Below are 115,343 nucleotides of genomic sequence, written 5' to 3'. Positions count from 1 at the left end.
TATGAAGTCCATTGCGATCATTGGCAAAATTCTGTTTTAACGTTTGAATAATAGCCTCTTTATTGACCGTACTTTTCATATTGATAAAATCAATTAAAATAATCCCGCTTATATTCCGAAGCTGAATTTGCCGGGCAATTTCCTTTGCTGCCCTTATATTCGTATCAAAAATCGTTTTTTCTTTGTCCGTCTTTCCGATAAATTTACCTGTATTCACATCAATCGTTGTCAGCGCTTCATTTTCTTCAATAATAAAGTAAGCTCCTTCATCAAGCCATACGACATTCTTTAAAAGTTTACTTAGTTCATTTTCTATATGCAGTGCAGAAAAAATATCTTCTTTTTCCCCATAAAAAGAAATACTTAGGTTGTACAGTCCTTCTTCCTCCTGCCATTTTTTCAGAGCACGAAACATACCGCTTTCATCTACTAATACTTCCGTGTCATGAGAGGATTTTAATTCAGCCTTTATGCTCTCTAAATATGTATCTTTATAAAATAGCAAGTCTCCAGAATTTGCTGTTCGAAATTTACCGAGTATTTCTTGATAGGTTTTCCTTAGCTGTTCAAGCTCGGATACAAATTCCTCTATACTTTTATTTTGCATGCTTGTTCTTATAAGGACTCCCTCATTTTCTAGCAAATACTGCTGAGCAGTCTTTCTCCAAAATTTCTGAGCCTCTTGTGGAATCTTTTTCGAAACCCCGATGTGGGAATGTCCCGCCATATAGATGAGATGCTCTCCTGACAGTTCCACAATGCCCGTTAGCTTAGCTCCTTTAAGCTCCGTTTCATCTGCTACAACTTGAACTAAAACCTTTTCTCCTTGCTTTACTAACGATTGAATAGGGGTGGCTTTTTGATCCGTCTTTAGCACACGGTAAGCGTACAATTGATCCCGATGCAAAAATCCATTTCTTCCTTGACCAAAATCGACAAAGACAGCGTCCATACCCTTTATTACCTTTTCGACTCTGCCGGCATAAATATTTCCAACAAGACTCTCCTGTAACAGATTGCTGCTAGCAACCTTTATAAGCTTTCCATCCTCAAGAACGGCGTATCTCTTTTCTCTTCCTCGATGATTGATAATAATCTTTTTCACTTCGCCTGCTCCTTAACCTCTATATACATTGTCATGATCGTTCACTCTCTCATACCCTTAAAAAAAATATCCTTTCCTGTATCACAGAAAATTTGTGTTATTCGAGGAAAGGATACCATATTTAATAGGAATATAACAGTTCGCCTATTTTAATCGTAGTCATTTTTTCAGAAAAGTAAGCATGAAGGAGCTCCGTTTCATCAAGAGTCCCTCGCTCTCGACCATTTTTTGTTACAATAATCGGATGCTTACTGTCCCGATTGAATTTTTCAAGCACCTTATATATTTTTTCATTTTCATCTACGACGATAGGATTGAGTCCATTAACGTTGCTCCCTCTCCCATAATGCCGTTCAAGCAAAAAACGGATAAACCTATAAGGTTTTTGTTTCCATGCAGTCCACAGCGAAAATACGAGAAAAGCAATCATGATCCAGAGCGATAGATTATTAGGCATCATAACAAGTGTACCCACAAACAGCAACACACAGAAAATCATTGATAATTGTAAGGTTTGCGTGTAACCTAACAAAAATGGACGAATACGTGAAAGGTATAAAAACAGCAATTTACCACCATCAAGTGGCCAAATTGGAAAAAGGTTAAATAGGAGCACACCAAGATTTAGAAAGAAAAAAACAGAAAAAGTTTCCTCAGTTATAAATTCTATTTTTGCCAGAATTAAGGCTGCACCTACCATCCAAAAGTGCTGTAAAGGTCCAGAAATCGTAACGATGAATTCTTCTCGCAAAGGGCGATTTCCGTTCTCATCCGTCTCAAGCATGCCTCCAAACGGCAACAAAGTTACTGACTTTATCCGCCAATTATAATAAGAAGCAGCAATTGCATGACCTAATTCATGAATCAAAACAATCCCTATTAGCAATATTGCTTGCAAAAAGTGAGCTGTTAAAACGGACAGACCTAAAATAAGCCAAAGCGTTGGGTGAATACGGAATTTTTGAAGCAAGTGAATAGATTTAATCAAATGAAATCACCTGGTTCGGATCTATAAACGTTTCATTTGATTTTATGGCAAAGTAAAATTCACCCTTCGTACCGTCTTTACTAATTGAAACGACTCCAAGCTCTTGCTTTTTTTCCACAAAATCATAAAGCTTCACATTGATTTGTTGCAGGTTTGCATACCATGATTCCGTTTTGTCGCTATGCTGGATAATGATTGTTTTGCCTATGTGATCCTTCACACCAGCGAAAATCACAATCCCTTCGTTTATAGCTTCTACATTGGAATCTTTACCTGTTTCGATCATAATTCCTTCACCGTTTGTCTCAAAATTTTGAAGAATTTTACCAGAAGCTGGTACATCATACTGTGAGTCATCATTGGAAGCCTCCGTTGTCTCTTTTTCAGCAGTGTTCGGTAAAAAAGCGATCGGTTTTCCAAACTTTTTTTCATACCAATCCGTGATGGCTGCAAATTGTAATTCCTGCTCCATCGTATTTTGCAGGAATTCTCGTATAGGTTCTAGCTTTTCAGAAGGGTGCTTAAACATAACTGCCGTGCTTACAAACAAAAGCATTGCTGCTAAAATTTTAAGTAAAAACATTTCTTTTTTAAATAAAGGATGGGAAGCTTCAGATGCAGAGCCACCTCCTGAAAATAAATGATGATCGTACCGTTCTTCATCATGCAGGTAATTCCAATCCCGAGGCTTTTTGTCTTTTATTTTTTTTCGATTCGCAATGCGATTTCTGATTTCCTTCCTTCTGTCCTTCATTACCCATCCTAACCCCTTTACATAACAAAGTTTTGTACAAGTATATGATTGACTTGTCCATTCTATTACCTCGTATAAACAATAAAGCAAAACACAAAAAAGCCTATTTTTCCTTTGTGGAAAAATAGGCTCTTTTATTACGATTTTACTCCGAATAGCTTTTTAATTTTTGCAAAAACACCCTTTTGGTCATCTTCTAGCGCTTTTAACGGTACCGATTCACCTAAGATTCTTCTTGCAATATTACGATAAGCAATGGCTGCTCGATTGTTCGGGTCTAAAGCGATTGGTTCACCTTGGTTCGAAGCTTTAATAACCTGATCATCATCCGCAACAATCCCTATCAAATCAATGGATAAATGAGTGGTAATCTCATCGATATCAAGCATTTCTCCGCTTTTTAACATATGGCTGCGAATGCGATTTATGATCAGCTTTGGTGCTTCAATATGCTCTTCCTTTTCCAAAAGCCCGATCACTCGGTCAGCGTCACGCACAGCAGAAACCTCCGGCGTTGTCACAACGATCGCCTTGTCGGCCCCTGCAACAGCATTCTTGTAGCCCTGCTCGATCCCTGCCGGACAATCAATAATGATATAATCATAATCCTGCTTTAGTTCTTCTATTAGCTCCTTCATTTGCTCAGGAGTGACCGCCGTCTTGTCGCTTGTTTGGGCTGCAGGAAGCAGGTAAAGCAAACCATCAAAACGCTTGTCCTTTACTAATGCCTGGTGGATTTTACATCTCTTTTCCACTACATCTACAAGATCATAGATGATGCGGTTTTCAAGACCCATAACGACATCCAAATTGCGGAGACCGATATCCGTATCAACTAGACACACCTTTTTACCGAGAATGGCCAAAGAAGTACCTAAATTGGCGGAAGTAGTCGTTTTTCCCACTCCACCTTTTCCTGATGTTACAACTATTGCCTCACCCACGATTAGACTCCCCCTTCTAATCTATTGAAATTAGGTCTTATATTCCTTAAAACTTGAAGCTTATCAACTACCATTTCCCGCTCGTTGTTTATGTAGGCACATTCCATATCACGAAATTCCTTTTCACTCTGGTCTTGAATAAGCGTTACAAAATCTGCAATCCGAAGTTGTGAAGCACACATTCTGGAAGAAACAATTACTGCCTGCTCATTACCATCTGAACCTGCGTGAGCCGCCCCTTTTAGCATGCCTACAATAAATATGTTACCGGTAGCCTTTACAGTGCCGCCTGGATTAACGTCACCAATAAGGACCAAGTCACCCTTTACTTCAACGATTTGCCCTGAACGTACTATGGTAGCCAACGTATGGGTTTCATTTTCTTCCTTCCATTTAGTTGCTTCTTCTATCGCCACAACATTTGATTGAAAAGAATCAATGACCAATTTCTCTTTTTTCTCTACAAGCTGCTTAATTTCTTGTTTTTGCTCTTCCGAAAATAGCCTTTTTCCAGTATGAACTTTAACAGAAATGATTGGATCATTTTGTTGGAATTTATATTTTGCAGATAGCTTTTCTTCAAGTTCTCTTTTTATTTCATAAAAGGAACAGGAATCATCGAGATGGAGCGTAAGACCTTCTTTCGTGCCTTTAATCGTTACATTTTGCGAATTTAATTTATTCATGACGCCTCATTCACCTCAATGATTAGATATTCTACACAACCAAAGCCTTATCCTCTCACATTGCTTAGCGTATTGCAAAATATTCAATCATCCCGTCCATCCAAATTCATACTCAACAACCTCTTTTTTAATGGATAAGACAGTATAATGACTGCTGCCGCATTTAATACAAGTGTAGGAAGTAAGCGAATTAATACAAATTCTTTATAGGTCATATCTGCAAAACCGATAATAAGGTTAATCTGGTATACAGCGACCTCCAGCAAAGAAATGGCTAGCAAAGATAAAATGGATACAATAAATAAATGATTCTGTAGTATTTTTGCTAATTTAGCTATCAAATAGATCAACACTGGAAAAACAAACAAATAAATCCCCAATATCTCCGTATATACCACGTCAAATACGAGTCCAATCATGAGGGCATAAAGGATTGCTAGCTTGTATGTTCCGTAAACTGCCAAAAAAACGAGAAAAATCATTAAAAACCGAGGAACAAAAATTCTCTCGCTATTGAATAATTCACCCGAGAATAGGTTTACAAACAAACTTTCAGAAATAAAAATTAGAATGGCGATAATGGGAAGGAGAAGCTTTTTCACGAGCCTTCCCCCTCTGTTTGTTTTTTATCTTCACTTACAGCAGCTTCCATTTTCGGGTTAGCTACCATTACATTTGAAATATCGTAAAAGTCTGCAAATGGTTTAACATACGCTGTTTGTGTTAGTCCATATTGATCTGTTACCGTTTTTTCCACTTTACCGATCAGAAGACCAGCTGGGAAGATTCCCCCAAGCCCAGAAGTAATAACATTTGATCCTTTTTTGATTTTTTCATTATAAGGAATACGTTTTAATAGCAGCATTTGTTTTTCTTTATCATAGCCTTCAATTAATCCAAAAACATCCTTCTCCCCTTGTATTTTAGCAGAGATTCTGTTTTTTGGATCCATTGCACTTAACAGCTGTACAGAAGAAGTAAACTGGTTAGAGTATTTCACCTTGCCAATTAAACCTTTTGATGTAATCACAGCCATATTTTTTTTGACACCGTGAATGCTACCTTTATTAATGGTTATCATTTCATGCCATCGATCAGGGTTCCGTCCAATTACTGTTGCTTGAATCGGAGAAAATTCCCTCAAGCTATCTTTCTTATCAAGAATTTCTCTTAATTCAGCATTTTCTTTTTCCAAGTTTTGCACTTCTGTTTTTAGCTTAACATATTCATCTAATCGAGCTTTCAATTTTTGATTTTCTTCATATGTATTTTGCAAATCACGAAGATTTTCTAATACGCCCGCTACAAATTGAGCGGGCGTATGAAATACTTGCTGAATCAGCCCAGTAGAATCCTTTAAAAATTGCTCCGGCCAGCTTAGCTGTTCTCTCTCTCTTAATGAAAACCCAATCAATGCCACGAGAATGATAATGCTGACAAGCAATACTATTAGTTTTTTATTAAGAAAAAACTGTGGCATGATTTACACCTCAATTTTGTTTAATTAACGGGAGTCTCTCGCACGATTTTTAAATAAATGAATATGATCAAGAGCTTTTCCAGTTCCAATCGCAACACAATCCAAAGGATTTTCTGCAATGAGAACAGGCATTTTTGTTTCTTCTGAAATAACCTTGTCTAAGTTACGTAATAACGCCCCACCACCAGTTAATACAATTCCACGATCCATAATATCTGCGGCAAGCTCCGGTGGAGTTTTCTCAAGGGTATTCTTCACAGAATCAACAATTGCGAATACGGTATCGTGCAACGCTTTTGAAATTTCTTCAGCCGTAATTTCAATTGTTTTTGGAAGACCAGTTAATAGGTCACGACCACGTATTTCCATATTTTCAACGCCTTCTGGATCCCCAGCCGAACCGATCTCCATCTTAATTGTTTCTGCAGTGCGATCACCGATCATTAAGTTATACGTTTTTCTAATATAGTTTACAATCGCTTCATCCATCTCGTCTCCCGCAATACGAATGGATTGGCTCGTTACGATTCCACCAAGTGATATGATGGCAACTTCAGTCGTTCCACCACCGATATCAACAACCATGCTTCCTGTTGGCTCCCATACAGGAAGATTTGCACCGATCGCAGCTGCAAACGGTTCTTCAATTGTATAGGCATCACGAGCACCTGCCTGTCTAGTCGCATCAATCACCGCCCGCTCTTCAACAGCTGTAATACCAGATGGCACACATACCATTACATAAGGCTTTCTCGCAAAAAAGCTTTTATTTTGGGCTTGTCGAATGAAATATTTCATCATAGTAGCTGTCGTTTCATAATCTGCAATGACTCCATCCTTCATCGGACGTAACGCAACTACATTACCAGGGGTTCTACCGATCATGTTTTTTGCGTCATTTCCAACTGCCACAATTTGTTTTGTATCTGTTTGATACGCCACAACAGATGGTTCGCGAACTACAATACCCTTTCCTTTCACATATACAAGCGTATTCGCTGTTCCTAAATCAATTCCAAGATCTTTTGTTCCTATTCCAAACATTCATGTATCTCCCTTTCTGAACATAATGCAATGTATAAATAAGTTTCAACAGTTTTTTTCGCTTAACCTATAGTATGGACATAAATCATCAAAAAAGGTTTGTATTTATCATCCATCGACAATTTCCCCTAAAAAATCATAAGTTATATTATATATCATCGTCAAAAATTTTAATAGTGTCACAAATATCCTTTTTCTTTTAGACTTACATATTTCTTCTCGCCGATTATGATATGGTCTAAAATATCAATTCCAATGATTTTCCCACATTCCGCTAGTCTTTTAGTCACCTCAATATCCTCTCTTGATGGTGTCGGGTCCCCTGACGGATGATTATGGACGCATATGATGGAAGCTGCAGAGCGTCTAAATGCTTCTTTATACACCTCTCTTGGATGTACAATCGAGGAATTCAAGCTGCCAATAAAAATCGTTTGACGATGAAGCACTTGGTTTTTCGTGTTAAGATATAAACAAACAAAATGCTCCTGTGTCAGAAATCTCATATCATTCATGCAATAATTGGCACAATCCTCCGGTGACCTAATCACATAGCGGTCGGTTTGATTTAAATTATTGATGCGCCTTCCAAGTTCAACTGCAGCCAGAATTTGAATGGCTTTTGCTTTACCGATCCCTTTAATGGCTGAAATTTCCTCTACTGTCGCATCTTTCAATAACCTTAAGCCCTCGAATTGAGTAATAAGCTTATTGGATAGCTGCAACACTGATTCCTGCTTCGTGCCTGTTCGTAACAAAAGTGCTAGCAATTCTTGGTTGCTCAAACTATGTGGACCATCCTGCAAAAAACGTTCTCGAGGTCGTTCCTCCTGTGGATAATCCCTAATCATACATTGTGTGGTCAATGTCTTTCATCCTTTCTGATTTTTTCAGAAGGGAACTGACACAAGCAACCTCTTATAAAAAAGATTTCAATTCTCGAGCCAACCTTGAGACAGGTAGTCCGACTACAGTAAAGTAATCGCCTTTAATCTCCTTAACTAAAAGCGATCCGAAACCCTGAATTCCATAAGCTCCTGCCTTATCAAATGGCTCTCCGGTGTTTAAATAAGTATAGATGTCATCTTCCGACAGTTCCCAAAAAGTGACTTCCGTTTCTTCGAAAAAAATGTTGGATTTCTTGTTGGAAAGAAGCGAAACACCTGTGAAGACCTTATGTGTTTTCCCAGATAATGATTTCAGCATGTCAAAAGCATGATTCCGGCCTTCCGGCTTACCAAGAATCTTGCCATCTAGCACAACTACAGTGTCACTGCCAATTACTAGGTGGTCTGGGTATTTTTCCAACACTGCATCTGCTTTTCGAAATGCGAGTTGCATGACTGCTTCTTCAGCTTTCATTTTTGTAGGAAGAGTCTCATCGATCTCACTGGAGTGAATAATGAAGGGAATTTGAAGAAGTTTCAGTAGCTCTTGTCTGCGGGGAGAAGAGGATGCTAGTACAATTTGTTGCATGTCATTCACCTTTCTATAAGCAATATTCAAAAATGGGAGATACATGTCTATCGTACCAAATACTTCCTCCATTCACAATGAAAGAGAAGAGAATATACGAATAAATTTTATGAAGATTTGATAGTCTTTTGTTACCAATTATGTTAATGAACGATAATCAAACTCGATTAAGAGGATCCATCGGTACTAATTTGTTTGAGTGCACAAAAAATAGACAGCCTCCTATGCAAATAATCAGAAAAAAACTCGATTCGAGTTATTTCACTTACGATCATAGAACTGTCTACCCATTTTGTTCCTATTCTTTATATTTCCCGGAAAATAAACAAATTATGACATATTTCCTAATTTGCATAATTTTGATAAAAGGATACATAATCTAATAAATACTGTTGAGCTGACTTTGCATTTTCTGCTGTAACCTGCTTTGTGTTTAAAAGCTCTGTGCATTTAAATAATGTACTTACCATCTTTTGCAATTTTTCATTGCCTGTAACACTGATCGAACTAGCTAGCTCTCCACTTTGCTTTAACAGTTCGTCCGATTCTCCTCCTGAACCTGAAAGGACATTAGCAAAATAAAGAGCAAATGACTCGTACAGCTTTTGAGAAGCTATCAAAATGTCCTTTTCCTTTTTGGAAATATTCTTAGTCTCTCCACTTGTAAAGACTAGCTCCTTCCAATATGCATCTGTACCATTTTCCTTATAGACGCCAGCAAGCTGCTTTGCTTTCTCAAGGCTATCTGCTACACCAAGCAGGACATAAAATTTTCCATTCAAAGAGTAAACACTGGATGAAATATGCTTCGTTTTTAAAAGCTCTTGATGCAAAACGGCTGCCTCTTTGGTGGAGAAAACACCACCTTGTATTGCAAATATTTTCAAATCAGGTACATTGCTTAATTCTGTTGACTGAGCCAATTTTGTGTCTACAGGTTGATCTACTGAAGCAGCAGGTACTTCCTTGGCGGGTATTGTTTTTAATACGATCAAACCAAAGCTTGTGCCAAGCAAAACAGCAAATACTGCAGATATAAATAATGGCTTAAATAAACTTTCCTTACTGCTTGTCCATCGATTCGTATACCATTTTCTTCTTGGTGGACTATTTTTTACGACAAATATGCTTTCTGTCTTCTTCTCGTTTATATTTGAATCTGGTAGAATCCAATCAAAACTCTCTTCTTGAACTTCAGTGGAGACAGCAACTTCGCTGTTTGATTGATAGATTTCATCGATGATTGGCTGCTGTTTCTCTTCAACAAAAGCTTTTTCTTGGCCATTTATTTTAATCGTTATCGTTTGATTCGATTGATTTCTCTCCAATACAGCCTCCTCCTTTCGACTTTATTTGTTTAATCCTATCATATGCGCAAAAAAAAATAACAAGACTTTTGTCGTCTTGTTATGAATAGGTTTCGTCAATTTTTTTACTTCTATTTGTTTGACTATCATATTGCTGAATAGAAGTACTATTGACAAAAGGGTTTATTTTATTAGCAGGCTCTGGCTTTTTTATCGTAGGCAAATCGTCTTGAAGCTCTAATAAATTAGGAGAATAATAGGCAGCAATGATCACATTGTATTCTAATGATTCTATTGATTTATCAATGGATAATAGTTCTTTATTTCCCTTAAAGCTTAAATTTTCAATCGTTAAGATTCTTTTCATCGACTCTAAACTTTGAAGAAACTTTTCCATTTCAAAGTAAGTCGGAGACTGGACAGATAGGGTCATCGTAATCTTTTTTAAACCTGCGGGAAGCTCCTGTTTAAACTGATTACTTTCTTCATTACCAACTGTTTCTTCACTCTTATCTGCACTAGATTCTGATTCAGCTTCTTTTTGACTACCTCTATTTTCATCATTTGGAATTTGTTGCGTTTCATCTACAGGATTTGCATGACTAGATGCATCTGCATTTTCAACTTGAATTGTTTTTATAAAGCTATTTGATATAATTTCAGCTTTTTCTAAATCTAGCAAAAGCTGATCCATCAATGGTTTAACAGGTAATTTTTTTTGAAGCTCCACTGTTGTTTCAAAAGAGCTGGTCACTTCTGAACTTCTTTTTGCTTCTAGTACTGCTAGTATTTTTTCTTCATTTTTCAATTCATTCTCACGCAATGTTACACCACTTTTTAAAGGATCAATAAACCAAAAATATCCCCCTGTTAAGATCCCGCCAAGAAGAAAAATAGTTAATATAATAATAATGAATTGCTTTCTTGATAATGAAAATTTCAATTCCCTTCCCCTCCTTTATTCGGAGAAGGGCTAGGTAAAGTAGCCCGCTTTCGCTCAATTTCTTCTTCGAGTTTTTTGATTTCCTTATGATTCAGCTTTAATTCATATGTAGCTAAATAACGCGGAAGGTATGGATTGCTATCTAACTGGGGAGCAGTCGTTTTCTCATTTTGTGAACCCACTTGGTCTTCCGTTTGTTCCTTATTATCTTCTTCATCCGAAAATGAAGTAATTAAGCTAAGTAGCTTTGCTTCACTAATATATTTAGACTGTATAAGCTCACTAAGGTAAAATGCGGATTCTCTGGAATAATCAAATTGTACACTTAATGTAACGATCCCCTCTTTAGAATAAGCAAAATTCATAAAAAAGCCGCGCTCCGGAAGCAATGAGATAAAATGCTTAATTAAAGGAACTGTTTTAATTGGATAATCCTCTGTCCATTTTATTAATTCATTCAATGTTTGAATAGAGCTGTTATTCTCAGCATCTGCTTGTTTTGCTGTTTCTAACATAATAAGTTCTCTTGTTGTTTGGAGCTGGTCATTTATCTGATTAAGCTTAGATTGAGTGGTGGTGTATTGAAAATAAAAAAAAGTTATGAGACCTATGAATAACAATATTACAGCAGAAAAAATGAGTACAAATGATATATTTCTAGGTTCCTTTTTCGGAAGCAGGTTTATTTCAACAAGCATTACCTCACCCCCTTCAGCCCTAAGCCGATCAATACATAATAGGAGGAATCGTTTTCTGTTTGATAAGCAAAATGAATCGCTTGTTCATCAAAACGTTTTAAAGGGAGTTCGAAACGTTTTTCAATATGCTTAGTAATTTCATCAATAAAAGGATGATCTCCCGTTATGATCAAAGCTTCAACTCCTGTTTGACCATTGTTTAAAGAATATTTATAGAAACTCATCACTTTTTCAATTTCCTTAAAGACGTCCTCTAAAAATTGAAAATACACATTTTTATCTCCATTGTATATCCATTTTCCGCTATGCGGTCCTGTTATTTTCTTTTCCCACTTCTTTGCTTCAATATCAAGGATGTTATGCCTCATAAAAACAGGTTTCTTTTGATGAAATATGCAATGATTTACGCTCGTCATGTCAAATTGAATGACCATCACATGATTAGGGTGATGGTCTTTCTCGAGATAATCGTACAAACGATAGATAGACAGAGGGGATATATCTGCTGCGATGGGCTTAAGTTTACACTCTTCTAAGACATGACGATAATCCTCTACAATGGATTCAGGTGCAGCAAATAACAAAATCTCCTTTTTTCCGTTTTTCTCACCTAAAAGCACTGTATCAAATACAGGTTCATCAAACGGTAAATGGATGCTTGTCCCAAGCTCTAGATAAAGATAACTATTCATTTCGTCGTCTGCAATGTCATTCGGAATCTCTAATTTACGAATAACAATATAAGAATCAGGAACTAAAAAACGAACCTGTCTATGCTGAAGCTTCCAATCACGTATACATTCTTCAAGTATAAGTTTGAATGTATTAGAGTCCATAATCCTACCATCTTTGATAATGCCAGGGTCCAACAATCTTTCTCCACACTTGCTGACTACCGGAGTGAACCCTTGTTTTAGTTCCACGAATCGAATAACATGCTCTTTGATTTCTAGATTAATGATTTTGTTTTTGCCTGAAAATAGAGAAAGAGCCACGAGATTTTCTCCTATCTTAAAATCTTAGTAGAATAAAGTAAAATACCATGATAAAATACCATCGCCGAAAAAGAATGCGGTAAGTGTTCCTAATGCTATAAAAGGACCAAATGGAACAGGCTTGCCTTTTTCAAAAACTCCTATAAATATGAACAAGATTCCTACTATTGCACCATAGAGGGTTGCAAAAAACAAGGAAAGGAGCACCGATTTTACACCGATGGCAAGCCCGATCACAGCGAACAGCTTAATATCTCCTCCACCCATGCCACCTCTACTAATGATTGCAATAAACAAAAGAGAGCTAAAACCAACAGCAGCTCCAGAAATGGCATCCCACCAGGTGATTGTTGGAAAAAAAAGATGCAGAATTAAAAAAACCACTGCAAAGAAAAGCAGGATCCTATCAGGAATAACCATGTATGACAAATCAGTAACCGTAATAATGACAAGCAAGGAGTTTAACGCAAAAGCAATGATTAGCTCTTCTGACCATCCGACCAGTAGGGGAGATCCTGCAAACAGAACGCCTGTTAATAGCTCCATAGTGGGATATAAAGGTGAGACCGGAGCAGAACAGCCCCGGCATTTCCCCTTTTGAAATAAGTAAGACAAAAAAGGTATCAGTTCAAACGGTGTCAATACTCTTCCACAACGAGGACAAGATGAACGCGGCCACACAATCGACTTCTTCACCGGAACCCTCAGGCCGACTACGTTGTAGAAGGAGCCGAGGACGAGGCCGAGGAAAAATAGAATGAAAGAAAAACTTTGTACCATAATATCTACTCTAAATCTACATTGTCTCTATCTAGGTCTGTTGCTTTAACTGTTCCATCTATATAAGTAACAGCATTATTCCCGCCGTTACTTTTTAAGGTAACATAATAATTGATTTTTCCACTTTCTTCCTTAACCGTTACTTTAGAATTAGTTTCATCATAGGTATTCGTTTTGTCACTTGGATCTTTAATTGAATCTATAAAGCCATTAGTAATAAGATCACTTAATTTAATATCAACACCAGTACTATTTACAGTTGTACGTTTTTCTGTAATATATAATCTTGCAGAGTTAGCCATTTGCTGTGCATTAGCAATATGTGCATCTTTTTTAGAGTTCTCCATCAACTTCCCGATACTTGGAATTGCAATCGCTGCAATGATCCCTAAAATAACAACTACCGCAAGTAATTCAATGAGCGTCAATCCTCTTTCATTCTTAATATATTTCTTAACGAAACTCATAAAATTTTCCTCCCTCATTATTGTGATTTTTATTATAGTTCTATTATACTATGAAATCATTACTACACTAAATGATATTTTGACAATTTTTAGTAATTACTGTTTCCCCACTTGATTAAAGATTTCAAACATCGGGACCATGATCGAAATGACAATTGTTCCGACTAAGCCGGCTAATACAACAATCATGAGTGGTTCGATTAAAGACTTTATACGATCCGTGCTGTTATCCACTTCTTTTTCATAAAAGTCGGCTACTTTTGCAAGCATAGAATCCAAGGAGCCGGTTTGTTCACCAATTACAATCATTTGCGTAACAAGCGGCGGAAACGCCCAATGTGCTTTCATTGGCAAAGTGATGGATTGTCCCTTCTCTAATGAATCTCTTGCCTGTAAGATGACTCTTCCAATGACCTCATTTTCTACTACCTCTTCCACTATAGTCATGGCCTGCAGGATCGGTACAGAGCTCGAAAATAGTGAACTAAGCGTTCTTGTCATTCTGGCTAATACCGCTTTTCTCATCATACTTCCGAAAATCGGAACTCTAAGGACAAAGTAGTCAAAATAATATTTGGTTTTTTTATTCCTTTTTATAATCGAAATAGAAAGAAACAGTAGAACAAAGAAAAGAACAATCATATACCAGGATTTCTGCATAAATTCACTGGCACCTAAAACAAATTTCGTAATTGCTGGCAGCTCGCCGCCAAAATCAGCGAACATATCAACAAATGTCGGAACAACGGATACAAGCAAAAATATGACAACAGCAATGGCTATGAATACAACCACAATGGGATAGGCCATAGCTGAGGCGATTTTTTGTTTGGTCGCATGCTGTTTCTCGTAATGCTCTGCTAGACGGTCTAACGTCTCATCCATATTTCCTCCAGCTTCACCGGCTTTGATCATGTTTATGTACATAGGAGAAAATATTTTTTTATGAGTAGCCGATACAGCAGATAAAGGATTTCCTTCTCTCAGCTCTGTTTCGATTTGCTCAAGAGCCTTGCGAAGATATTTACTTTCTGTTTGTTGAGATAAAATGTTAGTAGCATCAACTACCGATACCCCAGCTTTTAAAAGTGTCGAAAATTGCCTTAAATAGATTACAAAATGCTGCAGCTTTACAGGATTACCAATCACTATGTCCTTATGTAATATACTTTCTGGTAATTCCTTCATTTCTAATACTCTAATTCCCTTATCTCTCAATATAAGGAGTGCTTCTCTTTTAGAAGCAGCTTGTATTTTTCCAGTAACTTTCCCCTGCCTACTTCTACCAGAATATTCAAACCGTTTCATCTACTCCACCTTTTCCTGCAAGTAAGGTGCTGCAGCTTCCTTTGTAATGATACCTTGAGACAGAAGATCTTTAATACTGCTTTCTAACGTATGCATTCCTTGTGCACGAGATGTTTGGATAATATTTACGATTTGATGAATTTTCTCGTTACGAATTAGATTAGCGACTGCAGCATTATTAATTAAAATTTCAGTTGCTGCCCTTCTTCCTTTTCGATCTGAAGTAGGAAAAAGACGTTGAGATATGATAGCTACTAAAACAGATGCTAGTTGAATTCTTATTTGAGGCTGCTGTTCAGGTGGAAATACGTCTATTATTCGGTCAATGGTAGATGGTGCACTTGATGTATGAAGTGTGCCAAATACTAAATGTCCCGTTTCAGCTGCTGTTAATGCCGTATGAATGGTTTCTAAATCTCGCATTTCCCCAACTAAAATGACATCAGGATCTTGACGGAGTGCAGCTCGTAAACCGTTTGCAAAATTATTTGTATCGAATCCTACTTCACGCTGGTCAATTATGCACAAATTGTGTTTATGTAGATATTCAATAGGATCTTCTAATGTGATAATATGCTTCCTCATATTTGCATTCATATATTGAATAATAGAAGCGAGAGTGGTAGATTTTCCACTTCCTGTTGGTCCGGTAACAAGAACAAGTCCTTGTGGCTTTTCAGCAATTTTCTTAAGGACTTCGGGTAATTCTAATTCTTCGATTGTTGGGATTCTAGTTGGGACGACACGAATAGCCATGGCAATACAGGATCTTTGAAAATAGGCATTTACCCGAAATCTTGAAACCCCAGGAATACCATAGGAAAAATCTAATTCTCCTTTTTCCTTTAATTGTTCCCATTTTGCCTCTGGAATAATGGCCTTAGCCATTCCTTCGGTGTCCGAAGGCAAGAGAGGGTCTTTCCCGTACTTTTTCAGTTCTCCATTTAATCTCATAATCGGTGGAACTCCAACTGTTAAATGAATATCTGATGCCTTTAATTCAAAGGCTGCCCTCAATAAATGTTCAATTTTTGATTTCACATTTTCACCTCTATTCCAGTACAGCTACTCTTAACACTTCTTCAGTCGTTGTTAATCCTTGTTTAACCTTAAGTAAACCATCATCAATTAGAAAGATCGTTTTATGCTTGATCGCTAATTCTCTTAATCTAGTTAGAGACTCATTATCCATTATGACTCTTCTCATTTCATCATTAATGACTAGAATCTCATGAATAGCAATACGTCCTTTATAACCCGTCATATTACAAGAAGAACAACCTTTTCCACGATGGATCCTTTCTATTTTCATCCCTCGTCTTGCAAAGATTTCAATTTCTCTCTTCGTTGGAGCCTCCTGTACTGCACAATCCCTACAAACTCTCCTTACTAATCTTTGTGCCACCACTCCACTTAATGCAGAAGCTACCAAGAATGGCTCCACACCCATATCAATAAGTCGAGTAACCGTACCTAAAGAATCATTCGTATGGATCGTACTTAAGACGAGATGTCCTGTTAATGCTGCTCTTATTGCCACTTCCACAGTTTCTTTGTCACGAATTTCCCCAACCATAATAATGTTTGGATCCTGTCTTAAAATAGATCTCAAACCAGCGGCGAACGTCATTCCTACGTTTGGGTTGACTTGAATCTGGTTAATTCCTTCAAGCTGATACTCTACCGGATCTTCAACCGTTATAATATTCACTTCTTCACTGTTTAATTTATTGAGAGCAGCATACAAGGTAGATGACTTTCCTGAACCGGTAGGTCCAGAAATCAGTACAATTCCTGTAGGTTGTTCAATCATATTCGTAAAGCGCTGTAAGTTTATTTTGTTAAATCCGAGCTTGTTAATATCGTTCAAGGAGCTTCCGAGGTCGAGAATACGCATGACGATTTTTTCTCCAAAAACGGTAGGCAAGGTTGAAACACGCAAATCGACAGGATGAAAATCTAAATTGATTTTGATTCTTCCATCCTGAGGAATACGGTGTTCAGTAATATCAAGATTAGCCATAATTTTTATTCTAGCTGTTAATACGCTTTGCATGTTCTTTGGAAGTGTTTTTTCATTACGGAGCACTCCATCAACACGATATCTTATTACCACTTTTGTTTCATGGGGATCGATATGAATATCGCTAGCTTTTTGGGTAACAGCATTAGCTATTAATTGATTGACTAATCTTACAATTGGCGAGTCTTGATCTGTTATTTTGTCTTCTTGTTCGTTCTCCGCTACAGGTAGATCTCCTATTAATTCCTCAAACCCGTCTTCCGTATCATAATACTTAGAAATGGCTCTTAATATGTCATCTTTGGTTGCAATGGCCGTCTCAATCTGAAAACCTGTCGACAATCTTAAATCGTCAATTGCAAAGAAGTCCATTGGATCTGCCATTGCAACAAAAAGCTTGTTCCCATCTTTTTTTAATGGAATTAATAAATTTCTTTTGGCTGTTTCTTTAGGCACGAGGTTGAATAACTTCCTGTCAAAAGGATATCGATATAAACTAACATGTGGAATACCTAACTGAAATTCCAATACTTCAATTAGTTGCTGTTCCGTTATATAGCCTCGTTGTAAAAGGACATCCCCAAGCTTTTGAGATGAACTCTTTTCTTTCAATGCAATTTGAAGCTGATCTTTAGAAATTAAGCCAGCTTCAACGAGCAAATCTCCTAACCTTTTTCGGTTTTGTGGCATCGCGATTCCTCGCTTTTCATAAAATTTTCATTCACACATTATTCCACATTATGATCGATCGGAGTATCTGAAGGGAACGATTCATTATTCTCTTCCTCTATTTCAGTTTGATCATCCGATGATGGGTCCTGTAGATCACCTTCGGGAAGTTCCTTATCACCCGTAGGATTCTTGTTCGGATCATCCGGAGATTCGGTTTCTTCAGGTGGAAGTTTCAAACTGTGTACTTCCATTTTATGTTTTGGTGGATAGAAATCCTCTGAAATATTTTCTCTTTTTAAGAAGTTCCCATATTCATCGAATACATCTCTCATGATTTTTATCATTTTTCCATCTTCTCCAGCGAAAGCGACTTTGAACTCCCCATAATTAAGTTTAGGATCAAAGTGAACAATCGTTTTAGGAGGGAAAGTACTTTCTTCCTTCTTCAGATTATATCGATACAAAAAAGGGCTGCCCTTTAACAAAATGACTAAAGAAGATTTTTCAACAGAAAATTCAAATGCAAATGGCCTTTCATTTATATTGGCAAATACGAAATCTCGGTTCAGATCCTTGCTTATATTTGCTTCAAAACCTAGCTTTGCATAGTCAGGAAGTTCAGGGCTAATATGTCGCTCAATCATTAAAAAATTGGTCGGTAAAATGACTTCATATATGCCTGAAGCAATCCTGCTTTGAGCCTCATCGGTTAATTTATTCACTTTGTTTTTTTCTAAAAACGATAAAAAAGAGAAATGACTCTTTGGTTTGATTTCAATCCGAGAAAATTTTGATGCAAAACGATGAATTTCTTGTTCATACCCCTTTATATCGATCGTTGCTTTTGAAAGTACACTTTCACCACTAGCATGATTAGGAAGATAATTTTCAACAAAAAACGAATAAGTTCCTGCTTCAGCTAATAGAGAGACAGCTTTTAAATCCTCTACTAGTTTATCAATATCTAGATTCTCATCTAATAGTTTCCCAGACAGATTTCCCAGCTCATTTCTTAGATCCTCTTCATCAATAGACACGATAAACTTATTTTTCTCGCCTGGCTTGATCGCTGCAATAGTAGCTTCTTCATCGAACCGAATTAAGCTCTTTTTTGCTTCATACTTTTTTTCTTTAAAATGAAATTCAATCACTGTCGAATGAGTCCAATTACTTATTGACTCTTTAACAATTTCTTTTATTTGTTGAGGTGTTTTTTGAGCAATCGAATTCATTCCTATAGTTGTTCCCTTAGGGAATGTATTAGGTTCTTTAAAAAAATGCTCATACGCGTGCGCTCCAAGTTGTGAAAAGCTATACATATATATGGTTAACACAAGCATGGTTAAAAATATGATGAATAATTTGGAGTTCCTCAACTGTTACGCTCCTTTACCACTTAAGCATCAACATTCATAGATAATTCCACCATTACACTCGGACCTTCTTGCTGGGCTTTTAAGATGTCTTCCTTAGTAAGAATCGTACCTTTCGCAAATAGCATGTTTCCATTTCGATCGAAAATATCTTTCGAAACGGTTTTTCCATATAAAATCTCTACCTGCTTTTCTTTAAGTGCTTCTTCCACTTCTAATTCAGAAATCATACCTGTTATTTCAACATCAGCAGATGCGGCCACTTCCACATCTGTTGTATGTAATAAATCTGATGCATCATTCACAAAATGAAAAGGTGCATCCTCTTTTACAACAATAATATCTCTACCAAATGTCAATACCTGTTCAGCAGGCAAAACGACTTCATTAGATGGAGTTTTTATCGTCATGCCATTAATATGTCCATTCTCTTCATCCAAGTAATATTCCGTTACTTCTCCTAGAAGTTCTCCCTTACGAGTCATTACTTTCGCATGAATAATTTTGATTTTTTTGTTTACTAATTGGTTCGCAATTGGTATTTCATTTAGATCAATCACTGCATTCCCATGTTCAACTGTAACAGCATATTCTCCGATCCCAATAACCTTTTTGAAAGGTATAGCTTTTACACTGACTTGCCAATCTTCATGCTCAATTGTTAGAAAATCAACAGACCCTTTTTCTGGGTTGACAACTAATGATTTTACAATTCCGATTTCTTCTCCTTCTGCAATACTAATAATTGGTAATCCTATAACTTGACTACTGTTTTTCATTTTTTTCACCACATCCAACTTATTATTTTTCATATTTAACTAGTTTGTTTTAAAACATAATGATTATAGAGATATTCAAGCTGTATAAAAAGAATAGGATATTTTTTATATTTCTCCATTAATGTTAAGAGCAACGCCTCTAGTTTGAATAAATCTCGCTGTCTAATAAAATGATCAATCAGCTCTCTTGCAAAAAGGAAATAGGTTTGATCAGGCAGATCTTCTGTTAAATGATCCTTGATAAGCTGTTCATATTCTTTAGGTGTCATAGATTTTTGTTTTTGCTTTACTTGGCTAAGCATAATCTCCAATAGATATTCTTTAAAGGAATCTTCTGGTTCATTTAAAGATTGAAGATCATTTACAGCTGTTTGACTATTAAATGGGTTTGAAATAAAATCTTCTTCCTGGTGTTCTACTGCTCCCTCTATCATTTCTAGTGTTCGTTCATCTTTTTCCTCAAATGTAATAGGGGCTGAACTTGATATTTCCTCTAAATCTGAAGAAACAAACTCATCGTCGTTTAATATGGATTCAATTTCAGACATATAATTCAAATGATCCTTTTCAGATGAAGAATTAGTTTCCTCATTCATCTCATCTAGTAAAATGGATCTCTCAGATAGAAAGTCTAATTCTTCGAGTTCAGCTTGTATGTAATCATGGTCTTGATTTTTACTTGTTTCAGATGTTTCGGTTGCATGATTGATCTCACTAATTTCTTCTAGTGGTTGCAATTCTAAATGTTCTTTATTTGGTTCGATTGTTTCAATAAACGAATGGACTAAACTCATTTCTTCTGACTGATTTAATTCAGAAGCTTCGCTCGATTTTCCCATTGCTTGCTCAAAGTTTATCAAAGGTTCAAAAGGTTCAATATAATCATTATCAGGTTGAGGTGTTTGATCCACTAAAAGATGATCTTTTTCATTTTCTAGTAAAAGATGATCTTCTTTATTACCCTCACTACTAGCAAATTCTTTCTTATCTGTATCAATGTTTACAACTGAATCTTCTTTAGACTGGTTCCTATTAATTAAACGATCATTTTCGGAAGAGCCGGAATCATTTTTATATGAATCATTGAGTGAATCCGTCTGAATATTTTTTTCAAAAATTAAAAACTTTTTGTTCAAAAAAATAGAAAAAAGCAATAATAAAGCTACTGCCAGCAGGATTAATTGCCACATTTGAATAATAGCTTTTGAAAAAATCAAGACAACAGAAACAAAAAAGCTACAGGTCATTAAAACAATCTTCCCTTTAAAGGACAGCCCTAAAGGAACGATATACATCACAGGAATCAATATGAGTACTGAAATGAATACCATTAAAAGTTCTTCCAAATTTTCACCTCGCCTTACGACATAAAATTGAAGCAACTTAGTAACATTTACCCGTGATAATTGTCATAAATCAACTATTAAGTATTGTATAATAAAGTTATGTATTTTGAAAGAAGGCGTCGAAATGAAAACAAACAATATTATGAATAATGATAAAGGTCTTAGTCTTATAGAAGTACTTTTATCTGTGACAATATTAGGGTTTATTTTTATTTCCATTATGGGATTCTTTTCCCAAGCATATGATTATACAGAAAGAAATGAAAGCAAAACAGTAGGAATCAATGTTGCTAGAAATGTACTCTACTATATGGAACGACAAGATTTTGAAAAACTACAAAAGAAATATCTGGACTCTTCAACAACGAAAGAACTGACTAAAGCTAATTGTAATGATCAACTCGGGGATGAAGATGTATTTGTCGGAAATTGTTCACAAATTTTGGAAACTGTTGTGAATAATGTAACATATTCTGCCACTGTCACCATTGAAAGCCATCAAGATCCAAACTTAAAATCCTATCTGATCCCTTTAAAGGTTAAAGTTCATTGGTCTGATCAAGAAACGACTGTTGAAGGGGTGATAAGAAATGAATAAAATCCTTTCCTCTAATCGCGGTTTTACCCTCGTAGAAGTTTTACTTACTCTAGTCATTGCTACAATCTTTTCAGGAATTATATATTCTGTATTTATTACAGGATTGAAATTGTATCAAAAGATTCAGGTTGAAGGACAATTAAGAGATGATGCAGATTATATTGCAACAATGATTTTAAATGAAATGTATAGCAATGCACCAAAGTATGTAGAAAGTTACTCAGAAGGGGACAAGAAAGGGATTAAATTAGTTCGTGCAAACGAAAAAACAGTGGATGGATATGTTGTAGAAGACGATCCGAATTCGATAGAAACAGAAATCAAGTTTTACTTTGAAAACAACAACTTTTTTATTCAAAAAAATACAGATCCACCTCTTCAGCTAAATACAGAAAAAACTAAATTGACAACGTTGAACCTCGAGAGCGAAATAGAGGAGAAATCAGAAATTACCCTCGATCAAATTGGAGATTGTAACACAGATTTTTCAATATGCTCACATGGAACAATCAAACTTCGTTTAATTCTAACAGATCAGCATTCACAAGAAGGCTCCTTAATGAAATTAGAGCCGCTCAAGCTTGAAAGTTCATTTGGTTTTTAGTGGAGGATAACTATGATTAACAATGAAAGAGGCTCGAGTTTATTAACCGTTATGCTTGTTTTTGTTATCTTTACAACATTAGGACTTGTGCTAATCACAGCAAGTATTGGAGGAGCTAAAAGAACTGAAATTAGAATGGATGAGGTTACGGACAACCTTAGTTCCCTGGCATACCTAAAAGAAGCCGTTGCCCAAATACAAAGCTTTGTCGATCGTGAATCGTTAAGCACATTACCCATTAACGAATATGATGATAAGTTACATTCTTTTCTTTCTAGTATCAACTCTAGTAATCTTGGATATACCATTGAAAATCTGACCTTATCACCTGAATATATCGGTAAAATTAGAAGTGAAGATTATACAAGAGTACTTCTCATCAACACACCGCTTTATAAACAAAAGATCTATATTACAGCAATGCCTAGCTTTCTGAAATATGCTTTGGGATCAAGAGCAAATCTTACAATGAATGGTTCCCCATTATTGAAAGGCAATATTTATGCCTCCGAATCGTTACATATAAGCAATTGGGCTAACTATAAGTACAATGTGAAAAAAAGTAGGGAAACAACTCTCCCAGCCATAGAAGACACTGTTGAGGTAACCGTTGAAAGCGACCAAATTTACCTTTGTGAATCAACTGGTACACCTTGCTATGATCATGAATGGAAAAAAAATGATTTCTTATGGAAACAATGGAACCCAAAGGATATTCAATCAGCTTTTAGTAAGGATTCAGAAGGTACAGCAGTATATAAAACAGAAAAAGAAAAGTTTGTTGACGTAGATATTCATGAGACATTTCGTGAAAAAATGATGGAGAGTGGTTTCTCCCCTTTTTCCTTTGGATCATCCAATACTAGTGAAGATAAAACAAACATCATTGTAAGCGAATTAAATAAAAAAACCGTTTCAGACCCTAGTGAAGGAGTCAAGATCATTAACGATTTTAATAACTTAGACAGTTACTCCAATCAGAAGAGCTTTCTATACCAAGGAGATGCTAATATCGATACCGAGGATATTCAATTAAAATCTGATCAATGGCTTATTATTAACGGTGATGCCCGATTTGAAAGCAAAGGTCTAAATAGAATGGACGTAAAAGGCAATATCCTTATTACTGGAAATCTAGAAATTACAGGCAAGCTAAGTTTTGAATCTGTAATCTATGTATTAGGATCTACTAAGTTAAAAAATGTAAATATCACTTGCTATCAGAATAAATGTAAGGATGAGAATACAACGAATGACGAAGATGCTGTCTTAATCCTTATGACTGAAGGAGATCTTGAAATATCTCGGGTAAATAAATTTATCGACGTCATGAACAAAAATGAAAATAAGATAAAGGGCTATTTATATACTTCCTCCAAAGCTGATATATATGCAGTCGGTTCTCTGTTAACGATAGATGGCGGAATTTTCTCAAAAAACAACTTGACCGTAAACAGTTTTAGAGGAAATACAGAAGACAACGGAAGTGATTTAGATTTTAAACCGAATGATGCTAAAGATGCTTCAAGATTAACTATAAGCAACAATAAAAAACTATTTCTTAATCAAGCACAAGGTCTTCCAAAAGTAGACTCACTAACTGTTATTGTCGATCGGATTGAGAAAAAATAAAATCCCCTCAGCAGGGGATTTTATTTTTGTAACAATTCTATTATGTCTTCATGGTTCCATTTTTTCGCATAATCTAAAGCTGTTTTTCCTTCTTTACTCTTTATGTTTTTATCGGCATTATGCTGCAAGAGAATTTTAACGGACTCCGCATCTCCGTATTCTGATGCTATAGATAAAGCGGTTCTATTATCATTGTTGAACGAATTTATTAATTCAGGCTTCCTTTGAATGAAAAGATTTATGATTTCATGTCGACCATTTTTTACTGCGATTAGTAGCGAATTGTCTCCTAACTGATCGGTCATTTCTATTAGCTTTGGGTTTCTTGCCAATAATTGTTTAACAACCTCTATTTTTCCTAATTCTACTGCGAGATGAAAGGCCGTTTTGCCCTCTCGATTTTTCGCTTCAGTATTTATTCCTTTTTGCAATAACAATTCTGTATAGTAGGGATCCCCTTTTATTGCAGCAATATGCAAAGCTGTATTTTTCTGTTGATCCGTTCGATTTATTTCTTTTCCATACTTGTCTAAAGCCGTTTCAAGCATTTTTCTTTTAGATTCAACGCTTCCCTTTGTTTCATGGGCACTATCTAAAAGATGCTGTGCAATTCTAACGAGAATAGGCTCTTCTTTTATATTCGAAGTTTTAGCACCTTTTTCTATTAGATAGGTTGAAATATCAAACTGCTGATAGCTTAAAGAATAATCAAGCAGCGTTAAGTCATCTTTTTCTTCATTAATGATGTTACTGTTACGTTCTAACAATCTTTTTACTTCATTTTTATTACCTTCTTGTATATTTAACAATAATTGTGCAAATAAATCATTTTCTTTTTTCGATCCTTCTTTTTGAGATTGAAAATTCATCATGATCAACAAGAACAATACAACACCTACTACACCAATCCCAAGGAACCAATACTTTTTATTCTTCATTCTTCATTCCTTCTTTCAAAAACTCCCTACATAAGTATGCTTAATCAAACCATAGGACAGAAAAAGAGGAGCTGACAGCAATTCGTATAAAAGTGCAGCCTACTTAAACGATCAATCAATCGTTTATTTGAAGCACCTTCTTACTAGTCAGCTCCTTATTAATTAATACAAATATGAACCGTCTTCGCCTTGACTGCCTTTGCCTTCTTCAACAACTTTTACAGTTAATACTGTTGAAAATACTTCCCCTTCCTCTGTGGTTGCAACGATGTAAATGTCTTGAGAACCTATTCGATTTGCATAAATTTTGCCGGTAGAGTCGACTTCTACATAATAGTTACTATCAGTATGAAAGTCTATTGATTTTACATTTGTAGCATCAGAAGGATTAAGTTTTAAATAATTGTTCACATGACTGATTTGACCTTTTTCTAACGTAATCATTGAAGGATTAACTCCGATAGAAGTCAAAGGCTGCCCTACATACACGTCAACTTTGGTTTTTACTTTACCATCAGGAGTAGAAACTTCAACCTCAGCTCTTCCAGTACCCACTGCTTCAATTTGTCCTTCCCCAATGATTCTGACAACATTTTGATTCAATGATGTCCATACAACTTCCTTGTTTGTTGCATTAGATGGGAGGATCTCTACATGGAAGGAATTAAACGTGTCAAACTTTTTCAGCTTTACAATACTTGGGGTTACGTTAATTTGTTCAACTGGTATTTCAATTACGGTAATTTTGGCTGTTTTTTCGATTTTGTTCCCTTCAGCATTCGTTCCACTTACTGTCAAATAGGCTTCTCCTGCCTTTAAACCTGTGACAGTGAAATTCTGTGTGTTCAAATTCACAACATCCATTCGATCAATCTTCAACTCAAGACTATGTCTTGCTTCTTCAGGGTCAACCTGAAGAGGAATCGTTTTAGTTTCACCGATAAATAATGTTAAATCCTGTAGAGTAAAATCATTAACAGGTATACGAACTGTAACAAGAGCTCTTTTTGTAAATTCATTTCCGAATACGTCCGTTACTTTTACATGAACAAACGTACTACCTTCACCTACTACTTCAGCTGCTCCAGTATTGCCTGTGAGCTTAATGATTTCTCCGCCGCTGTCCTCTGTCCAAATGATTTCCTTTATACCTGCATCCTGTGGATCAAAGCTCAGGTCTAATGAAAAGTTTTTAGCAACCCCTTTGTTGAGGACAAAAGCTTCAGGGAAATTGACACCTTTTAATGGTATATCTGCCACAAATGTTAGTGCATTAAATGTTGTATTCACTTGTATACCGTTAAAATCACGATAGGAAATTTTCGAATCATTTAATAAATAATTTTTCTTTTCTTGAGGAATTACTACAACTTCAAAATGAACGGGTTCTGCAACGAATTTATTTCCAACTTTATGATAGGTTATATCTGAAAGTTGTTTTTCTATAACATAACCCGATTCAACACTGCCAGTAGCAGCTGGGTCATGAACCTTCATTCCTTTTGGAAATACCTCTTTATAGGTTATACCCGACACAGTCAGTTCATCACTGTTGATGGCTTCAGCCACTTTACCAGTGATTTCTTTTGGAATGACTTCATACGTAATCACAATATTTTGCCCAACCTTTGTAGGGTTAGCAGCATTTGAGCTTCTACTAATCTCGATGCTAGTATCTAGCTTTTGAACAGCAACAGTAAATTCTTTCGTACCGATTGCTCCGTTGCTGTCTTCAGCTTCAATTTTAACAGTAACGTTCCCGCTTTCTGTTAGCTTATGGTCTAATGATGTTGTCACTACTTGACCATTTGGAATTTCATTCTGTGAATATACTTGTTTACCATTCAAGTACACTCTCGTTTTAAGAAGTTTATCCTTTAAATCAAAATCTTGAATCGAATAAGACAATTCGATTTTTTGATTAGAAGGAATGACTGCATTTTCTTTTGGAGAAATCAATTCGATCGTTGGAGCATGATTTGAACCTAAGAAAGCACGATACATCGTATTAACAAATAATTTTTGTTCTTCTTCAGGAAAGCCCGATGAAGTATGACCTGTACCTGAATACGTAATATTGCCTTTTGAATACGTATAATAATGGTTCCAGCTATCATTAATATCTCGATTGCTACCAATGATGTTATACCAAGGTATAACATCAGGGTCCTCTAAGTCTAACGTATAGTACTGATTGTGCGTAGTTGCAATAGTAACATGATCATCTAACAAATATGGATATTCTGTCATTAAGCCTGTATTGACTCTAAACGTTTCATTTGATTTATTTGGAGCACCATAGCCAAGATCTGTTTTAGGAGGTCGTTGACCAGTTGCATCCATAAAATTATTTACCCAATTATTGTTCGATTCAAAAATTGTATCATGGGTAAACATGATGCTTTGTTTAGAAGCAATAAACTGTTTTAATGATTTAACAGCATTGTCATTTATGTTTGCATTATTGTAAACATCGGCAAACCCAAAGATCACCATGTCGTACTTCCCATTAATTTCTGAGTGCTTCGAAGAATTAAATGTACCAATATCGGTTACATCGATTTGAATGTTGTATTCACCTGGTTTTGACAAAAAGTTTTGATTCATATTCGTACTTCGAGTCAATCTACTGTTATCGTTCACATTTCGTGTTACCTGCAAAACTTTAACATGTACTTCTTGATCCTTAAATGTAAAAGATCCCTTCGCGTAATCCTTTAACCCTTGGGCTGTGTCTACTAATTCTAATTTCCAATAACGCAAACCAGAATAACCCTTTGGTAATTTGTAGGTTACCTTATTTTGCTTTGTTGTCACGTTAGCTTCTAAGACAATTTCACTTGGTTCATAACGATCATTAAAGTCGCTATCTATATATAATCTCGCTTTTAAATCCCGTTTTGAGACATCTGCTGGTTGTAGCACCTCAAAATCAAAGCTGATCGTATCACCAGGTACATATGGATTATTTGCAACTGGCTGTTGAAGCACTTTCATACGTGGTCTTGGAATATAGTATTTGTTGAAGAAATTTTTGATATTAGAAATAAGCTCTTGCTGTTTGTTATTGCCACTTGAGTTATAAACCATTACATTTTTGTCATTTAAATATTTACTGAAATTGCTTTTAAGCTTAGTTCCAGTATCGATGGATTTCTTATCTAAAATGACTGGCTGGCCTTTGTTAATAAAATCCCTGATTATTTCTTGTGCACGTAAATTGGTAATGTCATTCATGACATTCGTGGTGTTATGATTTTTACCATTTACACCTGCTGATGTATAATTGCCTTCCATAATTGCAATTAAATCGTACTTACCGTCTAATTCATCTCGTAGTGCAACGAAACGCTTCATTGTCATTGTCGTAAAATGAAAGCCTTCATCACCAATAATCGGCTTCAATTTTGAAGTGCTACCTTGGTCAATGATTTCTAATACTTCAAGCTCAGGACTAAAATTTGGTATTTTATCAGATGAACCATTTGAGGCAAAAGTTATACAAGGTTGTATCAACAAAACAATAGCAGTCATAACAGAAAATAGTACCTTAGCTATTTTTCCTCCCATGATTACTCCCCCAAAAATAATACTAATTTACTATATTATATCAGTTTTGCCAAACATTTCTTATATATATTGTTAACAAACATTTACATTTTTTATGAAAAATTGTAAAGGTATAGAGATAGAGCATCAATAAAGGGATAAAGCCCACTATTTCTGTATGCTGCCACTTTATTTCTTCGAGCTTTTTTAGCATCTGTATACATGGCATGATCGATCAGCATGCCAAGTAATGATACATTTGTCACATGTAATAATCCTATGAACCTTTTTATTTCAAAATAAACCATAATCTTTATCATTCTATTTTATGATAACTACATACCCGAATAATGCTCCTTTAAATAAGGGCGTGCATAATATAGAAAGTACAAAGAACCGGTAACGATTAACGTTTTACCGTCGTTAGCAAGCTCAATACCTTTTTGCACAGCTTCTTCCCAATTTTCAAAAATGAACCTTTCTTTCGCCTTACTTGCTTTAGCAAGATCTTGTGCACTTAAGGCCCGATCCATGTCAATTTGAGTAAAAATCATGCAATCTGCTATATCATCAAGCATGGACAGCATTTTTTTATAGTTTTTATCTTTTAGGGCTGCGATAACAAAAACGAATTTTTCATTTTTAAAATGTGTCCTTAAAGTCGAAACTAATGAATGAATACTTGCTTCATTATGGGCTCCGTCTAATATGATACAAGGCTCATGGGAGATCATCTCAAAACGGCCTTTCAAGTTGGCCTTTTTTAACCCTTTTCTAATCGTATTTTCTGTTATATTCTTCTCGAATCTTTCCCTTAAAAGTAGTGAAGCAGTAATTGCAATGGATGCATTTTCTACTTGATGCGTGCCCATCATTTTTAATGATAGATTGTTAATGGTATGTCCATTATAAGTATAAGAAAATAATTCTTCTATACGTTTACTCCCCTGTGATTGAAAGGTGAAGTTCTCACCTAGTACAAATAATTCTGCAAGCTCTAGAGCTGCTTTTTTCCGAATGATTTTTATGGCCTCTTTGTCCTTACAACCTGTTATGATTAGTCCATTTTCTTTTATTATTCCAGCTTTTTCAACCGCGATTTGTTCCGTGGTGCTGCCTAAAATATTCGTATGATCCAAACTAACATTCGTAATAATGGCTATTAGCGGTTGCACGACATTTGTTGAATCATTCTCTCCTCCAAGCCCTACCTCTAATAAAACAAAATCAACCTTTCTCATATATGCAAAAAAATAAAACATCATTACCGTAAGAATTTCAAATTCCGTTGGGGATGACCACCCCGTTTCTGCTTCAAACTCTTCAGTAACCTGCTTTACTACATTAGCAAGATGTATAAATTCTGTTTCCGAAATGGGTTCTCCATTTACATGAATATGCTCTTTCATCCCTTCAATACTAGGAGAGGTAAAAGATCCTGTGCTGTATCCAGATTCCAAAAGTATACTTTGCAGCATAGCTAATGTCGAACCTTTGCCATTCGTTCCGCCTATATGAATAAAATGTACCTTTTTTTCGGGGTTTTCTAAACGGTGTAGCATCCACTCTACCCTTTTCAAACCCAAATCAATACCTCTAATAGATTTTCCTTTAATCCAACTTACCGCTTCATCATAAGATTTGAACACTATTTTCTAACACCTCTAATTTGAGATTTTATTCCTTTCAACTGTAAAACTGACATACAGAGCTGTTAATAAACCAATAGCAGTTATAGCCATGCGCAATAAAGGGTCTTTGAAGGTTTGAAATACAGTAAAAAAGATCCCTATTGTAGGCACCACTTGCAAATGAGCATGCTTTTTAAATATATAATTCATATCTCTTCGAACTGAACAAACACAATGAATGTGCTCCATGTCTAGTTGAGATCTTATATGAGTTGGTATTCCAATAGAATATTCCATTTCTGTTTGTGAAGCCATGGTATTGTTATTTTGAATTTTTTCAAAAGAATCCGCATCTACTTCCAGAGCTCGTGCAACAACTTGACGGGAACGATAGGTTATTACAACATTATCCGTGTTTTCCAAACCTAACATTTTTAACATCGTTGTTGTCATTCGAACAACATTTGTGCTTTCATCTGTTACATAAGGACGAACAACCCTCAAAGAAGCAGAATTGTAATCGATTAATCTTTTTAAAATAAAATGCCAAATTCTTTTTCTTTTGGATACCTGTTTTTTCAGCTCTAAACGTGAGCTTTTGTAAGGATACATGGTTACTCGAAAATAATCCACTTTTTTAAGAATCTTCCTGATGTTCTGTTTATTTTCGAAACTGACATCTTGTAGTACTCTTCTATTTCCATATGTTTTTTCTATAAATGCTCGATCACTTTCCGTTAAATTTTCATGACTGATGATCTTTTGTACATGATACGGTTCAATCATAACAGGAACTTCAAGATCGACAAACTGACGATATAAATAATTTAATTTAACAGTGTTACTATCCTCACCTTGGGACATTTCAATTTGATTCCTGGAAATATCAAAGAAAGAACCGGTTGTTTCATTTACAAAAGTGACAAATTCACAATCACCTAATTTCTCATATAAATCTCTCGAAAGTGTGATAATATTATTTGAAACCTTATTAACAGTTTGAGCTTGTATTTTATTCGTATTGCCTATTTGCCTGCATTGTTGTATCCATATATAATTCCTTTCATTTTTTGAATTCTGCAATTCTTCCAATATTCCAGAGATAATCCTAATCCCTTGGAAGTCTTCTTGAACGCATTTAACTTTTCCTTTGCGAATCCGTCCATTGTGACTGTTGCAGATCCAAATATAGCTATTATCTTTAAGTCCATACTTTTTCATGGTATCTTCTGACATTTCAATACGATTTTTTGGAAAAATCGATGTTACTTTAGAAAGGCTCAAAACTTCTTTGTAAATAGGATTTGGATTCGAAAGATCATATATGTAGAAAAAATCACAAATTTCTTGAACCGCTTCCCATAGCTTGTTTCTTGTCAGTTCATCTACTTGCACAGGAGCATGTAATTTTATATAACAAGCAAGTTCGTTTGGCAAATTAGAATGAGTGACGTGCTTACTAATGCCAAACCCTTTTGTTGTTACCATCTCATAAATCATTTCTTTTAGAGAATGATGATTAGAAGTTTGTTCGTTTATTTCGATTTGAAATTCAACAAATTCTTTGGCGGGAGTTGACTCAAGCTTAAATAAAACGGAAGTATTATGTTTTTTTAGAAGGGATATAAGATCATCGTTTATGTCCACATGATTAATCCAAGTTAAGTAATTAGGGAAAGTTTTATGTTCCTTACGAACAAAAAAATGATAGGCTTTTTTTCTTTTCTTACCTAAGAAACGATAAAACTTCTTTTTATTTCTCGATTGAACATAATGAGAGTATTTCTTTAGCACGTTATCACCTTCAATTATAAATGACTATTCATAAACAAACGAACTATTTGAAAGCGTATGTAAAATATAATGTAAAACTATTTCATAAATATTAATATCAGTATTTAAAAACAAACTGCGGCTTCCCACCACGTCTTCAATTTCATTTAAAAGAAGGTTTCCATTTTCGTCAAAGATAAAATCAATTCCTGCATAATCTATTTCCAAGCAAGCAATAATTTTATGAACAAGCTCTTTTTCTTTCTCTGATAAATGATATACTTTGGAACTTCCGCCTAACGAAATATTGGCTCGAAAATCATGGTTGGATTCTCTTAAAATTGCACAAATAATCTGTTTTCCTACTACAAACACTCTTAGATCTTTTCCTTCTGTTGCAAGACGTTGGATAATGACTTCGCCATTCATTTCTTTCATGACTTGTTCCATTTGAACTTGATCGTGTACTTTGTAAACTTGCTTCCCAGATCTTCCATGGGCATCTTTAACAATACATGGAAATTCAAATGGTATACAGTTTGGGTTGAATTCATAAGAATGAGTAAATATCGTATCAATCATAGGAATATTTTGAGCTGCTAAAATCTGATGCGTTCTTGCTTTATTATTGGCAATTCTACAAATAGTGGAAGAATTAAAAACTCTAAGTCCAAGCTGCTCCAATTGAATGCGAAACGTTTCATCAATATTTCGAACGATCGCAAAATGGGGAAAATGAGGTTCTTTCCCTTTATACAGAATGTTAAGTTTTCCTTTCCATACACCTATTGTAAAATTTTCTTTTAGTAAAAACTGAAGATCGATTCCCATTTGAGAAGCTTGTTCAATAAAACCATGAATAAAAGATTGATTATGATCTGCATCAACCTTATTATAAATAATCCATCCTTTAATCATGTAGGGGTTCCTCCAGCTTTTCCTTAATATAGCTCATCATAAACTTCGAAACGTCTACTCCTGTACAATCATAAATGTTTTTAAAATGAGCATTTGAATTGATTTCACAAACAATAGGTTCTTCTTCAGGTCCAAACAATAAATCTACTCCACAAAAATCGGTTCCTATAATTTGAGAGCATTTTACAGCCAAATCAATCTGTTCTTTTGTTGGGTTATATGGCATCATCTTCCCCCCATTTGTGACGTTTGCACGGAAGTCTTGTTCCGATTTTCGAAGCATGGCTGCCACTACTTGATCTCCTACAACATGAAGACGAATATCTTTTCCATGGCTGCTTTTTATGTACTGCTGATAAATAAAAGGAATTCCTAAACGGATTAATTCTGTTGATTTAGCAATCATTTCCTCTTTATTTTGAATCATATAAACCTGAGCTCCAAAAGATCCGTAGTTTTCCTTAATGATCATAGGGAAGCCAAGCTCTTCCATAATGGTTTCTAGATGATTGTGATCAGAAATAGATGAGTTTTTAAAGATTAAAGGAGCATGAATGGTTTTTGGCATGGATATTCCATGATCTGCTAATACATAAAAGGTATGAGATTTATCATCACATCGTTCAATTGACAATGCGTTATTAAACAGCTTAAAACCCATTTTTTCAAGATGGCGTGCTAAGCGAATATCCTTGTCCCAAAAAATAATAAAATCTGGTTTTTCTTTTTCATATTTACCTTTAATAACAGCTTTTCCATTTTCAATTGTGGCTAATAATTCATTATTCTTTACTTTAACCATATGAAACCCTGCTTCTTTGCCACTTTCTGAAAGCCAATCTACCAGCTCAGTGAATTTACTGTGCGTAACATTTCCGTTAAATACGATCCAGCCTGTTTTCATTGATTAAATTCCTCCATCGATTTGTATTAAATATTCGATGTATTCCATAAGACTTTTCAGTACAAAGTGAAACGAACGAGTTCCCTTATCAAAATCCAACAATACCCAGTTGATTTCCAACTGAATCGCCGGGATATGACAATTTTTCCAAATGGTTGAGGAAACGGTGTGAGGATATGCTCCAGTAAAGATTCGATCTATTTCCACTTGATAGATGTTGTTACTGTGAAAAATTTGGATTAATTTCTCTATATTCTTGTAATCGTTATTGATATTTCTCCCTCTGGCTGTACCAATATCAACATGAAATTCACGGTTCTGAGACATAATATGTAAATCTATGAGAAATTTAATTCCATGATTATTTATAAGCTTTATAGCATCATTTTTATATGAACTTACCGGATCATAATTTGCATCATCATTATTGTTTTTGGTTTTGTATATCGTGTAACAATCTAGTTGATTATGAAGAATTTGAGCTAAGACACCCGTTCTGTATTCTGGCTGCTTATATTTGCCTTCCCTTAGCTGAGGAACACTGTGAGGAGCAGAGACAAGAACGGGGATACTTCCTTCTAAGATTTCATGACCGATCGTATTATTAAAATTCTCCTCCACAAAGGGCTTTTCCAACTGTTCAAGATCATTTTTTGAATATAGCTTCAAGCCTCTCTCCCCTTTTTTCATTATCTTTATTATTCTAAAAATACATGGTTAGCCTATTGTTCATCATATCTGAATTTTGTTAAACTTTCCATGCAAATCGAATAGATTGTTATATATTGTAAATTTAATAAGACATGAGGTCGTTATTAAAAAAGGTAAACCCATGAGCGAAACAACGCTGCAATGGGCTTACCTTTCACTTTTACATAGACTTCAATTCATGGATTCTGCGTAGAACCGCTTCACGTTTTTCCAAATAATCCTTTTCTTTTGCACGTTCTTCTTCAATAACCTTTTCAGGAGCTTTCTTAATAAAGCCTTCATTGCTTAATTTCTTTTGAACGCGCTCAACTTCTTTATTGAATTTGTCTAGCTCTTTTTCAAGACGTTTTAATTCTTCTTCTATATTAATGAGCCCTTGAAGTGGAAGAATTAGCTCAACACCTGTCACGACTGCCGTCATCGCTTGCTCCGGCTCTTCAACATTCGTTCCGATTGTGAGCACCTCTGGATTACAGAAACGTTCAATGTAAGCACTGTTTTTATCAAGCTGTGCTGCAATTTTATCATCTTTGGCTTTTAAGATCAGCTTGATTTTTTTGCTTAATGGCGTATTTACTTCAGCACGAATGTTGCGAACAGCACGAATGATTTCCATTAGCAAATTCATTTCTTCAGCAGCTTCATGGTCGGAAAGCTCTTTGTTCACGGTTGGCCATGCAGCTATAGTAATGGATTCCCCTTCGTGAGGAAGGTTCTGCCAAATTTCTTCTGTAATAAATGGCATGAACGGATGAAGCAGTCTCATTGTGTTGTCTAAAACATATGCGAGGATCGAACGAGTCGTTTTCTTCGCAGCTTCATCCTCACCGTATAATGGAAGCTTAGCCATCTCAATATACCAATCACAGAAGTCATCCCAAATGAAGTTGTAAAGAACGCGTCCTACTTCCCCAAATTCATATTTGTCTGCAAGGCGGGTGACTGTTTCAATTGTTTCATTCAAACGGGTTAAAATCCACTTGTCCGCTACAGATTTCTCACCTGATAAGTCGATTTCATCATATTTGAGACCATCCATGTTCATTAAGGCAAAGCGAGATGCGTTCCAAATTTTATTTGCAAAGTTCCAAACCGCTTCAACCTTTTCAATACTGAATCGAAGGTCCTGGCCAGGAGAGCTTCCAGTTGCAAGGAAATATCGAAGTGAATCGGCACCGTACTTATCAATCACTTCCATCGGATCTACGCCGTTTCCTAAAGACTTACTCATTTTGCGTCCTTGAGCATCTCGAACAAGACCATGAATGAGAACGTCTTTGAACGGACGTTTTCCAGTGAACTCAAGACCTTGGAAAATCATGCGTGATACCCAGAAGAAGATGATGTCATATCCCGTTACTAAGCAATCCGTTGGATAATAACGCTTGAAATCTGCTGCATCAGCGTCCGGCCACCCCATTGTAGAGAAAGGCCATAATGCTGAGCTGAACCAAGTATCCAAAACATCTTCGTCCTGCTTCCAGTTTTCTTCATCGGCCGGAGCCTCGAGGCCAACATACACTTCTCCGGTTTCCTTATGATACCAAGCCGGAATACGGTGCCCCCACCAAAGCTGACGGGAAATACACCAATCGCGGATGTTTTCCATCCAATGGAGATAGGTTTTCTCAAAACGCTCCGGAACGAAGTTTACTTTTTCTTGTTGCTTTTGTAGCTCAATTGCTGCTTCTGCAAGCGGCTGCATTTTTACAAACCATTGTGTTGACAGATAAGGCTCAACGACCGCTCCACTTCGCTCTGAATGGCCTACGGAATGAATATGCTCTTCGATTTTGAACAATACACCTTGTTCTTGAAGATCCTTAACGATTTGCTTGCGGCACTCAAAGCGATCCATTCCTTGATACTTGCCGGCTTTTTCATTCATCGTGCCGTCTTCATTCATAACAAGAATACGTTCTAAATTGTGGCGGTTTCCAATTTCAAAGTCATTCGGGTCATGAGCTGGTGTTATTTTTACCGCACCTGAACCGAATTCCATGTCAACATAATCATCACCAATAATTGGAATTTCACGACCAACAATTGGAAGAATAACTGTTTTACCAATTAAGTGCTTATAGCGTTCGTCTTCCGGATGAACCGCAACCGCAGTATCACCAAGCATTGTTTCTGGACGAGTCGTCGCTACTTCAATGTAACCAGAACCATCGGCTAAAGGATACTTCATGTGATAAAAGGCGCCCTGTACATCCTTGTAAATAACCTCAATATCAGATAATGCCGTTTTAGTGGAAGGATCCCAATTTATGATGTACTCTCCTCTATAGATTAAGCCCTTCTTGTAAAGAGATACGAAAACCTCACGAACGGCTTTTGAAAGTCCTTCATCCAGTGTGAATCGCTCACGAGAATAATCTAAACCAAGCCCGAGCTTTGCCCACTGCTGACGAATAAAGCCTGCGTATTCTTCTTTCCACTTCCATGTTTCCTTAACGAATTCTTCACGTCCCAAATCGTAGCGGCTTTTTCCCTCATTGCGAAGCTTTTCCTCTACTTTAGCTTGCGTTGCGATTCCGGCATGATCCATTCCAGGTAGCCACAGAACATCATAGCCTTGCATTCTTTTCATGCGTGTAAGGATATCTTGTAACGTTGTATCCCAAGCGTGACCAAGATGAAGCTTTCCTGTTACGTTTGGTGGTGGAATAACAATCGTATAAGGTTGTTTATTCTCATCATTTTTTGCTTCAAAGTATTTTCCTTGTAGCCACCATTCGTAGCGGCCTTTTTCGATGGATGCTGGATCGTATTTCGTTGGCATGCTTGTTGTTTGATTCGTTTCCATCCAAATAACCTCCTGTTTCTTGTATAACTACTAAGCCGTTTAAAAAAATAAAAAACTCCCTTGTCCCAACAAAAAGGACGAAGAGAGTTATTCGCGGTACCACCTTTTTTCCGAATGACAATATCACTCGGCACTTCATTTAATAACGGCTCTTCACCGGCTTTCATTACTGCCAAATAAGGGTTCACGAAAGCAGCTCGTGGGCGACTTCGACAGCTCTTGCTTAAGAAGCCTCACAGCTAATGGCTCCTCTCTCTGAAAGCAGAAATCTTGTCTACTCCTCCCAGTCTTCGCATTATCTATCATTAAGATAAGTTTATAGTACAGAATCAAAATAGAACTCGTCAACAATTTTCCCTAATTTTTATTATACTATACATTTTCTTGATCTTTGACATTAGTTTTTCACGTTTTGTTAAAGATTTCAATAAAATATAACAAACAGAAATGGGGGGAAATCACTTGAGGAGAAAATACAATCCTTATACCTTGCCTCCTTGGCTTCGTACAATACGCAGCATATGCAACCAATTTATTGTACCATTTTGTATTTTTCAAGGAATTCGTACCTTTTTTATCCCAACGACCTTTGATGTTTTTTTACTTGGACTATTCATTTTAATCGCGATTTGTCTGCACTTTGAGTGGATATGAAAAATCATGTCGAGTTAAAAAGATCCCTTCTATGCAGAGACGGTATAAACTTATACTGACTCTACTAGAGGGACCTTTCTTTTCCTTGGGTCGTTTTCGTATTGATTGTTGCTATATAGAACCTAAAATACTAATTAAAGTAAATTTAATCCAATTAGAAGTATAGCATTTCACAACAATCATTACGAGAAGAGCCTTTCCTTCATTTGGTTTAGGATCCATCATCTATCTTTTATTAAGAGCTCTGTGGCTGCTGTTGAGCAGCCTTTTTTTGCTGTTCAATTTCCTCGATGCGCATGACAATATATTCGATATTTTTCAGCAGCCAGTAATTGCGTTGAAGTTGTTGGACAAATTTTAGCTCGGATTGCTTAGAAGGATTCCGATGATAATCTTCTACTATTCTGATCATATATCCAGGATGAGCAAGATAACTTACAAACAATAGCATTTCCTCTTCTTTAAAAGAGAAAAATTTGAAATACGTATACAGCCAATCGATACAATCATTGCTTTGAACTGGATAAGTTTTACTCGATCTAAGCAGAAAAGGCAATAAATCATAATGAGGTGGAGCCACTTTAGCATTTTCAAAGTTAATAAAATAGCCGTATCCACGGTCGTCAAAAAGAAAATGCTGAGTGGATAATTTCCCATGAGTTACGACTGTTCTCAGCTTCGTGTCATCTTTTGATTTTTCATACCATTCATTTAGCTTTTTAACCGAATAGCTTAATGCTTGGGAAATATCAACAAAATAAGAGCAATACATTAGCTGAAATGGAGACATATACCAGTTCCTCTCACATTTTTCAACGAATTCTTCTAAGAATTCTTTCTGTTTTGTCCATTGCTCTGTTGTTTTTTCATAATGGGATTCCCGTTCCTCTTTTTTCACTGAAACATCCTTTACAGAAAGTGTATGCATTCTGGCTAATTCGCGAAACATCTGCTTATGCTTTTCATTGCGCTCACCACTTTCAGCATTCGCTAGCCACGGCATCAAATAATATAATCTACCGTTATACAATACACCGTATCGCCCATCCATCGTTATATAGATCGGAACAATCCGGTTATAGCCTCTTTGATACAACATTTGCACATTTCTAATAAAATCCATCCCTGAATGGGGCTGAATGTTCTTAAGAGCAAAAACCCCCTTATCCGTATAAATTTTATCGATTGTTCCAAATTTCTCGCAATATTGAACCTTTAGCGAATAATTGTCTAAAATACTTTCTATATCTTGCCACTGATTCTCGCTTTTTTCCACGAGACTCACTCACTTTCAAGCGGAACATATTTCCGCAAGGATTTTATCTTGCCTTAAACTAAAAAAACGAAGCAGTCCCATAAGTGCCTTCCTCCCGTCTACAGTTACTTTATCGAAGAAACAGTTCTCCTGTTTTCAATATATAGAGTAACTTAGGGTGTTTGGCTCTTGTTTTGTGACAGCCTCGCCAGCTTTTCATTAAGTGATGTAAAATTTGTATGGGTACGAGCAATACGTTTTACTGTTATTTATTTTCTATGAGCTACTGCTTGTGGAATGTAAAGAACCTGCCCTTCATAGATGTCTTGTTCATCGTCTAAATTGTTCTTCTTTATGATTTCCTGTATAGCAACTTCGTACCGGTCGGCAAGATCTCTTAAGGAATCACCATGCTGAACAATACACACTTTCAACTTCGCCTTTTCTTGAGTGTCTTTTTTTGCAAAGAAATCAGTTAGGGATACAGATGATTTACGTTCCGCTGTTTGCAAGACCTCTTCTTTGTTTCCTTCCCCACCATTACTCGTTTCTATTTGCTCACTTTCTCTTTTAAAGTCTGAATGACTTTCTTCACGACCATAATGAACAAGATCTAGTTCTTCTTCTGCTACTTCTTCCATCTCATAGACGCTATCCTCGGCTGCATCAATCCGTTGGGTGTATTCTTCTTCGTATACAGTCGCTTCTTGCCTCGTTTCAATTTCTTCGAACTCCCTTGTTGCCTCAAACTCCTGTGTTTCTTCCTCTTCGTACGCAATCTCTTCCTGCTCCGTTTGAAATTCCTCGAACTCCCTTGTTGCTTCAAGCTCCTCTGTTTCTTCCTCTTCATACGTAATCTTTTCTAGCTCCGCTTGAAATTCCTCGAACTCTCTTGTTGCCTCAAATTCCTCTGTTTCTTCCTCTTCGTTTGCAATCTCTTCTTGCTCCGTTTGAAATTCCTCGAACTCCCAAGTTACTTCAAGCTCCTCTGTTTCTTCCTCTTCATATGCATTCGTTTCTTGGAGTGTTTGGTATTCCTCGATCTCTCTGGTTTCTTGAAGCTCCCTATTGCCTTCCTCTTCGTATTGAAAAACTGGAATTTCGAAAGAGGCAGTATTTACTTCCTCGAAGGGAAAAGAAGAATTCTCAGACTGTTCCTCATCCTCTCTTGGTAATTTGTGGACTTCAGCTGAAAAAGGCTCAAAAAGATCTTCTTCTCGTGAGAGCTCCTCCTGTTCTTCACTTTGTTCTACCTCAAAGCTTTCTATTTCTACCACAACTTCTTCTTCATCGATGGGGCGATAAACATACTCCAGCTCTTGAATTTCTTCTGATTCTGCATTAGGAGAAGTTTGTTGCTCCCCATATATTCCTGTGATGAAAAGTTCGGCAGACAACTTTAAACAATTATCCTCTGGCATTTGATAATCAAATGTACTAATCCTGATATTCACATCATCGACAGATTGAATACGATTTACTGGAATACTAATATCTACAGGAAAAGAATGAGAAAAATAAAGTAATCCATTTTCATTTTTTTCTACTGATTGTATATGTCTTTGTGTTTGTTGGCTAAACAATGTACCTGTTTCCCATACAGTACTGGCTCCAATGCCCTTATATTCTCCTGTTAATTCTAAGGTACCCCTAATAATCGCATAGTTTTCTGTTTCCTCAATTGAGACATTCGGATTGAGAGCAAGAGAATATAGCTCTTCTACTTCCTGTCCTCTTTGAAACCATACCGATTCCTCTAATGAAAATCGTAAACACGATTGATCGCTCGCCAAATGTTATCCTCCTCTCCATGCTAAAAAACAAACTTATACCATTACTACCCTATGAGAGACATGTATTTTTTATTACTTTCTGAACATAAAAAAAATCCGTCATGCATGAAATATGCAGACGGATCTTTAGATTGTAGACCTATTTTATTAATATTCAAAGGATATTTTTCCATTAGCCCTTTAATTTCGCGAAAGCTCTCTCTGCTGCTACAATTGTTTTTTCGATATCTTCATCACTGTGAGCAGTTGATAGGAACATCCCTTCAAATTGGGAAGGTGGAAGGAATATACCTTGTTCAGCCATTTCACGGTAATAGTCAGCAAAGAAATCTAAATTGGAAGTTTTCGCCTTCTCATAGTTTATGACCTCTTCGTTTGTGAAGAAGAATCCGATCATTGAGCCTGCTCGGTTAAAAGTATGAGGAATATCATATTTTTTTGCTGCTTGGCCAATGCCCTCTTCTAGTCGGTCAGCTTTTTTAATAAATTCCTCGTAATGCTCTGGCTGCAACTGGCTAAGTGTTGCGTATCCTGCAGCCATGGCAAGAGGGTTTCCGGAAAGTGTTCCGGCTTGATAAATCGGTCCACTCGGTGCAATGTGCTTCATGATTTCCTCTTTTCCACCATAAGCGCCCACCGGCAGACCACCGCCAATCACTTTTCCGAGGCAAGTTAAATCAGGCGTAATGCCGTAATAACCTTGCGCGCAGTTATAGTCTACACGGAAACCAGTCATTACTTCATCAAAAATAAGCAAGGATCCGTATTCTGTCGTAATGTTACGAAGACCTTCAAGAAATCCAGGTTGAGGAGGAACCACTCCCATGTTACCTGCAACTGGCTCGACGATTACACCTGCAATATCCTCACCAAACTGTTCAAATGCATAACGCACGCTTTCTAAATCGTTATACGGCACAGTGATGGTATTTTTAGCAACACCCTCTGGCACCCCTGGGCTATCCGGCAAACCAAGTGTCGCCACACCGGAACCGGCTTTAATTAATAAAGAATCACCATGTCCATGATAGCAGCCTTCAAATTTCAAAATTTTGTTCCGGCCTGTATATCCACGAGCTAATCGTAATGCACTCATTGTGGCTTCGGTACCTGATGAAACCATCCGAACAATTTCAATGGAAGGTACTCGTTCCATAACCAGCTTAGCTAACTTGTTTTCTAATAATGTTGGTGCACCGAAGCTTGTTCCTGTTTCGGCAACCTTTTTGATCGCTTCCACTACTTTGTCTTGGCTGTGTCCTAAAATGAGAGGACCCCAGGAAAGTACATAGTCGATGTATTCGTTCCCGTCAATATCATAAATCTTAGAGCCTTTTCCTCTCTCCATAAAAATGGGATCCATCTTTACTGACTTAAAGGCACGGACTGGACTATTCACTCCGCCCGGCATTAATTTTTGTGCTTCTTGAAAGGCTTGTTTCGACTTTTCAAATGATCTCATGCGAACGTCTCCTTTACAATCATCCTAAATGGGGAGAAAATGATTTTTGAACGGATTATTGCTCTTTCAACCAGCGTGCAATATCCTTTGCAAAGTATGTGATAATTAAATCAGCGCCGGCTCTCTTCAATCCTGTCAATGTTTCCATAACAATACGCTTCTCATCGATCCAGCCGTTTTGGGCAGCTGCTTTGATCATAGAGTACTCGCCGCTAACATTATAAGCGACTACAGGCAAATTAAAATGATTCTTTACATCCCGGATAATGTCCATATACGCAAGAGCAGGTTTTACCATTAAAAAGTCTGCTCCTTCCAATACATCCGATTCAGCTTCTCTCAATGCCTCTAAACGATTAGCAGGATCCATTTGATACGTTTTTCGGTCACCGAATTGTGGTGCACTGTTTGCAGCATCACGGAACGGTCCATAATAGGCAGAAGCGTATTTTACTGCATAAGACATAATAGGCACATCATGATAACCAGCTTCATCCAATCCTGCACGAATTGCAGCGACAAAGCCATCCATCATATTAGAAGGGGCAATAATATCTGCACCAGCCTCTACCTGACTAACAGCAGTTTTTGCTAATAGATCCAGCGTTGGATCATTTAACACCTTTCCATTCTCGACAATGCCGCAGTGTCCGTGGCTTGTGTATTCACAAAGACATGTATCTGCTACAACCAATAGGTCTGGATATTTCTCTTTTACAAGTCGCGTCCCTTGTTGAACAAGCCCGTTATGGCTATAGGCCCCTGTTCCTGTTTCATCCTTTTCATGTTCGTATGGGACACCAAATAAAATAACAGAACGAATCCCTAGCTGTACTGCTTCGTCTACTTCAGCCAATAAATTGTCGAGTGACAGTTGGTAAACGCCAGGCATAGAAGCAACTTCATTTTTTACATTTTCTCCAGCTGCGATAAAAATCGGATAAATTAAATCCTCAGTACGTAAAAAAGTTTCTCGTACAAGCGTTCTTATATTTTCACTTGTTCTTAATCTTCTATGACGTCTAAATTGCAGATCTCTCATTTTTTTATTACCGCCTCTCAAATTGATTTAAGCTCTTAATCATAGCTTTTGCCGTATATTCATCTGGACAAACATCCACTGTCAATCCAAGCTTCTCTGCTGTGTTTTTGGCAATAGGACCGATACAAGCCACAGTGAGATCATTCACATAGCCCGCCAATCCATGTTTTTTTACGACCTTCATAAAATTTTCAACAGTTGAAGAGCTTGTAAACGTCGCCACATCAACCTTACGCTCTATTAATGTATCAACCAATAATTTTTCGCTCTGCTCTGGCATCTTATTTTCATAAATAATGATTTCATCGCAATGAGCTCCAGAAGTGATAATTCGATTACAAATGATATTCCTAGCCAAGTTGCCCTTTGGAAGAAGTACCCTGCTCGTTTCATTTAACAGAGGGATTAATTCATCTACAAATACCTCAGCCACATAGGAAGAGGGAATAAACTCTGCTTGAAGTCCCTTATTTAGTAGTGCTTGTTTCGTTTTTTCCCCAATCACAGCAATCTTCGGCATCCGAGGTTCCAAGCCAAAAACCTGTAACCAATAAAAAAAGAAATCTACCCCGTTTTTACTTGTAAAAATAATCCAATCGTATTGTTCTAGTTTGTCCAAATATGGTTGTATGTAGTTTTTATTGTTTGAAGGTAGAAAGGATAACAAAGGAATCTCTATTGGAGACCCTCCATATTGTTTGATCAATTGAGATAATTCCGCTGCTTGCTGCCTTCCTCTTGTAACAAGAACATTTTTCCCTTGAAGAAAGCCGGAATCCTTCATTATTGGTTTAGCTCCTCTTTCACTTCGTCAATTAGCTTCTTGGCTCCCTTTTCTGATAAAATCCTTGCAGCTTCATGACCAACCTTGATTGGATCTTCACCTCTTAGTGTTTCTTGATAGATGGTCTTTCCATCTGGAGCAGCCACCAAAGCTGTTAATTCGATTTCAAAAGCATCATTTACTGTTGCATATCCCGCAATCGGAACCTGACAGCCGCCTTCCATTTTATCTAAAAAGGCGCGCTCCGCTTGCACGGCTTTTTCGGTTTTATGACAAGTGAATTTTTTGAGCGCCTCTAAAAGCTCTAGATCATCCTCGCGACACTCAATAGCTAGCGCACCTTGACCTACTGCAGGGAGACAAAGCTTAGGGTCTAAAAATTCCGTCACGACTTCTGATTTCCAGCCCATACGTGAAAGACCTGCAGCAGCTAGGATAATGGCATCATAATCTTCATCTTTCAATTTTTGAAGTCTCGTATCAATATTTCCACGAATCCATTTAATTTGTAAGTCAGGCCTTTTTGCCAAAAGCTGTGCACTTCTTCTTAGACTGCTTGTCCCAATGACAGCTCCTTCTTTTAGCTCTTCTAAAGTTTCTCCGTTTTTGGAAATAAGAACATCTCGATGGTCTTCCCTTTCCGGAACAGAACCAATAGTTAAGCCTTTAGGCAAGGTCGCTGGCATATCTTTCATGCTGTGGACAGCCATATCGATCTCCTTATTAAGCAGCGCCTGTTCGATTTCTTTTACGAAAAGGCCTTTTCCTCCAACCTTTGATAAAGTAACATCTAGGATTTGGTCTCCCTTTGTCACGATTTCCTTCACTTCAAATTCATAAGGCAACCCTAATGATTTCAGCTGATTGATGACCCAGTTTGTTTGTGTCAGCGCCAGTTTACTGCGTCTTGAACCGACTATGATTTTTCTCATGAGATCCTCCTACGTATACCAGAAATGAAAAGTCGATAAGCTTCCAAATAGGAAAAAATTAATCAAAACAATAAAAAAAGAGGCGATATTCCAATAAGCTAATGTTTTTCCGTAAATTTGTTTTCTTACTCTAAGATACAGGTATATGCTGTACGAGAGAAGAATGGTCAATGAACCTAAAATTTTGGGATCGAACCAGATAAGATCCGGAACTTTAATATACGCCCATTGAATGCCTAGGATAATACCGACGATTAGCATTGGTACTCCAATTACGGCGAGCACATAAGACATATGCTCGAGCTTTTGTAAGTCTCCTATCCTTAACAAACGCTTGCCCCATTTTTTTCTCTTTAATAAATCATACTGCAGTAAATAAAGCAGTGAAAAAACAAATGACAGTGAAAAGGCTCCATATGATAGAATGGCGGCGGTAATATGGATGAGCAAAAGCTCCGACACAAGCTTTTGGGCAAGCACTTGTGATTCCACTTGAACAGGTGCGAAAGTGTGTACGACCATAACGATAAATCCAAGCACATTGGTAAAAAATACAGTAAAATCCACTCGGAGAAGCTTGTTGATCCCGAGTGAAAGTGTAATTAATACCCAAGCATAGAAATATAAACCCTCGAAAATCGTTAATACTGGGAATCTACCCGTCTTGATCATATAGAGAAACAAAAAGATTGTTTGCAAAACCCAAACAATCGCAAGTAGCCAGAAGGCAAAACGGTTTGCCTTCCGGTTGTTATGAAGAAAATCGATAAAGTATAGCAGTACACTTAATGCATAAAGAACGACAGTGATTTCATGCAACCTTGTCATAGACACTTCAAGCATAGAAAATGCCTACCTTAGACATGAGCCTGAACAGCCTTTGGCTCTTTTTGAAAATATATTTTTTCATTTTTTTGCAGAGCGGATTGCTTCTCAACCAATTCCTCAATTTTAAAGGTCTTCATGAAGTTTTGCAGGGCCTCTTCACTGTTTGGCTCACCCGCTAGCTCTTTCGCATATAAAATTGGATCCTTCAGCATTTGATTAATAATGCTTTTCGTATGTTTACTTAGTACTTTTTTATCCCGTTCTGAAAGGTGAGGAAGCTTTCTTTCAATACTTTCCATCGTTTCAGCCTGGATTGCTAAAGCTTTTTCACGTAGAGCGGAAATGACTGGCACAACCCCGAGCATATTGAGCCAATTATTGAACTCTACAATTTCAGCTTCAATCATAATCTGGATTGCTTCAGCAGCCTTTTTCCGTTCCTGAAGATTCGCTTCAACAATACCTTCTAAATCGTCAATGTCATAGAGGAATACACTGTCAAGCTCAGATAGCTTAGGATCCAAGTCACGTGGTACTGCAATATCAACCATGAAAATCGGTCTTCCTTTGCGCATTCTATTCACAAAGGTCATCATTTCTTTTGTAATGACAAAATCTTTTGCACCTGTTGAAGAAATCAAGATATCCGCCTCAACTAGTGCACATTGCAGCTCTTGCAGCTGCTTTGCCTTGCCGGAAAATTTATCAGCAAGAGCGACTGCCTTTTCATATGTGCGGTTGATTACCGTAATATCCTTAGCTCCACTGCCATGAAGGTTTTGAATGGCCAGTTCGCCCATTTTACCAGCACCGAGCACGAGTACATGTTTTTTATTTAAATCACCAAAAATTTTCTTGGCAAGCTCAACCGCAGCATAGCTTACAGAAACGGCGTTGGTGTTGATTTCTGTTTCGGCATGAGCTCTTTTGGCAAGAGTAATGGCTTGCTTGAATAAATGATTAAACACTGTGCCAATAGTATTTTCTTTTTGACCTAATAAATAACTAGAGCGTACTTGACCAAGGATCTGTGTTTCACCCAGTACCATCGAATTCAATCCGCAACTTACCTGAAACAGATGCTCTACCGCTCCGTCGCCTTCATAGATAAATAGGAATGGAGAGAACTCTTTCGTTTCAATATTAAACCATTGCGATAGGAACTCTTTAATATAATAACGTCCTGTATGAACCTGATCGACCACTGCATAAATTTCCGTACGATTACATGTAGAGATAATGATATTCTCTAATATACTTTTTTTATTTTTCAAAGCCTTCATTGCTTCTGCAAGTTCAGCTTCGTTAAAAGATAAACGCTCACGAATTTCTACAGGGGCAGTTTTATAATTCAGACCAACTGCTAAAATATGCATCCCTTTGTTCACACCCCCAAAAAAAAATACAAAAATACCTAATCATAATTATAGCATGTACAATTTTCTGTGAATCTAAAAAATATGAACAGAAAATGAAATCATGTGCTAACATGGAAACAGTTAGAATAGCGGAAAGCATTTTTCGTTTTTCCGTCCCCATATGCAACAAGTTTCGACATAACCCTACTATTGTACCGTATCAAAAATACCCTTTCTATGCAAGCGGTTAAAATTATGGAGGAGGCAAATGATGAAAACGCAACGAATTTTTCCAGGAGCCGTTTTAATTAGCTTCGGCCTATACTTCTTTCTTGAACAAAATAAAATCGAGCTTTTTGAAGGCTTTTTTTCTTGGCCCACTTTGCTTGGTATAGTCGGATTTGCCTTTTTACTACAGGCATATTGGGGCAAAGATTATGAAGCGATCCTGCCAGGTGTTATCCTTTTTGGCTACGGATTGCACTTTCATATCGTCAATCGTTTAAATCTATGGCCCAATGATATTGGAATTTTTATATTAATCATTTCTCTTGGATTCATTTTAAAAGCAAGAAGAACAAAAGGTGGACTGTTTCATGGTATCCTTCTTTTAGTTGTTTCAATCCTTTTGTTATTTTACGATTCTATTTTCAAGTGGTTTGGTGTTTTGGAATCCGGTCTAGATAAAGCTCTTACGTTTTGGCCATTTATATTAATGGCTGTTGGGGTGTATGTAATAGTGTTAAAGAAAAAATGAGGACGGTTTGTGGAGTATCTGCAAGTGCGTGAAATATACATTTGTTAACAGCATGAATATGCGTAAAATATATTTTGTCTACATACTAAGGGCTTTCTCCTAGACGAGAAAGCCCCTTTTACTATTAGTGAAATGCAATGCTCGAAAAGATTATTCTCCTTGTTTAATCATATATTTTCTAAGAGCATCCCATGCCTGCTCTTTACCCAGTCCAGTTTCAGATGAAAAGAGAATTAAATCATCTTCTTTTTCCAGCTGCAACGTTTCCTTCGTTACCTTTAAATGCTTTTGCCACTTGCCTTTCGGGATTTTATCGGCTTTGGTGGCAATTACAATAACAGGCACATCGTAATGCTTTAAAAAATCATACATCATGACGTCATCTTTTGTAGGTGGATGACGAAGATCAACAATAAGTACAGCTGCTTTTAGTTGATCACGAGTTGTAAAATACGTCTCAATCATTTTACCCCAGGCTTCGCGTTCTTTTTTTGATACCTTAGCAAATCCATATCCTGGAACGTCAACAAAATAAAGGGATTCATTCACTAAATAGAAATTCAAAGTTTGTGTTTTTCCCGGCTTAGAAGAAGTTCTGGCAAGATTCTTTCGGTTAATCATTTTATTAATGAAAGACGATTTTCCTACATTTGATCTTCCAGCCAAAGCAAACTCAGGCAAATTCCCTTCAGGATATTGATCCGGTTTTACTGCGCTGATGACGATTTCCGCTGATGTTACTTTCATTGAATATCACCTGCTAACGCTTGCTTCAATACTTCATCGACGTGAGAAACTAGATAAAACTCCAAATCTCCGCGAACACTTTCTGGTATATCATCAATGTCTTTTTCATTATCTTTTGGCAATATGATTTTCTTCAATCCGGCACGGTGAGCACTGAGTGTTTTTTCTTTTACCCCTCCTATTGGAAGAACACGCCCTCTTAACGTAATCTCACCAGTCATACCCACTTCCTTTTTAACAGGCTTGCCAGTTAAGGCTGACACTAACGCTGTAGTAATCGTAATCCCAGCTGATGGTCCATCTTTTGGAACAGCCCCTTCAGGAACATGGATATGAATATCGTATTTTTCATGAAAATCCCTTTCGATCCCGAGCTCATCCGCTTTTGAACGGATATAGCTAAATGCTGCTTGAGCCGATTCTTTCATGACATCACCAAGCTTACCCGTCAAAACAAGCTTGCCTTTTCCAGGTGCTAAAGATACTTCTATTTGCAGAGTATCTCCGCCAACTGTAGTATAGGCTAGTCCTGTTGCCACGCCGACTTGATCGTCAAGCTCAGCTTGACCGTATCGAAACTTCGGCTTGCCAAGGAAGCTTTCCACCGTTTTGTCTGTCACTACTACTTTTTTCTTTTCACCTGAAACAATAATTTTTGCTGTTTTTCTACAGATTGCTGCTAATTGTCGCTCAAGACTACGGACTCCCGCTTCTCTCGTGTAATACCTAATAATTTTTAGAATTGCCTCTTCTTTAACTTGTAGCTGAGATTTTTTCAAGCCGTGATCTTTAATTTGTTTTGGCAATAAATGTTCTTTGGCGATGTGGAGTTTTTCAAGCTCCGTATAGCCGGAAATATGAATAATTTCCATTCGATCCCGTAATGGTCCAGGAATGGTCGCAAGATTATTGGCCGTGGCAATAAACATAACCTTCGATAAATCATAAGGTTCTTCGATATAGTGATCGCTAAAATTATGGTTTTGTTCTGGGTCCAACACTTCCAGCAATGCAGCGGAAGGGTCCCCTCTAAAATCCGAGGACATTTTATCCATTTCGTCCAAGAGAAATACTGGATTAATTGTACCGGCTTTTTTCATTCCTTGAATGATTCTCCCAGGCATTGCTCCAACATATGTTCTTCGATGTCCGCGAATTTCAGATTCATCTCGAACACCGCCCAATGATATACGAACGAAATGACGATTTAATGAAGCTGCAATCGAGCGTGCCAAGCTGGTTTTTCCAACGCCAGGAGGTCCCGCTAAACAAAGAATTGGACCTTTTAGTGAGTTTGTCAGTTTTTGGACTGCTAAATATTCCAATACACGCTCCTTTACCTTTTCAAGACCGTAATGATCTCGATTCAGGATTTTCTCAGCCCTATCAATATCCAGATCGTCTTCGGTTGCTTTTGACCAAGGCAATGAAACGAGCCACTCTAAATAATTACGAATGACTGAGCTCTCAGCCGAACTTGATGGTACTCTTTCATAGCGATCCAACTCTTTAAATGCCGTTTCCAAAACATGCTTAGGCATGCCGGCATTTTCTATCTTTTCCTTCAGAGCAGCAATTTCTCCCGTTTTACCTTCCCTATCACCAAGCTCTTTTTGGATCGCTTTCATTTGTTCACGAAGATAGTATTCTTTTTGAGTTCTCTCCATGGAGCGTTTTACTCGCTGACCGATTTTTTTCTCAAGATTCAGTACTTCTTTTTCATTATTTATTATTTCGATCACCCGGGTTAATCGCTGCTTAATATCTATGGTTTCTAGAATCTCCTGCTTCTCCTTTAGCTTAAGAGGTAAATGAGATGCAATAATATCAGCAAGTCTTCCTGGTTCTTCAATATCAGCTGTAGACGTAAAAGTCTCACTTGAGATTTTTTTAGACATTTTTATGTACTGCTCAAAATAATCAAGGAGCGTCCTCATTAATGCTTGATGCTCGATATCCTTCTCATCACTGTCTTGATGAACAATCAGTTTAGCTGACATATATGTGTCATGATCCTGAATGGATAATGCTTCAGCACGACTTAGTCCTTCAACAAGAACCCGAATGGTTCCATTAGGCAGCTTTAGCATTTGTTTTACTTTTGTTAATGTACCCATAGAAAAAACATCATCTTCTCCAGGGTCATCAATCGATACATCCTTTTGAGATGTAAGAAAAATTAGATGATCTTCCACCATTGATTTTTCCAAGGCCTGCACAGATTTGTCTCTACCAACATCTAAATGCAGGACCATCGTAGGGTAAACTAGCAATCCTCTCAACGGAAGGAGGGGGACGATGATTTCTTTCTTTTCAGCCATAGCCTGACACCTCCAATATGTATGAACGCGAATTTTTCCATCGTACTCAGTCTTTTTACAATTCTATCTTATTTACTATAACGTGTCTATCAAGAGCTACAAATAGCGGAAAACTCCTTCATTTATTATTACGCAAAGAAAACTCGCCGACTGGCGAGCCCTTATTTGTGAAAAACGATTGATTTATGACCGGGTATCTTATAAGATATCTCCCATATATCAGTTGTACTAAACACTTTCACGCTTTGAAAAGTTCAATTGTGGTAGTAGACCATCTGGTGTTTCTTCTTTTTTTAGCGCAACCTCTAACACTTCCCGTAAATGATTTACAGGAATAATCTCAATTCCCTCAAATTCAGCTAAAATGGATTGCATATTTTCAGCTGGTATGATGACTTTTTTTGCTCCAGCTTTTACAGCTGCTTTTACTTTTGGTAAAACGCCACCAATTGGCTTTACGAACCCATGAATACTGATTTCTCCGGTCATAGCCATTTGATGGTCTATCGGAATTTTATAGATCGCTGAATAAATACCTGTGGCCATAGCAATTCCTGCCGAAGGTCCATCGATCGGGACACCTCCTGGAAAATTCACATGGATATCAAAACCGTCAGCAGGCACGCCCATCGAACGAAGAACGGTCACTACGTTTTCAATGGAGCCTCTAGCCATACTTTTTCTTTTTATGGATTTCCCACTTCCACCAATACTTTCCTCTTCTACTATTCCTGTTATATTAATTGAGCCCTTATCTTTTGAAGCAATGACAGTCACTTCAATTTCAAGCAATGCCCCGCTATTCGGACCGTAAACGGCAAGTCCATTCACAAAGCCAATTTTCGATACGTCGGATATTTTTCGTTCTATCCTAGGTGTAAGCTGACTTGATTGAACGATCCATTCAATATCTTCATCCTTTATGTAATTTCTTTCCCCTGTAATGGCTAGTCCAGCAGCGATTTGCATTGTATTCACTGCTTCCCTGCCGTTCCTAGCATAGTTGGACAAGATGCCTAAAGCCTTTTCACTGACCTTCATATTTACTTTATCAGCAGCATTTTTTGCAACTTTCATTATTTCTTCCTGTTCTAGTTCACGGAAAAACACTTCCATACAGCGTGAGCGGATTGCAGGCGGTATTTCGTTCGGTGTTCTCGTTGTCGCCCCGATTAAACGAAAATCTGCAGGCAAGCCATTTTTGAAAATATCATGAATATGGGCAGGTATACCGGTATTCTCTTCCTGATAATAAGCACTCTCAAAAAAAACCTTCCGATCCTCTAGCACCTTTAACAGTTTATTCATTTGAATTGGATGGAGCTCTCCAATTTCATCAATGAATAACACACCTCCGTGTGCATTAGACACAGCTCCCTGCTTTGGCTGAGGAATTCCCGCTTGTCCCATAGCTCCTGCTCCTTGATAAATCGGATCGTGAACCGAGCCAATCAAGGGGTCTGCAATTCCCCTTTCATCAAACCGTGCTGTAGTTGCATCAAGCTCAATAAATACGGAGCTCTTTTTAAAAGGGGATTTGCCATTCTTTTTAGCTTCTTCTAATACCAGTCGTGCTGCAGCCGTTTTTCCTACACCTGGAGGACCGTAAATAATGACATGCTGGGGATTAGGTCCACATAATGCAGCCTTAAGTGCTTTGATCCCATCCTCTTGACCAACTATATCATCAAATGAAGTCGGTCTTACCTTTTCTGCCAAAGGCTCAGTCAAAGAAATCGAACGCATCTTTCTAAGCTCTTCCATTTCCTTCCTTGATTCTCTGTCAATTGTTATTCTTTGAGCTCTTTGTCCTTTTAAGAGATTGAGAAAATATAATCCAATCACAATGCCGAAAAACAATTGAATGAACATGGCGATTCCAGTCCAACTCATAAATGTCCCTCCTAAAAAATACTCTCGTTTTCTGTACTTGCTAGTATCTCCTAAGAGGGATATAAATAACCTTAAAAATAAGAAAAGCGGAAAGTGTCTGTATATGAAAAAAGAATTGCCAAAACGCAGCAATTCTTTTTTCTGTTCGTTTATGCAGATGTTTTCTTTTCTTCTACAATCGTTGTACCGTCTTTTAAAACGAGTTTTGGAGGCTTATTTTCCATAACCGTTTCTGCAGTAATAATACATTTTTGAATATCGTCACGGGATGGCAGTTCAAACATCACATCTAGCATGATGCCTTCGATGATTGAACGTAGACCGCGAGCACCCGTTTTTCTTTCGATTGCCTTTTTGGCAATCTCATGTAATGCGGCTTCCTCAAATTCAAGCTCTACATCATCGAGCTCAAGCATTTTTTGATATTGCTTTACAAGAGCATTTTTCGGCTTGGTCAAAATTTCAATTAATGCTGCTTCATCCAGTGGCTCTAGTGTTGCAATTACAGGAAGACGACCAATGAATTCAGGGATTAATCCGAATTTCAACAAGTCTTCAGGCAGGACTTTTGAAAGAAGATCTTTGTCTGGCACTTCATTCTTCTTGTTATCCGTACCAAAACCAATTACTTTTTGGCCTAAACGGCGTTTGATAATTGGTTCGATTCCATCAAATGCACCACCGCAAATAAATAAAATGTTGGTAGTATCAATTTGAATAAATTCTTGATGCGGATGCTTACGACCGCCTTGTGGAGGTACACTCGCAACCGTTCCTTCAAGAATTTTCAATAAGGCTTGCTGAACTCCTTCACCGGACACATCACGTGTAATAGAAGGATTTTCTGATTTTCTTGCCACTTTGTCAATTTCATCAATATAAATGATACCCTTTTCAGCCTTTTCCACATCATAGTCAGCAGCTTGTATCAATTTAAGAAGGATGTTTTCAACGTCTTCGCCAACGTATCCAGCTTCAGTCAAGGAAGTAGCATCTGCTATAGCAAAAGGTACATTTAATAATCTTGCCAATGTTTGTGCAAGTAACGTTTTACCGCTTCCTGTCGGACCAATTAAACAAATATTACTCTTTGAGAGCTCAACATCATCAATCTTGCTATTAGAGTTAATCCGCTTGTAGTGGTTGTAAACAGCAACTGCCAAAGATTTTTTTGCCTGCTCCTGACCAATTACATACTCATCCAGTATCTCCCTGATTTCCTTCGGCTTAGGAACATCTTTAAATTCTACCTCTTCTTCTGTACCAAGCTCTTCTTCCACGATTTCTGTGCAAAGCTCAATACATTCGTCACAAATATATACGCCGGGACCTGCCACAAGTTTTCTTACTTGCTCTTGTGTTTTCCCGCAAAAGGAACATTTAAGCTGACCTTTTTCGTCATTAAATTTAAACATAATCTCTCACCCCTTTAAAAACTTATACGTCATATAAAAATAACGAGGCAAACTATCCGTCCTCAAGTTTCATAGCTCTATGGCCTTATAATCAGAATGCAGCAAGAAAAAAATAACCCCAATCCAGTATGCGGTTGTTCTTTCCACCTATGAAAGCCAGAGTACATAGTTTAAGTTGCATTGTATCATGTTCTTTCTAAAAGAAAAACAAAATTGCTCTGTTCCCTACAAGCTCCATCCTTTTTTAAAACCCATAATATGTATATTGCCCTAACAACATCTTCTCAAACTATTATTCGGGATAAATATAATATGTATATGCTTTATTAAAAATAATCTACACCTTATTACATAAAAAATCAATTAAGAACCCTAAAACCAGAAAAGAGTGTAAAACAAGGCACGGGAGTGTTATCGTGCCTTGTTTTACGTATGTTATTTATTTGGACGATTAAACCGTTTTGCTGTTTTCAACTAAGAAGTCTACAGCTTTACGGATTCTTAGATCTGCTTTAACACCTTCTAAGCTTCCTAGAGCTGCTTTAATTTTGTCAACTTCCATGTTGTAAAGCTTAGCCATTTTTTCAATTTCGCTGTTTACATCTTCTTCAGTAGCTTCAATGTTTTCAGCGTCAGCGATTGCTTCAAGCACAAGGTTCACACGAACGCGCTTTTCAGCTTCCTCTTTCATTTGGCCTTTAAGAGCTTCTTCATCTTGACCAGAGAATTGATAGTAAAGGTCAAGGTTCATACCTTGCATTTGAAGACGCTGTTCAAATTCATTGATCATGCGTTCAACTTCGTTGTCAATCATTACTTGAGGAATTGTAACCTCTGCATTTTCAGCAGCTTTTTCCACAACTGTGTCACGAACATGATGCTCAGCTTCGTGCTTCTTTGAATCTTCTAGTCTTTTCTTTGTTTTTTCTTTGAGTTCAGCAAGAGTTTCTACTTCATCATCAACGTCTTTAGCAAACTCATCATCTAGCTCAGGAAGCTGCTTTGTTTTAATTTCATGAACCTTGATTTTGAATACGGCAGGCTTACCAGCAAGTTCTGCTGCATGGTATTCTTCTGGGAATGTAACCTCGATATCTTTTTCTTCACCAGCTGCCATACCGACTACTTGCTCTTCGAAACCAGGAATGAAAGAACCAGATCCTAATTCTAGAGAATAGTTTTCCGCTTTTCCGCCTTCAAATGGCTCATCATTTACAAAGCCTTCGAAGTCAATCACGACTGTATCGCCATTTTCAGCTTTTCCTTCTTCTTTCACTACAAGCTCTGCTTGACGCTCTTGAAGAGCTTTCAATTCATTTTCAACTTCTTCATCTGTTACTTCTGTATTAAACTTCTCAACTTCAAGGCCTTTGTATTCGCCTAATTTTACTTCAGGCTTAACAGTTACAGTTGCCTTAAAGATAAGAGATTTACCTTTTTCCATTTGCTCTACATCAATTTCAGGACGGTCAACTGGCTCAATTCCAGCTTCTTCAACCGCATTTGCGTATGCTTCAGGAAGAATGAAATCAAGAGCATCTTGATAAAGGGCTTCAACACCGAAGCGCTTCTCAAAAAGTTGACGAGGCATTTTACCTTTACGGAAGCCAGGTACATTAATTTGCTTAACAACCTTTTTGAAAGCAGCGTCTAAACCTTCGTTTACCTTTTCTGCTTCAACTTCTACTGTGAGAACCCCGCGATTCTCTTCTAGTTTTTCCCATTTTACGGACATTTGTTTCCCTCCAAAAATCTATATACTACTTTTTTTTCAAGATGGATGAATATATCTTGTTCCTTGCTCACAAGTCATCCTAGAGATTTACCTAAATAATAAGCTATTAGGTAAAATCGTTTTAATGATGCTTATATTACAACCCCTACATTATAACACAGGTTGTCTTTCTTTCAACAGCAATACCTAAATAATAGGAGAAGAAATTTCTTCAAGCTCTTTTGCCAACTTGATCTTTTGTTCTAACTCGTTGAGAGAAATACTATACATTTCTGCTATAGAAAGAATGGTAGGTTCTAAACCCTGATACTCGCTTGCCAAAAAATGATAAGCTGCCGCCCATTCATCAAAATGTTCCTCAGGCAAAAAAGGATAAAGAAGAAATTGATGTCTTTCCAATATGCTTATTGCCAACTCCATTAAGGTCGGATTGATTTGTTCCAACTTTTCTTCTAATCTTGCTTTCAACCGTAAAAGAAACCTTGTTGATGATAATTCAGGAAGATGAGCAGGAATCAATTTTTGTTGTCTTGAAAATTTTTCAATAACAACTTCTTTTTCGTATCCTTGTTCCCTCAAAATATTAATTGCCATCGTTTTCAAAAATGGATGAGCCTTTTTATCTTTTAGAAAAGAATGTATTTCTTCTACAAATTGTCTAATGTTACGATCCGCCAGTCGTGACAAAACAAACAATTGGTCTCGGTCATTTTTCCCAGATAACGTAAGGTCTTCGATCCTTCCTGTGCTCTCTTCATCATCTCGTTTGTCTGTTTTGGCTAATTTTTCGTTCATGACCCTTTTGCTGAATTGTAACATTCTTTCAAACTGCTCTTCTTTATCAGGAGGGATTTCTTTTTCATCAAACAACGCTTCAATTGTAGTCACCATTTCTTCATGTTCATTTAAGTGTAGAAGAATCATTAAGTAAATATTTACGACTTGAAAATAATCACCTAAACCCTTTTGGAGTAGTTCCTTGCAAAGTACCTTCGCATCCTCATAATGACCGATTTCCACTAACGAAACAACCAGACCGACATTTAGATCTGGATGGTCGGGCTCAAATTCTTTTGCCTGCATAAAAAATTGAGCAGCTTCCCGAAATTTTTTCTTTTCTAAAGCATGTACACCTTTTTCAATTAATTTTTTTGTAAGACCTGGAAAGGGAATCACATTGTCGTTCACTTGATCTGTTATCTTTTTCTTACTCATCCAAATCAGCTCTCCGCTTTATAGTTCTTGTCTTCATAAGAAGCCAAACCCAAACTCTTTTTGTCTCATAAGTGTAACATGTATTATTGCGGGTTACAAAATCCAAAAGACGATTAATGGTTTCATGCTCCAAATCTAAGAAAGAAATAAATAGGAAAGGGACAGTCTAATACTTAACAAAAAACGGGATTGTGGCATTAGCCCACAACGTACTGAAAGTAGCAGGCATTCGCCAGCTACTTTCAGAGAAAAATCGAAAAAATACACAAATAAGTGGAGAAAAATGCACGTTTTTCTCCACTTGTTCATTTTAGGGACTAATTAGACAGCCCCCATTATTATACGCTAATTCCCTCAACTTTTTGTTCGTAGCTTTTGATTTTGTCTTCATATTGTAAGGTTATGGAGATTTCATCCCATCCGTTTACAAGCATTTGTTTCCAATAAGGATGGATTTCAAATTTCGCAGCAAAACCGTTTTCATCGGTTACGGTTTGATTTGGCAAATCAATTTGCAAGTGATAATCACGCTCTCTAACTGCCCTAGCCATTAGGTCTTTTACTTCTTCTGATTTCAATTTAATAGGAAGCATCCCGTTTTTTAAGCAATTTTGATAAAAAATATCTGCAAACGAAGGTGCAATGACTACTTTGAAACCATAATCATGCAATGACCATGGCGCATGTTCTCTTGAAGATCCGCAGCCAAAATTCTCTCCTGCAATTAAAATGCTTGCCCCTTTTGACTCAGGCTGATTAAGCTCAAAATCGCTCCTTTCATTTCCATTCTCATCAAATCTCCAATTATAAAATAAAAATTGACCAAAGCCTGTTCTTTCGATTCTCTTCAAAAATTGTTTCGGTATGATTTGGTCCGTATCAACATTTGAACGGTCCAACACGACTGTCTTTCCTTTATATAATTTGATTGCTTCCACCTGATACACCTCCAAAATTACGATTACACAGCAGATTCTTCAGTCAAAAATTCTTGTATGTTTCGCACATCAACAAATTTCCCATACAAAGCTGCTGCTGCTGCCATGGCAGGACTAACAAGATGCGTACGTGCACCGGCTCCTTGACGTCCCTCAAAATTCCGGTTAGAAGTAGACGCACAATGTTCTCCTGGTGGAACAACATCCGGGTTCATACTTAAGCACATACTGCAACCAGAGTCCCTCCACTCAAAACCAGCTTCGGTAAAAATGGCAGCAAGCCCTTCATCTTCTGCCTGCTTTTTAATCGATTGAGATCCTGGTACGACCATTGCTCTTACACCCTCATGCACCTTTTTGCCTTTTACAACTTCAGCTGCTTGGCGAAGATCTTCCATTCGTGAGTTTGTGCATGAACCGATGAATACATGCTGAACTGGAATGTCTGAAATTCTCATATCTTCCTGTAATCCCATATATGCTAAAGCACGCGCGAGTTCTTTTTTGCTTGCCTCTGTTTTCATATCTGCAAGCTTAGGTACTCTTCCATCTACAGGACTGCACATACCTGGATTAGTTCCCCAGCTTACCATAGGGGAAATCTCACTTCCCTCAATCGAAATGACACGGTCATATTCTGCATCATCATCACTCGCTAAAGATTTCCACACTTCTATTTGTTTTTCAAAATCTTCTCCCTTAGAGGAATATTTTCTACCTTTCAGATATGAAAAAGTTGTTTCATCAGGACTCACAAGCCCTGCACGTGCACCTCCTTCGATGGACATATTGCATATCGTCATTCGTTCTTCCATGGACATGTTTCGAATGACTTCTCCGCAATATTCAATGACATACCCTGTTCCAAAATTCACACCGAATCTCGAGATGATATATAAAATGACATCTTTTGCGGTTACACCCTGTTGGAGCTTTCCGTTAATTTCAAGCTTTAATGTCTTCGGTCTTGTTTGCCATAGCGTTTGTGTTGCCAACACGTGTTCAACTTCACTCGTACCAATTCCGAATGCCAAAGCTCCAAATGCACCATGTGTCGATGTATGGCTATCTCCGCATACAATGGTCATCCCTGGCTTTGTCAAACCTAGCTCAGGACCGATCACGTGAACGATTCCTTGGTCAGGACTATGTAAATCAGCTAATGTAATAGAAAACTCTTTGCAGTTTTTCTCCAGTGCTTCTAGTTGATTTCTTGCAACTTCATCATGAATCAAATAACGATTAACGGTTGGCACATTATGATCCATCGTCGCAAATGTTCTATCAGGTCTTCTTACTTTTCTTCCTTTTATTCGAAGTCCCTCAAATGCTTGCGGGGACGTAACTTCATGGATATAATGCAAATCAATATATAATAAATCCGGTTTATTTTCCTCTTGGCTTACAACATGATTTTCCCATATTTTTTCAATGATGGATTTCCCCATTGTTCCCCCTCCTGTATATCCAATAGAATGTTAAAACAGATTTTGAAAAAGACACGATCAAGAATTAGACCGTGCCTTAAAAAATGCCTTATGCGTAAGCCCCCATTATGTTAGAGATGGCCTCTTGGTCAAGAATAGCAGCTTTTACTTCTGCAACCATTTCACTTGTTGAAATGACTTTAGATCCTTGTGATGAAATATCCCTTGTACGGAATCCTAAATCTAATACCTCTTTTACTGCCTTTTCAATAGCTTCCGCTTCTTCTTCTAGACCAAAGGATAGCCTTAGCATAGCAGCAGCTGAAAGTATTGTAGCTAATGGGTTCGCGTAATTCATACCTGCAATATCTGGAGCGGAGCCATGAATCGGTTCGTACAGATTCAAACCGGTTTCTGATAAACTAGCAGAAGGCAGCATCCCTAACGATCCAGTCAGCACAGATGCTTCATCGCTTAAAATATCACCAAACATATTCTCTGTAACTACTACATCAAATTGTTTCGGATTACGTATTAATTGCATCGCCGCATTATCCACAAGCATATGCTCCAGCTCAACATCAGGATAATCCTTTGCTACTTCGTTCGCTACCTCTCTCCAGAGCCTGCTTGACTCCAGTACATTGGCTTTATCAACAGATGTTACCTTTTGTCTTCGACTTCTAGCAAGCTGGAATGCTAGCTCAACAATTCTTTTAATTTCATCTCGCTGATAAAACAGTGTATCGACAACCGCTTCTTTTCCATGGTGCACAGTTCTTTGGCTCGGTTTTCCGAAGTATAGTCCCCCCGTTAGCTCTCTTACAATGATGAAGTCCACTTCTTCAATAATTTCCTTCCGAAGCGGAGAAGCCTCCGATAAGCTTGAGTAATAGGTGATAGGTCTTAAATTAGCATATAAATTTAGTTCCTTGCGAATTTTAAGAAGACCCGTTTCTGGTCTAAGTTGAGGAGGATTTTGATCCCATTTTGGACCTCCGACTGCACCTAGAAGGACAGCATCACTCTTTTTACAAATTTCTAGCGTCTCATCAGGTAGAGGACTGCCAGTTTCATCAATAGCAATACCTCCGATTTTTCCATATTCAAACTGGAATGAATGTCCGTATCTTTCAGCAACAGCCTCAAGAATCTCAACAGCACCCTTTGTTACTTCCTTCCCGATTCCGTCGCCAGGAAGCACCGCAATTTTTTTCAACATACGATTTCATCCCCCTTTCGTTTGAACTTACATAAGTACAGATGCTGGATCTTTTAAAAATATGACTCTGTTAATTGCATTTAAATATGCCTTAGCCGAAGCCTCGAGGACATCCTGTGCCAAGCCCCTGCCGCTTGTTTCAATATCCTTATATCTCATCTTCACAAAAACCTGTGCCAACGCATCTCTTCCAGCGCCTACGGATTGAATGCGGTAGTCTAAGAGGTTAACTGAATCATTCATACATTTCTCGAGTGTGTTATAAAGAGCTTCAATACTTCCTGCTCCTGTGCCTGCTTCCATAATTGTTTCATTTTCACAGCCGGATAGTGTGACCGTTGCAGTTGGAACTTGATTGGTTCCGTATTGTATTTGAATAGACACAAGTTCAAAAAATCTTTGATCTTTTGATAGTTTTTCCTCAAGCACCAAAGCTACCAAGTCATCATCTGTCATTTCTTTTTTCTTATCTGCCAATTCTTTAAATGTAGCGAAAAGCTTATTCATTTCCTCTTCTGTTACTACTAAGCCCAGCTCTTCTAATCTCGTCTTAAATGCATGGCGACCTGAATGTTTTCCAAGTACCATCGCATTCGAGGAAACTCCGACAAGCTCAGGTGAAATAATTTCATAGGTTGTTTTTTCTTTCAAAACACCATCTTGGTGAATGCCAGATTCATGTGCAAAAGCATTTCTTCCAACAATTGCTTTATTTGGCGGTATTATCATACCTGTTAGCTTACTGACAAGGTTGCTTGTTCTTTTAATCTCATTCAGTTTTAAATTTGTATAGGCTTTATAATGATCTGCTCTTGTATAAAGGGCTACTGCTAATTCTTCCAAAGCTGCATTGCCTGCCCTTTCTCCGATTCCGTTAATGGTTCCTTCAATTTGAGAAGCTCCTGCTTCAATTGCAGCCAAAGAGTTTGCAATGGCCATTCCCAAATCGTCATGACAATGTGCTGACAACTGTACTTTATTAATAGAAGGAACATGTTCTATTAAATATTTAAAAATATTTCCATATTCCATCGGGGTAATATATCCCACGGTATCAGGAATGTTAATGACCCTTGCTCCTGCTTGGATGACTGCCTCAACAATTTCTGCTAAGTAATCAAGCTCAGTACGGCATGCATCCTCAGCTGACCATTGAACGATTGGGAACTTAGCTGAAGCATACTTCACAGAAGAAACAGCTGCCTCAATAACCTGTTCTTTAGACATTTTTAATTTATATTCGCGGTGGATTGGAGATGTTGCTATAAATACATGCAATCTTGGCTCAGCTCCATCCTTTAATGCTTCCCAAGCTGCATCCATATCTTTTTGAATCGATCGAGAGAGTCCAGTTACGGATGAATTCTTCACTGTTTTGGCAATTTCTTGAACCGATGCAAAATCTCCAGGAGAAGCAGCCGGGAATCCTGCTTCAATAATATCCATTCCCAGCCTCTCCAACTGTTTTGCAATTTCTAATTTTTCCGAAAAATTAAGATTGACGCCAGCCGATTGTTCACCATCTCTTAGGGTCGTGTCAAATATATTAATCTTTCGCAACGGCTACCACTTCTTTCTTCTTTTGCTGTTGAACAAACGGCATCATTTTACGAAGCTCTCTTCCTACTTTTTCAATTGGATGCTCGTTTTCTTTTGCATTAATTGCATTAAATACTGGACGGTTAGCCTGATTTTCAAGAATCCATCCTTTAGCAAATTTTCCTTCTTGAATATCTGTTAAAATATTTTTCATTTCAGCTTTCACATCTGCTGTTATGACACGTGGTCCTGAAACGAAATCTCCCCATTGAGCAGTATCCGAAATTGAATATCTCATGCCTGCTAATCCGCCTTCATACATTAAATCGACGATCAGCTTTAATTCATGCAACGTTTCGAAATAAGCCAGTTCAGGCTGGTAACCAGCTTCTGTTAAAGTTTCAAATCCTGCTTTCACAAGAGAAGTTAAACCGCCGCAAAGTACAGCTTGCTCTCCGAAAAGATCTGTTTCTGTTTCTTCCTTAAATGTTGTTTCAAGTGCACCCGCTCTTAAAGATCCAATCGCTTTTGCGTAGGAGAGTGCCAACTCTCTTGCCTCACCAGTAACATCTTGATAGATTGCAAATAAAGCCGGTACACCTGCTCCTTGCTCGTATGTTCTACGGACCAAATGACCAGGACCTTTAGGAGCGACGAGTAGGACGTCTACATCCTTAGGAGGTATAATTTGTGAAAAATGAACATTAAAACCATGGGCAAACATTAATGCTTTACCTGCTGTTAAACCTGAAACAATTTCCTCATTATATACTTTCGGCTGCATTTCATCCGGTAGTAGCACCATGACAACATCTGCTACTTCTACAGCTTCTTTGACACTATACACTTGGAAGCCATCTTCTACCGCTTTGTCCCAAGAACGTCCTTTCCTTAATCCGATTACTACATCTACACCGCTATCACGAAGATTTTGTGCATGTGCATGTCCTTGAGAGCCATATCCAACAATAGCAACCCTCTTATTTAATAGATAAGCTTCGTTTGCATCCGCATTGTAATACATTTTTGTCATAGTAAAATCCCCCTAAAAAATTTCATTGAATAGTATAGTTAGCTGAAGCGGATCATGAAATTTTCCTCTCAGCTTTTTAAACAATTGAAAATTTGTTGCTTGTCTGGCTTTTTTGTGTGCCTCTCAAAAAGGCTGTTGTTCCTGTTCTTGCCATCTCCTTGATACCATATGGTTTCAACAATTCAATAAAGGCTTCAATTTTATCAGATTCACCCGTAATTTGAATGACTAGACTGTCCTTGCTGACATCGATAACTGAGGCTCTAAATGGTTCAATAAGAGAATAGATCTCACTTCTCGTTTGCGGAGAAACCATTACTTTAATAAGAGCCAGTTCTCTAGCTACTATAGATTGATTACTAATATCATTAACCTTCAAAACATCTATTTGTTTATTTAATTGTTTTGTAATTTGCTCAAGCAGCAACTCATTCTCCACTTGAACCACTACTGTCATTCTAGATATTCCTTCTTGCTCGGAATGACCGACCGTAATGCTTTCGATATTATAGTTTCGTTTCGAGAACAGATTAGTAATCCTATTTAATACTCCCGGCCTGTTCATAACGGTAATCGTAATAATACCTTTCATTGTTTGACACCCTCCATTTCATGAAGTCCCTTGCCTGGTGCTACCATAGGGTATACATTTTCATAGTTTTCAACCCTCATGTCGATCAATACAGGTTCTTTTATTGCAAAAGCTTTCCTCAACGTTTCAGCCGCCTCATTTTCATTTGCTGCTTGGTATGCTTGAATGCCGTATGCTTCTGCCAATTTCGTAAAGGATGGCTGCATTGGTAGCAAACTGTGAGAGTATCGACCATTATGGAAAATTTCCTGCCATTGACGAACCATTCCTAAAGCATGATTATTAACAATGACTATTTTGATCGGAAGCTGCATTTCTGCAATAACACCAAGTTCCTGTGAAGTCATCTGGAAGCCTCCATCCCCTACAACAGCAATTACTGTTTTTTCAGGCTCGGCGAGCTGTGCTCCAATTGCAGCAGGAACACAGAATCCCATTGTTCCCAATCCTCCTGATGTAACCCAAGCATGAGGCTTATTAAAAGTGTAATATTGAGCTGCCCACATTTGGTGCTGGCCTACATCGGTTACAACAATTGCTTCTCCGTTTGTCATTTCGTGAAGCAGTTCTATTACCTTCTGCGGCTTTAATGTTTGCTCGTTTGTTTGGTCGTAATATAATGGATAATTCTTTTTCCACTCGTTAATTGTATGAAGCCATTCTGTATGATTAGGTTTTTTTCCATTTTGCTCAATCAATTGCAATAACGCTTCTTTTGCATCTCCAACGACAGGAATCTTAGTTGGAACATTTTTTCCGATTTCAGCCGGATCAATATCGATATGGGCAACCGTTGCATTTGGAGCAAAAGTTTTTAAATTCATTGTAAGACGGTCATCAAATCGTGCGCCTACACTTATCAATAAGTCACATTTATATAGGGCCATATTGGCAGAATACACACCATGCATGCCTCCCATCCCAACAAAGAGCTCATGGTCAGCAGGAAAACCACCGAGTCCTAACAAGGTATGTACGACTGGAAGCTGCTGTTGTTCCGCGTACTCTTTTAACTGTTCAGAAGCCTTAGCATGAAGCACACCTGCTCCAGCTAATATTAATGGCTTCTTTGCAGCACTTACTGCTTCGACAAGCTTTCTGATCTGTAAGTAGTTTGGCTGCAGTGTCGGCTGATAGCCCGGCAAATGGATTTCTGGATCTTCATCTGCCATCCCCTCTAGGATTGCAACATCTTTAGGAATATCTATGACCACTGGCCCAGGTCTTCCTGATGAAGCAATATAAAAAGCTTCTTTTATAATCCGAGGTAAATCCTCTGGTTTTCTTACTTGATAATTGTGTTTTGTAATTGGAGTGGTAATACCAAGAATATCTGCTTCCTGAAATGCATCCGTACCGATGACGCTTGTAGGAACCTGACCTGTGAAAACAACTAATGGAATAGAGTCAATCATAGCATCAGCCAATCCAGTTACGATGTTTGTGGCTCCCGGACCCGATGTGGCGATTACTACACCCGGTTTACCGGTAATTCTCGCATATCCTTCAGCTGCATGGATTGCTCCTTGTTCATGTCTTGTTAGCACATGAAAAATACCTGCATCATATAATTTGTCATAAATCGGTAAAACCGCCCCTCCTGGGTAGCCGAAAATGACTTCAACTTCCTGCTTCTTTAAAGCATCCAACATAAATTCGGCTCCCGACTTTTTAGTGATTTCACCCTTTCTTGGAACAACTGCTGCCCTTTGCATCATGAATTTACCTCCTCCATGTTCTACACTCTCAAAAATTTAGCTGTTCTGATCGATGTTTTTACAGAAATATAAAAAGCCCCTCCACCCACACACGCTGCCTGTTTCTCAAGCTAGCTAAAGGGGTGAAAAGGCTTTAGAAACCAATCCACGGTACCACCCTTATTCGCACATTACTGTGCGCACTTACGAATGACAATGATCATTCAATTTTTGGTAACGGGTGTCGGTAACACCCGTTCAGCCCTACTATAGGTTCAAGCTGACACTCGGAGGTGAGTTCATTCTACGATGACTATACCGTTTCTCAGCAAACCCGGTTCTCTGTAAAAGTCGCTTCGTAAAACTACTTATCCTCTTCAACGCTGTTTGGTATTTAATTTTTACTGAAATGAGGAGTGACTTCTGGATCAAATCCCCTTTTGCCTTCCTCAAAAAATGAAAAGAATCAGACTACAAATGATACACTCAAAATGAAAAAGTGCTCAAACTATTTAGCCGAATATTTAAAATGTTTTGATTTATTCATTTATTTGTGGATTATATTACGCTCATTTTTAGTGCCAGTCAATAGGTTTTTTAATAATTATTTGATAATTTAGATTAATAAAAAAACATGTATCCGCTTACATGGTTGTCATATAAGGGATTATATACTTTCATAAAAATTTAATTTTTTTTGTAAATGATCAATAGAAGATGGTTTTTTAATAAGCATTTTTTGAGGTTGAATAGTGGATCCAATGAGGTTTGTAATATGAGGAATTCTACTTGGATTAAACCAGTTTCAGGCCAAAACTTTGATCAGAAATTAATCAAAAAGGAAATCCCATCCACTGATGAGTAAAGTCGGAGAAATAATTTATGTTCAATAATCGTAAAGTTGTTACAATTATGTTTTGTAAAAAGAAAAAAGCATCAATCTTCTATTCAAAAATTGATGCAGAATATGTAGTAGTAATGGCGTCCCGGGAGGGATTCGAACCCCCGACCGACGGCTTAGAAGGCCGTTGCTCTATCCAGCTGAGCTACCGGGACAAATAATAAATCAACATATTAACTTGTAAAGCTTTCACAATCGTCGTCCCAATCTTTCATTCTATTTCCTAAGGACAATTTTTATTATAGTAACATAGCGAATAAAAGTCAACACATTTTTTTATTTTTTTTATTAAGCAGGGAGTGATGTCTCCTTGCTTTAGAGGTGAGTGTAGACAAAGTATATTTAACGCACATTCAGACTGATTGAAAACGCTTGTCAGTCAAGGAACGAACCCGTGCGAGGAGCGGAGTTACCCTAGACGGTAATGAGCACCGGAGGTAGGGTTCGTGACGAAGAATGCGAGCGTTTGTCAACAGTATGAAGCAGGGAGTGATGTCTCCCTGCTTATTATACAGGATTAATTGGAATTTGATAAGAATTGCTTAATGATATAATTCGACTTCCTTCGGCATCGTAAAAGTGAACTTGTACCTGCTCGCCTTCTACCTCGAGAATAACGTACGTTTTTTCTTTTCTTCCTCTTGGCATATGAATGCTTCCTGGATTAACGAACAGGGTTCCATCAATTAATTCACTACCGGCTGTATGTGAATGACCGAAGCAAACGATATTGGCCCCTGTTTCTTCAGCTTTATAAAGAAGATTCATCAAAGTCATTTTGACGTTATAAAGATGCCCATGCGTCACAAAAAAAGTATAGGGTCCAATTTTTTTTACAAAATCGTTTGGAAATGTTCCGTTTATGTCGCAATTGCCTTTTACCGTGTAAAAGCCATTTAAAGCTGAATCTGTAGGACTAAGTTCTGAATCTCCACAGTGGATCATCGCTTCCACTTCATGAGCATGGCGTTCCCGCAATAAATGAAGGATCTCTGATTGACCATGGCTGTCGCTTACAATCAGGATTTTCATTTTATTCCCTCTTCCCTTTATAAAATTTTATTTATGTCACTTGCAAGGTATCGAATAGCTTGAGCACGATGACTGATCTCATTTTTTTCATCAGCAGAAAGCTCTGCCATCGTCTTCTCTTTAGACGGAACATAAAAGATCGGGTCATATCCAAAACCATTTGACCCTTTTGGTTCTTTCGTAATTCTACCTTCTATCGTACCTTTATATAACCTAGTTTCTTCTCCCGGTATGGCAAAGGCAAGAGCACAATAAAACCGTGCCGTTCTTTTGTGATCTGGTACGTTTTTTAACTCTGCTAATACTTTTTGCATATTTGCTTCATCATTTTTTTCTTGTCCTGCATAACGCGCCGAATAAACTCCTGGTCTACCCTCTAGGGCGTCTACAATCAATCCAGAATCATCTGCTAAAACTGGTAAATGAAAGTGAGAAGAAATCGTTTCTGCTTTTAGCTTTGCGTTTTCTTCAAACGTTTCCCCTGTCTCTTCAACGTCTAAATTTTCGTCCATATCCAGCAAAGTGAGTACTTTATATCCTTTCGGGTAAAAAAGGGCTTCAAACTCTTTTGCTTTTCCTTTGTTCTTTGTTGCAATCAATATCGTTTTCAAAATCATTACTCCCTACTCGGCCTTAATATGATCAGCAATGCTTCCCAAAGCTTCCTTCTGAAGTTCGAATAATTGTTCGAGCCCGCTTTTTGCAAGGCTGAGCATTTCTTGAAGCTGATTAAAACTGAAGGTCGCTTCTTCTCCAGTACCTTGAAGCTCTACAAACTCCCCACTTCCTGTCATGACTACATTCATATCTACCATAGCTGCAGAGTCTTCTAAATAATTCAGGTCAAGTACAGGACCTTCTTCACTCAAGATCCCTACGCTGGTTGCAGCTAGAAAATCCTTGATCGGGAACGTTTGAATTTTTTTTTCATCCAGTAGCTTTTGGAATGCTAAAGCCATGGCAACAAAAGCCCCAGTAATAGAAGCAGTTCTTGTACCTCCATCAGCTTGTATGACATCACAATCAACCCAAACGGTTCTTTCCCCCATCGCTTCGAGTTCCACTACAGCACGAAGAGCTCTTCCTATTAAACGTTGTATTTCCATTGTTCGGCCTGAAATCTTTCCTTTGGCCGCTTCTCGAATATTTCTTTGTTCAGTAGCACCAGGAAGCATGGAATACTCAGCTGTCACCCAGCCTTTTCCTTCTCCCCGCATGAAAGGCGGAACACGCTCGTCCACCATCGCCGTGCAAATCACTTTTGTGTCTCCTACAGTAATCAACACTGAACCTGCCGGATGTTTTAAGTAATTTATCTCTATATGTACGGGTCTAAGTTCCGTTTTAGTTCGCCCATCGTTGCGCATTCTTTTCCTCCTTTATCATACCAATAAAGAAGAGGCAGATATGACCCTGCCTCTTTTTTATATATTATATCAAAATTCTGCTATTAAAAACTACCGGTGTTGATTTTTTCAGGTCGAATTACTGGTTCGGATATTGGTTTACCATCTTGGTTTTTCAACTCAGCCTTCCCATTAACAAGAACTTCAACGCTTTCAATGCCTTGTTGTTCTGTAAGGGATAATACAAGAGCGTTAAGCAATCTTGTAGAAACTGTTTTTTCCTCGAAACTGCCGTAAATGGATTCGTTAAAGTTCAACGTTACTTTTCCGTCAGCAACTTTCGGCGCTTCTACAAGCTCCACATCAGGCATGAACTCAGTAAGCAAGCCGGATGCATACCCAGGGCCTTCCGCCAGTTCTTTCACCACAGCCGTGATATTGTCATCCTTTGTTTCACTAATTCTTTTTGTCACTGGAACGTAATAATAGTTTCCTTCTTCTCCACCTAAATAATAAACTGTAACAGGCTTTGTGCTCGTAATATCAACGGCATTAGTTGTATCGAGGTTGATACCATTTGCTCTTGATAAATTTTTAGAAATCGGTGTTCCGTTGACAGGCATTTCGGATATTTCATGACCATTTATTTTTATTTGGACGTCTTTTACACCGTCGAATTGAGTCAGTGTCCATGTGATGGATTGCAAAATTTTCAACTCATCTTCTGGATTGTAATTTGCAAATTCAGGCGAAAAATCAACTACAGCAAGTCCATCTTTATTAATATTTACATCGACTTGTGTATCTGTTGGAAGTACAGCTCTGAACCCGTTTGGTAATAGATTTGAAACGGGACCATTTGTTACTAGGTATTCTAATGCTTGCTTTGCTACTCCTTTTGTGTTAGGCAGAGGAATGCTTTGAGGAACTACGTAACCATTTTTATCAATTAAATACAGCTCAGTCAAAACCGTTTGCTGCTTTGCTTCCTCCCCTTTTGCTGTTGTTTCAGTACTTTCCTTCCCTTTGTTTTCTAAGGCTGCTGCATCGTCTACATACGAAACATCTTGCGGAGGATCAATATCTTTCTTTTTCTCGCCAAATAATCCGCAGCCTCCAAGCAGTACAGATGATGCTAAAAGTGTTGTCGCAATTGTCACATTCGTCTTTTTTGACACGCGTATCCCTCCCACTACAGTTTGTACTACTATTTATACGAGCCTCCGAAAAAAATAGACCGATATACAAAAATAATTTGGACAAACAAAAAAACTCCCCTATTAGGAGAGTTTGATAGAATGCACATCATCCAGTTCTCTTTCAAGCCATGTTGATGCAATTCGTCCGAAAATTTCTTTTGATCCTGTAGTGTAAAATGTGTAGGTAGGTTTTTCTTTGCTTTTATTGTTCATTCCAGTGTGTTGTAATATGACACTTGCCTCCCGGGCTGTTTCGTCGCCGGATGATATAACTTTCACATTTTTGCCCATGTAGTTACTGATGAGAGGCCCTAAAAGCGGATAATGAGTGCATCCCAGAATTAATGTATCTAGATTCCTCCCCTTTAGCGGACGCAATGTTTCAGCAACAACCTTTTTCGCAATTGAGCTATTAAACTCTTCGCTTTCAACCAACGGCACGAATTTAGGACAGGCTAGAGAAACGACTTCGACCCGTTCATTGATCGAATGAAGGGCCATTTCATATGCCTTACTTTTCACTGTTCCTTCTGTTCCAATCACACCTATTTGAAGGTTTTTTGAATTTTTTAAAGCTGCTCTTGCACCTGGATGAATAACTCCAAGAACTGGGATTTTAAGTTTAGCCTTCAATTCTTCCATCGCTGCTGCAGTCGCAGTGTTGCAGGCTATAATCAGCATCTTAATATCTTTTTTTAAAAGAAATTCGGTCATTTCCCAGGTAAATTGCTTCACTTCTTCAACAGGACGCGGGCCGTATGGACAACGGGCCGTGTCACCGATATATATAATATTCTCATTGGGGAGCTGTCTCATTACCTCCTTGGCAACGGTCAGACCACCAACTCCAGAATCCATAATTCCAATCGGTTGATTCAACAAACTCGCCTCATTCTTCTTTCATTTCTTGATGTAATTTCTTTAAGCTGCTTTGAAGAGATAATACTTCATCTTCGCTGAAATCACTCAGCACTTCTTTCAAATAATTTTGTCTTTTTTTGATTACGTCATCAATTATATTCTTTCCTTCATCTAACAAATGAATCCGGACTACCCTACGGTCATTTTCATCCTTCACACGCATTACTAGATTGTTTTTTTCCATGCGGTCCACTAGATCTGTTGTCGTACTGCATGCAAGGTACATTTTATTTGAAAGCTCCCCAATTGTCATGTCTCCATCTTCCAAAAGCCATTGCAACGCAACAAACTGAGGAGGAGTAATTGTGTAGTTATTTAATATCTCACGCCCTTTTTGTTTGACGATCGATGAAATATACCTTAGTTCCTTTTCTATATCTGCGACCAGCAGGTCATTTTTCCCTTTTTCAAGCGTCATTTTCACAACTCCCTGTAACTGGTTATTATACAATAAGATTCTATGATCTTGTTAAGTCGAAATAATAATTCTAAAATTCCCATTTAGTCACTAGAAATTCTTTGGATATGTATTATTGTCACTTAAAGAAGAGTACATTTCAAGTTGAATTGCGTTACACTTCCTTTAAAAAACTTACAGATTCACAAAAAAATAGGCAGGAAGTCGAAACAAGCAATCCTTTACAAATTGCATGTATTCGACTTCACTGCTCTTAAACCATGTATTGCATTATGCATAACGGACAAAGCTTCTTGTTCTGACATTCTTCACTTAGAATTTTTTATAAATGAAGTTCTCCCATTCGAAGGAGCTCTACTACTGCCTGTGAACGTCCTTTAACTCCAAGCTTTTGCATGGCATTCGAAATATGATTCCGAACAGTCTTTTCACTTATAAATAATTCACCTGCTATTTCCTTCGTTGTTTTGTCCTGCACTAGTAGTTCAAAAACTTCTTTTTCTCTTTTGGTGAGTAATGGCTTATGAGTGAAATCGTTCTCCTTCAAGTATTGTAACCCTCCTTGCCTTCACCAGCTGTAACCTAGGGATGGGTATAAATTTAGTCAAAATATAGTATGTGAAAGTATCAAGGGGAGTTACTAAATTCCTTCACTCCTTAGAATATTTATTGAAAACTTTTTACTCCATTTTGTTCTAACAACTTTTTCATCTCACTCGTCCAAGGAATTGGTCTACCTGTCTTTTTAGAAATTTGCACCATTGTTCCTCTTCCAGTGAGACAAATGTCTCCACTTTCTTTCTTTCCCATGTAATGAATTTCTACAGAAGAATTTCCAACTTTGTTCGCTTTGACATAAATATGAATCGTTTCATCAAAAAAAACTTGCTGTAAAAAGTCACATTGTAAATCTGCTACAACAGGGATCGTTTCATGATCAGGTTTTACCCAATCTTGCATAAATCCAAGCGACTTAAAAAATTCGATTCTAGCCATTTCAAAATATGTAAATGGCACCGTATTGTTCAAATGTCCAAAAAGATCCGTTTCCGAAAAACGGACTTTTACTGGAAATGAAAAAGTAAAAGACTCTTTCCAATCGTTCAAATTATGTATATATGAAATCTTACTCATTTTGTTCTCTCCCTTTAATAAATGATCTAAATCAATGAATGGTTATTCATTCATCTATTACACAATCTACAAATAAATGGTTAGATGACAAAATAATCGCTGGTATTATTTTTACTTACTCATTCGCTTTTTCATAAAAAACCTCCCGGACTTCCGAGAGGTTTCTAAAAATGTATTATACTTGATCACTTCCGAAGAAATTTCTAAATGACTGGATCGTAGTGTCACGATTTAGTGCAGCAATCGATGTCGTTAAAGGAATACCTTTTGGACAAGATTGGACACAGTTTTGTGAATTACCACAGTTTGCAAGCCCGCCATCACCCATAATAGCATTCAATCTTTCTGCTTTATTCATTGCACCTGTAGGATGGGCATTAAATAAACGAACTTGAGAAAGCGGGGCAGGACCTATAAAATTTGATCGGCTGTTTACGTTTGGACATGCTTCTAAACAGACGCCGCACGTCATGCATTTAGAAAGCTCGTATGCCCATTGACGTTTTCTTTCCGGCATGCGCGGACCAGGACCAAGGTCATAAGTTCCGTCAATCGGAATCCAAGCTTTTACCTTTTTTAATGAATCGAACATACGGCTGCGATCTACCTGAAGATCACGTACAACTGGGAAAGTCCGCATTGGCTCCAAACGAATCGGCTGCTCTAGCTGATCGATTAGTGCTGTACAGGATTGGCGCGGTTTACCATTAATAACCATGGAGCAAGCACCACAAACCTCTTCTAAGCAGTTCATATCCCATGTAACAGGTGTTGTTTTTTTCCCTTTAGCGTTAACGGGGTTACGACGAATTTCCATTAAAGCTGAAATAACGTTCATATTCGGACGATAAGGTATTTCAAATTCCTCGGAATAAGGGGTGGAATCAGGTGTATCTTGACGAGTAATAATAAAACGAATGGTTTTTTGCTCAGCCATGTCTTATTTCTCCCCCTTTTTCTTTTTCGTATAATCACGCTTACGTGGTGGAATCAACGACACATCAACCTCTTCATAATGGAAAGCTGGTGCAGATTTTAATCCTGTAAACTTCGCCATCGTTGTTTTCAAGAATTCCTCGTCGTTACGTTCCGGGAACTCAGGTTTGTAGTGAGCACCACGGCTTTCATTACGATGATAAGCACCAAGTGTAATAACGCGAGCTAGCTGAAGCATATTTTGAAGCTGGCGAGTGAAAGAAGCTCCTTGGTTGCTCCATTTTGCTGTATCGTTAATATTAATATTTTCATAACGTTCAATAAGCTCTTGAATTTTCTCATCCGTCTTTAGCAGCTTATCGTTATAGCGAACAACAGTTACATTATCTGTCATCCATTCTCCAAGCTCTTTATGAAGAACGTAGGCATTTTCATTTCCATCTAGAGATATAATTTTGTTCCACTTTTCTTCCTCTTGTTTCACATAGCTGTCAAACAATGTAGAAGACATGTCATCTGCGCTCTTTTCAAGACCTTTAATATATTTTACTGCGTTAGGACCAGCTACCATTCCGCCAAAAATAGCAGAAAGAAGTGAGTTTGCGCCTAAGCGGTTCGCACCGTGCTGTGAATAGTCACATTCACCAGCTGCAAATAGACCAGGGATGTTTGTCATTTGATCGTAATCTACCCATAATCCGCCCATTGAATAATGAACAGCAGGGAAAATTTTCATTGGTACTTTGCGAGGGTCATCACCCATAAACTTCTCATAAATTTCAATAATACCACCAAGCTTGATATCAAGCTCTTTAGGATCTTTATGAGATAAATCAAGGTAAACCATGTTTTCGCCGTTAATACCTAATTTCAAGTCCACACACACATGGAAAATTTCACGTGTTGCAATATCCCTTGGTACTAGGTTGCCATAAGCAGGATACTTCTCTTCTAAGAAGTACCATGGTTTTCCGTCCTTATACGTCCATACACGTCCGCCTTCTCCACGTGCTGATTCACTCATTAGACGAAGCTTGTCATCCCCTGGAATGGCAGTAGGATGGATTTGAATAAATTCTCCGTTCGCATAGTATGCTCCTTGTTGGAAAACAATAGAAGCTGCAGAACCTGTATTAATGACAGAGTTTGTAGACTTACCAAAGATTATGCCAGGGCCTCCAGTTGCTAAAATCACAGCATCAGCAGGAAACGCTTTTATTTCCATTGAGGAAAGGTTTTGAGCGGTGATCCCACGGCAAACACCTGCATCATCCAAAATAGCTCCCAAGAATTCCCATCCTTCGTACTTCGTTACTAGACCGCTCACTTCAAATCTACGCACCTGCTCGTCCAATGCATAAAGAAGCTGCTGACCTGTAGTTGCACCTGCGAATGCTGTACGATGATGCTGCGTACCTCCAAAGCGACGAAAATCTAATAATCCTTCAGGTGTACGGTTAAACATAACACCCATACGATCAAGCATATGTATAATCGCAGGAGCTGCTTCGCACATGGCCTTAACTGGTGGCTGATTTGCCAAAAAGTCTCCACCATATACTGTATCATCAAAATGTTCCCAAGGAGAATCGCCTTCCCCTTTTGTATTAACTGCACCGTTAATCCCGCCTTGCGCACAAACAGAGTGGGAGCGCTTTACGGGTACTAGTGAGAATAAATCAACCTGTTGTCCAGCTTCCGCAGCCTTGATGGTCGCCATCAAACCGGCAAGTCCGCCTCCGACTACGATAATTTTTCCATTACTCAACCTAACTCACTCCCTTTTCACAGCCGTTTATTATACCTATCGATATAGTAAACTTACTGACAACTAATCATGTATTAAACGAAAGCAAATAGCGCTCGAATTCCCACAACGGAAAGTGCAACAAAAACGCCTAGTGTTACGTATGTAGAAATTAATTGAGAACGCGGTGTAATCGTCAGTCCCCAGCTTACAGCGAACGACCATAATCCATTCGCAAAATGGAAAATGGCAGATACAACACTGATTACATAGAACCATAACATAAATGGATTAGAAAGGATGTTCTCCATCATTTGAAAATTGACATCTGCCCCTAATGCAGCCTGCACTCTCGTTTCCCAAACATGCCAGGTAACAAAAATTAAAGTAATAATTCCTGTTAAGCGTTGTAGCATAAACATCCAGTTTCTGAAATATCCGTATCTTCCGACATTATTCTTTGCTGTAAATGCAATATAGATCCCATAAATTGCATGATAAAGCAAAGGTAAGTAGATGATAAAAATCTCCAAGAAAACACGGAACGGCAGAGACTCCATGAAATGGGCCGCATTGTTGAATGCTTCTGCTCCTTTTGTTGCAAAATGATTGACTACTAAGTGCTGCGTTAAAAACAGACCGATCGGAATAACTCCCAGCAATGAATGTAGTCTGCGATTAGCAAACTCACGATTTCCTGCCATTTTGTACCCCCCTTAATTTTTTTAATACTGGCCTGTAAAGCTAAATCCCCTAATTACCCTACTGGCCAAATTCTTTAATGCTACTCCTATATAATAAATAGTTATAGCTAAAGCAATAATAGAATAGTTGAAAGATACACATACCCCTATGCATTCAAAGCACTACAAATATTTAATAATAAGCACTAAAAAAACGCATATTTCAACATATTCTAACAATTATGTGACATGTTCATTTTACTCCCTCAAAAATAAAGCGTCAAGAAAACGGATACATAATTTACATTCCTATATTTATCCAGTGTTAAGGGGATAATTACTATCTTATTTTACCGCTTTACTCCGATGAAATCACTAAATTTTAAAAATATTTTTTTTACTGTTTATAAGGGTTATACCTATTTTTCATATGTTAAAATATAAAAATAGACTCAAATAAAATAGAATCATCATGTAAATGGTAGATTTGAATGTAATAGCTTTATCTAAAATACATAGGAAATAAATGAATTTGTATATAATACTGCTTTTAGAAAGTGGGGAAACCAATGTCTAAAGAAAATCATCCAGAAAATCAACAAGTCGAAAGTTCTACTCCTATAATGGTTCCTGTATTTGGTCAAGAACTCCTTAGAGATCTTGTGCTTCCGGATTTGCTTGGAAAGGAAGAACCCCAAATTCTTTACTGGGCAGGAAAACAGCTAGCCAGAAAATTCCCTCTTACAAGTATTATTGAAATCGTTAATTTCTTTGAAGATGCAGGATGGGGTCATCTTGCACTAATTAGAGAAAATAAACACGATCTTGAGTTCGAATTATCAGGGGAATTGATCAAACGACGTTATGAGCTCAATAGCAATTGTCATTTTCAGCTTGAAGCGGGCTTCTTGGCACAGCAAGTTGAATTACAAAAAAAACTAACTTCAGAAACACTTGAAGAACAGAAAAGAAAATCCAACACAGTTTTTTTCAAAGTCCAATGGGATTTAAAAGATTCTACCATTTAGCTTACCAAATCATTAAGCCGGGGATGCCCCCGGCTAACATTTTTACATTTAATGGTTAAATTGTACTTGGTTCGCCTACATCTAATTGGAAGGCTTCATGTAATGATTCTACTGCTGTAATCATATGCTTTTCATCTACGACCGTCGAAACCTTGATTTCAGATGTACTTACCATTTTTATTTGAATACCGTTTTGAGAAAGGACACTAAACATTTCAGCGGCTACCCCAGGATTAGAAACCATTCCTGATCCTACAATAGATACCTTGGCCAGTCCTGTTTCTGTCTCAATATCCTCAAACTGTAGCGTACTCTTATTGGATTCTAACACTTCCAATGTCTCTTTTAAGTCTTGGCTTTTGATAGAAAACGACAAATTGGTATTTCCGTCAGCCGTTATACTCTGAATAATAATATCAACATTAATGTGATGCTTCGCCAAAAGAGTAAAAATATTTGAAAGGCTTCCTATAGCATTCGGCATTCCTAAAATGGAAATACGCGTAATATTATCTTCAAAAGCAATTCCTCTTACAATTAAATTCTGCTCCATTGATGCTTCCTCCTCAATTCTTGTACCTGTTGTTCTTTCCATGCTTGAACGGACTTCAAGTGGAATGTTGTAATTTTTTGCAAATTCTACAGCTCTTGGATGCAGAACTCCTGCTCCTAAATTTGCCAGTTCAAGCATTTCATCATACGATACACTCAAAAGCTTTCTGGCTCCTTTAACATAACGTGGATCTGTTGTAAAAACACCCGTTACATCTGTATAAATATCGCAACGAGCAGCTTTTAGAGCTGCTGCAAGGGCTACCGCAGTTGTGTCAGATCCACCTCTTCCAAGCGTCGTAATTTCACCATCTGCAGTTATGCCTTGAAAACCGGCAACAATAACAATTTTCCCTCTTTGTAATGGATTCTCTATTCTTGATGTTTCGATGTTTAATATTCTGGCATTACTATGTAATGCCTCTGTTTGAATACCAGCCTGCCAGCCTGTATATGAAACAGCTTCATACCCTTCTTCCATTAATGCCATTGCTAAAAGGGAAATCGTGACTTGCTCACCTGTTGTGAGGAGCATATCCATCTCTCTTTTATTAGGATAAGGGGAAATTTCTTTCGCCATATCCACTAATACATCCGTTGTTTTTCCCATTGCAGAAACAACAACTACCACGTCGTTTCCGTTTTCTTTTTCTTCTATTACGCGCTTTGCCACATTTTTAATTCTTTCTACACTACCAACAGAGGTCCCACCAAATTTTTGCACGATTAAAGCCAATGTACCTTCCACCTTTTTGTATTTTTTTCAGGTAAATAAAAACAGCAATGAGAAATATCTCATTGCTGTGAAAAACGTAACTCATTACGCTGTACACAGTGAGATAGCTCTCCAAGATTACACATCTTGACAGTCCTGCATTTATTCAATACAGAACCAGCAAAGCAGCTATGAGCACTGCTCCACTTCGGCGATCTCCCCTTTCAAAACTTTTCAACGAAGCTCATTCTTCTCCAAGTTTTTACTGATGAATCTCGCACCTCTATCATCACTTTAACACTGTAAAGTAATTTAAATATTAAATTAGAACAATTTTAGCATAGTCAATCGTATATGACAACTCTATTCCTGCAATTTTCTTAGGATTTCTTCAGCCACATTTTTTGGTATACCAATAGAAGTAAACTCCTCCACTTTTGCTTCCTTCATTTTTTTAATCGAGCCGAAATGTTTTAATAAACGTTTTTTTCGTTTTTCTCCAACACCAGGGATTTCGTCAAGTATAGATTGAAAAGCATTTTTACCTCGAATTTGACGATGAAAGGAAATAGCAAAACGATGCACTTCATCCTGTATCCTCTGAAGCAAATAAAACTCCTGGCTCCGTTTATCTAAAGCCACAATTTCGAGCGGATTGCCGATTAAAAGCTCAGATGTCCTGTGCTTTTCATCCTTGACTAAGCCGGAGAGAGGGATATCGAGACCAAGCTCGTTTTCCAACACATCTCTGACTGCTTCTACATGACCTTTACCACCATCAATGATAATTAAATCAGGAAGAGGAAGGCCTTCTTTCAATACTCTGGTATATCTTCTTCTGACCACTTCTCTCATGGATTCATAATCATCAGGACCTTGTACGGATTTAATTTTATATTTCCGATATTCCTTTTTTTGAGGCTTACCATCGATGAACACGACCATAGCGGACACAGGATCGGCCCCTTGAATATTGGAGTTATCGAACGCTTCGATTCGATGAGGTGTATCAATCCCGAGCTGCTTACCCAGATTTTCAACCGCTTTAATGGTTCTTTCTTCATCTTTTTCAATCAGTGAGAATTTTTCCTGAAGTGCGATTTTCGCGTTTTTATTCGCTAATTTTATTAAATCCTTTTTCGGTCCTTTTTTTGGCTGGTGGGTACGTACCTCAAGAAATGCTTCTACCATTTCTGCATCAACAGACTCAGGGAGCAAAATTTCTTTAGGCTTAAAATGGTTGGCTTTCGAATAAAACTGCCCAAGAAAAGTCAAGAATTCCTGATCGGGCTCGTCATAAATTGGAAACATGGAAACATCTCTTTCAATGAGCTTTCCTTGTCTCACAAAAAAGACCTGAACACACATCCAACCTTTATCATAGGCATAGCCGAACACATCTCTGTCTGTAAAATCGGTCATTGTCATTTTTTGCTTTTCCATTGTGGCTTCAATGTGAGCAATTTTGTCTCGGTACTCTTTTGCTCTTTCAAAATCAAGCTCCTCTGCAGCAGCTAGCATCTTTTCTTGAAGCTCATTTTTGATTTCTTTATAGCCTCCACTCAAAAAACGGGTGATTTCCTCTACAATTTTCTTATATTCTGTCTCACTCACTTCATTTACACACGGCGCGAGGCACTGTCCGAGATGATAATAGAGACAAACTCGATCAGGAAGGGTGCTGCATTTTCTTAAAGGATAAATACGGTCAAGCAGCTTTTTCGTCTCGTTGGCAGCCCCTACGTTTGGATAAGGGCCAAAGTATTTCCCTTTCCCTTTTTTCACCTTACGAGTGGTGATTAATCGAGGATGACGTTCATTTGTTAAGTGAATAAAAGGATACGTTTTATCATCCTTTAGCATCACATTATATTTCGGATCGTATTTTTTTATTAGATTTAGTTCAAGAATAAGAGCTTCCATATTGCTTGAAGTAACAATATATTCAAAATCCTCAATTTCATTGACCAATCGAAGCGTTTTTCCATCGTGTGACCCAGTAAAATAAGACCGAACCCTATTTTTTAATACTTTTGCTTTTCCTACGTAGATGACCGTCCCTTGTCTGTCCTTCATCAAATAGCAGCCTGGCTGATCCGGAAGCAAAGCAAGCTTTCTTTTGATCCATTCGTTCATCTTATCTTTCACTCCCCTCCCATTTGTATAATGTGATCTGTGAGTATATGGGATCGAATAATTTTGTAGATTTATACGATGTTATTTTCTTGAAATGGTTTGGATTTGCCCCTTGTTGGATGAAACCATCTCTTACTTTATCTGTGAGGAGAACCGTTTTATCTTTCTTATAAGAAAGATCCTCCAAAAATTTATCATACGTCATAATTCTTTTATGTTCAAAAGGAACATTCAAATACCCAAGCACTCTCGTTTCTTCCCATGTATAAACAATACTATTCTCATACTTGTTTGTTAAATCCTTTGCCAGTTGATAGACAGCCGGTTCCTCATCGTGTTGTTTTTTCATGAACATAGCACCCATTACACTTTGAGCAAGAATAAACACGATAATCAATAAATAAGAAGATTTTGTATTCCTCCTTAAGAGTCTAGCTCCTATATAAAACAGTCCTAAGACAACAATAGGAAGTATATGCCTAGGTTTGTCTATATTTTGTGCAAACAAAGCCCAAAAAAAATACGAAACAATGAAGACAAGCATGAATTTAAGTAAGCGAGGCTGTTCACGGCATTTTAATCGGATCATGAAAGCAATTGTAAATAGGACAACAAGGATCCCATCCTGGGAAAAAAAGCCTGTCCACAAAATATTATTAAACACCAGAAGAAAGATTCTTTTCCAAAGTGATGCTTCGTTAGAAAGAGAAGTACCTCCCCATTCTATAAAATGTCCTTTTGAAAAACCAAAGCCTATTTCAAACAGCGTTCCCCAGCCGCCGACATTTGCAGCCAATCCGATCAGCCAAATCAACTGAAAGCAAACAGCAATGACCAATTCGCCAATTATGACCAAGGCACCACTTTTTCCTAGTTTTTTAAAGGTCATCCACCACATATAAAGAAGACCAGTTCCAAATAGTACGTATGATACTCTTATGCCAAGCAATACACTAAAAAGGAACATGGCTGTAACTCGGAAAAACGTCTTGTCTCGTTGGATAGCCTCATAAAGCACCCATACATACCAGGTGAGAATGCCGATTGCCGCTCCTTCCGACATAGGCTGTATCCCCATAACATTTACATAACTCGACGTTTGCACAAGAGCTGTAAGCAAAAGGGCCATATCTCGACTTAGAAGCTTTCTTGCTAACATATAGGTTGGAATGACAGACGAGAGCAGTAAGGTGGAATTAAAATAACTAAGTGCTAATGGCGCTTGGTCTGTAATTAAGGAAAAAAACATACCTCCCAAAATAAAATATGGATATCCAGGGAAATGGGGCTGCATGCTTAATAGATCGTATTCCATAACACCAAGCGAAAAATCAACTTGATCCCAGGAAGCGGCTTTTTCAGATCCATATTTAAATCTAAGTATGGCAGTTAGTAATATAGCTAAAATAGATATTGATGTTATGATAAAAGATTGTTTCTTGGTATGGAACATATGAAAGGTTCCTTTCTTTTTTGATAAAATCTATGTCACGAGAAAAGCCCGCTTATTAAAAAGCGAGCCTTAGGGAATGCCTATCATTTTTAATCAGACAACCTTATTTTCTGGAAAATGATCGCTGCCCGATTTATTTTTTCTAAAGGAAAAAGATAATTTGTCATGCTTGATGAGCCACATCCAGAAGAAAACAAAACCGAAGTAGCCCCAGTATCCTATAACCTGTTCGATTGTAGGGTTATGGCTATAACCAAACATCGCTGCCATAAATAGCCCTACTTGTCCGCTAATCAAGACATCCTTTCCTGTATCCCTTTTGTAATGGATTTCATCAGCATAATGCTCAGGCATGATGTGGACAATGTTGTACACTTCGGCAGGTTTTCCTTCTGCAGTTGTATATAACGATCCCATTTTGCCTAAGTCTTGCAGAATTCCAATTCCTTGAACCAGCAAGCCAGCTGCAATAAACATAATAAGAAGCCCCGTTACATTGAAAAACGCTTTGAGTGAAATTTTCATCGTACCTGAGAAGAACAAGTATCCAATCATGAGAGCTAGCATCAATCCGCTTAGTGCACCATAGCTCGTAAAGACTTTAGTGACATCTCCTCCACTAATCGCAGCAAAGAAAAATACCGTTTCTACACCCTCTCGAAGCACAATGAGATAGGAGTGGATAATCATAGCAGAAACACTTCCTGCTGTCAGAGCGGCTTGAATTTTCTTCTGCATGTCACTATTAACGTCTTTCGATTGCTTTTTCATCCAATGAACCATGTGAGTCAAAAGGAACACAGACGCGAACATGATGGAAACTTTTAAATAGATTTCCGATCCGAAGCTAGCAAAACCTGTAAAGACAACTTGGAAAACTAATGCTACCAAAAAGCTGCTGATTAAAGCAAGGAACACCCCAATATAAACCCACTTTTTGTATGGATCCGCACTCACTCTAGTCAAGTAGGATAAAATTAGGCCAACAATCAAGATTGCTTCCAATGATTCACGCAGCGTAATTAAAAATGCTTGAAAATCCAATCCCCGCTCCCCCAATCTAACGTTCGTTCTTTTTCTTTATTTTTCCTGTTACCACAATCATGATGAAAGCAACGATTAAGACCATGGCAAACCAAAACCAAAATGAAGAGCCTCCGTTTTCTGAAAACTTATCTAGGAAATTTAAATTCTCTTCGGTTAAATGACTTTTGTCTTTTTCCTCTTCAGATACTATTGGGAATAGGGGTGCTAATTCCCCAATAATATATGTAACGTTTTGATCAAAACTTTCTTTATCGCTATTCTTGCTTCCGATTCCAAACAGCCCAGGATTTCCAAGAGCTGCTAAAGCATCATCAAATGCTTTGTAAATTTTATTAGCAGCTTCCTGCCCTTCTTTTTCAACCATGATCGGCTCGAGTACAGTAAACGTTCCGCGTGCTTTCGCTAGCAAAAGCTTTGCCTGACCATAATCATCAAACTGCTCTTGGGCAAAATGAAGACGTCTTTCCACATTTAATCTCATGGCAGCTTGATAGCTTCTTAACACAAGCTGTTTGTCTTTTTCTTTAAAACCCTTTTCTATATCTGGTTTCACTTTATTAAAATATAAATTAAACTCTTTTTGATATGTTTCATACACTTTTTTAGCACTTGCCCAATCGTTGGCATCTATATATTTATCTAACTCTTTGTATGCCTCTGCTAACGCTTCCTTACCAGGATCGCCGTATGAATAGGCAAAGCCCACATTCGGAGCTGAATTGATAATCACTATCAATGCTAAACAAAAAAATAAGATCTTTTTCATGTTTCATCCCCCTACGTTGATAATGATAATAATTATCAATAAAAAAGTCAACGTCATCTTTCAATTGGGATCAATCAGTTATTACAAGAATTCTTTTTAAAAAGGAGAGTATTTGTCCTCTTAGAAAAGGATCATTATCTGAAGAATGAGAGGCTCATTTATTTTTATATAAAGTGGTTCTATGTATGAGCCTCTGAACTGATCAGTAGAGAGGAAATAAAAAGGAAGGACAGTACTTATTTTCCTGCTTGGATAAAGAAGTCAGGTTTATGAAAGAAAATATGTTTGTTTTCGAAAGATACAATCCTTTCTCTCTTTAGTTGATTCAGTACATGGCTCACTGTTTCTCTTGAGGTGCCGGAAAGCCGTGCTATTTCCGTTGTGGTAATCGGACATTCAACAAAGATTTCTTTATTCTTAGAGATTCCAAGATCTTGCATAATAAAGGCAAGAACTTGAATGACTCTGTCCGATGCATTCGAATTAGTGATCGCTTGAAGACGCGATTCATGTAATCGCAATATAGAAGATAAGTGTTCTACAACGTGTATTAGCTGTCTCGTATTATTTTTCAAAATCTCTTCAAATCTCTTTGTAGGAATATAATATAATTCTACATCTGTTAAGGAATAAGCTGTATAATGATATTCTAAATCCTTAAAAAGCCCTCCGTATGGAAATAAAGTATAGGGCTTGATAAAATCACCATAAAGCATCGTACCACTTTCATTCGTTTTTTCTAATTTAATATAACCATTAAGAAGCAAATAGATCCTTTCACGAGGATCCCCTGCGGTAAAAAGGATTTGCCCTTTTCGGTACGTTCTTTTGTATAAGCCGATTTCAATTTCAGTAAGTTCTTTACTTGTGGCTAAGGAGAAAATTTCAAAGTTTTTGAGGTTTTTCCGGATCGTAGCATCATTAAAAACTTTCATGGCAATCGCTCCTAATCAACAATTCCCCTACTTCAATATAACACGATAAACTTAATAAATAGTGTTATAATTGTGACAATCAAATAAAATTACTATATCACGATAACAATAAACTGCTGTTTTCACAAAAAAAGGAGGGCTTAGCCTCCTCAAACAAATGCCAACTCTTTTTCTTTCACAATATGAGTACCTGTTAATCCTTGCAAAGCTTCATAGGCGCGATCTAACGATGTAATAATGGTCTTTCGATCATCTCTTGATTCCGCAAATTGGATTGCTGCCTGGATTTTCGGAAGCATACTTCCAGGTGGAAAATGCCCTTCTTGTACATATTTTTCTAATATTTCAGTTGAGACATTGGCAATGACCTGTTCATTTGGTTTACCAAAATTAATAGAGACGTGTTCAACTGCTGTTAGAATTAACAAGATGTCTGCGTCAACAAGCTCTGCCAGCTTTTGTGCAGCAAAGTCTTTGTCAATCACCGCTTCAATGCCTTCAATCTTATGACCTTTACGAATAACAGGGATTCCGCCGCCTCCCACTGCTATTACAATGTTTCCGCTTTCAACAAGCGCGTTAATCATTTCATATTCAAGAATATGAATAGGTTTAGGAGAAGGAACTACTCGTCGCCATCCTCTTCCTGCGTCCTCTTTAAATATAAGATTCTGCTCGCTCATTAAACGTTTTGCTTCTTCTTCGCTATAAAATGGACCAATTGGTTTGGTTGGGTTCAAGAATGCAGGATCGTCTTCAGATACTTCCACCCTAGTTACCACCGTTGCCACTTTTTTATCATAATGATTTTCTTCAAGTACTTCCTGAATCGCATTTTGCATCCAGTAACCGATCATCCCCTGACTCATTGCTCCGCATGTATCAAGAGGCATGGCAGGAGTTTTTTCAGATTCAGCAGCCTTTTGCTGTAATACGATATTGCCGACTTGAGGTCCATTTCCGTGCGTGATAATAATGTCAAAGCCGTCATTCATAATTTTTAACAGCTGGTTAGCTGTATGTTTAAGTGCTTTTTGTTGTGCTCTTGCTGTGGCATCACCGCTTTGTATAGCATTTCCTCCAAGTGCAATCACTATTTTTTTTCTACTCATTCTAGGTTGCCTCCTTATAAAGTAATAGTTCCGGTTGCTAATTCAATAATTGCCCAAAATGCCAGAAGTCCAATGGAAAAGGCTGTAATTAGCTCTGCTTTTCCAAACATTTTTTTCTTATGAGCTTCTTTTTGAACACTCATAAACATGAGGATTCCTGGAGCGTAGAGAATCATCGTCAATAAGAGATAGTCGATTCCTGCTGCATAGACAAGCCAGATTGAATAAATGCTTGCAATGATTCCAAGAGCAATATCTTTCGTACGTTTCTCTTCTTCAGCGTATGCTTCACCTGACCAGGATAGCTTTAACTGGTATAAGGCTGAAAAGAGGTACGGAAGCAGAATGGCTGAAGAAGCGAGTGAAAAGGCAAAATGATACGCCTGTTCCGACACAAGGAATGTTAATAAGAAAATCTGAATGAGCCCATTTGTAATCCATAGAGAGTTAACAGGAGCATGATTTTTATTTTCCTTTGCAAACCACTTTGGGAAAACACCGTCTTTTGCAGCAATGTAAGGAATTTCCGAAGCCAGTAAAGTCCAGCCCAACCATGCACCAAGCACTGATATGATTAAACCGATATTGATAAAAGTAGCTCCCCATTTACCGACAATTGACTCAAGTACATATGCCATGGACGGACTTGGTAATTCGGATAATTCTCCACGCGACATTACGCCAAGGGAGAGAAGGGAAATCATAATGTAAATTAGAAGAGTGCCGATTAAACCAATAACGGTTGCCCGCCCGATGTCTTTCCGGTTTTTGGCTCTACCCGAAAGAACGACAGCACCTTCTACTCCGATAAACACCCATAACGTTACAAGCATCGTGCTGGCGACTTGGTCCTTAACGGAGCTCCATGAGAATTCAGCTCCTTCAGGCCCCCAAAAATCCAAGGAAAACTGATCAAAATGAAAGGAAAAGATGGCAATTATGATGAATAAAAATACTGGAACAAGTTTTGCGATCGTTGTGATTAAATTTACAAGTGCAGCTGAATGTACACCTCTTAAAATTAATGCGTGAACAAGCCAGAGCATAATGGATGCACCAATAATTGATGCGATGTTCTGACCGCCTTCGAATACAGGGAAGAAATAACCGATTGAACTAAAGAGAAGGGTAGCGTATGCGACGTTCCCTAGCCATGCAGATAACCAGTATCCGAATGCACTATTAAAACCCATATAATTTCCAAATCCTGCTTTTGCGTAACTGTATATCCCTCCATCAAGATCAGGTTTACGCATTGTTAAATTTTGAAAGGAAAGACCGAGTGCAATGATTCCGATTCCTGTTATAGCCCATCCAATTATGATAGCTCCTGCATTAGCTCCTCTTGCTATATCACTTGAAAGGTTAAAAGCTCCACCGCCGATCATGGATCCTACAACAATAGCAATCAGTGAAAATAAACCCAGCTTTTTTTGGTCTTCCATGATTCTCACCTCTTTTTTGGATAAGAGGGGGAGGAATCCCCCCCCTTTTAGATTGTAGACAAAGTAAATCATACACTTTCAGACTGTTTGAAAACGCTTGTCAGTCTGAGAGGGGAAGGAAACCCCTTCTTTACTTGTTACTGTTTGTTGCAACCATGACCGCTTTAATTGTATGCATTCTGTTTTCCGCTTCATCAAATACAAACGAGTGCTTGCTTTGAAATACTTCATCCGTTACTTCCATTGCTGTTAATCCAAATTTCTCATAGATCTCTCTTCCAACAGTTGTCTCTAGGTCATGGAAAGAAGGAAGACAATGTAAAAACATCACATTTTCATTACCAGTTTTATAAAGCATTTCCATATTTACTTGATAAGGAAGCAACAGGCGAATCCGCTCTTCGAATTTGTCCTCTTCACCCATAGATACCCAAACATCCGTATAGATCACATCAGCTCCATCTACAGCTTCATCGATATTGTCAGTAATCTTGATTTTTGCGTTTGATAGAGCGGCTGCATCCTGAGCAATTTGGACAATTTCCTCAGAAGGGAAAAGAGACTTTGGAGAGCACACTCTAACATCCATACCAACCTTTGCGCCTCCAATTAATAAGCTGTTAGCCACATTGTTTCGGCCATCCCCAACATATACTAGCTTTACTCCCTTAAGATGGCCAATTTGTTCCTTGATGGTTAAGAAATCTGCAAGAACTTGAGTTGGATGGAAAAGATCGGTTAAACCATTCCATACTGGAACTCCTGCATGTTGTGCCAATTCTTCGACTAGCTTATGGCTAAAGCCTCTAAATTCAATACCATCAAACATTCTTCCTAAAACAATGGCTGTATCACGGACTGATTCCTTTTTGCCGAATTGAATATCATTTTTTCCTAAATACTCTGGATGAGCTCCCAAATCTACACAAGCGACTGTAAACGCACATCTTGTTCTAGTTGAAGGCTTTTCAAACAAGAGCGCAATATTTTGGCCTTCAAGATATTTATGAGGGATCCCTGCTTTTTTCTTAGCCTTTAATTCTGCTGCTAAGTCAATTAAGTAGTTAATTTCCTCTTCAGTAAAATCCTTTAAAGCCAAAAAGCTCTTTCCTCTTAAATCAACTTTAGATTGGATTGCATTCATTTTTCCTTCCTCCTTAATAAGTAGTAGTATTAAATATCTTCACGTAAAATCGGCATGCTCATACAGCGTGGACCGCCTCGTCCTCTTGAAAGCTCAGAGCTTAAAACTTCGATTACTTCTACACCGTTTTTACGGAGCATTTCATTTGAAACATAGTTTCGGTCATATGTGACAACAACACCCGGTGCAATAGCAAGGGTATTAGAGCCGTCATTCCACTGTTCGCGAGCTGAAGCAATAATATCTCCTCCACCGCATGGAATAAGAACGATCTCGTCTAAATGTAAAACCTCTTTCAATGTTTCAGTAAGGTTCGTTCTCTCATGAATTACCAATCGGTTTGGTTCTTTTCCTTTTTCAAGAATGTAAATTCTCATATTTCCATCTGGACCTTCAATGGCAGGATGGATTGTGAATTTGTCATAATCAACCATTGTGAATACAGTGTCAAGATGCATAAAGGCTCTTGATTTAGGAATTTCGACAGCAACTACTTTTTGTATGCTTGATTGCTGGTCAAAAAGCTGCAATGCAAGCTTTTCAATTGCTTGGGCTGAGGTTCGCGCGCTTACTCCTATCGCAATCACTTCTTTACTTAAGATAAGCTGGTCGCCACCTTCCAAAGGAAAACGTTCGTCACGGTTGTACCAGATCGGAATAGAATGCTTTGAAAATCTAGGATGAAATTTGATAATATATTCCATAAATAAGGATTCGCGCCGCCTTGCTCCTTCACGCATTCTGTTTATGGTTATTCCGTTTCCTACAACTGCAGCCGGATCTCTAGTAAAATACAAGTTTGGCATTGGATCGAGGTAGAATGGGTAATGATCTGCCATAAATTCATAAAGATGAACTTTCTTTTCTTCCTCGATTTCAGATTTTAAAATTCCAGCCATAACTTTTCGAACCATCTGATCAGTAGGAAATGATAATAAGTATTCTTTTAAATTTTGGTATGCTCCGTTAATGTTTGATTTACTTTCAATTAAAAGTTGTTCAATGAATTGAACACGAATTTCTTCTGAATGCAGTGCTTCTGTCATCAGCTTATCTAGGTAAAGGACTTCAATCCCTCTGTTCCTTAAAGCATTTGCAAAATAATCGTGTTCTTTTTGGATCGCCGGGAGGTAGGGGATGTCATCAAAGAGTAAGCGATGCAAATATTCCGGCGTTAAGTTCTCAACTTCTCCTCCTGGTCGGTGAAGAAGGACCGTCTTTAGTTCCCCTATTTCAGATGTAACGTGGAGAGGGTGCTTCATGTTTTTTCCTCCTTTTTCGTAATCTTTAGTACGCTTTTATCATAAAAGGAAAAGAAATTCCGAATTGTGAAAGCGCTGACATTTTACTTGTGAAAATATTCACAAATGTATAAATGATTATTCAATTCTTTGCATAAAAGTAAATGTTTATTTAACTGAAGGCTTGTTTTATTAAGAATGGAGGATGAATAAAAGAGAATAACGAAAGAAAATATTTTTTTCAATCAAAAAAAATAACCGGCGAGTGCCGGTTATATTAGATTGTAGACAAAGTAAATTTCTCGCGCATTCAGTCTGATTAAAAACGCTTATCAAAATAGATTAGTGATTCCCGAACATCATTTTTTCTTCAAAAATTTTATGAGCTTTCTCATCTACGACGACTTTTTTCACTGGTCGTCTTATTTCTTTCATAATGGCTGGCAAAACGGAAGATACATATCCTCTAAATGTGATAAAGGACTGTCCAGTCGTTCTCACTTTATAAGAGATCGGGACTTCTTTTATCCGAAAGCCTTTTCTGACAAGATTCAGCGTAAGAACCTGAGCATAATTATAGTTATGAATGATTTCAGCATGCTCCATCGCTTGTCTTGAAAAAGCTCTCATTCCAGATTGCCCATCTACAATCCACTTCCTCAATAGGATGGATTGGAGCAATGTAAACACATAATTTCCGATTCTTCTATGAAATTTCATGCCTCTTACTTTATTCATGAAGCGAGAACCCATTGTGTAGTCTGCTTCTCCTTTTAAAATAGGTGCAATTAAGTCTGGAATTTGCTCAGGAGGATATTCGCGGTCAGCATCAATCATTACACCGATATCCGCCCCGAGCCTAACGCATTCTGACAAGCCAGTCCTGACTGCAGCACCCAATCCCATGTTTTTCTTCGCACTCCAAATATAATCGGCTCCAGCTTCTTTTGCACGCAGTACGGTATCATCAGTGGAACCGTCATCTATGACTAGCACTTCTACTTCAATAAGTGGATGAAAATGACGAGGAATATTCCTAATAACATCTCCAATAGAATCCTCTTCATTTAGAGCAGGTAAAAACACAATCACTTTTTGCTTATTCATCCTTTATTACTCCTCTTTTTTTAAAAGCTTCAATAAGCACCTTCCCCCGGCTGCGGCTCGGATAAGGAGCACCTAATAGATAGGCAATTGTTGGTGCAACAGATACAAGGCTATGCTTTTCTTCAACCACTTTCCCTTTCTCAATGTGGGGGCCGTACATAAAGAATGGTACGTAGCGCTCTCCTTCATCCAGGTGGCCATGCCCGCCGATCCCGTCTGCTTGTCCATGATCAGCGCAAACAATGATTGTGGCATTATTCAGCTTTCCTTTTTCCTCAAGCCATTCAACATAATCCTTCAATAGAGCATCTGCTTCTTCAATTTTTTCAATATATTCATCGTAAAGAACACCGCGACTATGTCCGATTTGATCAGTCCCAATCAGCTGTACAATCATTAAATCTGGATCTTGCTCTTCCATAATCTTCTTTGCTTTATTGATAATGTTTCGATCTGCTTCGTCCTTATGCATCACGGCAGTCACTGTTTCTACATCATTACCCATTGAATCGACAAGGTGAGCAATCCCAAGTAATCTTCCTTTTTTCCCTACTTTTCTTAATGAATCAAAAATACTTTCCGTTTTTATCCCTAGCTTCCAAACCATATTGGAAGTGATACCGTGTTCAAAAGGATAGGTACCCGTAAACATGGAAGTAAAGCATACAACCGTTCGGGCTGGGTATACCGTTTCCATGTTTGTATATTCTGTCCCATTGTTTTTTAGATAATCTAAAAATGGAGTATTCGCTTCGTAAAAGCGTTCCTTCCTCATGCCATCGACAACCAATACGATTACTTTTTCATTGATCGCTTTTTTATTCTCTGGAACGTTATTTGTGTATTCGCTGTACATCGATGGTTTCCAATCGAATAGATAGCGGTGAAGAATCCAGGTATACAGCATTAAACCACCGTAAAAAAGACCAAGTGTTGAAATAGATACTGAGTATCCTGCTTGAAGCTTTTCGAACAGGTATTGCCATACTGACAAAAGCAAAAGAAATTTAGGAAGCTGTTCTTGAGCGTTGCCGCTTGTTGAATCACTATTTTTTAAGACAAGCTTCCAGAACCGTGTAAAATTGAGCCAATCTGTACCGATTCGCAAATGATAGTACAAAGTTCCCCAAAAAAAGACTGTAAAAAAGAAATAGAGCCCGATCGAAAAAAATAAAAGGGGCAAGGAAACATCGTTCCATATTAAGAGATAAGCAACAAATGGTAGCCAAAGATAATTTCTTAAAAACAATGGAAAATCATAAATAAAGAAAAGGATAAATAAGGGCAGTGTCAACAATAAAGATAGACCCATATTGCTCCAAAAAGAAGCTTCCCCCCAGCTGCCTATATAAAATAAAAGCATGGTGCCGACAGTAAATATTGGTGTAAACGGCTTCCCTTCATTTAACAAGTTCCAGCAGCGTGCAGCTACCTTTTCAAATTTAGAAGCACTTTTCAAAGTGAATTTCCTCCCCTCTTTATTCGGTTTTTTATCCAATCCCAATCAATTGGATGAACCACTAAGGCATATATTCCCGTTATATAGGAAAAAATAAATTTCATAAAATGACTGACAAGAGCTAAATGAAGACCCAGCTTCATTTCAAATCCTATTGAAGATAATGCAATACTCATAGTAGCTTCATAGGTTGCTAGCCCTCCAGGTGCAATTTGAAAAACTTGACTGATAATCGTCACACTGTTCACCCAGATTGCAGATCCAATCCATTTAACCGATTTAAACTTCATATTCTTTAGCCCACTGTACAGTACGTTTTATGCCTTCTTGAAAAGAAACGGTCGGCTTGAATCCAAGCTGTTTTGTTGCTTTTGAAATATCTGCCCAAGTCGCACTCACATCTCCTAACCGGTATTTTTCCTGCTTAACCTGCATATGAGGGAAGAATTTTTTTAATTCCAATAAAAGCTCTTCCATTGTAACCGGATGTCCTGCTCCGAGATTGTATATTTCGTTTTCTCCTTTTCTTTTCATGGCTAATTCAATTCCACGAACAATGTCGTCTACATATGTAAAATCCCGTGAAACTCCCTGACCAAATAAAGTGATTTCCTCATTTCTTAACAGTTTTGAAATAAACTTACCGATTGCCATATCTGGTCTTCCGAAGGGTCCAAAGACTGTAAAAAAACGAAGAATCGTCAATTGGAAGGAATAAATATGGCTGTAGGCTTGACAGAAGGATTCAGCGCTGTATTTGGAAGCTGCATATGGTGATATAACTTTCCCATTTGCCATTTCTTCCATGAGAGGTACGTTTTTTTGATCACCATAAACAGAGGATGATGAAGCAAAAACAACGTGCTTCACATGATTTATACCTGCTGCTTTTAAAACGTTTACAGTCATTTCAATGTTTTTTTCAATGTAAGCATGTGGATTTTCTAAAGAATAAGAAACCCCTGGAAGAGCTGCAAGATGCACAACAATGTCAGGCTTGATTTTTTGAAAAATGTGATGGACCTGATCTTCCTGCAATAAATCAGCTTCAATCAATTGATAGTGATTACTATATCCAATACTCTCAAGCTGTTTTCTTTTTCTTTGAGGTGAATAATAATCATCAAAGTTATCAATGATGTACACCTTATATTCTAGTTGAACCAAATATTTTACAAGGTGATGGCCAATAAACCCTGCTCCACCTGTCACAATTACTTTCATATAGTCACCTTCTTTCACAACAAAAGAATTATAACATAATCATAGAAGCCGGTGCTTGAAGCTGAACAAGTCGAATAGTAGACAGCGTCTGCTTAGCTCAGATTAAAGGAGCTTTAAGCAAGACATAAAGAAAAGCCGCAAATTGCGACTTTTCCTACATGGATTATAATTGCTCAAGAACAGCTAATACTGCCTCACTATGTGTTTTTGCTTCTTCTGCATTGCCTGCAGCAATTGCGTCATACCATTTTTGAGCAGTTTCAAACGCGGCTTTAGCTTGTTCTGCACCTAGTTTTTCATTCAATTTCATTTCAAGCATTTTCATGAACATGTTGCCTTCTAATGCTTTTACTCTAGCTTCAGTAGTATTGCCAGCTTCTAGTTCAGCTGGGGCTTTTTCATGATAGCCTTTGATTTTCCCTTTTATCGCTGATACGAATAATGTATTTACTTCTTCAGCTTTGATATCCTTTGCATTTGTTTTGTCTAAAGAAAAAATATCATTTAGCTTCGTTGCTGCTGCTTCATCTCCACCGGAAAGTGATTCTTTAATAGCTTGATAGAAACCCCACGCTTCTGCTTGCATGTTTTTCAATTCAAGATCTTCTTTTCCTTCTTTTACAGCTGCTTCAATTTTCTCGGCATAAGAATTAGCCGCAAGATAGTAGCTCTTGTAAATAGATTTATCAGTAATTTGGGAGAATACTTTAAAGTCATCAGCGTTTCCACTGTTCAATGCTTCCTCTTGTGTAGTAATCCCTGAATGAATGTTTTCTACAATACTTGCTTCACCAGATAAGCTGTATAACTCGTCTCGTTTTGTTGCAGTCGGGATGAACACTTCATTAGCTAAGAGCTTTACTTCTTCAAACGCATTCTTAGCTTCCTCTGTTTTTCCTGAAGCTAAAAGCTCACTGATTTCTTGTTGGAGACGTTTTTGTTTTTGATAAAAATAAGATTGGGTTGTTTTATCAAATAACTGGCGAGCAATATTTTGATCTACATCTCCTGATTTCCCTGACTCTAAAGCCACTTGTGTTGCTTGTTGGTATTCGCTGTTAATCTCGTTGATGCTGTTTTGCAGGTCACTAGTATAAGTAGAAATAACTTGATCCCAGTTTACTTGTTGATTTTCTTTCATTTTTTCAAGCTCTTGCTTTATAGAAAGGTAAGCAGAAACTTCTTTGGCAGTTGCAGTTTGATTAATATCAAAAGCAGGTGTTTCTTCTTTTTTCTCTTCAGCCTTTTGTGTTGATTCTTGAGCTGGCTCTTCTTTTTTCTCTGCTTCATTGGTATTATTGCAGCCAGCCAAGATGACACTTGTCATTAAGAAGCCTGCAAAGATCTTCTTTAATTCTTTTTTTCTCATGTTATGTATCCCCCTATACCCCACATAGTTGATAATGATTTTCATTACATATGTTATTATAGAGAGAATGATTCTCAGTGTCAATGAGTATTTTTTTGGATTTGTTCATATTCTTATGTACTTTTTTACAAGCATCAGATTCCAAAAAAATCTCCGCCAAAAAATGACGGAGATTTTTTACCATTAAGCGTGTTTGTTTAATAATTCAGCAAGTGCTTCTTTTGGTTGGAAACCAACAACTTTATCCACTACCTGGCCATCTTTTAAAACCACAAGAGTAGGAATACTCATGACACCAAATTTACCGGCAGTTTCTTGATTTTCATCAACATCTACCTTAACAATTTTTACTTTATCACCCATTTCGGCATCAAGCTCTTCCAATACAGGAGCGATCATTTTACAAGGTCCGCACCATGGAGCCCAGAAGTCCGCTAATACAAGACCTTCGCTAGTTTCAGTTGTAAAAGTTTGATCAGTTGCATTAACAATAGCCATTTACTGTAATCCTCCTAAAATCATTCTAAAAATTTCTAAACACAGTATACCACTGATTATTTCATTGATGCTAATAATTTGCTTCATTGCTAAGTTTCCCTATTCCATAGAAAGTATTCCGACTTAAGTGGAAGATGAATCTTGGCGGTTATCAAAGAGATCATCTTATCTAAAAAGCAAACCCGGCAGTTTCATGAACTACCGGGTAAAAGATTAGGCATTAACCTTTAGCTTTTTAAATTCCTCTGTAAGAATCGGAACGACCTCAAACAGGTCGCCTACAATACCGTAGTCTGCTACCTTGAAGATGTTAGCTTCAGGATCTTTATTAATCGCCACAATTACTTTTGAGTTGGACATTCCAGCTAAGTGCTGGATTGCACCGGAAATTCCACATGCGATATAAAGATCAGGCGTTACCACTTTTCCTGTTTGACCAATTTGTAGTGAATAGTCGCAATAATCAGCGTCACATGCACCACGTGAAGCACCTACTGCACCGCCTAATACATTGGCTAGCTCTTTTAACGGCTCAAAGCCTTCAGCGCTCTTTACTCCGCGTCCCCCTGCAATAACAACCTTCGCTTCAGAAAGATCTACACCTTCACTTGCTTTGCGTACGACTTCTTTAATAACGGTTCTTAAATCTTTAATTTCAACAGAAAGTGTTGTCACTTCACCACTTCTGGAGGCATCTTTTTCTAGTGGATGAATATTGTTTGGACGAATCGTTGCAAAGATTAGACCATCTGTAACAATCTTCTTTTCAAAAGCTTTTCCGGAATAAATCGGACGAGTGAATACAAGATTGCCACCTGCTTCCTCCAAACCAGTTACGTCAGAAATTAATCCCGAATTTAATCTGCTTGCCACTCTTGGAGCTAGGTCTTTACCAAGAGCTGTATGGCCTAAAATGATTCCATCTGGATTTTCAGAATCAACAACAGCTAATAAAGCTTGAGAGTAACCATCAGATGTGTATTGCTTTAGTTTTTCATCTTCTACAATCACTACTCGGTCTGCACCATATTGAATCAACTGTTCAGCTAGGTTCTTCACTTCGTTTCCAATTAAGACACCTACTACTTCACCATTATCACTTGCAAGCTTTGCTGCAGCAATCGCTTCAAATGAAACGTTTCTTAACGAGTGATCACGAACTTCACCTACAACGAGAATTTTTCTACCCATCATAATACCTCCCGAACGCTCAATTTGTAAAAATATGCAATTAAATAACTTTTGCTTCCGTGTGAAGAAGCTTTACTAGCTCTTGTACTTGATCTTTAATGTCACCTTCAAGGATTCTACCAGCTTCTTTCTTAGGAGGCAGGTAAACCTCAATCGTTTTTGTTTTTGCTTCCACATCATCTTCATCCAGATCAAGGTCGTCTAGTTCTAACTCTTCAAGCGGCTTTTTCTTCGCTTTCATAATTCCAGGAAGAGAAGGATAACGTGGCTCGTTTAGACCTTGCTGAGCCGTAACCAGCAGTGGAAGTGAAGTCTCAATCACTTCAGAATCTCCTTCTACATCTCGTACAACACTTACTTTTGTGCCGTCGATTTCAAGATTTGTGATGGTTGTAATATAAGGAATTCCCAACAGCTCAGCAACTCTAGGACCCACTTGTCCCGAGCCGCCATCAATCGCAACATTTCCAGCAAGGATCAAATCGGCATCTTTATCTTTCAGGAATTCTGCCAAAATTTTTGCAGTTGTGAATTGGTCTCCTTCTTCCACATCATCTTCTGTATTGATTAGCACAGCTTTATCAGCACCCATCGCTAGTGCTGTTCTAAGCTGCTTTTCAGATTCCTCCGTTCCAACTGTCACTACCGTTACTTCACCACCATGAGCATCTCGCACTTGAATTGCTTCTTCAACTGCGTATTCGTCATAAGGGTTGATAATAAATTCTGCACCCTCTTCGTTGATTTTCCCATTAGATAATGAGATTTTTTCTTCAGTATCAAATGTTCTTTTTAATAAAACATAAATGTTCATCGTTTTCCCTCCAATATTGTGTGGTATTTTTGAAGATTATGAAAATTTAATACAAAAATTATTTTCCTAAAAATTGAGGTTCTCTTTTTTCTATAAAGGCGCTGATTCCTTCCTTGGCATCCTCTGAGACAAATACAGAACCAAAAATCTCTGCTTCTTTGTCCACACCTTTATAATAATTTTCATGCTTCGAGTAATTTAATAGCTCAATAGCCGCTTTAAGAGCAATCGGGCTTTTTTTAGCAATTTTTAATGCAAGTTCTTTCGCTTGATCGAAAAGTTCTTCCTCACTATAAGCATGATTGGCTAATCCATATTGCACGGCTTGAGCTCCTGTAATAGGCTCTGAAGTAAACAGCATTTCTGCTGCTTTCGCTGCACCAACGTAACGCGGTAAACGTTGTGAACCAGCAAAACCAGGTACCAATCCTAATTGCAGCTCAGGTAATCCAAGCTTTGCTTTTTCGGTAACTAATCGGATATGGCAAGCCATAGCCAGTTCTAGTCCTCCGCCTAATGCAGCTCCGTGAATAGCAGCAATAACTGGTTTTGAAAAGTTCTCAATTCTTTCAAAAAAATCTTGTCCATATTTTGCAAGCTTAGAAAATTCTTCTCCACTTGCAATCGTTGTGAATTCTTTAATATCTGCACCAGCAGAAAAGAATCTACCTTCTCCTTGTAAAAGGACTACCCTGACTTCCTCATTTTCTTCTAAACGATCAAATAACTTAGACAGTTCCTTTAATAGAGAAGAAGAAAGAGCGTTGGCAGGAGGTTTCTGCAATGTAACAAAAGCAACCTGATTTTCAATATTACAGCTTACAAATTCCATTTCCATCCCCCTTATTCGAATATAATCTAACTTGAAACATGGTAAATAAACAACCAAATTTTAGTATAGATTATTATGTTATGTAATTCAAAATAATTATAGATAAAGAGAAACTTACTCAATCTAAAAGAGGCAAGAAATAATGCCTCTTTTAGATTGTCACACTTTAAGAGGAGAGGAACTATTGATACCGCTGATCAGTAGTTGATGCACCTCTTTCGTTAAATCTGGTAAACTGTACTTTTGATCGTTCATAACCCACGTAGTGACGACTTCATCGATGGTTCCAAAAATCATTTGTCTGGCTAATCGATAATTTAAATCCTCTCGAAATTCTCCGCTTTCGATCCCATGCTTTAGAATTTGATCTACTAGACGAAGATATCCTTTTAGAACATCGTTAATTTTCATACGAAGCTCTTTATTGGATTGACGCAACTCAAGCTGGGTCACAATGGCAAGATGAGGATCTTCGGAAAGCATCCGAAAATGTTTTTCGACCAATACTAACAATTTCTCCGTCGAAGACTGAATTCCTCTTATTTCTTCTTCAATTTTTTCAACAAAGAAACCCATTTTTTCTTGAAATAATGATATCAAAATATCTTCTTTATTTTTAAAATAAAGATAGATGGTTCCGTCTGCCACTCCTGCCTGTTTTGCAATTTTTGAAACTTGAGCTTGATGATAACCATGTTCAGCAATTACAATAACAGCAGCATCAATGATTTGTTTATATTTAGGTTTATTCTTTTTCAACAGCCTATTCCCCTTTCAGAGAAGCGAATGATACATCACTCATGTTCAGACTACCAACAGTTGTGGCATATCTGTAACACTACCCTTACGGAAGATCATTTTACATCAAGGAAGTGTGTTGATGTCATAAAATTTTTCTTTGGGAGCAATAATGAATGAATAATCATTCATATTTTTATCATAAAATGCTGCTAAACTTCTGTCAAGAAAATCGTACGTTCAAATAAAAAGAGCCTAAGAATCAGGCTCGAAAACACTCAAGCTTGCTTTTTCTCTTCAGACAATTTATTTCTTTCTTCTTCAACAAGTGCTCTGCGAAGGATTTTTCCTACAGCAGTTTTCGGCAGTTCCTTTCGAAACTCATAAATCCTCGGCACCTTAAAAGCTGCTAAATGTTTACGGGCAAATTCATTTAATTCTTCTTCTGTAACTTTCATTCCTTCTTTTAAGACAATATATGCTTTAACCGTTTCTCCTCTGTATGGATCTGGTACTCCTGCTACTACGGTTTCTTGCACGGCTTCATGCTCATATAATACCTCTTCTACTTCTCTTGGGTAAATATTAAAGCCACCCGCAATGATCATATCCTTTTTACGGTCCACAACATAGAAATATCCCTTTTCATCCATATATCCTAAATCTCCAGTTAAAAACCATCCGTTTCGAAACACCATCTCTGTTTCTTCAGGTCTGTTCCAATATCCTTTCATCACTTGAGGACCTTTTACAGCGATTTCTCCAATTTCATTTGGCTCAACCGGCTCTCCTGTTTCCAAAGATAAAATGGCAGAATCAGTATCAGGCCATGGAACTCCTATGCTTCCTTTAATTCTTGGCTTATCCCAAAGGAAATTCGCATGAGTCACTGGTGACGTTTCTGTTAATCCATAGCCTTCAACAACCTTCCCGCCTGTTACTTGTTCGAATTTTTCCTGTACTTCAACTGGAAGTGGGGCAGAGCCACTGATACATGAATCAATCGATGATAAATCATATTTATGGATATCCGGGTGGTTTAACAAGGCGATATAGATGGTTGGTGCGCCTGGAAATAAGGTTGGTCTTTGCTTTTGAATGGTTTTTAAAGTGGTTTCTGCATCAAACTTTGGTAAAAGAACCATTTTGTATCCTTCCATCACCGATAAAATCATGACTGCCGTCATCCCATACACATGAAAAAATGGCAGAATACCTAGAACGGTTTCTTCTCCACGTTTACATTTATACATCCAAGCTGTACACATCTTAACGTTTGATACAAGGTTACTGTGCGTTAGCATAACTCCTTTTGGAAAGCCAGTCGTTCCACCCGTATATTGAAGCAGCGCCAAATCATGATCAGGGTCCATTTCAATAGATATTTCATCTGCTCTTGTTTGTTTAAGGATTTCAGATAGCAGATGATGATTCCCCTCATGTTCTACTTTAACCGTTATACCATATTGCTTCTTCTGAACAAACGGATAAATCAAGTTTTTAGGAAAGGGTAAGTAATCTTTGATAGCGGTTACAATAATGTGCTCTAGATTTGTTTCCGGCATGACTTTTGATACTCTCGGGAATAAAATATCAAGTGTAATAATTGCTTTTGCGCCAGAATCCTGCATTTGGTATTGAAGTTCCCTCTCCATATATAAAGGATTGGTCTGAACAACAATTCCACCTGCAAACAGGATGCCGAAATAACTGATTACAGACTGCGGTGTATTGGGCAGCATAATGGCTACTCTGTCACCCTTCTTAATTCCTAAATCCTTTAAATAATTAGCAAACTTCAATGCTGACTCATACACTTCTTTAAACGATAACTCTTTTCCCAAAAAGTGAATAGATGTTTTGTCTGGATATTGTTCAGCAGTCTCTTTCAGGTAGCTTTGAAGGGGTTTGTTATCATAAGACAGTGTAGGAGGGATTTCTCTCGGATAGTTCTCTAGCCAAAGTTTTTCCGCCATAACTTTTCCTCCTTTGTTTTAAATTTTCAAAACTTTCAATTTTATTATAATATAACGAACTTTTAGTGACAATTATTAGGTTTGTTCTTTTAGCATGATTTATTCTATTCGTGATTTTCAAATTAAGAAGTCTGAGTGTGCGTGAAATATACTTTGACTACATTCAAAAAGGAATCAGCCATTCAGCTGATTCCTTCAGACTGTTGACAAACGCTCGCATTCTTCGTCACGAACCCTCCTCCGGTGCTCATTACCGTCTATGGTAACTCCGCTCCTCGCACGGGTTCGTTCCTAGACTGACAAGCGTTTTCAATCAGTCTGAAAGTGCGTGAAATATACTTTGACTACATTCAAAAAGGAATCAGCCATTCAGCTGATTCCTTTTGAATGTTAAAGGTTATTTATTTAGCAAAAAACATCATATAGACAATCCCAAATAATACAAACCCTCCGCACAAAAGCAAGAGAATTTTCGCCAATTTTTCCACTTTATTTCTCTCCTCTATGAAATTCCTGCACCGATTACATACGATAAGCCAACGGAGATGGCCAGAGAAATGAACCCAACAGCACGATTGTCATTTTGAATTTCTTCATCAATCTTAAATCCCGGGGTTAAAAATTCATAGATAAAATAACCGATTAACAGAAGGATAAAACCGAACACTCCCCAGCTAATTAAGGATAGTAATGAATCATGCTGCATGATGGAATGACGAAAAACATTGGCTATACCAAAAATTTTCCCGCCTGTGGCCATCGCTACGGACAAGTTTCCTTTTTTGATTTCTTCCCAATTTTTGTACTTCGTTACAAGCTCAAAGACCGCTAAAAACACAATGACACAAAGGACAACTACACTATAGTAGGCAGCAATTTTAACAAATTCATTTTCCCAGAAAGAATTCATCTTTTTTCTCCCGCATTATTTAAATTCTACTACCGTAACACCTAATCCGCCTTCGGCTGCTTCACCAAAACGAATTCTTTTAACAGAGCGGTGGTTTTTTAAATATTCTTGTACTCCTTGTCTTAGTGCCCCAGTCCCTTTACCATGAATAATAGAAACTCTCGGATATCCAGCTAAAAGGGCATCATCGATATATTTTTCGACACGGAGTATTGCATCCTCATATCTCTCACCGCGAAGATCCAGCTCAAGCCCAACATGAAAATCTTTTCCTCTGACAGTAGCAAGCGGCTTGGTTTCAACAGGTTTTGGGCTATCGATATAAACTAAGTCGCTTTCGTTTACCTTCATCTTCATGATTCCAATTTGGACCTGCCATTCATCTGAGGAAACTTTTTCAACTAAATGCCCTTTTTGATTAAAGCTTAATACCTTAACTTCATCTCCAGGCTTGAATTCATGCTTTGAAGCTTTTACGATCGTTTTCTTCTTTTTCGTTAGCTTAGGTGCCGCTTCTTCTAAACGACGACGAGCTTCGATTAGCTCATGCTCTTTTACTTCAGCATTTTTCCGGATTCGTAAATCTCTTAGCTCTTTTATGATATGTTCTGCTTCTGCTTTAGCTTTTTCAACGAGCTGTTTTGCTTCCGATTCAGCTTTTTCAAGCATTTTGTCTTTTTGCTCGTAATACTCCATCATTTGCTTTTGCAAATCCTTATGAAGCTTTTCTGCCGTTTTTAATAGCTCATGTGCTTCTTTTCGTTCTTCCTCTGCCATCTTTCGGCTCACTTCTAAGGAAGCAATCATATTTTCTACTTTATTCGTGTCTTCTCCAATATATCCGCGAGCCTGCTGAATAATTTTTTCATCTAAACCGAGCCGTTTCGATATTTCAAACGCATTGCTTCGGCCTGGAACACCAATAAGCAGCTTATAGGTTGGACTTAACGTTTCAACATTAAATTCAACACTTGCATTCACGACTCCTTCACGATTGTACCCGTATGCTTTTAATTCCGGATAGTGAGTGGTAGCAATAATTCTAGCCCCACGATTGTACACTTCGTCCAATATTGAAATGGCAAGGGCTGCTCCCTCTTGAGGATCTGTTCCTGCTCCCAATTCGTCAAAGAGCACTAAGCTATTTTGGTCTACATTTTTCAAGATTTCTACAATGTTTACCATATGAGATGAAAACGTACTTAAGCTTTGCTCAATCGACTGTTCATCACCGATATCCGCAAAAACTGATTCAAACACGGCTGCTTCAGAACCGTCCATGGCAGGAATTTGTAAACCAGCTTGAGCCATTAAGGTACAAAGACCAACCGTTTTTAATGTTACGGTTTTTCCACCCGTGTTTGGTCCGGTAATGACAATCGCTGAAAATTCATCGCCTAAAAATATATCATTAGGTACTGCTTCTTCAATAGGAAGCAATGGATGTCTCGCTTTTAAAAGCTTGATTCGACCTTCTCGGTTTAAAGCTGGCTTAGAAGCTTTTAATTCTTTAGCGTATCTTGCTTTGGCAAACATAAAGTCAAGCTTTGCCAAGACTTTGACATTCTGCAACAGTTCGTTTGTATACTCACCAACTGTAGTAGATAATAACAGTAAGATTCTTTCAATTTCTTGCTGCTCTTTCATACGAATTTCTTGTAAATCATTATTCAGTTGAACAATTGCTTGAGGTTCAATAAATAAAGTTTGTCCAGATGAAGACTGATCATGGACGATCCCTCCGTAATGAGAACGGTACTCCTGTTTAACAGGAATAACAAACCTTTCATTACGAATCGTAATAATGGCATCGGAGAGCATTTTCTGAGCCGATGAAGAACGAATCATGCTCTCTAGCCTTTCCCTTACTCTAGCTTCATTCGTACGCAATTGGCTTCTCAACGTTCTAAGCTTTTCGCTTGCAGAATCCAGTACTTCTCCCTGCTCCCCAATTGCATTGGAAATCAATTTTTCTATATCCGTCATAACAAAAATGGATTGGATATACTCCTGAATAGCAGGAAGCTCAATACCCTCTTCTAGCATTTCTTCAAAGAACTTTTGCAGGATTCTCCCTGCTCTTATAGTGGAAGCAATCTCCATTAATTCTTGCGGACTGAGCATTCCGCCTATCTGGGCTCTTTTAGCATGCGGACGAATATCAAAAATGCCGCCTAGCGGTACATTTCCTTTTAATCGAATAACGGTGGCAGCTTCATCGGTCTCATGCTGCCATTTGACTACTTCATCAAAATTTGAAGATGGCAAGAGCTTTTCTACCAGCTCTGCGCCAAGCTTTGAGGAAACAAACTTTTGCAGTTGTTCCCGTATTTTATAAAACTCCAATGTTTTTAAAACTTTATGATGCATGGAGAAAAATCCCCCTTATTGTAAATAATTAATCATTTCTTTTTAAAAATGCGAGCAATTCCTCTTTGGATTTTGCATTCAATACGGAATCCTTTAAAATCCAACCCTTCTTTGCGGTTGAAACACCGATTGCCATATGCTCCAACATATCAATATTATGAGCATCCGTATTAATAACTAGCATAACACCGGCTTCCTGAGCTTTTCTTAAATAGGGTGGTGCCAGATCTAATCGATTAGGATTGGCGTTTAACTCCAATGCTGTGTTGGTTTCTTTTGCGAGCTGGATCAGCATGTCCATATCGACTTCATAACCCGAACGTCTTCCGATCAGCCGTCCTGTAGGATGTGCAATAATATCGACATGAGCGTTTTTGAGAGCTGTTTTCAAACGGTTCATAATTTTTTCTTTAGGCTGCGAAAAGCTGGAATGGATGGAGGCGATTACAAGATCCATTTCCTTTAACAGTTCATCATCGTAATCCAAAGTCCCGTCGGGTAAAATATCCATCTCGACTCCTGATAAGATTAATATATCATCATACTTTTTATTAAGCTCGGCAATCACTTTCTTTTGTTCTTGTAAGCGTTCAGCAGTCAATCCATTTGCAACCTTCAAATATTGGGAGTGATCGGTGATTGCCATATATTGATAGCCTTTCGCACGGCAAGCTTCAACCATTTCTTCAATGGAATAGGCCCCATCGCTCCAAGAAGAATGCATATGAAGGTCCCCTTTCATATCCTCAAGGGAAATAAGCTGGTCGAAATTAGAAAATTTGTCAATTTCCGTTCCGTCTTCTCTAGCTTCAGGAGGAATATAGCTTAAGCCGAAATGCTGAAAAAATTCTTCCTCCGTTTGGAAGGTTAGCACTTCACCTGTTTCTAAATTTTCCACACCATATTCACTGATTTTTTCCCCTTTTTCCTTGGCCAGCTGTCTCATTCTTACGTTATGTTCTTTAGAGCCAGTAAAATGATGCAGGGTTGTGATAAACTCCTCAGGCTTCACCATTCGAAAGTCAATGGAGATATCATATTGATAGGAAAGCATTAAGGAAACCTTTGTATTTCCGGAGGCTATTACTTCTTTAATGGAAGGCAGCTTTAATAATTGCTCTTTCACTTGATCCGGTCTTGTCGTAGCAATAATAAAGTCCAAATCTTTGACTGTCTCTTTTAGGCGGCGTAGACTCCCCGCTCTCGAATAACGTTCAATTTCTTTAACATTAGACAAATAGATTTCGATATCTTTAGCAATTGGTAATACGAAAGAAAGCGGAAAACGTTCCGGTCTAGAGCCCACTTTTTTTAAAGCAGCAAGGATTTTTTCTTCCGTTTTTTTCCCAAAGCCGGATAATTCACGAACCTTCCCTTCTTCACAAGCTGCTTTCAGCTCGTCTGCGTTCGTGATATTCAGTTCCTTATATAATTTAGCGATCTTTTTCCCGCCCATTCCCTGAAGCTGAAGTAACGGAATAAGTCCTTTCGGAACCTCTTCTTGCAGCTCAGATAAAACGGTCGATTTTCCTTCTTTTATAAACTCTTCAATCACGGCTGCTGTTCCTTTTCCGATACCAGATAAAGCAGTGAAGTCGTCGATTTCCTTCAGACTGCGATCATCATTTTCCAAAGCCTGGGCAGCTTTTCGAAATGCCGACACCTTAAATGGATTTTCTCCTTTTAACTCCATATAAATTGCAATATTTTCAAGAAGTTTGATAACATCTTTTTTATTAACTGACATTGTCATCACCTACACAAACCAAAGTAAGCATTCCATCCAGAAGAATACGTCTTTTATTAGTTTACCCTTAATTTAAGATACAGTCGTTTATAACAAAGTACAAGAGCGGAAAGCGCCTGCTTAGCTCTTATAAAGTTAAAAAGACCATCCACGATAAAATACATGGAAGCCTGTATTTTATCGGACAGTCTTACGAGGATATGTATTCAAACCACATATCTTTTATTTTCTCGGAAAAAATCGGTGTATTTTTAACCATAGACTTAGCTAGAAAAGAGTCTTGAATTTGCACTTGAATCATTTCAACCGGCAGCATAGCAGCTATGTAAATAAGGATAAACATGATAAGATAAACTTCAGCAAGACCCAAAACACCGCCGCCCCATCTATTTAGTGTTTTTAAAATTGGGAAATGGGCAATAAAATCAAGCATAGAGCCAATCAACTGCCATAAAACTTTGACTGCAAAGAAAATAATCGCAAAGGCAATCGCATTATAATACGCTACATCTAATCCAATTTGATCAAACAGCATGGTAAAAGACGACTGGTCACCCATCATAGGAAATGGAATCCAAAGCTTAAGCTTCGGTGCTAGTTCACGGTAATTCATATAAGCTGCAATGAAAGCAACAAAAAAACCAGTTAAATGAATTACTTGTAAAATGAAGCCTCTTCTAAGACCAACAATGAAGCCAATCAGAAAAATACCAACTATGGCTATATCAAGCATTGCTTTCATCCTTTTCATTTCTTTGTTCCAGTTGCATCATGGTTAACTGGTCTTTAATCTTTAAGTAGTCGTGTACAGCATTGACTGCTGTTAATACTGCAAGCTTACTAATATCTAGATATGGATTCTTAGCGCTGATCTCACGCATCTTATCATCTACCATCGAGGCAACCAGTCTTATATGGCTGGAGCTTTCCTCACCAACGATTGTGTATTGCTGTCCATATATATCAACAGTTATTTTATTTTTTTTCTTGTCTGACAAGGTGATGCCTCCAATCTAAAGAATCCTAATCTATATCATATCAAAAAGTTTTTCAGCTTGAAAGAATAACAATGTCGATTTCTATCGGATTTGTTCATATTTTGTTAAAAATTTGCAGACAATACCTATTCAAAAGGAGTTTACTTTGATGTCTACTATCGTTTTAGTTCTAAGTCAAGAGCAAATTAATAAAATGAAAGATTATTATTCTAGTGTTCTTACCCCAGTATTTCCTCCTGGAAGTGTGTTTTCGGCAAAGCCATCAGGATGTACCATTACTGCTTATAAATCCGGTAAAGTCCTGTTTCAAGGAGCCCACGCAGAGACAGAAGCAAGTAAATGGGGGAATAGCCATCATACTTCTGCACCGTCTAAGAAGGTTCCCTCTACTTCAGTGAAAAAACATGCTTACTCTCCTCCTGAAAATATTGGAACACTCTCGGTAGTTGGTTCCGATGAAGTAGGTACGGGAGATTACTTTGGACCCATTACGGTTTCAGCCGTTTATGTACCGGCAGAAAAAATTTCTCTGCTAAAAGAATTAGGAGTCCGAGATTCCAAGAACCTAAAGGACCCGCAAATTTTAGAGATTGCTTCTCAGTTAAAGCATGCTGTCACATTTAGCTTACTCGTTTTAGATAATCTGAAATACAATGAACTGCAGGGTAAAGGGATGTCCCAAGGAAAAATAAAAGCCTACCTACATAATGTAGCCATTAAAAATGTATTAAAGAATATGGAACCTGTAAAACCTGAAGCGATATTTATTGATCAATTCGCACAACCTGATGTATTCTTCAATTATTTAAAAGGACAGGAAATGTTTGAAGCAGACAAAATCTATTTAAGCACGGGTGCGGAAAGTATGCACGTATCTGTCGCTGCGGCGTCCATTTTGGCAAGAGCCGCTTTTGTAAAACAATTTGAAAAATTGAGTGAAAAAGCAGGATTTGTATTGCCAAAAGGGGCCGGTCCTGCGGTAGATACAGCTGCAGCAAAGCTAATTATGGCAAAAGGTCAAGAAGCTTTAAAGGAATTTACTAAATTGCATTTTGCAAATACTGAAAAAGCCCTGTCGATTGTGAAAAAGAGGAGATAATATGAGTGTGGATTTATAAAGAACAAATGGGAGGAAAGCTCATTTTCGTAAAGAATGGTTGGCAAACCATTCTTACGAACCAAAAGCTCACAAAAAGGTAGATCGTATATCCACTTCCACCAACCTTAAAAATAACAAAAGGCAATTGAATAAATCCCTTTACAAGGAATTTTCAATATGCCTTTTCCTTAAAAACTTATGAAATATATCCTGTCCTGCTGTAGTAAACCTAAAATAATGGATCACAAAAACATTTGTACTAACTTAGCTCCAAAATAGACTCCAAACACTCCGACCACTGCACTAAAAACTGGAGGGGCAGGTATTGGCAGTTTTATTAATTGAAATACTCCACCTACGATCATGCCGGCAAGAAGAGCTAAAAGTGTTTCTTTCATATGATCCTACCTTTCATTACGTTTCTCTATCCTTTAATATAAACGTTTTATTCTAGATTCATTCAAGAAAAAAAGAGGCTTTCGATTACTAAGTAGATATATCGATCACTTAGCGGGATTTTTGGTTCAACTTGCTAGATCAGAAACTTTTATGTATAACAAAAAGCTGCTGACGCAACTGGACTGACCCACCTATTTGAGACACAGAAAAAACACCTATGTTGCCTGTTTCCTGAACTCAATAGGAGACAGGTAGTTTAATTTGGCCTGAATTCGAATTTGATTATAATAATAGATGTAATTCTGAACCATTTGCCATAATGGTTGACAAGTAAAGCATCGAAGTACCAAACGTCAAATAAGTGATATCCGTTACCCACTTTTCATTTGGTTGAGAAGCCGTAAAATCACGGTTTAAACGATTCAGTACGATGATTTTACTTTCTCCATTGATCCAGTTTTGACGTTTTTTCTTCACACGGCATTGAAGATTCCGTTTTTGCATGATTTTTTGTACGGTTTTGCGATTCAACTTGATTCCATATTTAAGCCGTAGGACTTCTTTTAGTCTTATTTTTAATCCCTAACGTCTCCATAATTTCTCGGTTGGTATACCCTGCTTGTTTCATCTCGATAGCTTTCTGCTTGATCTCCTCTGGATCATGAACTCTTGTCTCCATAAGACAAACACCTCCACAAATCGAAGTAAGTTATACATTCGATTCAGGAGGTGTTTTTTCCTTGTCCCATTTTACTGGGTCACTTCGCAACCCCTCATGGTTTATATGCCATATGGGGTTGCGTTAGCCTGTTTGTTTGGATTATCCGCGCAACTCAGCTCCAGCTTTTTCTTTTACAGCTTCAAGAACCTTATTGTGTGCTTTTGTCACTTCTTCGTCTGTCAATGTTTTTTCTGGATCGAAGTAGCGAAGCGAGTAGGCAATCGATTTTTTGCCTGGTTCCATTCTTTCACCTTCATATAGGTCAAATACAGAAACCTCTTTTAGTAGTTTGCCGCCAGCTTCTTCAATCAATGCTTTTAGCTGACCAGCCGATACTTCTTTATTCACAACAAGTGCTATATCACGTGTAATCGATGGATAACGTGGAATCGTTTCATAGGCAATTGGAGCAACTTCTGCTTCAATTAAGGCTTTTAATGATAACTCGAATACATACGTTTCTTTTAAGTCATATTCTTTTTGGACTTTCGGATGAACCTGACCTACAAATCCGATAAATTCACCATTTAAAAGGACCTTAGCCGTACGTCCAGGGTGCATGCCATCGATTTCAGCAGCTTCATAGGTAATTTGTTCGGAAACACCAAGTATGTTAAACAATCCTTCTAAAATACCTTTTGCTACATAGAAATCAACTGGCTTCTTCTCGCCTTGCCATAAATGAGCATGCCACAAACCTGTCAAAGCTCCTGCTACATGCTCTTTTTCAACTGGTAGCTCATCGTCGGAGTTCTTTAAGAACACAGCCCCCGTTTCATAAAGAGCTACAGAATCATTTTGACGGGCTACATTATACTTCAGAACTTCTAATAACTGAGGTACAATGCTTAATCGTAATGTACTGCGATCTTCACTCATCGGCATCGCTAAACGAATCGGTTCGGCTTTTTCAATCGCATATTGAGTGGATTTTTCTGCTGTTGTTAAAGAATACGTAATCGCTTGGTACAGTCCGGCTCCTTCTAAGAATCGGCGTACTTTGCGACGCTTCAGCTGATAAGAAGACAGTTTTCCAGGAGTTGAGGCTGCAACTGGAAGAGTTTTCGGAATGTTGTCATAGCCGTAAAGACGGGCAACCTCTTCAATCAGGTCTTCTTCTATAGAAATATCACCACGGCGTGTTGGAACAGTAACCGTGATTTCATTTCCTTCAACGGATGTTTCAAATTTCAATCGTTTGAAAATATCTTCCACTTCCGCCATAGATAAATCTGTTCCAAGGCGGCTATTGATTTTTTGTAAAGTAATAGAAACGACAGAAGGCTCTACTTTTAATGTGTCTACTTCCACTGTGCCTTCGAGAACTGTTCCACCTGCATATTTTTCCATGAGATAAGCTGCTCTTTCAGCTGCAGCACGAACGCGCTCTGGATCTACACCTTTTTCAAACCGTGCACTTGCTTCACTTCGAAGTCCGTGATCCTTAGAGGCTTTGCGAATAGTCGAACCTGTAAAATAGGCTGATTCTAAAAGGACAGTCGTTGTAGTGTCAACAACTTCAGAATTCGCTCCTCCCATCACACCAGCTAATGCAACAGGCTCTTTACCATTTGTAATTACAAGATGATCTGCTTTTAATGTACGTTCTGTATCATCAAGCGTAACGATTTTTTCTCCTTCGGCTGCTCTTCTAACTACAATTTCCTTTGAACCTAGACGGTCATAATCAAATGCATGAAGCGGCTGACCATATTCAAGTAAGACATAGTTCGTGATGTCTACAATATTGTTATGAGGGCGAATACCGCTAGCCATTAAAGCTGCTTGCATCCAAAGAGGAGAAGGCCCAATCTTCACATCCTTGATGACCTTTGCTACATAAAGCGGATTATCTTCATTTGCTTCAACTGTAATGGAAATATAATCTGCTGCTTTTTCATTTCCGGCTTCAACTGAAGCTTCCGGCCATTTGACTTCTCTGCCTAAAATAGCCCCTACTTCATATGCTACACCAAGCATGCTTAAGCAATCTGCACGATTTGGTGTGAGACCGAGCTCAAGAACTTCATCATCTAATCCAAGCTGCTCTAAAGCATTGCTTCCCACTTCTGCATCATTCGGGAATACAAAAATTCCTGTTGCATATTCTTTTGCGATCAGTTTACTTTCTATTCCAAGCTCTTGAAGAGAACAAATCATTCCATGTGATTCTTCCCCGCGAAGCTTTGCTTTTTTAATTTTAAAATTGCCAGGCAATACAGCGCCTACTTTCGCTACTGCTACCTTTTGACCTTTTGCTACGTTTGATGCACCACAGATGATTTGAACGGGATTTTCTTCACCAACGTCTACTAAGCATTTATTTAATTTATCAGCTTGTGGATGTTTTTCGCATTCTAACACATGACCTACAACGACGTTTGAAATGCCTTCGCTTTTCTTTTCTACGCCTTCTACTTCAATTCCGCTCTTCGTAATTTTTTCTGCCAATTCTTCAGCAGTAATTCCGCTTAAATCTACATACTGCTGCAGCCATTTATATGAAACAAACATAGTTTCCCTCCTCTTATCCTTCGTGACGACTAAATTGTTTTAAGAATCGAATGTCATTTGTGTAAAAATGACGAATATCATCAATTCCGTATTTCAGCATGGCAATTCGTTCAGGTCCCATACCAAAAGCAAAACCAGAATATTTATTTGAATCAAATCCTGCCATTTCAAGGACATTTGGGTGAACCATACCTGCACCTAAAATCTCAATCCAGCCAGTTCCTTTACATACATTACAGCCATGTCCACCACACATTTTACATGAGATATCCATTTCTACAGACGGCTCTGTGAAAGGGAAGAAGCTTGGACGCAGGCGAATTTCACGATCTTCACCAAACATTCTTTTTGCGAATACCTCAAGTGTTCCCTTCAAGTCACTCATACGGATGTTTTCATCAATCACAAGTCCTTCAATTTGTGTAAACTGGTGGGAGTGAGTAGCATCGTCATGATCGCGGCGATACACTTTACCCGGACAAATAATTTTAACAGGACCCTTTCCTTCATGTTTCTCCATCGTTCTAGCTTGAACAGGAGAGGTATGGGTGCGAAGTAAAATTTCCTCCGTAATATAGAAGGAATCTTGCATGTCACGAGCTGGATGGCCTTTTGGAAGGTTAAGTGCTTCAAAATTATAATAATCCTTTTCTACCTCAGGACCTTCTGCAACCTGATAACCCATACCAATAAACAAGTCTTCAATTTCTTCTATAACTTTTGTTAGGGGATGATGATTTCCCACTTTTATTGGACGACCTGGAAGCGTAACATCGATTTTTTCAGCTGCTAACTTTTCTTGCACCGCAGCTTCTTCCATTGCGATTTGCTTTTCCTCAATTTTTTGAGCAATCGCTTCACGTACTTCGTTTGCCAATGCCCCGATTTTTGGTCTTTCTTCAGCAGAAAGCTTTCCCATTCCACGAAGTACTTCCGTGATTGGGCCTTTTTTCCCTAAGTACGCTACGCGAATATCATTCAATTCTTTTAAATTGGAAGCTGCCTCAACCTTGGCAATCGCCTCAACTTGCAGTTCCTGTAAACGCTCTTGCATGTATTTTCCTCCTTTATTCAAGCCGCTTATATGCGGATCTGTAATAAAATAAAAAAACTCGCCCCAAAAAAAGGGACGAGGTTACATTTCGCGGTACCACCCTTGTTAATGTACAAATAATCTGTACACTCACTCACTTAAGATAACGGCTTTTCACCGGTGCATCTTTACGCACATTCCATGCGGTCCCGATGCCGACTACAGAGGTGAACTTCACTTCTTTTCCACATAAAAATGCTTTCAGTCCCCGGCATTTTCTCCCTGCATGCTTCCAAAAAGCTACTTTTCTCTGTCATCGTCTTTTTCATATTAGTTATTACTCAATCATTATAGTCAGTTTTTTTAGGATATGCAACTGCCTTTCCATTCACATCATAATGTATATAATAAAATACCCGTTGCAACGGTTACATTTAACGATTCTGCTTGTCCATAGATTGGAATGTACAGGTTCTGATCGCACATGTCTAATATTTCTTTTCTAACTCCATTTCCCTCATTACCAACAATTAATGCAAATGATTTTTGCTTAGATACTTCTGTACTGCTCACTGCATTTTCAAGAGCTGTCCCAAAAACTGGAATTCCTTGTTGTTTTAATCTTGGGATCCATTCTTCCAATTTCCCTTTTACAATTGGCAAATGAAATACAGAACCTTGAGTGGAGCGAAGTGCTTTTCCGTTATAAAGGTCTACGCACCCTTCTCCAAGGACAATAAAGTCAACTCCAGCTGCATCCGCTGTCCGTATAATAGTGCCAAGGTTGCCAGGATCCTGCACTGCATCCAACATTAATATCTTATTGTACTGATCAGGCTCAATTTCTATCTTTTCACAAACAGCAAATACACCTTGTGTATTTTCAGTTTCAGCTAAAAGCTTTATGATTTCTTTTGGGACTTCGTACAGATCTTCATCTTGAATATCCCATTTTGTCGGTAAATCGATTTCTTCACTTTTAATAATCGATATAGCTCGCTTGTGTTTTAATGCTTCTTCCACTAAGTGAAAGCCTTCAACAAGAAATAAACCGGTTTTATCACGCTCTTTTTTTGTTAACAGCTTCTTCCATTGTTTGACCTGCGGGTTATTTGTGGACTGAATGTATTTCAAATACTCTCTCTCCTTCTTCAGCCTGATTTTCCTATTATAGCTTAAACTTTATACATAATAAATTGTTGTGTGAGAAAGGATAAAAGCAGTGCCATAATTGAATAGGAGGCTTTAAAAATGAATCTAAATCTGCGACATGCCATTATCCAGAACGTTTCAGGAAATTCTCAGGAACAGCTAGAAGATACCATTGTGGATGCAATCCAAAGCGGTGAAGAAAAAATGCTTCCGGGACTTGGCGTTTTATTTGAAATCATTTGGCAAAACTCTTCTGAAGAAGAGAAACAAGACATGCTCACAGCACTTGAAAACGGGCTAAAAAAATAACAGCTGGAATCCCGGCTGTTATTTTTGATTCTTTATTATAACAACAAATCTACACCATAATATGAAGCAACTGTTAAAAAAATCGTCCATATGAGTAGACTTATGGTCATCCAGATCGTCATCCACGTTTTCCTTGCACCAAGAGCCATTCCAATAGCTGCAGCAATGTGCGTTCCAATGAATAGGGGCGCTGCCAAGGTGATGCCAGGAAGACCGTATTTATTCCAAATTTCTTTTGCTCTTTTTTGTCTTTTGGAAGGCTGCTTATCTTCTATGTTTTTCTTTTTTCTTGCGCGAAATTTTTCAAAAAAAACAATCAAAATAAAAACTGTAACAAAATTTCCCGTAAACGCTAAAACTCCCACCCAAACAGGAGAAAGATCACGCAGTATACCTAAAGGAATCACTGCTGCAATTTCAATCCAAGGAACAGCAGCCAATAAAAAAATAAGAACGTACTCCCAAAGGGATGATAACATTTCCATTTTATCTTCTCCTTAAGAATTTGCTTTTTTAATTTCTAACCAGAAAATTAAAAACTGACAAATCGCTAATAAAAGAATAATCATGATTGCTGTTCAATCAACGTAATTAAGAAGTAAAATATAACTAATTCAAATATGAAAACCAATGACCAAAAAGGTGATCTAGCCATTTTACTTAGCATTTTATTCCTCCTCTATCCAAAAAATCTCTTCCACGCTGCACTGGAACACTTTTGCCATTTTTAATGCCAACTGTATAGATGGAGAATAATCTCCTTTTTCAATAAAACCAACTGTTTGTCTCGTAACTCCTATTTTTTCAGCCAGATCACTTTGAGTTAAGTTAAATCTTGCTCTAAACTCTTTTACCCGATTAAGGAGCATCTTACCACCTTTTCCAATATTTTATATTACGAATGTACAGTATTCTTAACATCGTGTCAACTGTATTTAACATTAAGTTAAATATGTATTACATTTTGTTTGGTAAACATAATCGAGTAGGAGGGGGTGACTAACCCCCGACCTCTCACACCACCGTACGTACCGTTCGGTATACGGCGGTTCAATTAAGTATGACGTAGAGTCTGATACCTTTCAGTTAGACTTCTTAACCCTCGGTGACTCCAATAG

Annotated in this window: 105 protein-coding genes, 1 tRNA gene, 1 pseudogene, 1 riboswitch and 3 other annotated features (1 of these 111 running past the window's edge); of the genes and pseudogenes, 8 read left to right on the top strand and 99 right to left on the bottom strand. The window is 37.8% G+C overall.

Annotation, left to right across the window (positions count from 1 at the left end):
* The 22 genes from GD441_RS01855 to GD441_RS01750 form a co-directional block, all read right to left on the bottom strand.
* Window positions 1-1,105, bottom strand: partial view of an Rne/Rng family ribonuclease gene (locus GD441_RS01855; protein WP_153123097.1) — the 5' portion only. Its footprint begins 332 nt before the window's first position; the window shows 1,105 of its 1,437 coding nt (coding positions 1-1,105); the start codon lies at window positions 1,103-1,105; the stop codon falls past the left edge of the window.
* Window positions 1,106-1,226: 121 nt separating this feature from the next.
* Window positions 1,227-2,093, bottom strand: a complete 867-nt coding sequence (locus tag GD441_RS01850; RefSeq protein WP_153123095.1) for a M50 family metallopeptidase — start codon at window positions 2,091-2,093, stop codon at window positions 1,227-1,229.
* Window positions 2,086-2,847, bottom strand: a complete 762-nt coding sequence (locus GD441_RS01845; protein WP_153123093.1) for a M23 family metallopeptidase — start codon at window positions 2,845-2,847, stop codon at window positions 2,086-2,088. Before GD441_RS01845 ends, GD441_RS01850 begins: the two co-directional genes overlap by 8 nt.
* 137 nt (window positions 2,848-2,984) lie before the next feature.
* Complete coding sequence (gene minD, locus GD441_RS01840) at window positions 2,985-3,791, bottom strand: septum site-determining protein MinD (RefSeq protein WP_153123091.1); 807 nt, start codon at window positions 3,789-3,791, stop codon at window positions 2,985-2,987.
* A gap of 2 nt (window positions 3,792-3,793) precedes the next feature.
* Window positions 3,794-4,477 carry a septum site-determining protein MinC gene (gene minC, locus GD441_RS01835; protein ID WP_153123089.1) on the bottom strand — a complete coding sequence of 228 codons (684 nt, stop codon included), beginning with the start codon at window positions 4,475-4,477 and terminating at the stop codon, window positions 3,794-3,796.
* A gap of 83 nt (window positions 4,478-4,560) precedes the next feature.
* Entirely contained in the window at window positions 4,561-5,079 is a 519-nt protein-coding gene (gene mreD / locus GD441_RS01830; RefSeq protein WP_153123087.1) for a rod shape-determining protein MreD, read from the bottom strand.
* Window positions 5,076-5,957, bottom strand: coding sequence for a rod shape-determining protein MreC (mreC, locus tag GD441_RS01825; protein WP_153123085.1), 882 nt, complete (start codon window positions 5,955-5,957; stop codon window positions 5,076-5,078). Before mreC ends, mreD begins: the two co-directional genes overlap by 4 nt.
* A gap of 24 nt (window positions 5,958-5,981) precedes the next feature.
* Window positions 5,982-7,001: a rod shape-determining protein gene (locus GD441_RS01820; protein WP_153123084.1), complete on the bottom strand. Its 1,020-nt coding sequence runs from the start codon at window positions 6,999-7,001 to the stop codon at window positions 5,982-5,984.
* A 179-nt stretch (window positions 7,002-7,180) separates the two neighbouring features.
* Window positions 7,181-7,852 carry a RadC family protein gene (gene radC, locus GD441_RS01815; RefSeq protein ID WP_153123603.1) on the bottom strand — a complete coding sequence of 224 codons (672 nt, stop codon included), beginning with the start codon at window positions 7,850-7,852 and terminating at the stop codon, window positions 7,181-7,183.
* 67 nt (window positions 7,853-7,919) lie between these two features.
* Entirely contained in the window at window positions 7,920-8,477 is a 558-nt protein-coding gene (locus tag GD441_RS01810; protein ID WP_153123082.1) for a Maf family protein, read from the bottom strand.
* 344 nt (window positions 8,478-8,821) lie between these two features.
* Window positions 8,822-9,805: a hypothetical protein gene (locus tag GD441_RS01805; RefSeq protein ID WP_153123080.1), complete on the bottom strand. Its 984-nt coding sequence runs from the start codon at window positions 9,803-9,805 to the stop codon at window positions 8,822-8,824.
* 79 nt (window positions 9,806-9,884) lie between these two features.
* Window positions 9,885-10,727: a hypothetical protein gene (locus GD441_RS01800; protein ID WP_153123078.1), complete on the bottom strand. Its 843-nt coding sequence runs from the start codon at window positions 10,725-10,727 to the stop codon at window positions 9,885-9,887.
* A complete protein-coding gene (locus tag GD441_RS01795) occupies window positions 10,724-11,425 on the bottom strand; it encodes a hypothetical protein (protein WP_153123076.1) in 702 nt (233 codons plus the stop codon). The genes GD441_RS01800 and GD441_RS01795 overlap by 4 nt, the downstream gene beginning before the upstream one ends.
* The gene (gene pilM, locus GD441_RS01790; RefSeq protein ID WP_153123074.1) at window positions 11,425-12,420 is read right to left on the bottom strand and encodes a type IV pilus biogenesis protein PilM; all 996 of its coding nucleotides are present in this window, start codon (window positions 12,418-12,420) and stop codon (window positions 11,425-11,427) included. Before pilM ends, GD441_RS01795 begins: the two co-directional genes overlap by 1 nt.
* Window positions 12,421-12,444: 24 nt before the next feature.
* Window positions 12,445-13,200 (bottom strand): prepilin peptidase, encoded by a 756-nt coding sequence (locus GD441_RS01785; protein ID WP_153123071.1) that lies wholly within the window; start codon window positions 13,198-13,200, stop codon window positions 12,445-12,447.
* Window positions 13,201-13,205: 5 nt separating this feature from the next.
* Window positions 13,206-13,667: a type II secretion system protein gene (locus tag GD441_RS01780; RefSeq protein WP_153123069.1), complete on the bottom strand. Its 462-nt coding sequence runs from the start codon at window positions 13,665-13,667 to the stop codon at window positions 13,206-13,208.
* Between the two features lie 96 nt (window positions 13,668-13,763).
* Window positions 13,764-14,975: a type II secretion system F family protein gene (locus tag GD441_RS01775; protein ID WP_153123067.1), complete on the bottom strand. Its 1,212-nt coding sequence runs from the start codon at window positions 14,973-14,975 to the stop codon at window positions 13,764-13,766.
* The gene (locus GD441_RS01770; protein ID WP_153123064.1) at window positions 14,976-16,016 is read right to left on the bottom strand and encodes a type IV pilus twitching motility protein PilT; all 1,041 of its coding nucleotides are present in this window, start codon (window positions 16,014-16,016) and stop codon (window positions 14,976-14,978) included.
* Window positions 16,017-16,026: 10 nt separating this feature from the next.
* A complete protein-coding gene (locus tag GD441_RS01765; RefSeq protein WP_153123062.1) occupies window positions 16,027-17,688 on the bottom strand; it encodes a GspE/PulE family protein in 1,662 nt (553 codons plus the stop codon).
* Between the two features lie 38 nt (window positions 17,689-17,726).
* Window positions 17,727-19,046, bottom strand: coding sequence for a VanW family protein (locus GD441_RS01760; RefSeq protein ID WP_153123060.1), 1,320 nt, complete (start codon window positions 19,044-19,046; stop codon window positions 17,727-17,729).
* 20 nt (window positions 19,047-19,066) lie between these two features.
* On the bottom strand, window positions 19,067-19,822 hold the full coding sequence (locus GD441_RS01755; RefSeq protein WP_153123059.1) for a PRC-barrel domain-containing protein: 756 nt from the start codon (window positions 19,820-19,822) through the stop codon (window positions 19,067-19,069).
* Window positions 19,823-19,857: 35 nt separating this feature from the next.
* Window positions 19,858-21,168: a hypothetical protein gene (locus GD441_RS01750; RefSeq protein ID WP_153123057.1), complete on the bottom strand. Its 1,311-nt coding sequence runs from the start codon at window positions 21,166-21,168 to the stop codon at window positions 19,858-19,860.
* A 124-nt stretch (window positions 21,169-21,292) separates the two neighbouring features.
* Between GD441_RS01750 and GD441_RS01745 the strand changes: the two genes are divergently transcribed.
* The 3 genes from GD441_RS01745 to GD441_RS01735 are packed head-to-tail and all read left to right on the top strand — an operon-like array spanning window position 21,293 to window position 24,002.
* Window positions 21,293-21,766 (top strand): type IV pilus modification PilV family protein, encoded by a 474-nt coding sequence (locus GD441_RS01745; protein WP_153123055.1) that lies wholly within the window; start codon window positions 21,293-21,295, stop codon window positions 21,764-21,766.
* Window positions 21,759-22,370, top strand: a complete 612-nt coding sequence (locus tag GD441_RS01740; protein WP_153123053.1) for a PilW family protein — start codon at window positions 21,759-21,761, stop codon at window positions 22,368-22,370. The genes GD441_RS01745 and GD441_RS01740 overlap by 8 nt, the downstream gene beginning before the upstream one ends.
* Window positions 22,371-22,382: 12 nt before the next feature.
* A complete protein-coding gene (locus tag GD441_RS01735; protein ID WP_153123051.1) occupies window positions 22,383-24,002 on the top strand; it encodes a hypothetical protein in 1,620 nt (539 codons plus the stop codon).
* Between the two features lie 20 nt (window positions 24,003-24,022).
* Here the strand turns inward: GD441_RS01735 and GD441_RS01730 are convergent, their stop codons facing one another.
* The 9 genes from GD441_RS01730 to GD441_RS01690 all read right to left on the bottom strand — a co-directional run bounded on the left by GD441_RS01730 (window position 24,023) and on the right by GD441_RS01690 (window position 37,235).
* Entirely contained in the window at window positions 24,023-24,940 is a 918-nt protein-coding gene (locus GD441_RS01730) for an ankyrin repeat domain-containing protein (protein WP_153123049.1), read from the bottom strand.
* Window positions 24,941-25,102: 162 nt separating this feature from the next.
* A complete protein-coding gene (locus GD441_RS01725; RefSeq protein ID WP_153123047.1) occupies window positions 25,103-28,510 on the bottom strand; it encodes an Ig-like domain-containing protein in 3,408 nt (1,135 codons plus the stop codon).
* A gap of 92 nt (window positions 28,511-28,602) precedes the next feature.
* Window positions 28,603-28,755, bottom strand: a complete 153-nt coding sequence (locus GD441_RS01720; RefSeq protein WP_153123045.1) for a hypothetical protein — start codon at window positions 28,753-28,755, stop codon at window positions 28,603-28,605.
* Window positions 28,756-28,824: 69 nt separating this feature from the next.
* On the bottom strand, window positions 28,825-30,138 hold the full coding sequence (locus GD441_RS01715) for a bifunctional folylpolyglutamate synthase/dihydrofolate synthase (RefSeq protein ID WP_153123043.1): 1,314 nt from the start codon (window positions 30,136-30,138) through the stop codon (window positions 28,825-28,827).
* 15 nt (window positions 30,139-30,153) lie between these two features.
* Window positions 30,154-31,608: a hypothetical protein gene (locus GD441_RS01710; protein WP_153123041.1), complete on the bottom strand. Its 1,455-nt coding sequence runs from the start codon at window positions 31,606-31,608 to the stop codon at window positions 30,154-30,156.
* A 330-nt stretch (window positions 31,609-31,938) separates the two neighbouring features.
* The gene (locus GD441_RS01705) at window positions 31,939-32,811 is read right to left on the bottom strand and encodes an ATP-grasp domain-containing protein (protein WP_153123039.1); all 873 of its coding nucleotides are present in this window, start codon (window positions 32,809-32,811) and stop codon (window positions 31,939-31,941) included.
* On the bottom strand, window positions 32,804-33,715 hold the full coding sequence (locus GD441_RS01700) for an ATP-grasp domain-containing protein (protein WP_153123037.1): 912 nt from the start codon (window positions 33,713-33,715) through the stop codon (window positions 32,804-32,806). The genes GD441_RS01705 and GD441_RS01700 overlap by 8 nt, the downstream gene beginning before the upstream one ends.
* A 3-nt stretch (window positions 33,716-33,718) precedes the next feature.
* Complete coding sequence (locus GD441_RS01695) at window positions 33,719-34,384, bottom strand: hypothetical protein (protein ID WP_153123035.1); 666 nt, start codon at window positions 34,382-34,384, stop codon at window positions 33,719-33,721.
* 202 nt (window positions 34,385-34,586) lie between these two features.
* Window positions 34,587-37,235 (bottom strand): valine--tRNA ligase, encoded by a 2,649-nt coding sequence (locus GD441_RS01690; protein ID WP_153123033.1) that lies wholly within the window; start codon window positions 37,233-37,235, stop codon window positions 34,587-34,589.
* 70 nt (window positions 37,236-37,305) lie between these two features.
* Window positions 37,306-37,535 (bottom strand) — a binding site (T-box leader).
* A 147-nt stretch (window positions 37,536-37,682) separates the two neighbouring features.
* Here GD441_RS01690 and GD441_RS17085 point away from each other — a divergent pair.
* Complete coding sequence (locus GD441_RS17085; protein WP_225434111.1) at window positions 37,683-37,889, top strand: hypothetical protein; 207 nt, start codon at window positions 37,683-37,685, stop codon at window positions 37,887-37,889.
* A gap of 235 nt (window positions 37,890-38,124) precedes the next feature.
* Here GD441_RS17085 and ysxE read toward each other — a convergent pair whose 3' ends face one another.
* From ysxE to hemA, 8 genes are all read right to left on the bottom strand, one after another.
* Window positions 38,125-39,165: a spore coat protein YsxE gene (ysxE, locus tag GD441_RS01685; RefSeq protein WP_153123031.1), complete on the bottom strand. Its 1,041-nt coding sequence runs from the start codon at window positions 39,163-39,165 to the stop codon at window positions 38,125-38,127.
* Window positions 39,166-39,413: 248 nt separating this feature from the next.
* On the bottom strand, window positions 39,414-40,937 hold the full coding sequence (locus GD441_RS01680; RefSeq protein ID WP_153123029.1) for a LysM peptidoglycan-binding domain-containing protein: 1,524 nt from the start codon (window positions 40,935-40,937) through the stop codon (window positions 39,414-39,416).
* 172 nt (window positions 40,938-41,109) lie between these two features.
* A complete protein-coding gene (gene hemL, locus GD441_RS01675; RefSeq protein WP_153123027.1) occupies window positions 41,110-42,399 on the bottom strand; it encodes a glutamate-1-semialdehyde 2,1-aminomutase in 1,290 nt (429 codons plus the stop codon).
* Window positions 42,400-42,454: 55 nt separating this feature from the next.
* Window positions 42,455-43,441: a porphobilinogen synthase gene (gene hemB, locus GD441_RS01670; RefSeq protein ID WP_153123025.1), complete on the bottom strand. Its 987-nt coding sequence runs from the start codon at window positions 43,439-43,441 to the stop codon at window positions 42,455-42,457.
* Between the two features lie 7 nt (window positions 43,442-43,448).
* Window positions 43,449-44,225, bottom strand: coding sequence for a uroporphyrinogen-III synthase (locus GD441_RS01665; protein ID WP_153123023.1), 777 nt, complete (start codon window positions 44,223-44,225; stop codon window positions 43,449-43,451).
* Window positions 44,225-45,157, bottom strand: coding sequence for a hydroxymethylbilane synthase (hemC, locus tag GD441_RS01660; RefSeq protein WP_153123021.1), 933 nt, complete (start codon window positions 45,155-45,157; stop codon window positions 44,225-44,227). The genes GD441_RS01665 and hemC overlap by 1 nt, the downstream gene beginning before the upstream one ends.
* A 9-nt stretch (window positions 45,158-45,166) precedes the next feature.
* Window positions 45,167-46,000, bottom strand: a complete 834-nt coding sequence (locus GD441_RS01655) for a cytochrome C assembly family protein (RefSeq protein WP_153123020.1) — start codon at window positions 45,998-46,000, stop codon at window positions 45,167-45,169.
* A gap of 14 nt (window positions 46,001-46,014) precedes the next feature.
* Entirely contained in the window at window positions 46,015-47,361 is a 1,347-nt protein-coding gene (hemA, locus tag GD441_RS01650; protein ID WP_153123018.1) for a glutamyl-tRNA reductase, read from the bottom strand.
* 253 nt (window positions 47,362-47,614) lie between these two features.
* Between hemA and GD441_RS01645 the strand changes: the two genes are divergently transcribed.
* A complete protein-coding gene (locus GD441_RS01645; protein WP_153123016.1) occupies window positions 47,615-48,100 on the top strand; it encodes a LiaI-LiaF-like domain-containing protein in 486 nt (161 codons plus the stop codon).
* A 150-nt stretch (window positions 48,101-48,250) separates the two neighbouring features.
* On the opposite strand, the gene yihA is transcribed toward GD441_RS01645, so the two are convergent.
* The 25 genes from yihA to GD441_RS01520 form a co-directional block, all read right to left on the bottom strand.
* Complete coding sequence (gene yihA / locus GD441_RS01640) at window positions 48,251-48,847, bottom strand: ribosome biogenesis GTP-binding protein YihA/YsxC (RefSeq protein WP_153123014.1); 597 nt, start codon at window positions 48,845-48,847, stop codon at window positions 48,251-48,253.
* A complete protein-coding gene (lon, locus tag GD441_RS01635) occupies window positions 48,844-51,168 on the bottom strand; it encodes an endopeptidase La (RefSeq protein ID WP_153123012.1) in 2,325 nt (774 codons plus the stop codon). The genes yihA and lon overlap by 4 nt, the downstream gene beginning before the upstream one ends.
* Before the next feature lie 228 nt (window positions 51,169-51,396).
* On the bottom strand, window positions 51,397-53,061 hold the full coding sequence (lonB, locus tag GD441_RS01630; protein WP_153123010.1) for an ATP-dependent protease LonB: 1,665 nt from the start codon (window positions 53,059-53,061) through the stop codon (window positions 51,397-51,399).
* A gap of 149 nt (window positions 53,062-53,210) precedes the next feature.
* Window positions 53,211-54,476 carry an ATP-dependent protease ATP-binding subunit ClpX gene (gene clpX, locus GD441_RS01625; RefSeq protein ID WP_153123008.1) on the bottom strand — a complete coding sequence of 422 codons (1,266 nt, stop codon included), beginning with the start codon at window positions 54,474-54,476 and terminating at the stop codon, window positions 53,211-53,213.
* A 451-nt stretch (window positions 54,477-54,927) separates the two neighbouring features.
* Window positions 54,928-56,211: a trigger factor gene (gene tig / locus GD441_RS01620; RefSeq protein WP_153123006.1), complete on the bottom strand. Its 1,284-nt coding sequence runs from the start codon at window positions 56,209-56,211 to the stop codon at window positions 54,928-54,930.
* A gap of 186 nt (window positions 56,212-56,397) precedes the next feature.
* On the bottom strand, window positions 56,398-57,426 hold the full coding sequence (locus GD441_RS01615) for a tetratricopeptide repeat protein (RefSeq protein ID WP_153123004.1): 1,029 nt from the start codon (window positions 57,424-57,426) through the stop codon (window positions 56,398-56,400).
* 338 nt (window positions 57,427-57,764) lie between these two features.
* Window positions 57,765-58,364, bottom strand: a complete 600-nt coding sequence (leuD, locus tag GD441_RS01610) for a 3-isopropylmalate dehydratase small subunit (protein ID WP_153123001.1) — start codon at window positions 58,362-58,364, stop codon at window positions 57,765-57,767.
* Between the two features lie 23 nt (window positions 58,365-58,387).
* On the bottom strand, window positions 58,388-59,812 hold the full coding sequence (gene leuC / locus GD441_RS01605; protein WP_153122999.1) for a 3-isopropylmalate dehydratase large subunit: 1,425 nt from the start codon (window positions 59,810-59,812) through the stop codon (window positions 58,388-58,390).
* A gap of 88 nt (window positions 59,813-59,900) precedes the next feature.
* Complete coding sequence (leuB, locus tag GD441_RS01600) at window positions 59,901-61,013, bottom strand: 3-isopropylmalate dehydrogenase (RefSeq protein ID WP_153122997.1); 1,113 nt, start codon at window positions 61,011-61,013, stop codon at window positions 59,901-59,903.
* Window positions 61,014-61,040: 27 nt separating this feature from the next.
* Window positions 61,041-62,573, bottom strand: a complete 1,533-nt coding sequence (locus tag GD441_RS01595; protein ID WP_153122995.1) for a 2-isopropylmalate synthase — start codon at window positions 62,571-62,573, stop codon at window positions 61,041-61,043.
* A complete protein-coding gene (gene ilvC, locus GD441_RS01590; RefSeq protein ID WP_153122994.1) occupies window positions 62,560-63,585 on the bottom strand; it encodes a ketol-acid reductoisomerase in 1,026 nt (341 codons plus the stop codon). Before ilvC ends, GD441_RS01595 begins: the two co-directional genes overlap by 14 nt.
* Window positions 63,586-63,661: 76 nt before the next feature.
* Window positions 63,662-64,177 carry an acetolactate synthase small subunit gene (gene ilvN / locus GD441_RS01585; protein ID WP_153122992.1) on the bottom strand — a complete coding sequence of 172 codons (516 nt, stop codon included), beginning with the start codon at window positions 64,175-64,177 and terminating at the stop codon, window positions 63,662-63,664.
* Window positions 64,174-65,895, bottom strand: coding sequence for an acetolactate synthase large subunit (gene ilvB / locus GD441_RS01580; RefSeq protein WP_191992063.1), 1,722 nt, complete (start codon window positions 65,893-65,895; stop codon window positions 64,174-64,176). Before ilvB ends, ilvN begins: the two co-directional genes overlap by 4 nt.
* A gap of 115 nt (window positions 65,896-66,010) precedes the next feature.
* Window positions 66,011-66,264 (bottom strand) — a binding site (T-box leader).
* A gap of 589 nt (window positions 66,265-66,853) precedes the next feature.
* A tRNA-Arg gene (locus GD441_RS01575) sits at window positions 66,854-66,930 on the bottom strand.
* A 352-nt stretch (window positions 66,931-67,282) separates the two neighbouring features.
* Window positions 67,283-67,807, bottom strand: a complete 525-nt coding sequence (locus GD441_RS01570; RefSeq protein ID WP_153122990.1) for a metallophosphoesterase family protein — start codon at window positions 67,805-67,807, stop codon at window positions 67,283-67,285.
* A 17-nt stretch (window positions 67,808-67,824) separates the two neighbouring features.
* Window positions 67,825-68,418, bottom strand: coding sequence for an XTP/dITP diphosphatase (locus GD441_RS01565; RefSeq protein WP_153122988.1), 594 nt, complete (start codon window positions 68,416-68,418; stop codon window positions 67,825-67,827).
* 12 nt (window positions 68,419-68,430) lie between these two features.
* Window positions 68,431-69,174 carry a ribonuclease PH gene (rph, locus tag GD441_RS01560; RefSeq protein WP_153122986.1) on the bottom strand — a complete coding sequence of 248 codons (744 nt, stop codon included), beginning with the start codon at window positions 69,172-69,174 and terminating at the stop codon, window positions 68,431-68,433.
* Window positions 69,175-69,257: 83 nt separating this feature from the next.
* Window positions 69,258-70,331 carry a GerMN domain-containing protein gene (locus GD441_RS01555; RefSeq protein ID WP_420849634.1) on the bottom strand — a complete coding sequence of 358 codons (1,074 nt, stop codon included), beginning with the start codon at window positions 70,329-70,331 and terminating at the stop codon, window positions 69,258-69,260.
* A gap of 102 nt (window positions 70,332-70,433) precedes the next feature.
* Window positions 70,434-71,231, bottom strand: coding sequence for a glutamate racemase (racE, locus tag GD441_RS01550; RefSeq protein ID WP_153122984.1), 798 nt, complete (start codon window positions 71,229-71,231; stop codon window positions 70,434-70,436).
* 10 nt (window positions 71,232-71,241) lie between these two features.
* A complete protein-coding gene (locus tag GD441_RS01545) occupies window positions 71,242-71,691 on the bottom strand; it encodes a MarR family winged helix-turn-helix transcriptional regulator (protein ID WP_153122982.1) in 450 nt (149 codons plus the stop codon).
* A 322-nt stretch (window positions 71,692-72,013) separates the two neighbouring features.
* A complete protein-coding gene (locus GD441_RS01540) occupies window positions 72,014-72,238 on the bottom strand; it encodes a helix-turn-helix domain-containing protein (RefSeq protein ID WP_153122980.1) in 225 nt (74 codons plus the stop codon).
* A 119-nt stretch (window positions 72,239-72,357) separates the two neighbouring features.
* Entirely contained in the window at window positions 72,358-72,825 is a 468-nt protein-coding gene (locus GD441_RS01535; RefSeq protein ID WP_153122978.1) for an acyl-CoA thioesterase, read from the bottom strand.
* Between the two features lie 175 nt (window positions 72,826-73,000).
* Complete coding sequence (gene sdhB, locus GD441_RS01530) at window positions 73,001-73,762, bottom strand: succinate dehydrogenase iron-sulfur subunit (protein WP_153122976.1); 762 nt, start codon at window positions 73,760-73,762, stop codon at window positions 73,001-73,003.
* 3 nt (window positions 73,763-73,765) lie between these two features.
* Window positions 73,766-75,529: a succinate dehydrogenase flavoprotein subunit gene (gene sdhA, locus GD441_RS01525; RefSeq protein WP_153122974.1), complete on the bottom strand. Its 1,764-nt coding sequence runs from the start codon at window positions 75,527-75,529 to the stop codon at window positions 73,766-73,768.
* A 74-nt stretch (window positions 75,530-75,603) separates the two neighbouring features.
* Window positions 75,604-76,212, bottom strand: coding sequence for a succinate dehydrogenase cytochrome b558 subunit (locus tag GD441_RS01520; protein WP_153122972.1), 609 nt, complete (start codon window positions 76,210-76,212; stop codon window positions 75,604-75,606).
* Window positions 76,213-76,760: 548 nt separating this feature from the next.
* Between GD441_RS01520 and GD441_RS01515 the strand changes: the two genes are divergently transcribed.
* The gene (locus GD441_RS01515) at window positions 76,761-77,219 is read left to right on the top strand and encodes a YslB family protein (RefSeq protein ID WP_153122969.1); all 459 of its coding nucleotides are present in this window, start codon (window positions 76,761-76,763) and stop codon (window positions 77,217-77,219) included.
* Between the two features lie 55 nt (window positions 77,220-77,274).
* On the opposite strand, the gene GD441_RS01510 is transcribed toward GD441_RS01515, so the two are convergent.
* From GD441_RS01510 to zapA, 26 genes are all read right to left on the bottom strand, one after another.
* On the bottom strand, window positions 77,275-78,507 hold the full coding sequence (locus tag GD441_RS01510; RefSeq protein WP_153122968.1) for an aspartate kinase: 1,233 nt from the start codon (window positions 78,505-78,507) through the stop codon (window positions 77,275-77,277).
* Between the two features lie 96 nt (window positions 78,508-78,603).
* Window positions 78,604-78,780, bottom strand: a riboswitch (Lysine riboswitch).
* Between the two features lie 69 nt (window positions 78,781-78,849).
* Window positions 78,850-80,622: an excinuclease ABC subunit UvrC gene (gene uvrC / locus GD441_RS01505; RefSeq protein ID WP_153122965.1), complete on the bottom strand. Its 1,773-nt coding sequence runs from the start codon at window positions 80,620-80,622 to the stop codon at window positions 78,850-78,852.
* 1 nt (window position 80,623) lies between these two features.
* Window positions 80,624-82,075, bottom strand: a complete 1,452-nt coding sequence (locus GD441_RS01500; protein ID WP_153122963.1) for a glycosyltransferase family protein — start codon at window positions 82,073-82,075, stop codon at window positions 80,624-80,626.
* Between the two features lie 93 nt (window positions 82,076-82,168).
* Window positions 82,169-83,119 (bottom strand): FTR1 family iron permease, encoded by a 951-nt coding sequence (locus tag GD441_RS01495; RefSeq protein WP_153122961.1) that lies wholly within the window; start codon window positions 83,117-83,119, stop codon window positions 82,169-82,171.
* Between the two features lie 16 nt (window positions 83,120-83,135).
* Entirely contained in the window at window positions 83,136-83,888 is a 753-nt protein-coding gene (locus GD441_RS01490; RefSeq protein ID WP_153122959.1) for a hypothetical protein, read from the bottom strand.
* Window positions 83,889-84,124: 236 nt separating this feature from the next.
* Window positions 84,125-84,823: a Crp/Fnr family transcriptional regulator gene (locus GD441_RS01485; protein ID WP_153122957.1), complete on the bottom strand. Its 699-nt coding sequence runs from the start codon at window positions 84,821-84,823 to the stop codon at window positions 84,125-84,127.
* Between the two features lie 149 nt (window positions 84,824-84,972).
* Window positions 84,973-85,935, bottom strand: a complete 963-nt coding sequence (gene arcC / locus GD441_RS01480; RefSeq protein ID WP_153122954.1) for a carbamate kinase — start codon at window positions 85,933-85,935, stop codon at window positions 84,973-84,975.
* Between the two features lie 14 nt (window positions 85,936-85,949).
* On the bottom strand, window positions 85,950-87,380 hold the full coding sequence (arcD, locus tag GD441_RS01475; RefSeq protein WP_153122952.1) for an arginine-ornithine antiporter: 1,431 nt from the start codon (window positions 87,378-87,380) through the stop codon (window positions 85,950-85,952).
* A gap of 130 nt (window positions 87,381-87,510) precedes the next feature.
* Window positions 87,511-88,524: an ornithine carbamoyltransferase gene (gene argF / locus GD441_RS01470; protein ID WP_153122950.1), complete on the bottom strand. Its 1,014-nt coding sequence runs from the start codon at window positions 88,522-88,524 to the stop codon at window positions 87,511-87,513.
* A 29-nt stretch (window positions 88,525-88,553) separates the two neighbouring features.
* Window positions 88,554-89,786: an arginine deiminase gene (arcA, locus tag GD441_RS01465; protein WP_153122947.1), complete on the bottom strand. Its 1,233-nt coding sequence runs from the start codon at window positions 89,784-89,786 to the stop codon at window positions 88,554-88,556.
* Window positions 89,787-90,107: 321 nt separating this feature from the next.
* Window positions 90,108-90,872, bottom strand: coding sequence for a glycosyltransferase family 2 protein (locus GD441_RS01460; RefSeq protein WP_153122945.1), 765 nt, complete (start codon window positions 90,870-90,872; stop codon window positions 90,108-90,110).
* Window positions 90,865-92,331, bottom strand: coding sequence for an alkaline phosphatase family protein (locus GD441_RS01455; protein WP_153122943.1), 1,467 nt, complete (start codon window positions 92,329-92,331; stop codon window positions 90,865-90,867). The genes GD441_RS01460 and GD441_RS01455 overlap by 8 nt, the downstream gene beginning before the upstream one ends.
* A complete protein-coding gene (locus GD441_RS01450; protein WP_153122941.1) occupies window positions 92,328-92,621 on the bottom strand; it encodes a hypothetical protein in 294 nt (97 codons plus the stop codon). Before GD441_RS01450 ends, GD441_RS01455 begins: the two co-directional genes overlap by 4 nt.
* Complete coding sequence (locus GD441_RS01445) at window positions 92,611-93,555, bottom strand: SDR family NAD(P)-dependent oxidoreductase (RefSeq protein ID WP_153122939.1); 945 nt, start codon at window positions 93,553-93,555, stop codon at window positions 92,611-92,613. The genes GD441_RS01450 and GD441_RS01445 overlap by 11 nt, the downstream gene beginning before the upstream one ends.
* A gap of 163 nt (window positions 93,556-93,718) precedes the next feature.
* The gene (locus GD441_RS01440) at window positions 93,719-94,924 is read right to left on the bottom strand and encodes a hypothetical protein (RefSeq protein WP_153122937.1); all 1,206 of its coding nucleotides are present in this window, start codon (window positions 94,922-94,924) and stop codon (window positions 93,719-93,721) included.
* Between the two features lie 183 nt (window positions 94,925-95,107).
* A complete protein-coding gene (gene trxA / locus GD441_RS01435; RefSeq protein WP_153122935.1) occupies window positions 95,108-95,422 on the bottom strand; it encodes a thioredoxin in 315 nt (104 codons plus the stop codon).
* Window positions 95,423-95,635: 213 nt separating this feature from the next.
* Window positions 95,636-96,613, bottom strand: a complete 978-nt coding sequence (locus GD441_RS01430) for an electron transfer flavoprotein subunit alpha/FixB family protein (RefSeq protein WP_153122933.1) — start codon at window positions 96,611-96,613, stop codon at window positions 95,636-95,638.
* Window positions 96,614-96,653: 40 nt separating this feature from the next.
* Window positions 96,654-97,427, bottom strand: coding sequence for an electron transfer flavoprotein subunit beta/FixA family protein (locus GD441_RS01425; RefSeq protein WP_153122931.1), 774 nt, complete (start codon window positions 97,425-97,427; stop codon window positions 96,654-96,656).
* A 58-nt stretch (window positions 97,428-97,485) separates the two neighbouring features.
* The gene (locus GD441_RS01420; protein ID WP_153122930.1) at window positions 97,486-98,259 is read right to left on the bottom strand and encodes an enoyl-CoA hydratase; all 774 of its coding nucleotides are present in this window, start codon (window positions 98,257-98,259) and stop codon (window positions 97,486-97,488) included.
* 159 nt (window positions 98,260-98,418) lie between these two features.
* Window positions 98,419-99,018 (bottom strand): TetR/AcrR family transcriptional regulator, encoded by a 600-nt coding sequence (locus GD441_RS01415; protein WP_153122928.1) that lies wholly within the window; start codon window positions 99,016-99,018, stop codon window positions 98,419-98,421.
* 257 nt (window positions 99,019-99,275) lie between these two features.
* Window positions 99,276-100,973: a long-chain-fatty-acid--CoA ligase gene (locus GD441_RS01410; protein ID WP_153122926.1), complete on the bottom strand. Its 1,698-nt coding sequence runs from the start codon at window positions 100,971-100,973 to the stop codon at window positions 99,276-99,278.
* Window positions 100,974-101,475: 502 nt separating this feature from the next.
* A complete protein-coding gene (locus GD441_RS01405) occupies window positions 101,476-101,883 on the bottom strand; it encodes a DUF350 domain-containing protein (protein WP_153122924.1) in 408 nt (135 codons plus the stop codon).
* A 15-nt stretch (window positions 101,884-101,898) separates the two neighbouring features.
* A complete protein-coding gene (locus GD441_RS01400; RefSeq protein ID WP_153122922.1) occupies window positions 101,899-104,253 on the bottom strand; it encodes an endonuclease MutS2 in 2,355 nt (784 codons plus the stop codon).
* 28 nt (window positions 104,254-104,281) lie between these two features.
* Window positions 104,282-106,000 carry a DNA polymerase/3'-5' exonuclease PolX gene (gene polX / locus GD441_RS01395; protein WP_153122920.1) on the bottom strand — a complete coding sequence of 573 codons (1,719 nt, stop codon included), beginning with the start codon at window positions 105,998-106,000 and terminating at the stop codon, window positions 104,282-104,284.
* Window positions 106,001-106,190: 190 nt separating this feature from the next.
* Window positions 106,191-106,733: a CvpA family protein gene (locus GD441_RS01390; RefSeq protein WP_153122918.1), complete on the bottom strand. Its 543-nt coding sequence runs from the start codon at window positions 106,731-106,733 to the stop codon at window positions 106,191-106,193.
* Complete coding sequence (zapA, locus tag GD441_RS01385; RefSeq protein WP_153122916.1) at window positions 106,726-106,998, bottom strand: cell division protein ZapA; 273 nt, start codon at window positions 106,996-106,998, stop codon at window positions 106,726-106,728. The genes GD441_RS01390 and zapA overlap by 8 nt, the downstream gene beginning before the upstream one ends.
* Window positions 106,999-107,146: 148 nt before the next feature.
* On the opposite strand from zapA, the gene rnhC reads away from it, so the two are divergent.
* Window positions 107,147-108,097: a ribonuclease HIII gene (gene rnhC, locus GD441_RS01380; RefSeq protein WP_153122914.1), complete on the top strand. Its 951-nt coding sequence runs from the start codon at window positions 107,147-107,149 to the stop codon at window positions 108,095-108,097.
* Window positions 108,098-108,339: 242 nt separating this feature from the next.
* Here rnhC and GD441_RS01375 read toward each other — a convergent pair whose 3' ends face one another.
* The 7 genes and pseudogenes from GD441_RS01375 to GD441_RS01350 all read right to left on the bottom strand — a co-directional run bounded on the left by GD441_RS01375 (window position 108,340) and on the right by GD441_RS01350 (window position 113,898).
* Entirely contained in the window at window positions 108,340-108,495 is a 156-nt protein-coding gene (locus tag GD441_RS01375) for a XapX domain-containing protein (RefSeq protein ID WP_153122912.1), read from the bottom strand.
* Window positions 108,496-108,711: 216 nt separating this feature from the next.
* Window positions 108,712-108,807, bottom strand: a complete 96-nt coding sequence (locus GD441_RS17615; protein WP_153122910.1) for an IS3 family transposase — start codon at window positions 108,805-108,807, stop codon at window positions 108,712-108,714.
* A 4-nt stretch (window positions 108,808-108,811) separates the two neighbouring features.
* Window positions 108,812-109,051: pseudogene (locus GD441_RS01365) on the bottom strand (hypothetical protein); the annotation flags it as partial.
* Window positions 109,041-109,175, bottom strand: coding sequence for a hypothetical protein (locus tag GD441_RS17400; RefSeq protein ID WP_263862420.1), 135 nt, complete (start codon window positions 109,173-109,175; stop codon window positions 109,041-109,043). The gene GD441_RS17400 and the pseudogene GD441_RS01365, both read right to left, overlap by 11 nt.
* A gap of 141 nt (window positions 109,176-109,316) precedes the next feature.
* Window positions 109,317-111,731, bottom strand: a complete 2,415-nt coding sequence (pheT, locus tag GD441_RS01360; RefSeq protein ID WP_153122906.1) for a phenylalanine--tRNA ligase subunit beta — start codon at window positions 111,729-111,731, stop codon at window positions 109,317-109,319.
* Window positions 111,732-111,744: 13 nt separating this feature from the next.
* The gene (pheS, locus tag GD441_RS01355; protein ID WP_153122904.1) at window positions 111,745-112,785 is read right to left on the bottom strand and encodes a phenylalanine--tRNA ligase subunit alpha; all 1,041 of its coding nucleotides are present in this window, start codon (window positions 112,783-112,785) and stop codon (window positions 111,745-111,747) included.
* Window positions 112,786-112,853: 68 nt separating this feature from the next.
* Window positions 112,854-113,090 (bottom strand) — a binding site (T-box leader).
* A gap of 67 nt (window positions 113,091-113,157) precedes the next feature.
* The gene (locus GD441_RS01350; protein ID WP_153122902.1) at window positions 113,158-113,898 is read right to left on the bottom strand and encodes a TrmH family RNA methyltransferase; all 741 of its coding nucleotides are present in this window, start codon (window positions 113,896-113,898) and stop codon (window positions 113,158-113,160) included.
* A gap of 117 nt (window positions 113,899-114,015) precedes the next feature.
* On the opposite strand from GD441_RS01350, the gene sspI reads away from it, so the two are divergent.
* Window positions 114,016-114,225, top strand: coding sequence for a small acid-soluble spore protein SspI (gene sspI / locus GD441_RS01345; protein ID WP_153122900.1), 210 nt, complete (start codon window positions 114,016-114,018; stop codon window positions 114,223-114,225).
* A 35-nt stretch (window positions 114,226-114,260) separates the two neighbouring features.
* Here sspI and GD441_RS01340 read toward each other — a convergent pair whose 3' ends face one another.
* Window positions 114,261-114,710 carry a small multi-drug export protein gene (locus GD441_RS01340; protein ID WP_153122898.1) on the bottom strand — a complete coding sequence of 150 codons (450 nt, stop codon included), beginning with the start codon at window positions 114,708-114,710 and terminating at the stop codon, window positions 114,261-114,263.
* 183 nt (window positions 114,711-114,893) lie between these two features.
* The gene (locus tag GD441_RS01335) at window positions 114,894-115,094 is read right to left on the bottom strand and encodes a helix-turn-helix transcriptional regulator (RefSeq protein WP_153122896.1); all 201 of its coding nucleotides are present in this window, start codon (window positions 115,092-115,094) and stop codon (window positions 114,894-114,896) included.
* Between the last annotated feature and the right edge of the window lie 249 nt (window positions 115,095-115,343).

Origin of the sequence: Peribacillus tepidiphilus, assembly GCF_009466385.1 — a bacterium.
GTDB lineage: Bacteria > Bacillota > Bacilli > Bacillales > DSM-1321 > Bacillus_BN > Bacillus_BN tepidiphilus.
The sequence above is the reverse complement of the archived record's forward strand: the minus strand, read 5'-3'. Positions and strand labels throughout refer to the sequence as shown.

Bases quoted from the DNA above. Each gene is read 5' to 3' on its own strand.
- GD441_RS01845 (WP_153123093.1), bottom strand. From the start codon at position 2,847: ATGAAGGACAGAAGGAAGGAAATCAGAAATCGCATTGCGAATCGAAAA.
- minC (WP_153123089.1), bottom strand. From the start codon at position 4,477: ATGAATAAATTAAATTCGCAAAATGTAACGATTAAAGGCACGAAAGAA.
- mreC (WP_153123085.1), bottom strand. From the start codon at position 5,957: ATGCCACAGTTTTTTCTTAATAAAAAACTAATAGTATTGCTTGTCAGC.
- GD441_RS01820 (WP_153123084.1), bottom strand. From the start codon at position 7,001: ATGTTTGGAATAGGAACAAAAGATCTTGGAATTGATTTAGGAACAGCG.
- radC (WP_153123603.1), bottom strand. From the start codon at position 7,852: ATGATTAGGGATTATCCACAGGAGGAACGACCTCGAGAACGTTTTTTG.
- GD441_RS01810 (WP_153123082.1), bottom strand. From the start codon at position 8,477: ATGCAACAAATTGTACTAGCATCCTCTTCTCCCCGCAGACAAGAGCTA.
- GD441_RS01795 (WP_153123076.1), bottom strand. From the start codon at position 11,425: ATGCTTGTTGAAATAAACCTGCTTCCGAAAAAGGAACCTAGAAATATA.
- GD441_RS01785 (WP_153123071.1), bottom strand. From the start codon at position 13,200: ATGGTACAAAGTTTTTCTTTCATTCTATTTTTCCTCGGCCTCGTCCTC.
- GD441_RS01780 (WP_153123069.1), bottom strand. From the start codon at position 13,667: ATGAGTTTCGTTAAGAAATATATTAAGAATGAAAGAGGATTGACGCTC.
- GD441_RS01775 (WP_153123067.1), bottom strand. From the start codon at position 14,975: ATGAAACGGTTTGAATATTCTGGTAGAAGTAGGCAGGGGAAAGTTACT.
- GD441_RS01765 (WP_153123062.1), bottom strand. From the start codon at position 17,688: ATGCCACAAAACCGAAAAAGGTTAGGAGATTTGCTCGTTGAAGCTGGC.
- GD441_RS01755 (WP_153123059.1), bottom strand. From the start codon at position 19,822: ATGAAAAACAGTAGTCAAGTTATAGGATTACCAATTATTAGTATTGCA.
- GD441_RS01745 (WP_153123055.1), top strand. From the start codon at position 21,293: ATGAAAACAAACAATATTATGAATAATGATAAAGGTCTTAGTCTTATA.
- GD441_RS01740 (WP_153123053.1), top strand. From the start codon at position 21,759: ATGAATAAAATCCTTTCCTCTAATCGCGGTTTTACCCTCGTAGAAGTT.
- GD441_RS01735 (WP_153123051.1), top strand. From the start codon at position 22,383: ATGATTAACAATGAAAGAGGCTCGAGTTTATTAACCGTTATGCTTGTT.
- GD441_RS01730 (WP_153123049.1), bottom strand. From the start codon at position 24,940: ATGAAGAATAAAAAGTATTGGTTCCTTGGGATTGGTGTAGTAGGTGTT.
- GD441_RS01725 (WP_153123047.1), bottom strand. From the start codon at position 28,510: ATGGGAGGAAAAATAGCTAAGGTACTATTTTCTGTTATGACTGCTATT.
- GD441_RS01710 (WP_153123041.1), bottom strand. From the start codon at position 31,608: ATGGTAACAACAAAAGGGTTTGGCATTAGTAAGCACGTCACTCATTCT.
- GD441_RS01705 (WP_153123039.1), bottom strand. From the start codon at position 32,811: ATGATTAAAGGATGGATTATTTATAATAAGGTTGATGCAGATCATAAT.
- GD441_RS01700 (WP_153123037.1), bottom strand. From the start codon at position 33,715: ATGAAAACAGGCTGGATCGTATTTAACGGAAATGTTACGCACAGTAAA.
- GD441_RS01690 (WP_153123033.1), bottom strand. From the start codon at position 37,235: ATGGAAACGAATCAAACAACAAGCATGCCAACGAAATACGATCCAGCA.
- GD441_RS17085 (WP_225434111.1), top strand. From the start codon at position 37,683: ATGGGGGGAAATCACTTGAGGAGAAAATACAATCCTTATACCTTGCCT.
- hemL (WP_153123027.1), bottom strand. From the start codon at position 42,399: ATGAGATCATTTGAAAAGTCGAAACAAGCCTTTCAAGAAGCACAAAAA.
- hemB (WP_153123025.1), bottom strand. From the start codon at position 43,441: ATGAGAGATCTGCAATTTAGACGTCATAGAAGATTAAGAACAAGTGAA.
- GD441_RS01665 (WP_153123023.1), bottom strand. From the start codon at position 44,225: ATGAAGGATTCCGGCTTTCTTCAAGGGAAAAATGTTCTTGTTACAAGA.
- hemC (WP_153123021.1), bottom strand. From the start codon at position 45,157: ATGAGAAAAATCATAGTCGGTTCAAGACGCAGTAAACTGGCGCTGACA.
- GD441_RS01655 (WP_153123020.1), bottom strand. From the start codon at position 46,000: ATGCTTGAAGTGTCTATGACAAGGTTGCATGAAATCACTGTCGTTCTT.
- hemA (WP_153123018.1), bottom strand. From the start codon at position 47,361: ATGCATATTTTAGCAGTTGGTCTGAATTATAAAACTGCCCCTGTAGAA.
- GD441_RS01645 (WP_153123016.1), top strand. From the start codon at position 47,615: ATGAAAACGCAACGAATTTTTCCAGGAGCCGTTTTAATTAGCTTCGGC.
- yihA (WP_153123014.1), bottom strand. From the start codon at position 48,847: ATGAAAGTAACATCAGCGGAAATCGTCATCAGCGCAGTAAAACCGGAT.
- lon (WP_153123012.1), bottom strand. From the start codon at position 51,168: ATGGCTGAAAAGAAAGAAATCATCGTCCCCCTCCTTCCGTTGAGAGGA.
- lonB (WP_153123010.1), bottom strand. From the start codon at position 53,061: ATGAGTTGGACTGGAATCGCCATGTTCATTCAATTGTTTTTCGGCATT.
- clpX (WP_153123008.1), bottom strand. From the start codon at position 54,476: ATGTTTAAATTTAATGACGAAAAAGGTCAGCTTAAATGTTCCTTTTGC.
- tig (WP_153123006.1), bottom strand. From the start codon at position 56,211: ATGTCCGTAAAATGGGAAAAACTAGAAGAGAATCGCGGGGTTCTCACA.
- GD441_RS01615 (WP_153123004.1), bottom strand. From the start codon at position 57,426: ATGAGTAAGAAAAAGATAACAGATCAAGTGAACGACAATGTGATTCCC.
- leuC (WP_153122999.1), bottom strand. From the start codon at position 59,812: ATGGGGAAATCCATCATTGAAAAAATATGGGAAAATCATGTTGTAAGC.
- leuB (WP_153122997.1), bottom strand. From the start codon at position 61,013: ATGTTGAAAAAAATTGCGGTGCTTCCTGGCGACGGAATCGGGAAGGAA.
- ilvC (WP_153122994.1), bottom strand. From the start codon at position 63,585: ATGACAAAAATGTATTACAATGCGGATGCAAACGAAGCTTATCTATTA.
- ilvN (WP_153122992.1), bottom strand. From the start codon at position 64,177: ATGAAAGGTATTATTACGATTACCGTTATGAACAGGCCGGGAGTATTA.
- ilvB (WP_191992063.1), bottom strand. From the start codon at position 65,895: ATGATGCAAAGGGCAGCAGTTGTTCCAAGAAAGGGTGAAATCACTAAA.
- GD441_RS01570 (WP_153122990.1), bottom strand. From the start codon at position 67,807: ATGAAAATCCTGATTGTAAGCGACAGCCATGGTCAATCAGAGATCCTT.
- rph (WP_153122986.1), bottom strand. From the start codon at position 69,174: ATGCGCAACGATGGGCGAACTAAAACGGAACTTAGACCCGTACATATA.
- GD441_RS01545 (WP_153122982.1), bottom strand. From the start codon at position 71,691: ATGACGCTTGAAAAAGGGAAAAATGACCTGCTGGTCGCAGATATAGAA.
- GD441_RS01535 (WP_153122978.1), bottom strand. From the start codon at position 72,825: ATGAGTAAGATTTCATATATACATAATTTGAACGATTGGAAAGAGTCT.
- sdhB (WP_153122976.1), bottom strand. From the start codon at position 73,762: ATGGCTGAGCAAAAAACCATTCGTTTTATTATTACTCGTCAAGATACA.
- GD441_RS01520 (WP_153122972.1), bottom strand. From the start codon at position 76,212: ATGGCAGGAAATCGTGAGTTTGCTAATCGCAGACTACATTCATTGCTG.
- GD441_RS01515 (WP_153122969.1), top strand. From the start codon at position 76,761: ATGTCTAAAGAAAATCATCCAGAAAATCAACAAGTCGAAAGTTCTACT.
- uvrC (WP_153122965.1), bottom strand. From the start codon at position 80,622: ATGAACGAATGGATCAAAAGAAAGCTTGCTTTGCTTCCGGATCAGCCA.
- GD441_RS01500 (WP_153122963.1), bottom strand. From the start codon at position 82,075: ATGTTCCATACCAAGAAACAATCTTTTATCATAACATCAATATCTATT.
- GD441_RS01490 (WP_153122959.1), bottom strand. From the start codon at position 83,888: ATGAAAAAGATCTTATTTTTTTGTTTAGCATTGATAGTGATTATCAAT.
- GD441_RS01485 (WP_153122957.1), bottom strand. From the start codon at position 84,823: ATGAAAGTTTTTAATGATGCTACGATCCGGAAAAACCTCAAAAACTTT.
- arcC (WP_153122954.1), bottom strand. From the start codon at position 85,935: ATGAGTAGAAAAAAAATAGTGATTGCACTTGGAGGAAATGCTATACAA.
- arcD (WP_153122952.1), bottom strand. From the start codon at position 87,380: ATGGAAGACCAAAAAAAGCTGGGTTTATTTTCACTGATTGCTATTGTT.
- argF (WP_153122950.1), bottom strand. From the start codon at position 88,524: ATGAATGCAATCCAATCTAAAGTTGATTTAAGAGGAAAGAGCTTTTTG.
- arcA (WP_153122947.1), bottom strand. From the start codon at position 89,786: ATGAAGCACCCTCTCCACGTTACATCTGAAATAGGGGAACTAAAGACG.
- GD441_RS01460 (WP_153122945.1), bottom strand. From the start codon at position 90,872: ATGAATAAGCAAAAAGTGATTGTGTTTTTACCTGCTCTAAATGAAGAG.
- GD441_RS01450 (WP_153122941.1), bottom strand. From the start codon at position 92,621: ATGAAGTTTAAATCGGTTAAATGGATTGGATCTGCAATCTGGGTGAAC.
- GD441_RS01445 (WP_153122939.1), bottom strand. From the start codon at position 93,555: ATGAAAGTAATTGTGACAGGTGGAGCAGGGTTTATTGGCCATCACCTT.
- GD441_RS01440 (WP_153122937.1), bottom strand. From the start codon at position 94,924: ATGAGAAAAAAAGAATTAAAGAAGATCTTTGCAGGCTTCTTAATGACA.
- trxA (WP_153122935.1), bottom strand. From the start codon at position 95,422: ATGGCTATTGTTAATGCAACTGATCAAACTTTTACAACTGAAACTAGC.
- GD441_RS01430 (WP_153122933.1), bottom strand. From the start codon at position 96,613: ATGGGTAGAAAAATTCTCGTTGTAGGTGAAGTTCGTGATCACTCGTTA.
- GD441_RS01425 (WP_153122931.1), bottom strand. From the start codon at position 97,427: ATGAACATTTATGTTTTATTAAAAAGAACATTTGATACTGAAGAAAAA.
- GD441_RS01420 (WP_153122930.1), bottom strand. From the start codon at position 98,259: ATGGAATTTGTAAGCTGTAATATTGAAAATCAGGTTGCTTTTGTTACA.
- GD441_RS01410 (WP_153122926.1), bottom strand. From the start codon at position 100,973: ATGGCGGAAAAACTTTGGCTAGAGAACTATCCGAGAGAAATCCCTCCT.
- GD441_RS01405 (WP_153122924.1), bottom strand. From the start codon at position 101,883: ATGAATTCTTTCTGGGAAAATGAATTTGTTAAAATTGCTGCCTACTAT.
- GD441_RS01400 (WP_153122922.1), bottom strand. From the start codon at position 104,253: ATGCATCATAAAGTTTTAAAAACATTGGAGTTTTATAAAATACGGGAA.
- polX (WP_153122920.1), bottom strand. From the start codon at position 106,000: ATGTCAGTTAATAAAAAAGATGTTATCAAACTTCTTGAAAATATTGCA.
- GD441_RS01390 (WP_153122918.1), bottom strand. From the start codon at position 106,733: ATGCTTGATATAGCCATAGTTGGTATTTTTCTGATTGGCTTCATTGTT.
- rnhC (WP_153122914.1), top strand. From the start codon at position 107,147: ATGTCTACTATCGTTTTAGTTCTAAGTCAAGAGCAAATTAATAAAATG.
- GD441_RS01375 (WP_153122912.1), bottom strand. From the start codon at position 108,495: ATGAAAGAAACACTTTTAGCTCTTCTTGCCGGCATGATCGTAGGTGGA.
- GD441_RS17615 (WP_153122910.1), bottom strand. From the start codon at position 108,807: ATGGTTCAGAATTACATCTATTATTATAATCAAATTCGAATTCAGGCC.
- GD441_RS17400 (WP_263862420.1), bottom strand. From the start codon at position 109,175: ATGGAGACAAGAGTTCATGATCCAGAGGAGATCAAGCAGAAAGCTATC.
- pheT (WP_153122906.1), bottom strand. From the start codon at position 111,731: ATGTTTGTTTCATATAAATGGCTGCAGCAGTATGTAGATTTAAGCGGA.
- pheS (WP_153122904.1), bottom strand. From the start codon at position 112,785: ATGCAAGAGCGTTTACAGGAACTGCAAGTTGAGGCGATTGCCAAGGTT.
- sspI (WP_153122900.1), top strand. From the start codon at position 114,016: ATGAATCTAAATCTGCGACATGCCATTATCCAGAACGTTTCAGGAAAT.
- GD441_RS01340 (WP_153122898.1), bottom strand. From the start codon at position 114,710: ATGGAAATGTTATCATCCCTTTGGGAGTACGTTCTTATTTTTTTATTG.
- GD441_RS01335 (WP_153122896.1), bottom strand. From the start codon at position 115,094: ATGCTCCTTAATCGGGTAAAAGAGTTTAGAGCAAGATTTAACTTAACT.